This window comes from Isoptericola sp. NPDC056605 (assembly GCF_042792795.1).
In the GTDB taxonomy this organism is placed as follows: Bacteria; Actinomycetota; Actinomycetes; order Actinomycetales; family Cellulomonadaceae; genus Isoptericola.
In genome coordinates this window covers 69,610-182,760 of record NZ_JBHTVT010000007.1, presented here as the reverse complement: position 1 = coordinate 182,760, position 113,151 = coordinate 69,610, and the positions used below count along the sequence as shown (strand labels likewise).

Genomic DNA, 113,151 nt, shown 5'->3' with positions numbered 1-113,151 from the left:
GGGCTGCCCCTGCTGCTCTTCTCGGCCGCCGCGCGCCGGCTGCCGCTGTCGGTCGTCGGGATGCTGCAGTACCTGACCCCGGTGCTCCAGTTCCTGCTGGGCCTGCTGGTCTTCGGGGAGCACATGCCGCCCACCCGCTGGGCCGGGTTCGTGCTCGTGTGGGTGGCGCTCGTGATCCTCACGGCCGACGGCACCCGGCAGGCCCGCGCGTCGCGCCTCGCCACCCGGGACGCCGCAGGGGCGGTGCGACCCTGAGGTCGCACCGCCCCTGCGCGCGGTCGGGAGCCGGTCAGCCGGCGGCCTTGCCCTCCCAGTCGCCGTTGAGGTTGAGCGACTGGTCGAAACCGGTGACGAAGTCCTCGGTCATGATGTCCTGGGTGCCGGACAGCTGGACGAGCGACGGGATGCCCTTGCCGTCCACGAGCCCCCACACCACCGAGGTGTACGTCTCGCCGCCGGACGAGTAGGTGTACGACGTGTTCGCGCGCTCCGGCTCGTCGCGGAGCGTCGTCACGGGCGCGTAGTTCTCGTCCGTGACGCCCTTGCCCTCGACCTGGCTGACGTACCAGTCGACCGACTCCTGCGCGGTCATCGCGGAGCCGCCCGGCATGAAGCCGACACGACCGGCGACGCCGCCGGAGTCGTTCGCCTTCTGGTGCACGTAGGACCAGCCGTCCGCGTCGCCGACCTGCTGCCAGTCGGCCGGGACCCGCGCCGCGATGTGCTCGGCGTGGATGGTCGTGAGCTCGGCGGCGGCCGTCTCCTCGGGAGCCGACTCGGTCGGCTCCGCCGACTCCTCGGCAGGCTGCGACGCCTCGGCGTCGCCCCCCACGGGCTCGAGCTCGCCGGCCGAGAACGAGCACGCGGCCAGAGCCGGCGCCACGATCAGGGCCGCGAGCGCGAGGCGCGCGCGACGTCGGGTGCGGATCTGCTTCATAGGTGTCCTTCGATGGGTGTGGCTAGTTCTCGAACATGCGCGAGCCGGCCCAGTCGGCCCGGGGGCGCCACCCGTGGTTGCGCAGCACGGTGAAGACCGGCTTCTTCGCGTCGGCGGGGCGGATGATGGTCGCGCCCTCCCAGGAGGCCCGCGCGCCGCTGGCGTCCGCGACGACGATCTGGCCGTCGGCGCCCTCGCGGAACGAGGCCGACGTCTGGAACGCCGTCTTGCCCCGCTTCCAGTTCCAGTCGCCGCGGGCGTAGACGCCGCCGGGGCCGAAGCCCGCGTTGGTCGACGCCGTCCCGGAGTACTCGGTGAACTTGTACTGCGCCTTCGCCGGGTCGAGCGTCAGCTCCATGCGCCACGCGTACGCTACCCGCCCGCGGACGAAGAGCGTCTGCCAGCGGAGCTCCTCGGACTTCCACCGGACCTCGACCTCGACGTCGTCCCCCGACCGCGTCGCGTCGATGCGGTAGGGCAGGCCGTCGCTGTTCATCCCGACCAGGTCGGCCACGACACGGTCGACGGGCGACGCCGAGCCCGGCGCCACGACCGGGGCGTCCGGCACCTGGGCCTTCTCCCTGCCGGCCTCCACGGCGCGCGTGCCGCGCACCGCGGTCCAGACCCCTCGGGCGATGACGAGCAGCGCCGCCACCACGATCAGCACGATGCCCAGCACCGTGCTGCCGGAGGCGAGCGCGAGGGCGCCGAAGGCCAGGAGGGCGATGCCGACGACGAGCACGACGACGCGGCTGACCACCGCGAAGCGCTGGGCCCCCCGGTCCTCGGCCGTCATCGGGCGACCAGCTCGACGCTGTCCTGGATGGCCCGGACGGTCTGCCAGACCTCGGTGGCCTGCGATCCCGCGCACGTCCCCGTGACCTCGACGACGTCCCGGACGCCGTCGTGCTCGATGACGGCGATGCGCAGGGCCTGGGCGACCGTGCCGGTCTCCTCCGTGGACCACGCGCCCTCGATCCGGGCCGCGGGGGCCCCGGCGAGCGTCGTGCGGATGCGGCCGACCTCCTCGTACCCGGGGGTCGCCTCCAGCCGCTCGACGGCCTGCTGGATGACCTCCTCGATCGTCTGGTCACCGCTGAGCCGCTGCATCACGACGACGACGTTGGGGCGGAACTCCCCGTCGGGCCGCTGCTGCACGATGGCGAGCTGCGCGGCCGGCACCGGGTGCGGCGCCCAGCCCTCCGGGCAGTCCATGGAGATCTCGGGGAAGCCCGGGAACGTCTCGCTCGGGTAGGTGACTGTGCTCATGTCCTCATCCAATCAGTCGCTGCCATGACGGGTCACCACCATCCACCGGTGATCCCGTCGACGAAGTCACCGCCGAGGTCACCGATCGCGTCGACCGTCTCCGACGGCGACCAGTCGAACGAGACGTCGAAGCCGGCGCCGACGCCGAGCGCGGCACCCAGCTCCAGGTCGACACCCACGCTGTCCCAGCCGACGTTGACGTCCGCGTTGGCGGTCACGCCGACACCCGCGTAGACCTCCGCGCCGGCCCCCACCTGCGCACCCGCGATGTTCACCGATCCGTCCACGCCCGCCTCGGCACCCGCGAAGGCGTCGACACCGACGCTCGCACCGAGGCCGTGCGGACCCACGGAGACGCCACCGGTCGCCTCAGCCCGGGCGCCGACGAGCGCGTCGGCCGACCCCTCGGCCGTCAGGTGCTCCCCGACGCCGACCTGGCCGCTCGCGTTCGCGCTCACGCCGGCGCTGCCGCCGACGGAGCCCTCCGCGACGAGGCCGTTCTCCGAGATGCTCACCTCGCCGGACGCGTCGTACCCGGCACCGGCGGCCACGCCCGCCTCGCCCGAGCCGTGCACGCCGTCCTCGGAGCCGAACTCGCCCTCGGCGCCCGCCTCGTACCCGACGAAGCCGCCCGTCTCCCCCTCGAGGAGCGTCTCGCCGACGTTCCCCTTCTCCGAGCTGGTCAGGTTGCTGTTGTTGCCGGTGCCGTCACCCGTGCCGTCGCCGGTGCCGTCGCCCTCACCGGTACCGGTGCCGTTCTCGCCCGTCCGGATCTGGTTCTCGGCCTGGTACGAGGGACCGCGGTGCTCGCCGCCCTCGTAGCCGTCGGTCCAGTGGTGGTCCGGGTCGGTGGTGTCGGTCGGCGTCCGCGTCGGGTCGGCCCCGGGCGACGACAGCGGGTTCTCCCCGCCCTCCGCCTCCTCGTCGCCGACCCCGCCGCCACCGCCACCGCCGCCGCCACCGCCGGCGTTCCCGGTGCCGCTGCCCGTGGCCCCGCCGAAGCCCGAGTAGTCGTTCGACGTCGTGTCCTGCTCGTCCGCGTTCTCGCGCACCTTCGTCGCGACGTCGCGCAGCAGGTTCGCCGTGTCACGCAGGCGCACGACGTGCGTGTCGCCCCACTCCGAGCGGAAACCCTCCGCGTCGGGGCCGTCCCACCCCTCCGGACCGGGCATGGCCGTCTCGACCGCGGTGATGACGGCCTCCAGCGTGGTGCCACCCTCAGCGATCTTGTCCGCGAGCAGACGCAGCGCCTCGATATCGGCGCCGTACATCCCTTCGCCCACAGCTCCTCCTCAACACCCCGCCGGACGTCCGTCCGGGATCCGCACCACTCGACCGACCCAGCGTTCGAGGGGTGCGGCACCTCTCTGCCGTGTGCCGCACCCCTCGTTCGTCCCCGCAGCGGGGACCCCCACCCGAACTCAGTACGAGTTCGAGGTGTCCTCCTGCTGCGACGCGTTGTTGTCCGCCGTCGAGGCGTACCCGTCCAGCGCCGACGCGATCTCGTTCAGCTTCGCCGAGTGCGTCCCGTCCCACTCCTCCTGGAACTGCACCGCGTCCGGACCGTTCCACTCCGTCTGACCCATCTGCGACGTGATCGTGGAGACCGTCGTCCGCACCTGCTCCGCCTGCTCCCGCAGGACGTTCGCCAGGCTCCGGACCGCCTCGACGTCAAGACCGAAGACGTTGCCACCCTCTGCGACCATGTGCTGCTCCTTCATTCATGGCTGCCCCCGACGGACAACCTCTTCACGTTTCGACGCCGCTCACTCAACCAGAGCCCGGGGCATCCGGGAATGGGGAGCGCTACCCATCCGGTTCGATACCACCGTCCAGGGAGCGGTCAGGGAACGGCGCCGCTCCCCGGCGGACCGCGAGCACGACGGAGTGCGCCACCGGGGCTCCGTCCCGGCCCTGCCGCCGCCCCCACCGACCGCGAGGGGTGCGGCGCCACGCCCGTGGTCCGCACCCCTCGTCCGTCCCCGCAGCGGGGACCCCCACCCGAACTCAGTACGAGTTCGAGGTGTCCTCCTGCTGCGACGCGTTGTTGTCCGCCGTCGAGGCGTACCCGTCCAGCGCCGACGCGATCTCGTTCAGCTTCGCCGAGTGCGTCCCGTCCCACTCCTCCTGGAACTGCACCGCGTCCGGACCGTTCCACTCCGTCTGACCCATCTGCGACGTGATCGTGGAGACCGTCGTCCGCACCTGCTCCGCCTGCTCCCGCAGGACGTTCGCCAGGCTCCGGACCGCCTCGACGTCAAGACCGAAGACGTTGCCACCCTCTGCGACCATGTGCTGCTCCTTCATTCATGGCTGCCCCCGACGGACAACCTCTTCACGTTTCGACGCCGCTCACTCAACCAGAGCCCGCGACGTCGGGGAATGGGGAGACCTCCCCATCTCCCTGCTCCCGTCAGCCCGGCAGGGCCACGTGGATCTTGACGGCGCGCCCCGCGGTGACGAGGAACCCTCGGCCGGGCGGGAAGTCCTTGCGCCGCATGCGCCCGAGCGGCGTGTTCATCAGGGTGTCGCCGTCCGTGTCGCCGGGCGTCAGCAGGATGCCGTTGCGCCCCGACTTGAACGGGCCGGCCAGCGTGAACGCCTTCGACCAGGTGGACGACTCCGACTCGCCGACGACGAAGTGCTCCTTGCGCACCGCGAGCTTCACGAACGCCTCGAGCGGCTTCTCCGCGGGGGTGCCCGTGAGCTCGGTGTAGTTCTCGATCATCACGGCGAGCCCGCCCGGCGCGACGCTCTCGGCGTTCAGCACCTCCGTGAGCTCCTTGACGAGCTCGACGACGTCCTCCGGGTTGGCCGCCTGCTGGTCCCACAGGTCCAGGGCGCCCAGGCTCGTGCGCCGCGACGACAGGTACACCAGGCGGGTGCCGCCCCGGCGCCGCAGCGCCGTCGCGAGCGTGACGAACGCCGTCGTGCGCCCCGACCCCGGCGGGCCCGCCAGCATGAACGGTGAGCGCAGCGGCAGCCCGACCGGCAAGAGGTCGAGGTCGCGGAGGCCGATCGTCGCCAGCTCGCCGGTGCGCACCGGCAGGCTGTCGAGCGTGAAGTTGTCGGGCAGCCGCGCCACGCCGGGCGCCTGCACAGCACCCATGCGACGCATGGTCTGCTCGAGCTTGGCCAGCTCGCGCGACTGCACGGCGCCGTTCGGGTCGCCGCCGAGCACCGCGATCTGCGCCTCCTGGCCGTGCATGATCGCGCGGCCCGGCGCCGACGCGGGGGTCAGCACGTCCTTCGGGACGTTGAGCATCATGTAGTCGTCCTCGCGCGCCATCCGGTGCACGATCCGCTTCTGCACGGTGGAGGCGAGCGCCGGCGGCACCGCCACGGCCCGGTCGCCCGACATCACCAGGTGGATGCCCACGGGGCGGCCGTCGGTGGCCAGCTGGGAGAACGCGCCGTAGACCGAGAACCCCCGGCCCGCGAAGATCTCGTAGCTGTCCCGGAACGACTGGATACCGTCGACCAGCACGATGATGCGGGGCTCGTCCGGGCGGTTCGCGATGCGCCGGTACTCGTCGATCGTGCTCGCCCGCACCTCCGCGTACCGCGCGGAGCGCTCGTCGAGCATCTCGGTGAGCCGCCGCATGAGGCGCGACACCCGCTCCTCGTCGTCGCCGGAGATCACCGCGCCGACGTGCGGCAGGCTCTCCAGCATCGACAGGCCGCCGGAGCCGCAGTCGATGCCGTACACCTGGACCGGGCCGCCGCGGGCCGTGAGGCCTGCGGTCACCGCGATCGTGCGCAGCGTGGTGCTCTTGCCGGTACCGCCGGTGCCGTACACGGCGAGGTTGCCGTCGACGTCCGGCTCGTAGTGCACCGTCGGCTGGGCCTGCCCGTGCGGGTCGTCGCGCACGCCGAGCAGCAGGCGCGAGTCCGTGCGCGGGTTGGGCAGCAGGGCCAGGTCGTAGGTGGCGGCCAGCTCCTCCAGCCACGGCTTGCGGGGGGCGGGCACCCCCGCGCTCGTCGCCGCGTGGCGGATCGTCGCCACCATGCGCGCGATGTCGTTCGGCCCCGGGTCGCCGTCGTCGTCGGACCGGGCGACCGTCGGCATCTCCCAGCGCCGGCCCGTGCCGAAGTCCATCTCCTCGACGTCGATCTGGGACGGCTCCGGCTCGTCCTTCGTCCAGCCGCCGGCGTAGCCGGTCTGGAAGGTCGTGAGACGGCCGGGACCGGTCTTCGCCGCGCCGCGGCCGGGGATCGTCGGCGGGAAGTGCGCCGCCATCGTGTCGCCGAGCACGTCCTTGGAGTCCGACTCGTCGGCCATCCGCAGGGCGATGCGCAGGTTCGTGTTCGCGCGCAGGTTGTCCTTGATGACGCCCGCGGGCCGCTGCGTCGCGAGGATGAGGTGCAGGCCGAGGGACCGGCCACGCTGGGCGACGTCGACGACGCCGTCCACGAACTCCGGGACCTCGCCGACCAGCGCCGCGAACTCGTCCACCACGATGATGAGGCTCGGCGGCGCCTCCGGGTCGCCCGTGCGCTCCAGGGACGCGAGGTCCTTGGCCTTCTTCCGGTTCAGCAGGTGCTCGCGGTAGTGCAGCTCCGCGCGCAGCGACGACAGCGCGCGCCGCACCAGGTGCGGCGACAGGTCGGTGACCAGGCCCACCGTGTGCGGCAGGTGCACGCAGTCCGCGAACGCGGCGCCACCCTTGTAGTCCACGAACAGGAACGTGACGCGGTCCGGGCTGTGCGCCGCGGCCATGCCCAGCACCCACGACTGCAGGAACTCGGACTTGCCCGCACCGGTGGTGCCGCCCACCAGCGCGTGCGGGCCCTGGGTGCGCAGGTCCAGGTAGAACTGCTCGACGCCGTTGTGCCCGATGAGGGCGCGCAGGTTGGTCGGCGTCTTGCGGCGCACCGGCGGCGAGCCGTCGCGCGGCGTGAGCGAGAGGTTCTCCCGCCACCGCTCGACCACGCCGGCCGCGTCGGAGCCGAGGTCCGTGCCCGCGAGCGCCAGGTACGACACGGAGCGGGGCAGGTCGGACTCGTCGTCCACGGGCGCGCCGACGTCGACCACCGGGGACAGGATGCGGGCCACCTCGGCCGCCGTGGCCAGGTCCGCCGCCTCGCAGCGCACCGGGAACGCGAGGCGGCCGTAGTGCACCTCGCCCGTCATGCCGGAGCCGGCGCCCTCCTGGGCGTCGAGGAGCACGAACGTCCGGCACGCGGCGGGGAGCTGCTCCACGGTGGGGGCCACCCACACGACGTGCACGTTCGCCTTGGGGCCGCGCTCCGCGAGCCGCACGAGCCGCGACCGCTCGAGCGGCGTGTCGTCCTCGACGAGCACCACCACGGCCGGGAGCACCGGCTTGGGCGCGGCCTCGCCGCGGTCCTTCTCGGGATCCCGCTCCGTCTCCAGCGGCGGCGGCCCGTCCAGGCTGATCCCGCGGGCCTCGATGAGCTCCTCCAGGCGGGTCAGCAGGGCGAGCCCGCGGCCCGGGTCGGCGGCCAGGTGGTCCGAGGTCCCCAGCGGGCTGTGCGGCGAGCCGGTGTGCGGCACCCACTGGAGCCATTCCCAGTCCTCGCGCGAGCGGTGCGACGTCAGGGCCGTGAGCACCACCTCCGACGGCGAGTGCAGCGCCACCATCTGCAGCAGCGCGGCGCGCGCCACGGACTCGACCATGCCGGCGGGCCCCGCCAGGCCGACGTTGCCGCCGTAGCGCAGCGCGGCGACGGCGGGCACGTCGTCGATCACCGAGCAGCGCGACTGCAGCTCGAGCACCTTCTCCCAGTGCTCCGGGATCGCCTCGTTCTCCCGCGGCTCGGTGAACTCGGTGCGCGACGGCGCCGCCCCGATGCCGAGGCGCAGGGTGAGGAAGCCGCGGTGCTCGGGCCGGTGGGTCCACATGAGCCCGCCGAGGCGGCGCACCGCGTCGAGCGACTCCGCGAGGGACGGGACCTCGGCCAGGCGCACCGCCCGCTCGACGGCGTGCGTCCGGGCGATCCGCTCCTGCGTGGCGGTGACGGCCTCCTCGAACAGCTCCGACGCCCGCTCGAAGTCCTTCTTCCGCGCGATCCGCCGGTCGTAGTAGACGCCCAGCATGATCAGCGGGCTCATGAACATGAACACGAGCATCCGCGGGTTGTTGAAGAACGCGAACATCACCAGGCCCATGAGGGCGGGCGCCATCATGGGGATCCACGGGAGCCGGCCCGGAGGCACCGGCTTCGGGGGCTTGGGCGCCGTGATCTTGCGCTCGCCGAACCGCGCGACGACGCGGGGCGAACGGTTGAACTCCACCACGGGGCTGGTGGGCGGGAGGCTCGTCGAACGGTGCAGGGACACCACCGACACGACGCTCTGGCCCACGGTCACGGTGTCGGACGACGTGAGGACGGAGCGGGTCATCCGCTTGCCGCCCATCTCCAGCCCGTTCGCGGAGTCGAGGTCGTGGATCTCGAGCTGCTCCCCCACGATGATTCGCGCGTGCCGCTTGGAGACCTGGGCGTCCTGCAGCCGGATGTCCATCCCCCGGTCGCGGCCGAGGTAGGAGGTGCCGACGGGCAGGTGGAACTCGCGCCCGGCGTCCGGGCCCTCGAGCACGCGCAGGACGGCGACGGCCGCCCCACGGTCCTGCCCGCTGTGCACGAACTGGTCGGAGAGCCGCACGATCGACACCCCGGACCCCGACCGGAGCCCGGCCTGCACCAGGTCGCTCGTCGGGGTGAGCACCCTGCCGGCGGTCACGGTGTGCTGTGCCGTGCCGTCGCCGACGACCTGGAGCGTCAGGTTCTCCGGGGCGGCCGCGCCACGGCGGCCGGGGTCGCCGGAGAACAGCGCCTCCGCGACGTCACGGACGGTGGCGGTGGCGTCCGCCGTGACCGCCACGTCGACGGCCGAGTCGTCCGACCGGTGCAGGGTGAGCTTGATGCGCACGTCAGGCGTCGTCCTTCTGGTCGAGGAGGTGGAGGTCGTCGGCGGTGACGAGGCGGGAGGTGACGGCGTGCTCGACGAGGCGCGCCCGGCGGTTGGTCGCCGCGCCGCCCGGGCCGCCCCGCAGCCCCTTCACCCCGATCCGGTCGAGCTTGTCGCAGACGTTGTCGAGCTTGCGGTTGAAGCGCGTGGTGGCCCAGCCGAGCCGCCGCGCGGCGTCGACGCTGGACGGGATCTCGCTGAGGCCCGTGCCCTCGCGCCGGAGCATGGGCTCCGCGAGCGCGACGATGAGCTGGCGCTGGCTCACGGTGAACTGCACCGCCCCGATCGTCGTGTCGCCGCTGCCCGGGTCCTCCGGGTGCACCTCGTAGTACGGCGCGTCGCTGAGCGTCACGGTGAGCTCGTAGGTGGTGGGGCCGGCGGTGAAGACGATCGCCGTGTGCGGCAGCACGATCGGCAGGCGGTGCCCGGGCGGCAGCCACGACTGCACGCCGCCCCGGACGTCGCTCACGGTGGCGGCGATGTTCGAGCCCGCGTTGGTGAGCCACCAGATGTCGTCGTCGCAGGTGACGCGGAGGAAGCGGCGGTGCAGGTACAGGTTGTCGTCGATCGCCAGGTCGCCCTCGCGACCGATGTCGAACGGCACCTCGGGCGAGGGCCTGAACCACTCGCCGCAGAACTCGATCGCCAGCTCGCCCATCAGCCCGTCGCCCCCTCGCTCGCGTCCGCACCGGCCGCGACGCAGGTCTGCTCCTCCTGCGACAGGCTGCTGCCGTCCCGGATCACCACGACCTGCACGCACACGTCCTTGCCGGGATCCGCCGGGACGCTGGCCGACGTCTCGTCCGTCGTCGTGTACTGCGACTCCGAGGTGAGCGAGAGCTGCTTCCACCCGAAGGAGTCGCCCTCCTCCGCCTCGCGCGGGGGCTCCCAGGTCACGAGGACCTCGTCGCCCTCGACCACAGCCTGCAGGTCCTGCACCGGCGGCACGTAGCCGCCGAGCGGGTCGGCGGGCGCCGCGGCCTGCGTCTGGCCGGGGTCGGCCACGGTGGGCTCGGTCCCGGCGTCGCGGTTCAGCCACCAGATCAGACCGCCGACACCGAGGACGAGGACCGACCCGACGGCGACCAGCAGCCACGCCCACCGCGACGCGGCGGGCGCCTCGGCCCCGGAATCGTCGTCCGTCTCGGGCGCGGCCGGGCGCTCCGTGCGGAACACCGTCTCGTCCACCGACGCGTCGGACGGCTCGCCCGCCGCGTCGACGGTCGGCACCCGCCCCGGGGCGGGGGTCGCCGTGGCCGGGGCCGCCCACCCGGACTCCGTGCCCGACGAGAAGCCCGACGAGAAGCCCGACGAGAAGCCCGACGAGGTGCCCGGGGAGGCCGTCGGGTACGGCGGCGCCTGGACCGGCGCATAGGGCACGGCGGCCACCGCCGGGCCCGGCGGCGCGCTGCGCTGCTCCGGGTCGATCGCCCGGACCCGGTTCATCCGGGTGCCCTCGGCCTCGTCCTCGTCCTCGAGCACCGACCCGGCCTCGTCGAGGAGGTCGATCGGGGTCATGTCGCGCGCCAGCTCGACCTGCACCTGCTGCACGGCGCGCGCGAACGCGAGCGCCGTCGGGTACCGCGACCCCGGCCGCTTCGCCATCGCGATGCGCAGCACCCGTTCGAGCGACTCGGGGACGTCGCCGCGCCCGATCTCGGCCAGGGAGGTGGTCGCGATGCGGCCCATGAGGTCGGCCGACGAGTTGGACCCGCCCGGCACCTCGAACGGCGTCCGCCCCGCGAGCAGGGTGTAGCAGGTGGCGCCCAGGGCCCACACGTCCGTCGCGATGCCGCTGACCGGCGGGTCGCCGAACGACTCGGGGGGCGACCAGGGGATGGACATGCCCTCCGCGACCGACGCCGAGTCCACGGTGGACGAGATGCCGAAGTCGGTGAGCGCCGGGTGCCCGAACTGGGTGACCAGGATGTTCGCCGGCTTGATGTCACGGTGCAGGATGCCGAGGCGGTGCGCCGTCTCGACCGCTCCCGCGATCTGGATCGTCGTGCGCATCGCCTCCGGCACCGACATGCGCTCCGAGCGGTAGCGCGCGCCGAGGTTCGGGCGCGAGCAGTACTCGAGCGCGAGGTAGGGGCGCCCGTCGGGGGCGACCCCCGCCTCGTACATCGTGACGATCGACGGGTGGTTCCCCAGCGTCGCCATGAGGTCGGCCTCGGCGTCGAACGCCGCGCGCTGGGTGTCGTTCGACCACTCCTTGAGCAGCACCTTCACCGCCACCTGGCGGCGCGGCCGGTGCTGCTCGTAGAGGAAGACGTCGGAGAAGCCGCCGGTGCCGATGACCTTGCGATACGTGTAGCCCGGGATCTCCGGCGGCGCGGAGGGTGCCCGCTTGCTGCTCATCCGCCAGTCACCAGATCCCTTCGAACGCGAGGGTGATGCCGTCCCCGAGCTCCAGCACGTCGCCGTCCACCACGATCTCCTTCTGGTTCGGGTGCAGGCGCCGGGGCTTCTGTCCCGGGCGGAGCAGCACGGTGCCGTTCGTGGTGGCGAGGTCCTCCACCAGCACGTGCCACTCCTCGAGCGTCACCTGGACGTGCGAGCGGGAGATGTCCTTCTGCGGGCTCGGGACCGTGACCATCCGCGGCATCCGGTCCGCCGACGTCGTGCTGGACCGGGGGCGGCGTCCGACGACGACGTCGCGGTCGAGCTCCACCACCTGGTCCTCCCCCGCGGGGGCCCCGTCGACCGCCCCGATCCGGACGCGGCCCAGCGGCGGGCGCGGCGAGAGCGCCGGGTCGCCGTCCAGCGGGACGCCGCAGGTGCGGCACTGCTGACGGGTCGGCGGGTTGGGGTGCCCCTGCGGGCACTCCAGCGCCAGGACGTCCCGGGCCCCGGGGGCCGCGGGCGCCCCGAACTGCGGCAGCGCGGCGCCCGCGGCCTCGCGCAGCGCGGCCAGGTCCGAGGTCATGATCGTGTTGCCGTCGTGGTCGTCGACGGGCCCGGACGGTGCGGGTGGTCCGCTCGGGGGCTCCGCGGAGACGGAGGCGGCACGGGAGGCGGCCGCCGGGGTCCCCGGGGCGCCGGGGCCGAACGGGATCGACGCGATCAGCCCGCCGTCCGACGCCGCCGGGGGCGCGGGAGGGGCGGGGGGCGCGGACGCCTCCGGCGCGGGGCCTGGTGCGGGGTCCGGTGCGGGAGCCTCGGGGCCCGCCGCGGGCCCGGACGACGCGTCCGGCGCGGCGTCGACCTCGCCCTCCTCGTCGCCGGCGAGACGCACCGCCGCGTCCTCGACGCTGCGGAACACGGTGTCGCCGAACAGGTGGTCGTAGTCGTCCCCGTCGCCGCCGAGCACGGTGTCCGAGCTCGGCTCGCCCTGCTCCTGCCGCTCGGGCGCGGGGGTCTCGTCGTCGTCCGGCGTGCCGTCGGCGATCGCGGGCCCGTCCGGGGCGGCGGCGTCCGGCACGTCGCCGGTGGCCGCCACGCCCTCGCCGGGCGCGGAGATCGTCGCGATCGGCAGGGGGTCACCGTCGGCGCCCCCGATCAGCGTCTCCTGCGAGGGGACCGCGACGACCGCGGGCAGCGCCGGAGCGCGCAGCTTCGACTGGCCCGGCAGCGGCCAGGCGTCCGGGTCGGAACCCCCGAGGCCGCCGAGCGGCTCGGCCGGGGCGGGTGCGGCGGGCCCCGCCGCAGGCGCGGCCGGGGCGGACCCGGCGGGTTCCGCCGCGGGTGCCGCCGCGGGTGCCGCGGTCGCGACGTCGCCGCCGTCCAGCGCCCGGCGCAGGAGCGCCGCGCGGACCACTCCGCCCTGCAACGGCCAGACCGGGCCGTCCCCGGCAGGGCCGGGGTCCAGGGCCAGCTCGACCGAGGCCACCTCCGCCACCACGCGCTCGGCCCACATCAGCACGCCGGCGCCGGACACCTCCACGTCGCCGCCCGCCGCCCGCACCCGCACCGCGGCGGACGTCCCGCGCACGGCGACGCGCGCCTCGCGCGCCCGGGCGTCGAGCGTCACCACCGCGAAGGGCGGCACCGCCGTCAGGCTCCCCGCGACGTCCGTCAGCGCCCCGACCACGGACACGACACCGCCCTGCTCCGGCGCCTCGAGCGCCTCCCAGAGCCGCGAGACGACCTCCGGCTCCACGGGCTCCGGCAGCAGCAGCACGGTGTCCCCCCGTACCAGCGCCTGCGCCCTGCCCTCGACGTATCCCACCGTCATCATGCGTCGACCTCCTGCCCCCCGGTCATCGAGGCCCGGCCCCACGCGCCCTCGGGCGTCGGGATCGTGTCCTCGTCGTCCAGCACCTGCCCGCCCCGCGGGCTGGTCGCGGTCTCGTCGTCGTCCACCGCATGGGTGACGTCGACCACCACGACCGTGATGTTGTCGCGGCCACCGGCCGCGACCGCCTCCTCCACGAGCCGGCTCGCCGCCCGCTGCGGGTCCGGGTGCTCGAGCAGCACCCGGGCGATCCGCTCGTCGGTGAGCTCGACGGTCAGCCCGTCGGAGCACACCAGCACCCGGTCGCCCGCGGCGACCGGGACGTACCGGAAGTCGGGCATCGGCGTGGAGTCCGCGCCGAGCGCCCGCGTCACGACGTTCCGGCGCGGGTGCAGCCGCGCCTCCTGCGCCGTGAGCATCCCCGCGTCCACCAGCTCCTGGACCTCGGAGTGGTCCACGCTGACCTGGTCCAGCACGCCGCTCGACATCAGGTACGTGCGCGAGTCGCCCACGTTCACGAACAGCCAGTAGGGGACGTCGTCCTGCTCGGAGACCAGCGCGCCGGTGAGCGTCGTGCCGGCGCCCCGCCCCGAGGGGCCGGTGTCGATCGCCCGCACCCGCGACTGCGCCAGGGCGACCAGCTCGGCCACCCGGTCGGCGTCCACCCTCGGCTCGTCCTGCAGCGGGCTCAGGGTGTCGAGCGCGACGGCGCTGGCGACCTCGCCCGCGTCGTGACCGCCCATCCCGTCCGCCACCAGGAAGACGCCGGCCCCGGCCAGGTACCCGTCCTCGTTGACCTTGCGCCGGCGCCCCACGTGCGACGAGCTGCCCCAGGACAGGACGAGCGCGTCGTCGTCGGTCATGCGTGCGCCCCCGGGTGGACGACGATGCGACGGTCGCCCACGTGGATCGTGGCCCCCATGGGCACGCGGACGCGTGCGCCGGGCTCGGCCACCCGCGGCGGCAGACCGGCGACGGAGATGACGGTCCCGTTCGTGGACCCGCGGTCGTTGATCCACAGGCCCGCGGAGTCCACGTCCAGGTCGGCGTGGTTCTTCGACACCGACCGCGTCGGGTCGTCGATCCGCACGAGCGTGACGGTCTCGCCCGCCGACGCCTCCGGGTTGCGGCCGACCCGGGCCGGCCCGTCGACGGTGTGCCGGTCGCCCGACTCGAGCTCGAGCACCACGCCCACGACGGGCGCCGGGCGCAGCTCCTGGCGCTGCGCCCGCGACTGCATGCGCGTGTCGAAGCTCGTGTGCTCCGACACCTCGGGCGTGACGTCCGAGGCGGGCTGCTGGGTCTGGGGCTGCTGCTGGGGCTGCTGGAACTGCTGCTGGAGCTGCTGCGGGTCGGGCATCGCCTGCTGCGGCCCCGCCGGCGGCTGGGCGGTGGACCCCGGGATCCCGGTGATGAGCCCGCCCGCACCCGACGCCGGACCGGCCAGCGGCTGGTAGGCCGGCGTCGCGTAGGGGTCCGGCACGCCGGCCGGCGGGCCGGCAGGGGCCTGGTACGGCGGCTGGTTCGTCGGCTGGTACGGCGGCTGGTTCACCGGCTGGTGCGCCTGTTGCTGCGGCGCCGGCTGCTGCGTCGGGGTCGGCGGCGCCGCCACCGCCCCCAGCAGGACGGCGGACGGCGCCGACGGCGGCGCGGCGAGGCCCACCGCCGGGCCGCCGGAGGCCGGGGCGAAGCTGGCGGTGCGCGGCGCCGCGGCACGCTGCATGGCGCGAGCGTCCACGACGACGGCCTTCCCGGCCTTGTCGTGCCAGCCCTGGCGGCGGCCGCCGCCGTCCCACAGCGGGCTGAGCTGCACGAGGATCGTGCCGAAGAACGGCACCAGCCCGCAGGCGGCGACGACCAGGTAGCGCAGGAACGCGCGGCCCACCCCGATCGGCATGCCGCCGTCGACGCCCTGCGTGCGGATACCCATGACCAGGTTGCCGAGCGTCTTGCCGGTCAGGCCCTCCCAGATCAGCATGGCGAGCCAGTACAGGCCCGCCGCCGCGGAGGCGAGGCCCGCCACGGTGAGGATCTGGGTGACGAGCCCCGCGAACCGCGGGTCGGTGGACGTGATGACGCCCGACGGCAGGTCGATCGTCGAGAACCCGATGCCGTAGACGATCCCGAAGAGCACCCCCGCCACGACGCCGTCGAGCAGGAACGCCACGATGCGCCGGCCCACGTGCGCGTACACGGGTACGGCCTCGGGCTCGGGCGTCGAGGACCCGAGGTACGCGGGCACCTGCGTGGCCGTCATCATCTCGGGCTCGGTGGTGCCCGTGTGCACGAGGGACGCGGGGCCACCCGGGCCGGCGACGCCGGCCGCGGCGTCGAACGCGCCCCGCGGAGGACCCGCGGGCGGCCCGACCGGCCTGCCCGTGCGTGGGAACTCGCGCCCGCACACGGCGCAGAACGGCGCCCCCGCCCGCTGGGTGGACCCGCAGCCGGGGCACTGCACGTCACTCATCGCTTCTCCTTGCTCCTGGAGCCGTCCCTGGAGACGATCCTCGAACCGACCCCGGAGACCTTGGCGCCGACGTCCCGCGCGAACCGGCCGAGCGCCCGCCCCGGCCGCCACGTCGCGCGAGCACGCAGCGACCGCAGGGACAGGGCCCCGAAGAGCCGGCGGCGCCGATCGACACCGGACCGCACCCCCGCGACGAGCTCGTCCACCTCGCGCCAGAAGTCGTCCGCCTCCGTGGCACTGGGCTCGCCCTCCCCGAAGACGCCTGCGTCCGCACGGTGGGCGAGAGCGAGCGTACCGGGCGCCCGGTACTGCTCGGCGATCAGGTACGCGCCCTCCCGGCGGGTGGCCGACGGGGGGACGGTGCTGCCCAGGTCCGTGGCGACGTCCACGACCTCGTGCCAGCCGCCGCTGATCCGGGCGGCAGCGTCGTCGGCCGTGCGCCGTCGGGCCCGACGACGCGCCTTGTACGCGAGGATCGCGACGATCGGGCCGCCGATCAGCAGCAGCGGGATCCCGACGATCAGCACGACCAGGCCCACGAGGCGCCAGTCGAAGGCCTCGTTCTCGGCCTCCTCCTCGTCGTCCTCGACCGTGCCCGCCTCGACGCGCTCGGGCTCCTCCGGCGGCTCCGGCTCCTGGAGCACCGGCGGCTTGGGCACCTGCTCCGACTTGGGCTCCGGCTGGATCTGCGGCTTCTGCTCCGGCACGGCCTCGATCGCCGCCCACCCGTACTCCGAGGTCGGCACCTCGACCCAGGCGTGCACGTCGCTGCCCAGCACGGTCCACGGCTCGCCGGCCGTGTAGTTGCTGTCCTTGCCGGGGTAGAAGCCCATGACGACGCGCGCCGGGATGCCGGCCTGCCGCGCCATGAGGGCGAGCGCGACGGCGAACTGCTCGTCGTCGCCCACCATCTTCTCCTGCTGCACCAGCGTGTCGACCCGCTCCGCGGAGTGGCCGGGGCGCGACGGGTACTGGCCCTCAAGCCCGCTCGACAGGACGCCCGACGCCGCGAGGGCGTCACGGATGAGGAACAGCTTCGTGGCCGGGTCCGTCTCCTCCCCCGCGAACTGCACCGCCTTCGCGGGCAGGCCCGGCGGCAGGGCCGACTGGTCGGTCTCGGGCAGGTCGGCACCCACGATCGTCGCCTTCTTGAGCGCGTCCTCCGACGGCTCCTCGGTGACGATCGTGTCCAGGCTGTACGTGTCGCCGGGGCGCACGCCCGCGGTCGTGAGCACCGTGCCCGTGGTCGAGTTGTAGTACGAGCCCGCGTCCTGGGCGCGCGCGTTCGCGTCCGTCCACGTGAGGCCCGTGAGCGCACCGAACTGCGGCACCCACACGCCGTCGTACCCCGTCACGGTCACGTCGACGCGCTGCGGGGTGCCCTCCTGGGCGGTGGCGATGGTCGTGCCGACGCGGCTGTACACGCCGGTGTCGCCGCCGGTCCCGGAGGCGTCGAAGACCACCCCGTCGTAGCGGTCGAGCGCGGCCAGGCGCACGCGGCCGTCCTCGGGCAGGTCGCTCACCGTGAACAGCTCGTCCTCCCGCTGCTCCTTCACGATGTGGCGGAAGCCGACGAGCGGGCTCGCGTACTGGTGCAGGTCGAGCGGCGGCACGATCGTCTCGCGCAGCACCGACCGCGGCTGGGACGGCATGATCGCCGGCGCCACGAAGGCGGCCGTCACGGCCGCGACGCCGAGGATGGCGGCGCCCGTGCGCACCCGGTACCAGCGCAGGCGGCGGGTGGCCTCCTCGCTCTGCTCCGTGCTGATCGAGTGGGTCCCGACCCGCGCCTCCATCGCGCGGACCCCGCCCCACAGCAGGCCGACGAGGGCGATCGTGATGCCCTGGGCCACCGGCAGCGCCGCGTCGAGCGTGCCGAGCAGGATGACGCCCACGAACCCGACGAGCACCGGGACCATCGCCCACACCGCGTGCCGGGCGCGCCAGGCGATCGTCCCCGCGACGAGCGCCACGAGCAGCATCAGCAGGTAGGGCACGACCGCGAGCTCCGGGAACGAGCTCATGGGCGGCACCGTGGTGATGAACTGCTTCCAGCCCTCGACCGCGCCGATCAGGAGGTCCTGGAGGGTCTGCAGGCTCGGCAGCACGCCGCCGATCGCGTCCTGCGGCAGCGCGAGGGCCGCGCCGAACAGCAGGTACGCGACCACCGCGACCGCCAGCACGAGCACCGCCGGGAACCGGCGCCAGGCACCGAGCCAGGCGACCGTCAGACCGAGGACGGCGCCCCCGGCGGCGGGCAGCACGTAGCCCGCCGAGCCCCAGACCGGCCCGAAGCCGACGGCGACGGCCGCGAGCAGCACCACGAGCGCCGCCAGGTCGACCAGGGCGAGCGGCGACGTCGCGCGGGGACGCGACGCCTCCTTGCGGCGCGTCGTGCCGCGGCCGAGCCCGGTGCCGGTGCGCAGCGAGTCGTCGCCCGCGCCCTGCCCCGACCAGGCCCGGCGCCCGCCGCGTGTGGTCTCGTCGTTCATGTCTCGCTCATCTTCTTCAGCGCGATCGGCAGGTCGCCCAGCCGCCCGAGGGTCAGGACGCCGACCTCCGCGATGTTGTGCCGCGACAGGTTCGCCCCCGGCACGCACTGGATCGCCATGACGTTCACGCCCACGGGCAGGCGCGCGGACGCGGACCGCAGCTCGGTCGGGGTCACCCGGCTGCCGAGCACGAACGCGATCACGGACGCGTCGGCGGCGGTGCTCCCCGCGGCGCGGGCCAGGTCGACGAGCGCACGACGCGACGGCTCGAGCTCCACGCGCGACAGGTCGTCGAGCAGCCGGGTGTGGTGGTCGCCGCGCAGGCTGCCGGACTGCACGAGCACGGTGACCCCGCGGTCCTCCTTGATGGCCTGCAGGCCGAGGGAGGCGCACACCGACACCGCGAGCTCGAACTCGTCGTCGTTCGCGTAGTCCTCGACGCGGGTGGAGAGCAGCACCGCGAGGTGCGAGCGCCGCGTCTCCTCGAACTGGCGCACCATGAGCGTGCCGGTGCGGGCCGTCGTCTTCCAGTGGATGTGCCGCAGGTCGTCGCCCGCCACGTACTCGCGCAGGGCGTGGAACGACACGTCGGAGTCGGTGATGTCGGTCGTGACGCGCCCCTCGAGGTCGCGCAGGTAGCCCGTCGACGACCCCGCCAGGTTCTTCACCTGCGGGTGCACGAACAGCTCCTGCTCGTCCGTCCACGTCACCTCGCGGCGCAGCAGCCCGATCGGGTCGGCGCGCACCGACTTCACCGGGCCGACGGTGATGACGCCGCGGCGCCGGGTCGGGATGCGGAAGATCTCCTCGTGCGAGCCGCCGCCGCGCAGCCGCGGCACCGGGAACGCGGCGGTGCCGCGGCCGACGGGCAGCTCCATCACGGACGGCAGGATCGGCCGCGCCGCGGAGTTGCGGACGTCGAGGCGCCCCACCGCCGGGTCCCCCACCGTCACGCGCGACTGCGTGAGCGTGAGCGAGACCTCGTACCGCAGGCGCCCCAAGACGAAGCCGATGGCCGCCACGAGGGTCACCGTGAGCAGGACGGCGCCGACGAGCACCTCGAGCCAGCCCAGGGCGAGCCCGGCCACCCATGCGCCCACGCACACGACCAGCACGGCCACGCCGAACGTCGAGAACGCCTGCGTCACGGGGGCGCACGCCCGCACGAGCGCCGCCCAGCGTGCGCCGACGGCCCCGGACGCGCGCACCCACCAGCGCCCGAGCCGGTTCCCGGTGGTGTCCCGTGCGGCCGCGGGGGCCGGGGACACCGGGGTCGATGTCGAGGTCATACCGCGGCGCGCTCCTGCGGCGCGGCGACGTCGGCGAGGATGCGCGCGAGGACGACCTCCGCCCGGGCGCCGGTGAACTCGGCCTCCGGGTCCAGGACGAAGCGGTGGGCCCAGACGGGCTGCGCGAGCTGCTTGACGTCGTCCGGCAGCACGTAGTTGCGACCGTGCGCGGCCGCCCACACCTTGCAGCACCGCACCAGGGCGAGCGCGCCACGGACGGACACGCCGATCCGGGCCTCGGGCGCGTTGCGGGTCTCCTCCGCCAGGCGGCTCACGTACTCGAGCACCGCGGAGTCGGTGTGCACCGTCGCGCCGAGCGTCGCCATCTCCGTGACCGCCTGCGTGGTGATGATCGGCTGGAGCGCCTGGCTGCGGTCGCGCACCGACGCGCCGGACAGGATCTCCACCGTGGACGCGTGGTCCGGGTAGCCCACCGACGTCTTCATGAGGAAGCGGTCGAGCTGCGCCTCGGGCAGGCGGTACGTGCCGGCCTGCTCGATCGGGTTCTGCGTGGCGATGACCATGAACGGGCGGCCCACGTCGTGGGTGGTGCCGTCCACGGTGACGCGCCCCTCCTCCATGACCTCCAGCAGCGCCGACTGCGTCTTCGGCGAGGCACGGTTGATCTCGTCGGCCAGCACGATGGACGCGAAGATCGGCCCCGGGCGGAAGTCGAACTCGTGCGTGCGCTGGTCGTAGATCGTCACGCCGGTGACGTCGGACGGCAGCAGGTCCGGGGTGAACTGGATGCGGTTGTGGGAGCCCTGCACGGACGCCGCGATCGCGCGTGCCATCGCCGTCTTGCCGGTGCCGGGGGCGTCCTCCAGCAGGAGGTGCCCCTCGGCCAGCATGCAGGTCAGCGCGAGGCGCACCACGGGCGCCTTGCCCAGGACCGCCTGCCCCACGTTGCCGACGAGGCGCTCGAACGTCTGGGCGAACCAGGCGGCCTGCTCGGGGGTCATCGTCATCTCGGTGTTCCTTCGTGCTCGTTGTCTCGGGGAGTCGTGGTCGGGCTGGACGGGGTCACCAGGTGGTCGCGGCATATCGCTCGCCGTCGATCACCACGGCGACCTGGGTGCCGTCGTAGCCGTAGTAGCAGTCGAGCTGGACGGTGGTCGAGGCGCCGAGCTTCACGTCATAGCCGGGGCCGCCCGGGGTCGTCCAGACCTTGCTGCCCGTCATGCGGATGTTGTGCCAGCCCGCGGTCGAGTCCGGGTTGTTGTACGACCAGCACTCGACGCGGTGGGACTTGCCGTCGAAGTCCTTGGCCGTGACCTTGAAGTAGTTGCAGTTGCCGGACGAGCAGCCGTCCTGCACGCCGGTCCGGTTGCCCTTCGACACCGTCGCCTTCGGCTGCGGCGGCGCGTCCGTCTTGCCCGTGACGGAGGTCCACGCTCCCCAGCCCGCCTCGTTGTGGGCGCGGGCCTGCAGCGTGTAGGTCTTGCTGTAGCCCGTCGGGACACCGACGGAGGCCGGCCACGAGGTCTTGGTCCCGCCGTCCGAGGCGCTGCCCGACAGCTTCCACTCGATCTTGTCGACCGCCCGCCCGCCGTTGCTGCTCGGGGCGTTGATCGAGAACGACCCGTCGTCGACCCGGCCGGTGCCGTTCTTGGTCCCGCTCCAGCTCAGGCGCGGGTTTCCCGGGGTGGTGAACGGGGTCACGGAGCCCGAGCTGTCCGACCAGTCGGAGCAGGTGTACTCGTTGCACGCCTGGACCTGGAACGTGTACTTGGTGCCGTTGGACAGGCCCTTGTAGGTGTACGACGTCACGTTGCCGACGTTCTTCCCGCCGGAGCCGTTGGCCCGCACCTGGTAGTACGGGGCCGGCCCCCGGAACTCCGCCGCCGCGCTCCAGCTCACGTCCGCCTGGCCGTTCGTGGTCGAACCGAGGGCGGCCTGCACGTTGCCCGGCACCGTCGGCGTGCCGTACGGGACCACCGCGTTGGACGCGGGGCTCGCGGCGGAGACGTCGGCCTTGTTCTCGGCCCGCACCTTGAAGGTGTACGTGGCGTTCGTCTTGAGGTCCTGCACCGTCTGGGACCGCGCCTTGCCGACCTTGACGGTCTTGACCTGGGAACCGCCCTCGTACACGTCGAGGTAGTACATGTCGATCGGGGCGCCGTTGGTGTCCGGCTCCTGCCACGACACGGTCGTCTGGCCGCCCACGGCCGTGTCCACCCGGCTCGCCTTCGGGGCCGCCGGGGCCGCCGGGGGGCCGGCGGGCGTCTCCGGGGAGGATGCCTCGCCCCAGTCGGACGGGTCCGGGGCGTCGTTCAGCGCCTGCGCCCGCACCGTGTACGCGGTGCCGTTGGTCAGGCCCTCCCACACGGTCGAGGTCCCCTCGACGCACGGCTTCTGGATCTTGCCGTCGGCCGGGGCCGGGCTGATCTCCAGGTTGACGCACGTGATCGCGGACCGGTCGGTGTAGTCCTTGTTCGTCCACGTGACGGTGAGCTGCTCGTCGCCGAACTCGAGCTTCGGCGCCGCCGGCGCGTCGGGCTTCTGGTCCGGCCGGGCGCTCTTCGACGCCGCCGACTCGTCCGAGTCGCCCACCTCGTTCGTGGCCGTCACCGTGAACGTGTACTCCACGTCGTTGGTCAGCCCGTCGAAGGTGCACGTCGTGGTGGCGCACTCCTGGGTCTTGCCGTCCGAGGCGTGCAGCGTGTACCCGGTGATGTCGGCGCCGTTGTTGTTCGGCTGCTCCCAGCTCAGCACCACCGTGCCGGAGCGCACCTCCTCCACCGTGGGCGCGCGCGGCGGCTCCGGACGGCCCAGGACGGTGACCGTCACGGTGCCCTCGACCTGGCGGTCCGGGTCCTGCGTGGCGTCGTGCACCGCGTAGCGCGCGGTGAGCACACCGTGGAAGTCCTCGTCCGGGGTGATGATCACGTCCCGGTCGTCGTACGACACGGTGCCCGACCCGGTCTCGCCGTACGCGCCGACCACGGTCAGGTCCTCGCCCGGGAACGGGTTGGTGTCGTTCTCCAGCACCGGGATCGTCACCGGCTGCCCCTGGTGGGCGTCGGGCACCTTGTCGGGCGTCGTCTGCACGAGCGGGCGCGTGGAGCCGACGACCGTGAGCTCGAGGTTGCCGCTGACGGGCGGGTTCTTGCCGTCGGACACGGTGAACGCGACGTCCTGCATGGTGCCCTTGGGCACCGACGGCTCGACCTGCGCGGTCACGGTGCCGCCCGACACGGACGTCGTGATGCCCTTCGGGCTCTCGACGTCGAAGGTCAGCTTGTCCTTGTCCGGGTCCTTGACGTAGCGCGACAGGTCGACCGTGCTGTCCTCGCCCGCCGCGACCTGGAGCGTCGGCGAGCCGACCACCTTCGGCGGCTGGTTCGTCGAGGGCACGACGTCGATCGGCAGCGTGAGCACCGCCTTGTTGCCGTCCTCGTCGTCGGGCCCGTCGCCGTCGGTCACCTCGAAGCTCACCGACGCCGACCCGGCGAAGTCCTCGCTCGACGTGAACTCGATCGTGTCGGCGTCCTGCACGACCGCGGTCCCCTCGGTGACCTCGACCGACTTCTCCTCGGTGATCCGGGGCTCACGACCGTCCCGGACCACCACGAGCTCACCCAGCTCGACGGGCAGCGGCTCGCCGCTGACCGCCTGCAGCGGGGTCGAGCCGGGCTTCACGTACGGCCGCGACTGGTCGCCCGGCACGCGCACGAAGGCCTTGGCCTGCAGCCCGTCCACGTCCGTGACGGTGTAGGTGATCACCTGCGCCTGCGGCGTCAGCGCCACCTGCACCTGGCCGTCCTCGCGCACGGTGACGCCCTCGGTCTGCTGGTCCACCGACACCTCGAGGTCGGCACCCACGCCGTCGGGGTCGACGTCGTTGGCGAGCACGTCCACCGTGACCGTCGAGGCGTCGCGGACCTGCTCCGCCGTCACCACGTCGTCCTTCGCGACCGGCCGGAGCAGCGGCGCGTCGGCGTCCACGTTCACCGTGACCGACCCGGTGGAACGCGCCTTGAAGGCGTCCTGGACCGTGTAGTAGAAGGACGTCGCGCCCTCGTCGGCGGGGGCCTCGAGGACGATGTCGTCCTCGACCGCCTTCGGCGTCAGCCCGTCGGGCAGCCCGTCGAAGCCGTCCTTCACGAGGCCGATCTCGTCGCCGTCGGGGTCGTTGTCGTTCTCCAGCGCGCGGACGGCCACCGTGCGGCCGGGCCGCACCGTGGTCTCGTCGTCCACGGCCTGCGGGGGCTGGTTCGTCTCCGGCGGCGCGGCGATGCCCACGCGCACGGTGCCCTGGCCGACCGCTCCACGGGTGTCGGTCACCTGGTAGGTGAAGGAGTCGAAGCCCGCGGCGCCCTCGGCCGCCGTGTAGTCGACGAACCCGTCCACGATCGTCGCCGTGCCCTGCTCCGGGGCCGCGGCGATCGAGCTCAGCGTGACCTGGTCGCCGTCGGGGTCGGTGCCGTCGAGGGCGAGCGGGATGCGCACCGTCTTGCCGCTGAGCACCCGCGTCTCGGTGTCGGGCACCTGCGGGGCGGTGTTCTCCTCGTCGTCCTTGATCGTGATGGTGACCTGGGCGGAGTCCTTCTGACCGTTGCTGTCCCGCACCTCGTAGACGAGGTGGGCGGTGCCCGCCTCGGGACCCGCCTTGAACCGCACGGTGTCCTCGGAGACGAACGCCTCGCCGAGGTCCGCCTCGGGCTCCTCCTGCAGCTCGTCGTTCAGCTCGACGTCCAGCCCGTCCGGGTGCGTGTCGTTGTCGAGCACGGGGACGGTGACGACGTCGCCCGTGTGGACGATCGCCTCGTCGGCACCCGCGTCCGGCGGCCGCAGGGTGTTCGGGGCCGGGATGGGCACCACGCGCACCTGGCCGGTGGCGGAGCCGGTGCCGTTCGCGACCGTGTACTCGAAGGTCACCGGCTCATCGAGCCGCTGCTTCTCCATGATCTTGAGGACGTCGTGGTTGAGCACCGCCACGTCGACCGGGGAGTCGTCCGGCACGGAGACCGACTGCACGACGAGCACGCCGCCCGCCGGGTCGGTGTCGTTCGCCAGCACGTCGAGCAGCGCGGAGCCGTCCGACGGCAGCAGCACCTGGTCGGAGACCACCACCGGCGGGGCCGCGTCCTCCGGCGGCGCGACGACGTCCACCCGGACGAGCCCCGTCGTCGAGTTGGGGCCGTCGCTCACCTGGTAGGTCACGTCGAAGGACCCGGGCTCGTCGCCCTGCACCGTGAACATCCCCGCGTTGAGGTTGTTCGAGAACGACAGGCCCTTCTTCTCGGTCACGTGCACGAGCCGGAGCGGGTCGCCGTTGGGGTCGGTGTCGTTCTCGAGCGGCCGTACGGTGACCGGCTGGCCGGCGAGCACCGTGACGTGGTCCTGCACCGCGACCGGTGGCTCGTTGGTCGCCACGACCTCGACGATCAGCGTCCCCTCCACCGGCTTGCCCCGGGAGTCGGAGACCGTGACGTCGACGATCTTGCGGCCGGTGGCCGCCCCGCCGTCGCGGAACTCGATCGTCCCGTCGGGCCGCGAGCGCACCTCGTCCTTCGGGTCGCCCGTGCTGGCGTGGGACAGGAACAGGTCGTCGCCGTCCGGGTCGCGGAAGTACGGCAGCACCTTGATGCTGGCGGTGCCGTCCTGGCCGACCCGCAGCACGGGCTCGCCCGTCTGGGTCGGGGCGTCGTTCTCGGACTCCGGCACCACGGTGAGCGTGACCTTCGCGGTGTCGGACCCGTCGCGGCCGTCGTCGACCACGTAGGTGAGCGTCGTGCTCCCCGTCGCGTCCGTGGGCACGTCGGCCTGCAGCGCGGCGCCGTCGAGCACCCGGTCCACGGCGATGTCACCGGTCGGCTCGCCGTCGACCTCGACGGTCATGACGTCGCCGTCGGGGTCGACGTCGTTGCCGAGCACGTTGAGCACGGTGGTGCGGCCGGGCCGGACGCCGAACGAGTCGTCCTTCGCCTGCGGCGGCCGGTTCTTCTTGTCGCGGTCGGCGACGAACTGGTCGACCTGCTCCGGCGTCGTCTCCTCGGACTCGGTCTTCTCGCCCTCGTCGTTCTCCGGGATGGTCAGGTCCCAGTCGTCGACCTTCTGGAACTCGTCCGCCGCCATCCACAGGGTGCCGCGGGCCACGTCGTTGAGCACGATGACGTCGCGGTTCACGCGGTAGACGAGGCTGCTGTCGGCGGAGAGGCCCTCCAGGACGACGTCCTGGTCGTCGTCGGTCCCGGGGCAGTCGCGCACGACCTGCCCGGACACCGACCAGGCGCCGTAGACGCACTCGCCGAGCTGGACGGGCCGCGCGGGCGTGCCGTTCGCGGTCCGCTTCGTCGGCGTCCCGCCGTCCAGCGGCTGGGAGACCAGCCCGCGCGAGGTCGCGAGGAGCACGATGTCCGAGTCGGGCGACGGCTGCTGCAGCTGCGCCTCGGCGCCGCCGTCGATCTCCACCGCGTCGCCCCCGGGCAGCACGACCTTGCCCGTCGAGCGGTCGAGCACCACGGGCTCCTCGCCCACGGTGGTCACCTGCACGTCGGTCCCCGGCTGCACCGAGAGCCGTTCCTCCTCGGGGTCCTCGGCCGTGCCGCGCGCGCTGGTCGGGATGGTCCACAGCTTCTGGTCGGCCGGGGACGCCACGACGGCGGTGCCGCCCGTGCTCACCTCGAGCCGGGCGCCCTTGCCCACCTTCTCGAGCACGGGCTCCGTCTCCTCGGGGTCGAAGGAGGCCGCCCCGTCGAACGGGAGCACCCAGACGCTGCCCGACTCGCCGTCGTAGATCGCGGTGGTGGCGCTGCCCGAGGCGACCTGCGCCCCTCCGGGCAGCTTCATCGTGCTGGTCAGGGCGAGCTGCGCCGGGTCGACGGGGCTGGCCGAGGAGTCCCCCGTGCTCGACAGGAGCACGCGCTGCGCGTCCTGCTGGACGTCGAAGCCCGTCGTGTTGGCGTACAGCGTGCCGTCGAGCGCCTTGGCCTCGTAGTTGAACCGGCCGATCTCGCCGTCGGCGGCGTTCGTCACCCAGACGCCGGAGTCGTTGAGGTCGACGTCCACCGTCGCCTCGCCGTCGTACCAGAGCGCGAAGCCGGTCAGCCCCGCGCCGAAGAGCGCGACGACCCCGACCGATGCGATGGACCGACGGTTCTCCACGGCACGAGAGACGAGGCTCATGCGGTTCGGTTCCTCTCCTACTTCTGGGCAGGTGCGGACAGCGGCTGGTGCGACAGCCCGCGCGCTACCGTCGCGCCGCGGGCGGAGGACCGGTCTGACCCATCTGGGGAAGTTGCCTGGGAACCGGTGTGATGCAAACCTCGGCGAACCCTACCGAAGACGCCCGACATGACGCCGTCCGTCTCGATGGGTAGGCCTCCCCATGCACCGCCGCACTACGGTAGTGGGCGAACCCCACCCACCTGATACGTCCGGGCCCGGATCGCACGCCGATCTGAGCAAGACCAGAGCAGCAAGGAGCAGTCGTGGCCGACTCGTCGTTCGACATCGTCAGCAAGGTGGACCGCCAGGAGGTGGACAACGCCCTCAACCAGGCCGCCAAGGAGATCGCGCAGCGGTACGACTTCAAGGGGGTGGGCGCGTCCATCGCGTGGAGCGGTCAGGACACCATCGTCTTCGAGGCGAACTCCGCGGAGCGCGTGCTCGCCGCCCTCGACGTGTTCCAGACCAAGCTCGTCAAGCGCGGGGTCTCGCTCAAGGCCCTCGACACGGGCGAGAACGAGCCCCAGTCGTCCGGCAAGGTCTACCGGCTCGCCGGCTCCCTCAAGGAGGGCCTCGCGGGTGAGAACGCCAAGAAGGTCACCAAGCTCATCCGCGAGGAGGGCCCCAAGGGCGTCAAGACGCAGATCACCGGCGACGAGGTCCGCGCGACGAGCAAGTCCCGCGACGACCTGCAGGCCGTGATCGCGCTCCTCAAGGGCGCGGACCTCGACTTCGCGGTCCAGTTCGTCAACTACCGGTGACCGCACGGGCGGGCGGCGCACGCCGCGGGTTGCCGCGCGTGGTCGCGACAGACCTCGACGGCACGCTGCTGCGCTCGGACGGCACCGTCTCCGCGCGCACGCGCCGCGCGCTGCGGGACGTGGAGGACGCCGGGGTCGAGGTCGTCTTCGTCACCGCCCGCCCGCCCCGCTGGCTGGCCGACCTGGGCGACCTGGTCGGCGGCCACGGCCGGGTCATCGCGCTGGGCGGCGCCGCGGTCTGGGACCTGGGCTCCGGCCGGGCGCTGGACGCCTGCGGCTTCGGCGAGGGCGTCGTGCAGGAGCTCGTCGCCGGGCTGCGGGCGGCCGTGCCCGGGGTCGGCCTCGCCGTCGAGACCGTCCGCGGCCCGGCCTTCGACCCCTGGTTCCCCGACGGCGAGCCCGGGCTCGACCGCGGCCTGCGGGCCGTGCCCGTCGAGGACGCGCTGCGCGGAGGGGACGACGCCGTGGCCAAGCTGCTCGCCGTCCGGCCCGGCACACCCACGCAGGGCTTCGGCGTCGTGCAGCGCGGCGACGTCCGGGACGACGACCAGGAGGTGTTCTTCGACCGGGTGCGCGAGGTCGTGGGCGGCCGGGCCGAGCTGCACTACTCCGGCGCCGCCGGGCTGGCCGAGCTGCTGCCGCCCGGCGTGACGAAGGACGTCGCGCTCGCCCGGTGGTGCCGCCGGCTCGGCGTCGACGCCCGCGACGTGTGGGCCTTCGGCGACATGCCGAACGACCTGCCGATGCTGCGCTGGGCCGGCCGCGGGCACGCCGTCGCCAACGCGCACCCGGACGTGCTCGCCTGCGCGGACGCCGTCGTGCCCGGCAACGACGACGACGGCGTCGCCGCCGCGGTGGAGGCCGCGCTCGACGTCTCCCCGCGCGTGGACGGCTACTCCGCGGAGCCGCTCTCCCCCTGAGCCTGCGTGCGCTGCCGGTCGGCGACGAGCTGCGCGCGCAGCTCCTGCACCTCCGCGACGAGCAGCGCCACCTGCGCCTGGCTGACCATGCCGACGGGCGCCTCCCCCGCCGCACCCAGGCGGTCGTCGGGCGACGACGTGTCGGTGACCCGCTCCACCAGCCAGGACGAGAGCGTCGCCGTCACGACGCCCAGCAGCGCGATGCCCCCGAGCATCAGGCAGACCGCGATGACCCGGCCCGTCGGGGTCACCGGCGTGAGGTCGCCGTAGCCGACGGTCGTGATGGTCACCATCGCCCACCAGAACCCGTCGCCGAGGTTGACGATGGTGGCGCCCGGCGCACCCCGCTCGGCCTGCGTCACCGTCAGCGCTCCGACGACGACCAGGAGCGCGGTGCCGGCCACGGCGAACCGCACCACGCGTCCCCGCAGGCGCACGGCGTTGACGCGGTTGAGGCGCACCACCACGGAGACCAGCAGCAGGGGGCGCAGCACCGGCAGCACGACCACGGCGAGCTCGAGCGGGTGCCGGCGCACGTACCGCCACGGGTGCGGGGCCAGCCGGGTGCGCACCACGTAGTCCAGGACGAAGAGCAGCCACGTCACCCCGAGCACGACGGAGCAGACGGCCCGCACGTCCGGCGAGACGTCCGGGCGCGCGATCGGGATCGCGTACGCGACCAGGAACAGCAGGGAGATCGCCGTCAGCGGCCACTCGGTGGCCGCCTGCCAGCGCCGCAGGCGCGCGTGACCGGCGTCCGGGTGCGACGACGTCGGGCGCTCGCGCTGCCCGGGCTCGGCCGTGTCACGGGTGTCGTCCCGGCCGCCCGGCGGGGCTGAGGTCATCGCAGGTCAGCCTGGCAGACCGACGTCGGCCACGCTCCCCGAGCGCGGCCGCGCGGGGCGTCAGTAGCGGGTGATTCCCCCCGGGCCGAAGCCCGTGCCGCCGGCCATCTTCTCCAGGCGGGCGATGCGGTCCGCCATCGGCGGGTGCGTGGAGAACATCTTCGCCATGCCGGCGCCGCGGAACGGGTTGGCCAGCATGAGGTGGGAGACGTTCTGCAGCTCGCGGGTCTGCGGCAGCGGTGCCTTCGCCGTGCCGGACTCCAGCTTGCGCAGCGCGGACGCGAGGGCCATCGGGTCGCCGGTGAGCTTGGCGCCGTCCTCGTCCGCGTCGTACTCGCGCGTGCGGGAGATCGCCATCTGGATCATCATCGCCGCGAACGGCGCGAGGATCGCCATGGCCAGCGCGGCGAGCGGGTTGCCGCCCTCGCGCCGGTCGCCGCCGCCGAAGATCAGCAGGAACTGCGCCAGCGAGGTGATGACGCCCGCCATCGCGGACGCCACCGAGGACGTCAGGATGTCGCGGTTGTACACGTGCATCAGCTCGTGCCCGAGCACGCCGCGCAGCTCCCGCTCGTCGAGCAGGCGCAGGATGCCCTCGGTGCAGCACACCGCCGCGTTCTTGGGGTTGCGCCCGGTCGCGAACGCGTTCGGCGCCTGCGTGGGCGAGATGAACAGGCGCGGCATGGGCTGGCGGGCCTCGGTGGAGAGCTCCCGCACGATGCGGTACATCTCCGGCGCCTCGAGCTCCGTCACCGGGTAGGCGTGCATCGCCCGGATCGCGATCTTGTCGGAGTTCCAGTAGCCGACGAACGTCGTGACCAGACCGATCCCCACGAAGACGACGAGCATGCCCGCGCTGCCGCGGAAGAACAGCGCCCACAGACCGAGGACCACGGCCCACATGACGCCGAAGAGCGCCGCCGTCTTGAGACCGTTGAAGTGCTGGTGGCCCATGTGTCCTGCCGTCTCCTTCCGTGCGCCCTGCCCGCGCCGGCGCGCCGGCAGGATGTCACGGGGTGAACGCGCCGAGGGCCCGGGCGGTTCCCGCCCGGGCCCTCGTGCCGATCCGTCAGCCCCGCACCGTCAGGCTCGCACCGTCACGCGCGGCCCTTCGCGATGTCGAGCATCTCGTCGCGCGGCACGACCTTGATCCGCTCGCGGCCGTGCGGCTCGCCCAGCGCCTTCTCGTGCTCGTCGAGGAGCACGAAGTGGTCCCACTCGACGACGTCCACGCCGCGGTCGGCGAGGAAGTCGAGCACGGCCTGCGGGTCCGCCTGCGTGGCGGTACGGCCGGACGCGAGGTCGCCGGTCGCGACGTCGCCGCCGTCGCCCACACCCGTGACGTCCTCCACGAGGTGGCGGATCGTCTCGGACGCGTCGGACTTGGTGTGGCCAATGAGGCCGACCGGCCCGCGCTTGATCCAGCCGGTGGCGTACACGCCGGGCAGGTGCTCGCCGTCGAGGTCGACGACGCGGCCCTCGCGGTTGGAGATGACGCCCTTCAGCTCGTCGAAGGGGATCTCCGGCAGCGGCGAGCCGAAGTAGCCGACCGCGCGGTAGACGGCCTGGACCGGCCAGTCGTGGAACTCGCCCGTGCCCTTGACCGTGCCGTCGCCCTGGAGCGCCGTGCGCTCGGTGCGCAGCCCCACGACCTTGCCGTCCTCGCCGAGGATCTCGGCCGGCGCGTGCAGGAAGTGCAGGTGCAGGCGGCGCGAGGCCTTCTGCGTCGACGGGTCGACGAGCGTCCAGTCCGTGAGCGTCTTGACGACCTGCTTGGTCTGGTTGGACGACTCGACGGCGGCCATCGAGCCGTCGTCGAACTCGTAGTCCTCGGGGTAGACGACGATGTCGACGTCCGGCACGTGGCCGAGCTCGCGCAGCTCCAGCGGCGAGAACTTCACCTGCGCCGGACCGCGGCGGGCGAACACGTGCACGTCGGTGACCGGCGAGGTCTTGAGGATGTCGTAGACGTTGGCCGGGATCTCGGTGGGCAGCAGGTCGTCCGCGTGCTTGGCGAGGATGCGCGCGACGTCGAGGGCGACGTTGCCGGCGCCGAGCACGGCGACCTCCTTGGCCTCGAGCGGCCAGGTGCGCGGCACGTCGGGGTGGCCGTCGTACCAGGACACGAAGTCCGCGGCGCCGTACGAGCCCTCGAGGTCGATGCCGGGCACCGGCAGCTCGTGGTCCTTGATCGCGCCCGTGGAGAAGATCACGGCGTCGTAGAACTGACGCAGGTCGTCGAGCTTGAGGTCGACGCCGTAGTCCACGTTGCCCAGCAGGCGCACGTCGCCGCGGCCGAGCACGCGGTGCAGCGCGGTGATGATCTGCTTGATGCGCGGGTGGTCCGGGGCGACGCCGTAGCGCACGAGGCCGAACGGGGCGGGCAGGCGTTCGAAGAGGTCGATGCTCACGTCGAGGTCGGTCTTCGACAGGATGTCCGCGGCGTAGATGCCGGCGGGGCCTGCGCCGACGATCGCGACGCGCAGAGGTCGGATGCTGCTCACTGCGGGATACGCCTTCCGGATCGGGGATGCGTGGCGTTCGATTCTAGGAGGATTCTCCTGCGATCGGGTGAGGCTTACCTCACCTGTCAGGGTCCAGCCTTACCCAGGGTGCCACAACCGTCCCGCCATGTGAACGGCTTGTCTTGCAGATCGGTCACAGTTGCCTCGGGCTTTCATCAGCGCGCCAGTCGTTCGACCACGGCGCCGTACAGCGCCGGCGCCCGGGCCGCCGCCGGCACGACCCGGCCGCGCAGGGGCGACGTCGCCGCCGCCACGAGCCCGGACGTGAGCCAACGCACGTCCCGGGTGGCCCGGGACCACGCCCGCTCGTACCCGGCCGGGTCGTCGAGGTCCGCGACGGCGGCGCGCGCCTGCGCGAACCCGACCCGCAGCCCCTCCCCCGTCAGCGCGTCCACGTAGCCGGACGCGTCCCCGACCAGCCGCACCCGCCCGGCCGTCCGTGCCCGGCTGCGCACCCGCATGGGCCCGGCACCCCGCACCGGCCCGGCCGCCGGCGCGCCCGCCAGCCGGTCGGCCAGCTCCGGCAGGGTCGCGAGGGCCGCGTCGAGGTCCGCGCCCGCCGGGCCGAGCACGGCCACGCCCACGAGGTCCGGGGCCACGGGCGTGACGTACGCCTCGACCCGCGGGGCCCAGTGCACCTCCACCAGGTCCGTCCACGGCGGCACCCGGAAGTGCCGGCGGAGCCCGAACCGCCGCCTCCGGTCGCGGCCGACGCGCCGGCGCGCGACGCCGGGGGGCCCGTCGTCGCGCAGGTCGAGCCCCACCTCCCTCCGCACCCGCGAGTGCAGCCCGTCGCAGGCGAGCAGCCAGCGGCCGCGGACCCCCGCCGCCACGGCGCCCTCGGCGTCCTGCACCACCGCCCCGGCGCGCCGGGGAAGCACGGACGCGCCGGCGTCGAGCGCGGCCGCGTGCAGCGCGGCGTGCAGGGCGGTGCGGCGCACGCCACGGCCGGGCCCGGCCGCGAACCGGTGATCGGCGACCACCCCGTCCTGGCGATAGGAGATCCCGCGCAGCGGCCAGCCCGGCGGGTCGACCCCCAGCCGCCGCACCGCGGCGAGCGTGCCCGGCATCAGCCCCTCGCCGCACGCCTTGTCGACCGGTGCCGGCCGGGGCTCCAGCACCACGACGCCCAGCCCGGCCCGCCGCGCCTCGATCGCCGCCGCGAGGCCGACGGGGCCGCCGCCGACCACCAGCACGTCCGTCTCGACGTCGACGCCCTGGTCGGGCGGGCGGCCGGACATCAGCCGGCCTCGACGGCCCGCAGCGCGCGTTCCTCCGCGGGGATGCGAAAGCCCAGCAGCAACCAGGCGTTCAGGACGGTGAACACCAGCGCCGTCACCCACGCCGTGTGCACCAGCGGCAGCGCGACGCCCTCGACGACCACGGCCACGTAGTTGGGGTGCGCCAGCCAGCGGTAGGGGCCGCGGCGCACCAGCGGCAGCCCGGGCACCACGATCACGCGCGTGTTCCACCGCTCCCCCAGCGTCGCGATGCACCACCAGCGCAGCCCCTGGCTCGCGAGGACGAGCGCGAGCATGGGCCACCCCAGCCACGGCAGGAAGGGCCGGTCGGCGACGACGACCTCCACGACGCACGCCACCAGCAGGCCGGTGTGCAGGGCGACCATCGCCGGGAAGTGCCCGCGGCCGGACTCGACGCCCCCGCGCGCGAACGACCAGCGGGCGTGGCGCGCCGAGACCACGAGCTCGGCCAGCCGCTCCACGCCGGTCGCGAGCACCAGGGCGGCGTAGAGCGCCGCGCTCATGCCGCCCCCGCGGCTGCCGCGCGCAGCAGCACCAGCTCGACCGCCACGCCGGGCCCGAACGCCATGAGCACCGCCCACCCGCCCGGCGGCGGCGCGCCGTCGTCGAGGGTCGCCGCGAGCACGTGCAGCACGGAGGACGACGACAGGTTGCCCTCGGCCGCCAGCGTCGCGCGGGTGCGGGCCAGCGCCTCCTCGGGCAGGTCGAGGGCGTCGCGCACGGCGTCGACGATCTTCGGCCCACCGGCGTGCACCACCCAGGTGCCGACGTCGGCCGGCTCCAGGCCGTGCGCCGCCAGCAGGTCCTTGACGTCCCCCGCGAGGTGCGCCCGCAGCAGCTGCGGCAGCTCCGCCGACAGCACGATGCCGAACCCGGTGTCCCGGACCTCCCACCCCAGGAGCCGCTCGGTGCCGGCGTAGAGCCGGCCGCGGGCGTCCACCACCCACGGCGCGGGGCGCGGGCCGCGGGCCACGACGTCGTCGCCGGCGACGACCACCGCGCTCGCCCCGTCCCCGAAGAGGCCGGACGAGAGCAGGTTCGCGGTCGAGCCGTCGTCCCGCTGCAGCGTGAGCGAGCACAGCTCGACGGAGACCAGCAGCGCCACCTGGTCCGGGTGCCCCGCGAGGTACTCGTGCAGGTGCGCCAGCCCGGCGGCGCCGCCCGCGCACCCGAGCCCGAAGGAGGGCACGCGGCGCACGTCGGGCCGCAGCCCCAGACGGGCCACCAGCCCGGCGTCGACCGACGGCGCGCCCACGCCCGTCACCGACGTGAAGAACAGCAGGTCGACGTCGCCCGGCTCCACGCCCGCGGCCGCCAGCGCCTCCCGGCACGCCCGCTCGGCCAGCGCCGCCCCCTCGCGGGCGAACACGGCGTTGGCGTCCGCGAACCCGAACGGCCGCTCGTAGTCGGCGAGCGGGAGCGCGAGGTGCCGGGTGCGCACCCCGGCCGCGGCGTGCAGCCGGCGGGCCAGCTCGCGGCGCGGCCCCGCGTCTGCCAGCAGCGGGGCGACCATCTCGGCGATCCGCCCCTGGGGGTGCGCCGGACCGGGCAGGACGGGGGCGACGGCGAGGACGCGCGACATGCTTCGCATCGTGGCACCGGCGCCGCTCTCCCGCGCGCGGGCACCCCGCCGGACGCGGCAGACGCGCGCCGCGAGCCTTCCTTCCGCGCGAGAACCCCGCGTCCTGCCCCGGGTCACGGGGCGACAGGCGTAGTTTCCCGTCATGGGCAGCGACGTGGCGGCACGGGTGCGCGGGTTGCTGCTCGCCACGCACCCTGCACCCGCGGCGGTGGTCACGGGGCTGGCCCTGGTCTTCGCGGTCGGCGTCGGCCTCCCCGGGGGCCGCGCCCTGCTCGTCACGGCGGCCGTCGCCGCCGGCCAGCTGTCGGTCGGGTGGAGCAACGACTGGCTGGACGCCGCGCGCGACCGCCGCGTCGGACGCGCGGACAAGCCGACCGTGACGGGCGCCGTCGCGCCCTGCACGCTCCGGACGGCCGCCATCGCCGCCCTGGCCGGGTGCGTCGTCCTGTCCTTCGCGACGGGGCTCGTGCCGGGGCTGCTGCACGTCGCCGCGGTCGGCAGCGCCTGGGCCTACAACGCGCGGCTCAAGTCGACGCCGCTGTCGTGGCTGCCCTACGCCGTGAGCTTCGGCCTGCTGCCCGCGTTCGTGGTGGCCGCGGCGGGCGACGGTCGCGTCGTCGCGGGCTGGACGGTCGGCGCGGCCGCGCTGCTCGGCGTCGGCGCCCACCTCGCCAACGTGCTGCCGGACCTGGAGGACGACGACGCCACCGGGGTACGGGGGCTGCCGCACCGACTGGGGCGCCGGGGCGCGAGCGTGCTGGCGCCCGTGGTCCTGGCGGCGGGCAGCGTCGTGATCCTCCTCGGCCCGCCGGGCCCGCCCTCCGTCGCGTCGGCAGCGCTCACCGGCGGCGCGGTCGTGCTGGCCGCCCTCGCCGGGACCGTGGGGCTCGTGCGGCCGCACAGCCGCGCGCCGTTCCTGCTGAGCCTGGCCGTGGCGGTGGTGTGCGTCGTGCAGCTCGTCCTCGCGGCCGACGCCGTGGCGCTCCCGGGCTGACCCGGCCCGGGGCGGCCGGACGGGCTGTGGACGGCGCCCCCGGCGCCCCGACGCCGGCGCATAGCATCCCGACGTGCCCCCGATCCTCCAGCGTGCCCGTGCCGAGGTCGCGCCCCACCGCCGCGCGGCGACGTGGGGAGCCGCCCTCGCCGCGGCCTGGGCGGTCTGGGCGAGCGGACCCGGCTGGTCGACGCCAGCGCTCGTCGTCGCGGCCGTGGCGGGGGCCGCGCTGTGGGTGATCGACGCCCGCACGCACCGGCTGCCGGACGCCCTCACCTACCCGACGACGGCGGTCGTCGGCGCGCTCCTCGCCCTCGCGGCGCTCGGCGGCGGGACGTGGGACACGGCGCTGCGGGCGCTCCTCGGCGGCATCCTGCTCGGCGGCGCGTACCTGCTGCTGCACCTCGTGCACCGCTCGGGGATGGGGCGCGGCGACGCCAAGCTCGCCGCGCTGCTCGGCCTCGTCACCGCCTGGTACGGGTGGTCGACGCTCGTCGCCGCGGCGGTGCTCCCGATCCTGCTCGGCGGGGCCGTGGCGATCGTGCTCATGGCCACCCGGCGGGCGTCGCGCGGGACGGCGCTGGCCTTCGGCCCGTACCTGCTCACCGGCGCGGCGATCGGGGTGACGCTCGCCCGGCTGGCCTCCGCCTAGCCCGTCGACGCCCGGTCACGAGGCAGGCCGGAGTCAAGTCGGAGGCAGGTCGCGGCGGCCGGTCACACCGTCCGGTCGGCCAGCGCCTGGGCGAGGTCGGCGAGCGCCTGCTTCACCGGGCCGTCGGGCAGCGGCGCCAGCTCCGCGGCGGCCTCGCGCGCCCACCGGCCGGCGAGGGCGCGGGTCTCGGCGAGCACGTCGTGCGCCCGCAGCTCCGCGACGACGTCGGCGAGCGCGTCGTCGCCGGCGAGGTCGCCGTCGAGCCGGGCGACGAGCGCCGCGTCCGCCGCGGAGCCGTCGCCCTGCGCGACCCGCTGGCGCAGCAGCAGCACGGGCATCGTCGGCACGTGCTCGCGGAGGTCGGTGCCGGGCGTCTTGCCGGACTCGTCGCCGGAGGACGCGATGTCGAGCACGTCGTCGGCGAGCTGGAACGCGACGCCCACCTTCTCGCCGTACGCCGCCACGGCGTCGACGACGGCCGGCTCGCACCCACCGAACATCGCACCGAGGCGCGCCGACGTCGCGAGCAGCGACGCCGTCTTGTCGCTGAGCACCTGCAGGTAGTGCTCCACCGGGTCGTCGTCGGCACGCGGCCCCATCGTCTCGTGCAGCTGGCCGAGGCACATGCGCTCGAAGGTGCGCGACTGCAGCACCACCGCCTCCGGGCCGAGGCCGGCGACGAGCGCGGACGCCCGGGCGAACAGGAGGTCGCCCACCAGGATCGCGACCGAGTTGCCCCACACGGTGTGCGCCGCGGGGGCCCCGCGGCGCAGCGGCGCGGAGTCCATGACGTCGTCGTGGTACAGCGACGCGACCTGCGTGAGCTCCACGACGACCGCGGCGTCCACGAGCTCCGGGCGCGACCCGTCGCCCAGCTCGCCCGCGAGCAGCGTGAGCAGCGGGCGGAACCGCTTGCCACCGGCCGCGACGAGGTGCCGCGACGCGTCGTCGGCCAGGGCGTCCGCCGAGGCCACGGCCTCGTCGAGCGCCGCGTCCACCCGCGTCATGCGCTCGGCGAGCCGGTCGGCGAGCGCCGGGTCGGACAGCGGGATCGCCGGAGGCGCCGGGGGCGGCGTGGGCCCGGGCCGGGGGGCCGAGGCGGAAGGAGCGCGAGTCACTGTCCGAACCTATCCGGCCGGGGCGCGGAACACCGCACCGAGACGGCCATCGGCCGCGTCAGGTCGGACACCCCGGCGGGTGCGCCGGGTCGGCCACCCGTCCTCGGGTCGGCGCGAACGTGGGCCGACCCGAGGACGGGCCGCCGACCGGAGGTCGTCAGGGGCGGAACTGCGCCGCCTGGCCGACCAGGTCCAGCGCGCCCGACGGGAGGATGCCGAGGAGCAGCACGCCCACCGCGCACACCGCGATCGCGAACGCCGCGGGACCACGCGAGCCCACCACCGTCACGACCGTCCGCGAGACGAGCGTGCGGGTCGCGGCGCCCGTCACCGTGGCGGTGCCACCGCTGCCACCGCTGCCGCCGCCCTGCTCACCGCCGTCCGTCGTCCCCGACGAGGCCGCGCCCGTCGACGTCGTGCCCTGCTCACCGCCGGGCGGCGGGGTGAGGACCATGAGCACGATGACCCGGACGTAGAAGAAGACGGAGACGGCGGACGCGAGCACGCCGAGCAGCGCGAGCGGCCACGCCCCCGCCTCGACGGCGGCCGAGAAGACGCCGAACTTCGCCACGAACCCGGCCGTGAGCGGGATCCCCGCCATCGACAGGAGGAACAGCGAGAACGCCGCCGTGAGCCACGGGGCCTGCCGCCCCAGGCCCGTCCACTGCGCCAGGCGGGTGGCCTCGCCCAGCACCACGCCGTCGTCGGGGACCGGCCCACCGGCCCCCCTCTCGGCGGTGTCGTCGTCGCCCGACACGGTGCGCTCGCGCACGAGCGTGACGACGGCGAACGCGCCGACGGACGCGAGCCCGTACGCGAGCAGGTAGAAGAGGACGGCCCGCGAGCCGGCCTCGTCCATCCCGACCACGCCGACCAGGAGGAACCCGGCGTGCGCGATCGCGGAGTACGCGAGCAGGCGCTTGACGTCGGTCTGCACCGCGCCCACGACGGTGCCGATCAGCATCGTGAGGATCGCGACCGCCCAGAGCGCGACCTCCACGTCGTGCCGGACGGCCGGGCTCAGACCGTTCGCCAGCGTGAACAGCACGCGCACCAGCGCGCCCATCGCGGCGGCCTTGGTGCACGCCGCCATGAAGCCCGTGATCGGCGTGGGCGCGCCCTGGTACACGTCCGGGGTCCAGGCGTGCAGCGGCGCGGCGCCGATCTTGAACAGCAGCCCGCTGAGCACCAGCAGCAGCCCGACCACCACCAGGGCCGTCATCGACCCCAGCGGCGAGACGGCCGGGTCCGCGAGCACCTGCACCACGCCCTGCAGCCGCACCGTGCCGGCGAAGCCGTAGACGAGCGCGATGCCGAAGACGAACAGCGCGGAGGCGAACGCGCCGAGCACGAAGTACTTGAACGCGGCCTCCTGGCTGAGGAGCCGGCGGCGGCGCGCCGTCGCGCACAGCACGTACAGCGGCAGCGACAGCACCTCGAGCGCGACGAACATGACGATGAGGTCGTCCGTGGCCGGGAAGAGCAGCATGCCGCCGGTCGAGAACAGCAGGAGCGGGTAGATCTCGGTCTGCTGGAGGCCCGCACGGCGCGTCTCGTCCTCGTAGGCCGTGCCCGGCACCGCCGCCGCGGACGGCGCGAACGCGTCCTGGCCGGTGGTGGTGCGCTCCGCGACGACGAGCACGCCCAGCAGCGCGCACACGCCGATCACGGCCTGCACGCCCAGGCCGAACGGCGTCAGCAGGTACGACCCGCCCACCACCGACACCGCGTTCTCCTGCACCCGCTCCCAGAGCAGCCCGACCGCGACGAGCGAGCCCGCGAGCGCCGCCAGGGTGAGCGTGAGCTGCGTCGCGCGCCGGGCCTTCGCCGGCACGAACGCCTCCAGCAGGACGCCGAGCACGCCCGCCGCCAGCACGATCAGCACCGGCGACACGGCGGCCCAGTCGATGGTCGGGGCGACGAAGTCGTTCACAGCTGGCTCCCCTCGGTGAAGCTCCCGTCAGCCGAGTCCGTCGCGACCATCGCCTGGGTCTCGACCGGTTCGACCACCGGTGGTGGATCCGTCTCGCCGACCTGCTCGACGGCGACCTCCCCCGGCGCACGCACGTAGTCGAGCACCGGCCCGGGCACGAGGCCGAGCACGAGCAGGGCCCCCACGAGCACGCCGGCCACGGTCTTCTCCCGGCCGTCGAGGTCGCGCGCGGACGCCAGCTCCGGCGTCGTCTCCCCCGTGAACATGCGCTGGTAGGTGAGCAGCACGTAGACCGCGGCGAGGACGACGGCGGGCACGGCCACGAGCACGGCGGCGGGCCAGCGGGCGTACGACCCGAGGAACACCATGATCTCGGAGACGAACGTCGCCAGGCCGGGCAGGGCCGCCGCGGACAGGCCGGCGACGAGGAACGTGCCGCCCAGGATCGGCGCCACCCGGCGCAGGCCGCCGTAGTCGCCGATGAGCTGGCTCTGGCGCGGGTGCCGCGCGATCGCGAACCCGGCGACGAGGAACAGCGCCCCGGTGGAGATGCCGTGGTTGAGCATCATCAGCCCGGAGCCCGCGGTGCCCAGCGACGTGAAGGTGAAGATGCCCAGGACGATGAACCCGAAGTGGGACACCGACGTGTAGCCGATGAGGCGCAGCAGGTCGCTCTGGCCGATCGCGAGGACCGCGCCGTACAGGATCGAGATCACCGCGAGCACGATCACGAACGGTGCCGCCCAGCGGCTCGCCTCGGGGAACAGCGGCAGGCACAGGGTGAGCATCCCGAAGGTGCCCACCTTGTCGAGCACGCAGATGAGGAGCGTCGAGGTGCCGGGCGTCGAGTGCTGCGTGACGTCGGGCAGCCACGAGTGCACGGGGAACATCGGCGCCTTGATCGCGAACGCGAGGAAGAAGGCGCAGAACATGAGCTTCTCGGCCGTCGGGTCGAGCGTCAGCCCCGTGAGGTTGTCGGTGAGGAACGTCTGCGGGCCGCGGTCCGCGGCCGGCACCTGCAGGTAGAGCGCGATGACGCCCACCAGCATCACGAGGCCGCCGGCCAGCGAGAACAGCAGGAACTTCACCGCCGCGTACCGGCGCTGCGGCCCCTGCCCGAACCCGCCGATGAGGAAGTACGCCGGGATGAGCATGGCCTCGAACACCACGTAGAAGAGGAACACGTCGCGGGCGACGAAGACCGTCACCATGAACGCCTCGAGCAGCAGCACGGTGGCGAGGTAGCGGCGCAGCCGCACGTGGTCGCCGCCCTGCTCTCGCCAGGCCGCGAGGATCACCAGGGGCACCAGGCCCACCGACAGCGCGACCAGCAGCAGCCCCACGCCGTCGACGCCGACGGCATAGCTGGCGCCGATCGGCGGGATCCAGGAGTACGTCTCGGTGAGCTGGTGGGTCCCCGCGTCGCCGGTGTCGAAGGCCGCGAAGGCCCCGACCAGCAGGAGGACCTCCACCAGCGCGCCGACCAGGGCGACCGTGCGAGCGGCGCCCGCACCGAACCTGCCCCCGGTGACCGGGCCGGCGGCCGGGCGGCCCCGGCCCACGCCCGTGAGGGCCGTCGCGGCCGCGGCCACCAGCGGCCACACGATGAGGACCGTGAGCCAGGGGAACCCTGCGGACATCGTCATGCTTCCCCGTCCTTCGTCGTCGACACCGTGTCCGGCGTCGTGTTCGGCGTCGTGTTCGGCGTCATCGCCATCGCTCCCGCCACCCCGCTCAGCTCGCCAGGACCCAGACGACCAGCCCGACGACGCCGAGGCCGCCGAGCATCGTCGCCGCGTACGACCGCACGTAGCCGTTCTGCATCCGCCTCAGCCGGGAGCCGAGGCGCCCGATGCCGCCGGCCAGGCCCAGCCAGCCGCCGTCGACGGCCGTGCGGTCCGAGTACACGAGCGCCCGGGTGAGGTACTGCCCCGGCCGCATGACCAGCGACTCGTTGACGGCGTCCTGGTACAGGTCGACCCGCGCCGCCCGCACGACGGCGGGCGCCGGAGGCGGCTCGACCGGCACCGCGGCGACCACGTACTGGCGCCAGGCCAGCACGATGCCGAGCGCCACGAGCAGCAGCGTGAGCGCGATGAGCAGCCCCACCGGGAGCACCGGATCGTGGTGCTCGGCGTGCCCGGTGACCGGCTCGAGCCACGTGACGAACCGGTCGCCCATCGCCAGGATCCCGCCGAGGGCCACCGACCCCACGGCCAGCACGATCATCGGCCAGGTCATGAGGCGCGGGGACTCGTGCGGGTGCCGCACGGGCGCACCGTCGTCGCCGGGCCCGCCGTCGCTCCAGCGGCGCCGCCCCAGGAACGTCATGAAGAACAGCCGGGACATGTAGTACGCCGTGATCCCGGCGCCCAGCAGCGCCGCCATGCCGAAGACCCACGGGCGCCAGCCCTCGCCGACGAACGCCGCCTCGATGATCTTGTCCTTCGACCAGAACCCCGAGAACGGCGGCACCCCGAGGATGGCGAGCCAGCCCAGGCCCATGGTGATGGCCGTGACGGGCAGCAGGCGGGACAGCCCGCCGAAGCGCCGCATGTTCACGTCGTCGTCCATCGCGTGCATCACGGACCCGGCGCCGAGGAACAGCCCCGCCTTGAAGAAGCCGTGCGTGAGCAGGTGGAAGATCGCGAACGCGTACCCGACCGGCCCCAGGCCGGCGGCGAGCATCATGTAGCCGATCTGCGACATCGTCGACGCCGCGAGCGCCTTCTTGATGTCGTCCTTCGCGGTACCGACGATCGCCCCGAACAGCAGGGTCAGCACGCCGACGATCGCGACGACGAGCTGCGCGTCCGGCGCCGCCTCGAGGATCGGGCCCGAGCGCACCAGCAGGTACACCCCGGCGGTCACCATCGTCGCCGCGTGGATCAGCGCGGACACCGGCGTCGGGCCGGCCATCGCGTCCCCGAGCCACGCCTGCAGCGGCAGCTGCGCCGACTTGCCGCACGCCGCCAGCAGGAGCATGAGGCCGATCGCCGTCATGACGCCCTGACCGGCCGCCGTCGCCCCCTCGCCGGCCGCCGGCAGCACCGTGCCGAAGCTCAGCGAACCGAAGGTCGCGAGCAGCAGCATCATCGCGACGATGAGCCCCATGTCGCCGACGCGGTTCATGACGAACGCCTTCTTGCCCGCGACCGCGTTCTCCCGCTTGCCGTCCCAGAACCCGATGAGCAGGAACGACGCCAGGCCCACGCCCTCCCAGCCGACGAAGAGCAGCAGGTAGGAGTCGGCGAGCACCAGCAGCAGCATCGCCGCGACGAAGAGGTTGAGGTACCCGAAGAAGCGGCGCCGGTCGACGTCGTGGCCCATGTACGCCACCGAGTACACGTGGATCAGCGTGCCGACGAACGTCACGAGCATCACGAACGTCATCGACAGCGGGTCCACCTGGAACCCGAGGTCCACGTGCAGGGGCCCCGAGTCGATCCAGGTGCCCACGGTGTGGGTGCCCACCCGCTGGTCGGCGGGGGTGCCGAGCATGTCGAGCAGGATCACCAGCCCGACGACGAACGTCGCCGCGCTGGCCAGCACGCCCAGCCAGTGCCCCCACCGGTCGGTGCGCCGACCGGCGACCAGCAGCACGAGGGCGCCGATCATCGGGGTCGCGACCAGCCAGGGGGCGAGGGAGAGAGTCTGCATCGTCGTCTGCGTGTCCACAGGTCGCCTCTCAGCTGTGCAGCAGGTTGACGTCGTCGACCGAGGCCGACCTACGGGAACGGAAGATCGTGATGATGATCGCGAGGCCCACCACGACCTCGGCCGCGGCGACCACCATGACGAAGAACGCGAGCACCTGGCCCGTCACGTCGCCGTGGATGCGCGCGAACGTCACGAACGCGAGGTTGGTGGCGTTGAGCATGAGCTCCACGCCCATGAACACCACGATGGCGTTGCGCCGCAGCAGCACCGTCGTCGCACCGATCGCGAACAGGATCGCGGCCAGCCCCAGGTAGTTCGTGATCTCCATCAGCGCACCTCCCCGTCGTCGTCGCCGGAGCCCTCGTCGGTCGCGCCCGTCGCGACCGGGTCGCCGGTCTGCTCGACCGTCGTGTCCGCCGCGGGGCCGACGCCGAGGAGGCGCAGGTCGTCGCGCGCCACGAGCGTCTCCTCCTCGGCGAGCACCGCCGTCGCCGACCGCTCCTGCCCGCGGATGCGCAGCACGCGCGGCACGGAGTGCGGCAGCGGCTCGCCGTCGGGTCCGAGCGCCGGCGTGTCCATGGCGTTGTTCTGCGCGTAGACGCCGGGCGCGGGCAGCGGCGTGAGCGTGCTGCCGTGCGGCAGGGCGGCGACGCGAGCTTGCGCGAGGACGCGCTGCGTGGGCCGCACGCTGAGCCGGCGGCGGTGCGTGAGCACCAGGCCGGCCAGCGCGGCGGTGACCAGCAGGACGCCGACCACCTCCATCGCGAGGACGTAGTCGCCCAGCAGCACCCGGGCCAGTGCCACCGGGTTGGTGAGCTCCTCGCTCGCAGCCAGGCCGACGGCGGGCGGGAACGTCGCCTGCGCGACCACGCCGAGCAGCACGACGACCAGCCCGAGGCCGAGCAGCACGCCCAGCCCGCGCTGGCCCTTGATGGTCTCGGTCAGCGAGTCCGCGGAGTCGACGCCCACCAGCATGAGCACGAACAGGAAGAGCATCATCACGGCGCCGGTGTAGACGACCACCTGCACGACGCCGAGGAACGGCGCCTCCTGCGCCACGTAGAAGATGGCCAGCCCGACCATCACGAACATCACGCACACCGCGGCGTGCACGGCCTTGCGGGCGAACAGCAGCCCGAGCGCGGCGAGCACCATGAGCGGGGCGAGCACCCAGAACAGCGCGGCCTCCGCGCCCGACGCGGTCACGGCCGGCCGTCCGTGAGGTCGGGGGTGGGCAGCGTCGCGACATGACCGCCCTCGGCGGCCTGCCGGGTCGCGACGGCGGCCTTGGTGGCGCTGCCGCGCAGCCGGTGCCGACGTGGGGTCGGGGGCGGCGCGTCCCCGTGCACCACGCGGGCGGCGGCGTCCAGGGTCGGGTCGTCGGGCCGGTGCTCGCGCACCCAGTCGACCTGCTGCGCCGTCGGCGCGGTGACCTCGCCGCGGTAGTACTCGGTGTCCGTCGTCCCCTCGACCATCGGGTGCGGCGCGGCGAGCATCCCCTCGGCGAGCGGGGCGAGGAGATCCTGCTTCTCGTAGATCATCCCGGCGCGGTCGGGGCCCGCGAGCTCGTAGTCGTTGGTCATCGTGAGCGCCCGCGTGGGGCACGCCTCGATGCACAGCCCGCAGAAGATGCAGCGCAGGTAGTTGATCTGGTAGACGCGGCCGTAGCGCTCGCCGGGCGACAGGTGCGCGCCGTCGGGCAGCTCGGCGTTGTCCGCCCCCTCCACGTAGATCGCGTCCGCCGGGCACGCCCACGCGCACAGCTCGCAGCCGATGCACTTCTCCAGGCCGTCGGCGTAGCGGTTGAGCTGGTGACGGCCGTGGTACCGGCGCTGCGGCGCCGTCTTCTTGCGGGGGTACTGCTCCGTCACCGTGGGCCGGAACATCGACGAGAACGTCACGCCGAACCCGGCCACCGGGGCGAACAGCTCCCCGAGCGGCCCCTTGGACGGGCGCAGCGGCTCGTACGGCTTGTCGGTCATCGCGTCTCCTCGGATCGGTCGACGGCGGGGTCGGGGGCGGCGGACGCGCCCGGGACGTCGGCGGCCTGCATCACGTGCCGGCGCGCGCGGGGCGACGGCGGCAGGGCCTGGCCCGGGAGCGGCGGCACGGGGAAGCCGTCGGCGAAGGCGTCGAAGTCCCCGGCCGGACGGCGAGAGCCGCCCGGTGGACCGGCGCCGTCGGCGGCCTTCGCCTTCCGGTCGGGCCAGAGCCACAGGAGGCCGATGACGACCACCGCCGCGACCGCGACGCCGGTGATGAGCTGGGTGCGGGTGACGCCCGCGAGGCCGAGGTACTGGAACACGCTCAGCACCACGACCCACACCAGCGCGACCGGGATGAGCACCTTCCAGCCGAACGACATGAACTGGTCGTAGCGGAGGCGGAGCAGCGTGCCGCGCACCCAGACGAACACGAACATGACCAGCCAGAGCTTGACCAGGAACCACAGCACCGGCCACCAGCCGGTGTTGAACATCCCGTCGTTGATCGCCGACAGCGGCCACGGCGCCCGCCAGCCGCCGAGGAACAGGGTGGTGGCGACGGCGGAGACGTTGAGCATGTTGATGTACTCCGCCAGGAAGAACCAGGCGAACTTCATCGAGCTGTACTCGGTCATGTAGCCGGAGACGAGCTCGCCCTCGGCCTCCGGCAGGTCGAACGGGAGCCGGTTGGTCTCGCCGATCATCGAGATGACGTAGACGACGAACGCGGGCAGCAGCGGCAGGAACCACCAGATGCTGGTCTGCGACGCCACGATCTGCGAGGTCGACATCGAGCCGGCCATGATGAACACGCTGACCAGCGAGAGCCCCATGGCGAGCTCGTACGAGATCACCTGGGCGGTGGACCGCACGGACCCGAGGAGCGGGTAGGTGGAGCCCGACGACCAGCCGCCCAGCACGATGCCGTAGACGCCCATCGACGCGCAGGCCAGCACGTACAGGACCGCCACCGGGAAGTCGGTCAGCTGGGCCGGCGTCGTGTAGTCGGTGAACGGGATCGTCACCTCGGGCCCGAACGGGATGACCGCGAACACCAGCAGCGCGCAGAACACCGAGATCATCGGTGCCAGCAGGTACACGATCCGGTCCGCCCGGGTGACGTTCACGTCCTCCTTGAGCAGCAGCTTCATCGCGTCCGCGAGCGACTGCAGCAGGCCGAACGGGCCGTGCCAGTTGGGGCCGGGGCGCACCTGCATGCGCGCCACGACCTTGCGCTCGAACCAGATGGCGAAGAGCACGCTGGTCAGGAGGAAGACGACGATGAGCACCGCCTTGATCAGCGACACCCACAGCCAGTCGTTGCTGAAGTCGGACGCGACCCCGGGGATCATGCGGCCCCTCCCTGTGCCTTCTCGTCGGTCGAGCCTGGGACCCCGCCGGCGGCGACCGCCTCCGGCGGTCCGATGCGTACCAGGTCGCCCGGCGCGGCGCCGAGCGTGTCGTGCACCCGGCACCCGCGCGACGCGAGCGGCAGCCACACGACGTGGTCGACCATCTCCGTGATCGCGACCGGCACCGTCACCGTCCCGCGGTCGGTGGCCACGGTCACCCGGTCGCCGTCGTACACGTCGACGGCGGCCGCCGTGGCCGCCGACATCCGCGCGACGGGCCGCTTGGCCGTGCCGGCGAGGAACTGCTCGCCGTCCTGCAGGGCCCCGTCGTCGAGCAGCAGGTGCCAGCTCGCCAGCACGGCGGACCCGGCCGGCACCACGGGCGGCTCGACCGGCTCGGCCTGCGGGGCCGGCACGCGGGTGCCGCCCCACGCGGGCAGGGCCGCGATCGCCCGGTGCGCGTCGAGCGGCGTCGCCGCGCCGAGCGCGACGCCCGCCTGCGCGGCCAACGCGTCGAGCACCCGGTGGTCGGGCAGCGCGGCGGACTCCAGCGCCTGGCCGAACGCGCGGACGCGGCCCTCCCAGTTCCAGTACGACCCCGCCCTCTCGACGGGAGGAGCAACAGGAAGCACGACGTCAGCGAGCTCGACTGCTTCGGTCCTCCGGACCTCGAGCGAGACCACGAAGCCCGCCGCGCCGAGCGCCCGACGGGCGTGCGCCGGGTCGGGCAGGTCGGCGAGCTCGACGCCACCGACGAGGGCGCCGCCGAGCTGGCCGACCGAGAGGGCGTCGAGGATCTCCGCGACGTCGCGCCCCGGGGCGGCCGGCAGCGCGTCGGCGTCGACGCCCCAGGCCGCGGCCACCTCGGCACGGGCCGCGGCGTCGGTCAGCGGGCGTCCGCCGGGCAGCAGTCCCGGCAGGAGGCCCGCCTCGAGGCCGCCGCGCTCCCCCGCGCGGCGCGGGACCCAGGCGACACGGGCGCCGGTGACCTCCGCGAGCCGCAGGACCGCCCCGTAGGCGCCGGGCGCCGACGCGAGCCGCTCGCCCACGAGGATGAGCGCGCCGGGCGTCGCGAGGCCGTCGGCGACGGCGCCCAGCGTGCCCGCGTCCGAGTCCGCGGGCACCAGACCGCCGCCCGCCCGGGTGGCGAGGATGCCCAGCCACTCCGCCTCGGTGCCGGGGGCGGCGGGCAGCAGCTCGCCGTCCAGCCGGGCGAGGCCGCGGCTCGCGAACGGGGCGATCGACCACACCGTCGTGCCGTGCTTGCGCACCCCCTTGCGCAGCCGCAGGAAGGTGACGCCCGCCTCCTCCTCGGCCTCCAGGCCGGCCAGCAGCACGGCCGGTGCGGCCTCGACGTCGCCGAACGTCACGCCGATGCCGGTGCCCGCCACCGCGTGGCCCAGGAACGCCGTCTCCTCCGCCGAGCCCACGCGGGCCCGCTGGTCGACGTCGTCGGTGCCGAGCACGGTGCGCGCGAAGCGCGACCAGGCGAACGCGTCCTCGACGGTCAGCCGGCCGCCGGGCAGCACCCCGACCCCGCCGGCCGCGCGGGCCGCGGCCAGGCCCTCGGCCGCCAGCTCGAGCGCCTCGACCCACGACGCGGGGCGCAGCTCGCCGCGGGACACGACGGCGCCGTCCTGGCCGAGCACCCGGTCCCGCACCAGCGGGACCGTGAGCCGGTCGGGCGCCGCCTGCCACGTGAACGCGAAGCGGTCCTTGTCGGTGATCCACTCCTCGTTGACCGCCGGGTCCTCCCCCGACAGCCGGCGCAGCACCACGCCGCGCCGGTGGTCGACGCGGATCGCCGAGCCGCACGAGTCGTGCTCGGAGATCCCCGGCGTCGACACCAGGTCGAAGGGCCGGGACCGGAACCGGTAGGCCGCGCCCGTGAGCGCGCCCACCGGGCAGATCTGCACGGTGTTGCCGGAGAAGTACGACGCGAAGGGCTGCCCGCCGGCCGTGGCCGCGGCGGACCCGAACGTCGCCTCGGCGGGCTCGCCGGGCGGGGGCGTGAAGTCCAGCACCGTCTCGTCGAACCGGCCGATCTGCTGGTGCGCGCCGCGCTCCTGCAGCGCGATGAACGCGTCGCCCGCGATCTCGTCGCTGAACCGGGTGCAGCGCTGGCACAGCACGCAGCGCTCCCGGTCCAGCAGGATCTCGGTGGACACCGCGATGGGCTTGGGGAAGGTCCGCTTGACGTCCTCGAACCGTGTCTCCGCGCGCCCGTTGGTCATCGCCTGGTTCTGCAGGGGGCACTCGCCGCCCTTGTCGCACACCGGGCAGTCCAGCGGGTGGTTCATGAGCAGCAGCTCCATGACACCGTGCTGCGCCTTGTCCGCGACCGGCGACGTGCGCTGGGTCTTGACGACCATGCCGGGCGTGACCGTCATCGTGCACGAGGCCTGCGGCTTCGGCATGGGCCGCACGTTGCCCTCGCGGTCGGGCATCGCGACCTCGACCAGGCACTGCCGGCACGCGCCGGCGGGCTCGAGCAGCGGGTGGTCGCAGAACCGCGGGATCTGGATGCCCACCTGCTCGGCCGCGCGGATGATCAGCGTGCCCTTCGGCACGGTCACCTCGACCTCGTCGATGGTGAGCGTGACCGTCTCCACCGGAGGCGCGGCCGCCGTCGACTTGTCCGTGGTCGCCGTCATCAGTGACCTCCCGCCCCGGCGAGCGCCGGCGTCTGCTTGGGGGTGTACGGGAACAGCGCGCTGGCGCTCGGGTCGAAGGGGCACCCGCGGCCGGTGAGGTGCGCCTCGTACTCGTCGCGGAAGAGCTGGATGCTCGACGTCACCGGCGACGTCGCGCCGTCGCCGAGCGCGCAGAACGCGCGGCCGAGGATGTTGTCGCACAGGTCGAGCAGCAGGTCGACGTCGCGCTCCTCGCCCTGCCCCGCCTCGATGCGGTGGAGCACCTGCTTGAGCCAGTAGGTGCCCTCGCGGCACGGAGTGCACTTGCCGCACGACTCGTGCGCGTAGAAGTCGGTCCACCGGCTGACCGCGCGGACCACGCACGTCGTGTCGTCGAAGAGCTGGAGCGCGCGGGTGCCGAGCATCGAGCCCGCCGCGCCCACCGACTCGTAGTCGAGGGGGGTGTCGAGGTGGTCGGCGGTGAACAGCGGCGTCGACGACCCGCCCGGAGTCCAGAACTTCAGCTCGTGCCCGGCCCGCATCCCGCCGGCGAGGTCGAGCAGCTCGCGCAGCGTGATGCCGAGCGGCGCCTCGTACTGGCCCGGCCGGGTCACGTGCCCGGACAGGGAGAACAGGCCGTGCCCCTGCGACTTCTCGGTGCCCATGCCGGCGAACCAGTCCGCGCCGCGCGCCACGATGCCCGGCACGGACGCGATGGACTCCACGTTGTTCACCACCGTGGGCCGCGCGTACAGGCCCGCGACCGCGGGGAACGGCGGCTTGAGCCGCGGCTGGCCGCGCTTGCCCTCGAGCGAGTCGAGCAGCGCCGTCTCCTCGCCGCAGATGTAGGCGCCGGCGCCCGCGTGCACGGTGACGTCCAGGTCGAAGCCGGAGCCGAGCACGTCCTTGCCGAGGTACCCGGCGTCGTACGCCTCCTGCACCGCGGCCAGCAGCCGCCGGTACACGTGCAGCACCTCCCCGCGCACGTACACGAACGCGTGGCGGCAGCCGATCGCGTAGCTCGTGATCGCGATGCCCTCCACCAGGTGCTGGGGGCTCGCCAGCATCAGGGGGATGTCCTTGCACGTGCCCGGCTCGGACTCGTCCGCGTTGACCACGAGGTAGCGCGGGCCGCCGTCCGGCGGAGGCAGGAAGCCCCACTTCATGCCGGTCGGGAAGCCGGCGCCGCCGCGGCCGCGCAGCCCCGAGTCCTTGACCGTCTGCACGAGGTCGGCGGGCTCCGTCGCCAGGGCCTTGCGCAGCCCCGCGTACCCGCCGGCGGCCTCGTACGACGCGAGCTTCCACGACCGGTCGGCGTCCCACGTGTCCGTGAGCACCGGCATGAGGTCAGTCATCGCTGCCACCCTTCGGCTCGACATCGTCCTCGGTCGTGGGCTTGCGCTCCGCGCTGGACTGCGCCGTCCCGGTCTCCGGCGGCACCTCGGCGGACGACGCCGCGGACTCACCGTCGGGCGACGCGGCGGGCCCGCCGGACGGCTCCCCGCCGTCGACGGCGGCCGCGGCGCGCGCCAGCCGCAGCCCGGCGAGCGTCGGCTCCCCCGCGCCCACGCCCTCGTCCGCGCGGCCGTCGGTGAACCCCGCGAGCACGCGGCTCATCTGCTTGAAGCCGCACACCGAGGACGCGCCGCGCGTGGGCGCCACCTGCTCGCCCGCCCGCAGGCGGTCGGCGAGGTCCGTGGCGGACTCCGGCGTCTGGTTGTCGAAGAACTCCCAGTTGACCATCACGACCGGCGCGTAGTCGCAGGCGGCGTTGCACTCGACGCGCTCGAGCGTGATCGCGCCGTCGTCGGTGGTCTCGTCGTGCCCGACGCCGAGGTGCTCGCTCAGCTCGTCGAAGATCGCGTCACCCCCCATCACCGCGCACAGCGTGTTCGTGCACACGCCCACCGTGTAGGTGCCGTTGGGGTGCCGCTTGTACTGGGTGTAGAAGGTCGCGACGGCGCTCACCTCGGCGGGCGTCATCCCGAGCTGCTCGGCGCAGAACAGGATGCCGTCGCGGCTCACGTACCCGTCCACCGACTGCACCAGGTGCAGCATCGGCAGCAGGCCGGAGCGCGGGTCGGGGTAGCGCGCCTTGATCGCGGCGGCGTCGGCCGCCAGCGACGCGAGCGTGTCGGCGTCGTACCGCGTGGCCGAACGGGCGCTCGTGGGTTCTGCCGTCATCGGTCGACCCCTCCCAGCACGGGGTCCAGGGACGCGACGGCCACGACGACGTCGGCCACCTGGCCGCCCTCGCACATCACCGACACGGCCTGGAGGTTGTTGAACGACGGGTCGCGGAAGTGCGCCCGGTACGGCTTGGTGCCGCCGTCGGACACCGCGTGCACGCCCAGCTCGCCGCGCGGGTGCTCGACGGTCTGCCACACCTGCCCGGCCGGCACCCGGAAGCCCTCCGTGACGAGCTTGAAGTGGTGGATCAGGGCCTCCATCGAGGTACCCATGATCTGGCGGATGTGGTCGAGCGAGTTGCCCTGACCGTCGCCGCCGACCGCGAGCTGCGCCGGCCACGCGATCTTCTTGTCCGCCACCATGACCGGCGCCCCCGAGGTCGCCTCGAGCCGGGTGAGCGCCTGCTCCACGATGCGCAGCGACTGGTAGCACTCCTCGATCCGCAGCACCACGCGGGAGTAGCAGTCCGCGTCGGTCGAGGTCGGCACGTCGAAGTCGTACGTCTCGTACCCGCAGTACGGGAAGGCCTTGCGCACGTCGTACGGCAGCCCCGTGGAGCGCAGCACCGGGCCGGTGACGCCCAGCGCCATGCAGCCGGCGAGGTTGAGGACGCCGACGTCGGTGAGGCGCGCCTTGAAGATCGGGTTGGCGAGCATGAGGTCGCCGAGCTGGCCGAGGTAGTGGCGGATCTTCGGCAGCGCCGCCCGCACCTGGTCCTCGAAGCCGTCCGGCACGTCCTGCGCGACGCCGCCCGGCCGCACGTACGCGTGGTTCATCCGCAGCCCGGTGACCGCCTCGAACAGCCGCAGGATCTCCTCACGGGCGGTGAAGCCGATCGTCATGACCGTCGTCGCGCCCATCTCGTTGCCGCCCGTGCCCAGGCAGACGAGGTGGGACGCCACCCGGTTGAGCTCCATCATCAGCACGCGGATGATCGACGCCCGCTCCGGCACGTCGTCGGTGATGCCGAGCAGCTTCTCGGTGGCGAGGCAGTACGCCGTCTCCTGGAAGAGCGGCGCCAGGTAGTCCATCCGGGTGCAGAACGTGGTGCCCTGCGTCCAGGTGCGGAACTCCATGTTCTTCTCGATGCCGGTGTGCAGGTAGCCGATGCCGCAGCGGGCCTCGGTGACCGTCTCCCCGTCGATCTCCAGCATGAGGCGCAGCACCCCGTGCGTCGACGGGTGCTGGGGGCCCATGTTTACGACGATGCGCTCCTCGCCCACGGCCTCGCGGGCGATCTCGTCCCAGTCGCCCCCCGACGCCTCGAACCCGGGGATCCCCGGGTCGAACTCGTCGGCGGTGGGCGGGCGGGTGGCGCTGAAGGTTCCAGTGCTCACGAGTAAGACCTCCTCGTGTCCGGCGGCGGCACCGTGGCGCCCTTGTACTCCACGGGGATGCCGCCGAGCGGGTAGTCCTTGCGCTGCGGGTGGCCCGGCCAGTCGTCGGGCATCTCGATGCGCGCCAGTCCGGGGTGGTCGTCGAAGACGATCCCGAAGAAGTCCCAGGTCTCGCGCTCGTGCCAGTCGTTGGTGGGGTACAGCGACGTGGTGGACGGGACGTGCGGGTCGGCGTCGGGCACTGACACCTCGAGCCGCACGCGGCGGCCGTGCGTCACCGAGGTGAGGTGGTAGACGGCGTGCAGCTCGCGCCCGGCGTCGTCGGGGTAGTGCACGCCCGAGACCCCGAGGCTGAGCTCGAACCGCAGGTCCTGGTCGTCGCGCAGCGCCCGGCAGACGGCCAGCAGGTGCTCGCGCGCCACGTTCAGCGTGAGCTCGGCGTGGGGGCTCGGCGGGTCGGTGTGCGGGTCGACGGCCACGCGCTCCACCGCGGCGTCGAACGCGACCCCCGCCTCGCCGAGCACCTCGGCCAGCACGTCCACGGCCTCGTCGAACCAGCCGCCGTACGGCCTCGTGGCGGCGGCGGGCATCGCGACCGGCTGCACCAGGCCGCCGTACCCGGAGGTGTCGCCGGAGCCGCGGACGCCGAACATGCCGTGCCGCACCTCGACGACCTCCGGCCGGCGGGCGTCCGGGGCGCCCTCGGGGACGAGCTCGCCGGTCATCGCAGCAGCCCCTTGAGCTCGAACGTCGGGGTGGCCTCGAGCGCCGCCGCCTCGGCGGCCGCGGCCGCCTCCCTGCGGTTCACGCCCAGCGGCGAGTCCTGGATGTGCTGGTGCAGCGCGAGGATCGCGTTGATGAGCATCTCCGGGCGCGGCGGGCAGCCGGGCAGGTAGACGTCGACCGGCACGATGTGGTCGACGCCCTGCACGATCGCGTAGTTGTTGAACATGCCGCCGCTGGACGCGCACACGCCCATCGACAGCACCCACTTGGGCTCGCTCATCTGGTCGTAGACCTGCCGCACGACGGGCGCCATCTTCTGGCTCACCCGGCCCGCCACGATCATGAGGTCCGCCTGACGCGGCGAGGCCCGGAAGACCTCCATGCCGAACCGCGACAGGTCGAACCGCGACGCGCCGGCCGCCATCATCTCGATGGCGCAGCACGCCAGCCCGAACGTCACCGGCCAGACGGACGCCTTGCGCAGGTAGCCCGCCAGGTCCTCGATCGTCGTCAGCAGGAAGCCCGACGGAGCCTCTTCCAGGCCCATGACCCCTCCCCTTCGTGAACATCGGCGTGAGGATCCTCGGCGCCGATGCCGTCCGTTGTGCCGTGTCGTGCTGGGTGGTGCTGGGTGGTGCTGGTCGTGCTGGTCGTGCGTGCGGGCCTAGACCCAGGTGAGGCCCCCGCGCCGCCACTCGTAGACGAAGGGGACGGTGATGAGGGCGAGGAACGTGAGCATCGCGACGAGGCCGAAGCCGGCCAGCACGGCGAAGTCCACCGCCCACGGGTAGAGGAAGACGACCTCGATGTCGAAGACGATGAACGTCATCGCCACCAGGTAGTACTTGACCGGCAGCCGCCCACCGCCGACCGCGTGCGGCGTCGGCTCGATGCCGCACTCGTACGCGTCGAGCTTGGCCCGGTTGTAGCGCTTGGGCCCGATGACGGCGCTCGCCGCCACGCCGCCCACGGCGAGCACCAGGGCTACGCCCATGAGCATGAGGACCGGCACGTACGGGTTCGTCATCGCAGGACCCCCGTCCGCACGGCCGCGCGCTCGTCGACCTCGTGCATCTCGACCACTCCCTTGTGCTCGTGTGCGCTCATGCCGCCGGGACCACCCTCGTGAGCCCCGCGATGACCCGGTCCACCCAGTCACCGCCGCGCGGCTCGTAGCAGTCGGACAGCAGCTTGAGCACGAACCGCATGACCACCGGCCGCGGCAGCCCGTACCGCACGCAGATCCGCATGATCTGCGGGTGCTCGATGAGCCGCACGAACCAGCGGCCCAGCGTGTAGTAGCCGCCCAGGTCGGCCCGCATGCGGTCCCCGTAGGAGGCGAGCGTCCGCTCGCGCGCGTCGTCCGTGGTGCGGGTGCGCGCCTGGGCGATCGCGTCGGCCGCGACGCGGCCCGCCTGCAGGGCGTAGGCGATGCCCTCGCCGTTGAACGGGCTGACCATGCCGGCCGCGTCGCCCACGAGCACCGCGCCGTCGCGGTACAGGGGCGTGCGGTTGAAGCCCATCGGCAGCGCGGCCCCGCGGATCGGCCCCACCTGGTTCTCGGGGGTGAACCCCCACTCCGCGGGGGCGTTGCGCATCCAGGCCTGCATCAGGCCCTTGTAGTCGTGCCCGTGGGCGGACTGGCGGGCGGGCGTGGAGCTCACCGAGCCGAGTCCGACGTTCGCGGTGCCGTCGCCCAGCGCGAAGATCCAGCCGTAGCCCGGCAGCAGGTTCGACGCCCCCGGGGCGCCGTCCCACAGCTCGAGGTGCGACTCCATCCACGCGTCCTCGTGCCGCGACGTGCCCTCGGTGCGGAAGTACGTGCGCACCGCCGTGCCGAGCGGTCGGTCGTCGCGGCGGGCGATGCCGAGGCCGGTGGCGAAGCGGGAGGAGACGCCGTCGGCGGCGACCACGACGGGCGCCCGGTAGGTCGTCTCGGCGCCGTCGGCGCGACCGCGGCCGTCGAGGGCCTGCGCCCGCACGCCCACGACGCGACCGTCGCGCTCGTCGAGGACGGGGCCGGTCACCTTTGTGCGCTCGAGCAGCTTGGCGCCGCTCGCCTGCGCGTGCTGCGCGAGCCGGTGGTCGAGCGACGTCCGCGCGCGGGCCATGCCGTAGCCGGGGTACGAGTCGAGGTCGGGCCAGGGCAGCTCCCACGACCGGGCGCCCGCGACCACGCGCAGGCCCTCGTTGCGGATCCAGCCGTCGTCCTCGCGGGTGCCGAGCCCCATGCGGGCCAGCTCGCCGACGGCACGGGGAGTCAGCCCGTCGCCGCACACCTTGTCGCGGGGGAAGGAGGCCTTGTCGAGCAGGAGCACGTCGAGGCCCGCGGCGGCGCACCAGTGGGCCGTGGACGAACCGGCCGGGCCGGCGCCCACGACGATGACGTCGGCGTCGTCGACGCGACCTGACCGCACGTGCTCACCTCGATCCCTCGAAGCGCCCCGGCGACGGTGCCGGGGCGGACTTGTGAACCTGATCACAACTCTTGCGAGCACTCTAGTCACGATCGGGCGGCGCTGTGTAGGAAGGTAAACCTTCCTTGCGCCCGGGAGGCGCGCCGCAGGCGCACCGGCCCGCGTCCCCGCAGGTCCGGCAGGGTGCCGCGGTCGGCATGTCGCGGGGTGCGTACGACGGCAGGCGTGCCTACGGTCGTGCGCACGACCCACGACCACGACCGGCAGCAACACCATCGGCACGACCTACGAGGAGGCGCGACACATGAAGGCAGGACCGGCATTCGTCGTCGGCGCGGCGCTCGGCTACCTGCTCGGCACCGAGAGGGGCCGGCAGCAGCTGGACAAGGCCAAGGACTGGGCGACGGAGACCTGGAACGACCCGCGCGTGCAGGCCAAGGTCTCGGACGTCACGAGCAGCGTGACCGAGTTCGCCAAGGAGCAGGGCAGCACGCTCAAGGACCGCACGGCCGGCAGCTGACCACGATCTGTTCGGCAGCGGGTGGATCAGCTCGGCACCGCCACGTGCCGAGCTGATCCACCCGCTGCCGAACGGATCCCTGCGACGGCGTCAGCGGACGCCCGAGACCTCCGCGTCGTCGAGGTCGGCGCCGTAGCGCTCCTGCTCGATCTCCTTGAGGCTCTTGCCGGCGGTGTCGGGGGTCCACACGACGCCGATGACGAGCGAGGCGACCAGGAGCGCGACCATGATGCCGCCGACGAACGGCACACCCCGCTCGGCGAGCATCGTCGGGAACAGGTAGCTGAGCAGGCCCACCGCGATGCGGGCGACGAAGAACAGCACGCCCTGCGCCGACGCGCGGTACGCCGTGGCGAACAGCTCGGCGGTCCACAGCGCGTAGAACGCCTGCGCGCCGATGCCGGCGGACACGCCCCACAGGACGGCGTACGCGATGAGCAGGGGCATCGAGACGTGCGGGACGAACGCAAGGATCATCCACGCGGCGACGGCCATGACCGCGCCGATGCCGTAGAGCAGGCGGCGGCTCACCCGGTCGCCGTACCTCATGAAGCCCCAGAAGGTGGCGGCCGACGTCAGGCCCCACACCAGCACCTGCAGCAGGTTCTGCGCGACGGCGCTCTCGACGCCCGCGGTCTGGTAGACGCGGGGCATGAAGATGCCCGCCTGACCCGCCACCGTGTTCCACAGGGCGTAGACGCCGACGAGGAACAGCAGCGCCTTGACGTTCTGCGGGTGCGAGATCAGCTCGCGGAAGCCGCGCCGCTTGCGGCCGAGGGCGACCTGCTTGGCGTTCGACTGCTTCCAGACGTCGGACTCGGCGAGCCCGCGCCGCACCCACCAGGTGACGAAGGCGATGACGAACAGGTGCGCGAAGATGATGCGGCTGCCCAGCAGGCCGAGCGGGACCAGCGCCGTCGCGAGCACGAAGCCGACGAACGGCCCGAGCGACCACGCGAGCTGGGCGGTGCCGACGTGCCGGGCACGCTGGTCGTCGGGGGCCTCCTCCGCGATGTACGTCCACGCCACGGGGACGCCCGCGCCCACGGCGATGCCGGTGAGGACGATGCCGACGAACAGCATCCACGGCGCCCCGGCGAACACGATGAAGGCCGTGCCGAGCATGTAGAGCAGCAGGTCGTAGGTGTAGATGAACTTGCGCCCGTACCGGTCGCCGAGCGGCCCGCCGATCATGGCGCCCACCGCCGCGCCGAACGCGTTGGCGCTCAGGGCCGCGGCGAGCCCGACGGCGAGGTTGCTCAGCCCGAAGTGCTCCTGCCAGAGCGTGAGGCTGGTGGCGAGCGCGATGATCGAGCCCGCCTCGATGTAGTTGGACATCGCGACCGCGACGGTCGCCCGGTAGCCGTGCAGGCGGGTCCCGCCGCCCTGCGTCGGGCGCGTCGCGCTGTGTGGTGTCGTCATCGACCGTGCCTTCCCTGCGTACGTCGTCGTGCCGAACGTCGTCTTTGAATCGTTTCAGGATCGAAGCGACGATACGCCGGGGCCCTCGGGGACGTCAAAGCCCGAGGTCGCGACCGCGCGACGCGGTCAGGCCGGGCGCACGGCCCGGTGCAGGGCGACGATGCCGCCGGTGAGGTTGCGGTAGGACACGCGGTCCCAGCCGGCGTCGATCATCCGGCGGCCGAGGGCCGCCTGGTCGGGCCAGCTCCGGATGGACTCGGCGAGGTAGTCGTACGACCCGCGGTCGCGCGTCACGGCGCCCGCCACCACCGGCAGCGCGCGCATCAGGTACTCCATGTACACCGTGCGGAACGGCGCCCAGGTGGGCGTGGAGAACTCGCAGATCACCACCCGCCCGCCGGGACGCACGACGCGCAGCATCTCGCGCAGGGCGGCGTCGGTGTCCACCACGTTGCGCAGCCCGAAGCTGATCGTCACCGCGTCGAACGCGCCGTCCGCGAACGGCAGCCGGGTGGCGTCGCCCGCGACGAACGACAGGTCCGGACGGCGCTCCTTGCCCACCGCGAGCATGCCGAGGCTGAAGTCGGACGGCACCACCAGCGCGCCGTCGGCGGCGAACGGCTCGCTCGACGTGCCGGTGCCGGCCGCGAGGTCGAGCACCCGCTCGCCGGGGACCGCCGCGACGGCGTCCACCACCGCGCGGCGCCACCGCCGGTCCTGGCCCAGGGAGACGAGGTCGTTGACGAGGTCGTAGCGCTCGGCGATCCCGTCGAACATCGACGCGACCTCGGCGGGCTTCTTCTCCAGGCTGGCGCGGGACATGGACGTCATGGTCGCACGCACCGTTGACGCGCCGAGCGCCGCTCACCTACCGTCGCGGCAGAGGACGGCGCGGTGCCGTCGCTCCCTGGATCGGCAGACAGGACCACTGAGCCGGCGCGACGCGGCGCCGCTCCCCCGGTGCCGCCGCCATGGAGGCACCGATGAGCACCTGGATCAAGAACCCGCTGGCCGTCTTCACCGCCGACGACGGGCCCGACGCCCGCGGCGGCGTCGTCGTCGCGGACGGCGTGATCACCGAACTGGTCGCGGCGGGTGCGAGCCCGTCGGCACCGGTCGGCGAGACGTTCGACGCGTCCGAGCACGTGGTCACGCCCGGCCTGATCAACACGCACCATCACTTCTACCAGACCCTCACGCGCGCCTGGGGGCCGGTCGCCGACGCCGAGCTGTTCCCCTGGCTCACCACGCTCTACCCGGTCTGGGCGCGCCTCACGCCCCGCGCTCACGAGCTCGCGACGAAGGTCGCGCTGACCGAGCTGCTGCTGTCCGGCTGCACCACGGCGGCCGACCACCACTACGTGTTCCCGGCGGGGCTGGACGACGCGATCGACATCCAGGTCGCGGCGGTCCGCGAGCTCGGGATGCGCGCCACGCTGACGCGCGGCTCGATGTCGCTCGGCACGGACGACGGCGGGCTGCCGCCGCAGTCCGTGGTGCAGGACCCGGACACGATCCTGGCCGACTCCGAGCGACTGATCTCCACGTACCACGAGCGGGGCGAGGGGGCGCGGGTGCAGATCGCGCTGGCGCCGTGCTCGCCGTTCTCGGTGACGCCCTCGACCATGCGCGACACCGCCGAGCTGGCCGAGCGGCACGACGTGCGCCTGCACACCCACCTGGCGGAGACGATCGACGAGGAGGACTTCCTGCGCGAGCGGTTCGGCATGCGCACGGTGGACTACCTCGAGTCGGTCGGCTGGCTCACCGACCGGGCCTGGCTGGGCCACGGCATCCACTTCGACGACGCCGAGATCGCCCGGCTCGGCGCGGCGGGCACCGGGGTGGCGCACTGCCCGACGTCGAACATGCGGCTCGCGTCCGGGATCGCACGGGTGCTGGAGCTGGAGGACGCCGGCGCGCCGGTGGGCCTCGGCGTGGACGGCTCCGCGTCGAACGACGCGTCGACGATGATGCCCGAGGCCCGCCAGGCGCTGTACCTGCAGCGGCTCAAGTACGGCGCCTCCGTGCCTGTCGCACGCGCCCTGGGCTGGGCCACGCGCGGCTCCGCGCGCGTCCTGGGGCGCGACGACCTCGGCGTGCTCGCCGTCGGCAAGCAGGCCGACCTCGCGCTGTGGCGGCTCGACGAGCCCCGCTTCTCGGGCTCGCACGACCCGGTCGCCGCGCTCCTGCTGTGCGGCGCGGACCGCGCCGACCGGGTGATGGTCGGCGGCGGGTGGCGCGTCGTCGACGGCGCGGTGGTCGGCCTCGACCTGCCGGCCCTCCTGGCCGAGCACCGCGAGGCGGCGCGCCGACTCGTCGCGGGCTGAGGCCGCAGAAGGTCCCAGATCCACCCCCGGAAGGGGTTGACACAGATCACACTTGCCGGTCGAATAGTGGAAGGCTTCTTCCGCACACCGGAAGAGTGAAGACCATCGATAGCGAACGAGGAGGTCCGCTATGTCACGGTCCGCTACCACCCGCGCGGCGACCGGTCCCGCCCGCCCCGAGGACGAGCGCCTGCCGATCGGCGCGACGTTCGGGTACGGCTTCCAGCACGTCCTGACGATGTACGGCGGCATCATCGCCCCGCCGCTCATCGTGGGCGGCGCCGCCGGGCTCACCTCGGCGGAGATCGGCACGCTCATCGCCGCCTCGCTCTTCATGGGCGGCCTGGCGACGATCCTGCAGACGGTCGGGATCAAGTTCTTCGGCTCCCAGCTCCCGCTGGTGCAGGGCGTGTCGTTCGCCGGCGTCTCGACCATGGTCGCGATCGTCGGGGGCGGCGGCGGGATCCCCGCCGTCCTCGGCGCGGTGCTCGTCGCGTCGGCGATCGGGTTCCTCATCACGCCGTTCTTCGCCCAGATCATCCGGTTCTTCCCGCCCGTGGTCACCGGCGTCGTCATCACGACGATCGGCCTGACCCTCATGCCGGTGGCGGCGAACTGGGCGATGGGCGGGAACGCCGAGGCGCCCGACTACGGCTCGACGAGCAACATCGGGCTCGCGTTCCTCACCTTCGCGATCGTCATCCTGCTGTCCAAGGTGGGTTCCGGCGTCGTCTCGCGGCTGTCGATCCTCATCGCGATCGTCGCCGGCACGCTGATCGCGCTCGCCCTCGGGATGGCGGACTTCGCCGGCGTCGGCGAGGGCCCGGTGTTCGCGTTCCCGACGCCGTTCAGCTTCGGCGCGCCGACGTTCGAGGTCGCCGCCATCGTCTCGATGCTCATCGTCATCCTGGTGACGCTCACGGAGACGACCGCGGACATCATCGCCGTCGGCGAGATCGTCGGCACCAAGGTGGACCGCAAGCGGATCGCGAACGGCCTGCGCGCCGACATGGCGTCGTCCGTCGTGTCGCCGGTCTTCGGCTCGTTCACGCAGTCCGCGTTCGCCCAGAACGTGGGCCTGGTCGCGATCACCGGCGTGAAGTCACGCTTCGTGGTGTCGGCCGGCGGCGTGATCCTCGTGGTCCTCGGCCTGCTGCCGGTGCTGGGCCGCGTCGTGGCCGCCGTCCCGACCCCCGTGCTCGGCGGCGCCGGCGTGGTGCTGTTCGGGTCGGTGGCGGCGTCGGGCATCCGCACCCTGGCCAAGGTCGACTACAAGAACTCGATGAACCTCATCATCGTGGCGGCGTCGATCTCGTTCGGCATGATCCCGATCGCGAAGCCCGACTTCTACGACCAGTTCCCCACGTGGTTCGGCACCATCTTCCACTCGGGGATCAGCTCGGCCGCGCTGATGGCGATCCTGCTGAACATCCTCTTCAACCACATCAAGGCCGGCACGCCCGAGAACCCCTCGGTCTTCGTCAAGGGCACCGCGAGCAAGGCCGTCGACGACGAGCAGCTCGAGGACCTCGCCGACGACGGCGTGCTCAACCGGTCCAACCGCCGGGAGGGCGAGGCGACCTCGAGGTGAGTGGTCGGTGCAGCACACGAGGCTGAGCCGCGCACCGTGAGCGGGGCGTGGCGGACCGTCGGGCGTACCCTGGAGCCGATGTCCGCCACGCCCCTGCCGGCGCCGCGCCCCCACCCGGGCACGACCACCGGCACCAGCCCCGATCCCGCGACAGCGCCGGCCACGGAGCCCCTCGCGCTCCTGGTCCGCACCTCCCGGATCGACGACCTTCCCGGCGGTCTCACCGCCCTCGTCGACCTCCTGCCGGACACCCGCCCGCTGAGCTGGGTGCGGCGCGGCGACGGCATCGTCGGCTGGGGCGAGGCGCTCCGCTTCGACACCTTCGGGCCCGGCCGGTTCGCCGACGCCGAGGCCGCCTGGCAGGCCACCCTCCAGCGGGCCGTGGTGCGCGACGACGTGCGCCTGCCCGGCACGGGGCCCGTCGCGTTCGGCACCTTCGCCTTCGACGACGCCGGCCAGCTCGACGACCAGGACGGCGACGACGCCGGCCACCCGCGGCCGGACGGGTCGCTCGTGGTGCCGCGCGTCGTCGTCGGGCGCCGTGCCGGCGTCACCTGGATGACCACCATCACCCCCGGCGCGAGCCTCGACGCCGTGCCGGGCACCGCCGCCCTGCGCCGCGAGCCGCGCACGGAGGTCGCCGCTCCCGGCCGCGTCCGTTTCGCCGACGGCGCCGTCGCCGCGGCGGACTGGCCCGCCGTCGTGCGCGAGGGCGTGGCCCGCATCCAGTCGGGAGACCTCGAGAAGGTGGTGCTGGCGCGCGACGTCCTCGCCACCACCGAGCACCCCCTGGACCCGCGGTGGCTGCTGCGCCGCCTCGCCGACCGCTACGAGGCCTGCTGGACGTTCTCCGTCTCCGGCATGGTCGGCGCCACCCCCGAGCTCCTGGTGCGCAGCGAGAAGGGGCTCGTCACCTCCCGCGTGCTCGCGGGCACCATCCGCCGCGAGGCCGGGATGTCGGACGACGACGCCCTGCTGCACGCGGCGCAGCTCGCCCGCTCCTCCAAGGACCTCGAGGAGCACGAGTACGCCGTGCGCTCCGTGGCGGCCGCGCTCGAGCCGTTCTGCTCGTCGATGAACGTGCCGGACGCCCCGTTCGTGCTGCACCTGCCGAACGTCATGCACCTCGCGTCCGACGTCACGGGCGTCCTCGACCGCGTCCTCGACCACGGCCGCGACGCGGCCGGGCGGGCGCCGTCCTCGCTCACCCTGGCGGCCGCGCTGCACCCGTCGGCCGCCGTCTGCGGGACGCCGACGAACGTCGCCCGCGACCTCATCCGCGAGATCGAGGGGATGGACCGGTCCCGCTACGCCGGTCCGGTCGGGTGGGTCGGCGCCGACGGCGACGGCGAGTGGGGCATCGCGCTGCGGTCCGCCGAGCTCTCGGCCGCCGACCCGCGGCACGTGCGGCTGTTCGCCGGCTGCGGCATCGTCGCCGCCTCCGACCCGGAGGCCGAGCTCGCCGAGTCCGAGGCGAAGCTCGTACCCATGCGGTGGGCGCTCGGCGCGGACTGACGCCCGACGCCGAGGCGCCTACTCCTCCCAGACCTGCTCGCGGAAGCCGGACCAGACCTGCTTGTCCGAGGTGGCCCCCATGAGGCCGATCCGCGCGTCGGTCAGACCGAGCAGCATCTCGACCGGCGACGCGCCCGCCGCGATCTTCTCGCCCAGCTCGGCCCAGTCGTCCCCGTCGGGCAGGTCCGCGTGGATGGACGAGATGTACATCTGCGCGTCGCCCTCCATCGACACGTAGTCCGCGTCGGTGACCGTGCCGCCGACCTTGCCGTTGTTGTCGGCGTAGGTCTTGAGCCAGAACCCCGGCACCTTGACGTAGTCGACGTTGATGCGCAGCGCGTCGCGTCGCGGACCGTCGTTCGTCACGGGCACGTTGACCACGTCGATGCCGTTGATGCCGGTGAGCGGCAGCTGCAGGTCCCGCGTCTCCAGCTCACCGTCGACGGAGAACACGTTGGCGTCCTCGCGCTTGCCGCAGTCCCCCGGCAACGAGACGTTGATGTCGTACTCGCCGCCGAACGTGATCCGCGCGCAGGGGCCGAGCTCGAGCTTGAACTCCTTCTCGACGTCGTCCTGCGCCTGCTCCTCGGCCGGGGTGTCCTCCTCGGCCTTGCCGTCCTTGTCGGCGTCCTTGCCGTCGGCGTCCTTCGCGTCGGCGCCCTTCGGGGCGTCGTCCTCCGCGCCGGACGCGTCGGCGGCCGTCCCGTCGCCGGCGGACGCGCCGTCGTCCGTTGCCCCGGTGCTGCTGTCGTCCGTGGCCTCGCCGGAACCGCCGGCGTCCTGAGACGCGGACGGCGAGGGGCTGGGCGTCGACTCTTCGTCGTCGTCGCTGCCGCAGGCCCACTCGAGCCACCCCAGCGGGTCCCAGCAGTCCGACGCCGCGCGCACCTGCGCCGCGGGCGCCGCGGCCGCCTCGACCGCCGTCGTCCCCGTGCCCCCGAGGGCGAGCACGGCGACCGCCGCGACGACGGCCACGTGCCGCCCACCACGGGCCGGCTCCTCGTCGAACGGCAGGATCTCGGCAAGACCGACCTCCTGCACCTCACGCGGGTCGGCGGGTGCCGGGGCGGCGTCGCGGTCCGGCGCCGTCGCGGGCACGTCGTCCGTCGCAGGCTCCGCCTCGGCGGCCTCGGCCGCGGGCCGCGGCATCCACGAGACCGCGAGGATGCCGCCGACGACGCCGAGGACCATGCCGACGCCGAAGCCGCCCAGGTTCACGCCCAGCAGCGAGTAGACCGAGATCGCCAGCGTGATCACGCCGTAGAACACGCGGAACTGCGGCTGCGTCATCACGAGGGCGCCGAGGAGCACCAGCGCCACGGGCAGCAGCGTCGACTGCATGCCCTCGATGCCGAGCTGGATCTCGAAGTTGTCGATCTGCAGCCGGCCGGAGAACCACAGCACCAGGCCCGACAGGATCGCGAGCGTGCCGCCCCAGAAGGGCCGGTCCCGCCGCCAGGCGGCGAACCGCTGGCGGCGGGTGGCCGGCACCTCCGGGGTCGACGCCGCGGACGGCTCGGGGGACGTCTCGGGGATCGAGGTGTTCTCGTCGCTCACGCCTGGTCTCCCTGGTCGCCGGGGCCGCTCAGAAGCACTCGGTGCCGTCGGAGATCTTCAGGTGCAGGTCGGTGAGCTTGAAGACCGCGGCCGACGTGCTCGTCGAGACCTGCTTGAGGTCGTCGATGGTGATCGCGTCGGAGTCCATCGCGAAGTCGCCCTTGCTGCCGTGCGCCTTGGTGTTCACGGTGGAGGCGTCGACGCCGATCCGGATCTGGTTGAACTGCGCGGTGCCGCGCAGGTCGCTCATGCCGATCTGCAGGTCGGTCGCCGTGACCGGGTTCTTGGGGTTGGTACCCGCGGAGATGAGCAGGCCCAGCGGCATGCCGGGGACCTTCACCGACTGGCACAGGTTGTGCAGCGTCGCGTCCTTGATGTTGGCGATCGCCACGGGGCGCGACTTGCCGTCGGCGTCCTTGGACTCGCCGGCGTACTGCGAGAAGCCGGTCCCGTCGAGCTTGTCGGCCGCGATCTTGAACTGCTGGCCCGAGATCGCCATCGACACCGGAACGGCGCCCTGGGCGACGCCGCCCATGAGAACGCCGATCACCGCCACCGTCGGGACCGCCGCGAGCATCGCACGGCCTCGACGCGTGCGCGTCAGTGCGCTGAGCTTCATTTCCCCTCCAACAGACGACATGGCGACCCCTGTGTCGCCGACGAGTGGCGACGGTACGCCCCTTACTGAGGCGGCGTCAATAGCAACGGTTGCCCGCGGCGCTTCACCCTGCGGGCGACGCCGTCACCTCGTGAAACGGCCATATGCTCGGGTCATGGCAGTCGCGCGACGCACCCGGATGAGCCCCGACGAACGCCGGCAGCAGCTCGTCGCGCTCGGGGTGGCCGCGCTGGCCGACCGGCCCCTGGAGGCCGTCACCGTCGAGGACCTCGCGGCGCAGGCCGGCGTCTCCCCCGGGCTCGTCCACTACTACTTCGGCAACCGCCAGGGCCTGCACTCCGCCATCGTCCGCACCGCGCGCGACGCGATGCTGCACGCCACGCAGCCGCGGCCCGAGCTGCCGCCGCGCGAACGCCTGCGCGACACCCTCGACCGGTTCGTGGAGTTCGTGCACGACCACGACGCGACCTTCTACTCGCTCGTGCGCGGCGCGGCCTCCGGCGACGAGCACGTGCGCGCCACCATCCAGCACGCGCGCGACGTGCTGGCCGGGCACCTGCGCGACGCCTTCCAGGAGATCGGCGTCGCCCCCACCCCCCTGCTCGAGGTCGCGCTGCACTCCTGGATCTCGTTCGCCGAGCAGGCGCTCGTCGAGGCCGCGACCGACCCCGACATCGCCCCGTCCGACCTCGCCGACTTCCTCGAGCGCAGCGCGCTCGGCGTCCTCGCCGCACTGCACCCCGCGGCCGACTGAGCCAACCCGCCGCGCTCCCCCTCGGACCCGCCGGTCCGCGCACGGCAAAGCCCCGCGGGCCGCGACGGGGAGGGGGAGTCGTCGCAGGCCCGCGGGGCTGCTGGTGCGGCCGGCCGGTGCGCGGACCGGCCGGCCGCGGCTCAGTTGTTGCCGCTGCCGCCCTGGAGCAGGTCCTCGAGCCAGCCGGGCAGGTTGCCCGGGTCGGTCGAGTCGGAACCGCCCTGGCCCTGGTCCTGACCGTTCTGGTCACCCTGACCCTGGCCGTCCTGGCCCTGACCGTCCTGGCCGTTCTGGCCGTTCGGGTCCTGGCCGTTCTGGTCGTTCTGCCCCGAACCGCCCTGATCCGTGGCCGACTCGTCGCGGACCGCGAGGGTCACGTCGACGGTCTGCGTCTTGCCGTCACGGACGTAGGTCAGCGTGACCTTCTGGTCGGCCGCCTTCTCCCGGACGTACGCGGTGAGCGACTCGGCGCCGTTGACGGCGTCGTCGTCGATCGCGACGATCACGTCGCCGGCCTGGAGACCGGCGTCCGCGGCGGGAGACCCGGACGACACCTCGGCCACCTGGGCGCCGCGGCGGGTGACGCCGTCGGCCGTGGCCGTCGCGTCCTGCATGGTCACGCCGAGGAAGGCGTGCTCCGCCGAGCCGTCCTTGATGAGCTGGTCGGCGATGTTGGTCGCGAGGTTCACCGGGATGGCGAACCCGAGCCCGATCGAGCCGGACTGCTCGCCGCTCATGCCGCTCGACATCGTCGCGATCGACGACGTGATGCCGATGACCTGGCCCTGCGCGTTGAACAGGGGGCCGCCGGAGTTGCCGGGGTTGATCGCCGCGTCGATCTGGATCGCGTTGGTGACGACCTGCGTGCTGCCGTCCTCCCCCGACGCCGAGACCGGGCGGTCCACCGCCGACACGATGCCCGTGGTGGCGGTGTTCGCCAGGCCCAGCGGGTTACCGACGGCCAGCACGGCGTCGCCCACCGTGACATCGTCGGACGAGCCGAACGACGCGGGCTTCAGGTCGTCCGGCGGGTTCTTCAGCTTGACGACGGCCAGGTCGGTGGTCGGGTCGGTGCCCACGATGGTCGCCTCGTACAGGCGGCCGTCGGACAGGGTGACCTGCACGGTGTCGTCCTGCGCGCCCGAGACGACGTGGTTGTTGGTGACGATGTGGCCCTGGTCGTCGAAGATCACGCCGGAGCCCTCGGCGCCGCCGGACTGGCTCTGCACCTGGATGGCGACCACGGACGGGGCCACGGCCGTCGTGACGGCCTCCCAGTCCGGGTTGCTCGAGGTCGAGTTCTTGACCGGGGCCTCGTCGGTGGACTGCGCGGACGAGCCGACGCTCGCCAGCGACGACGGGTTGCCCGCGTCGAACGCGCCGGTCGCCGCGGCGGTACCCAGGCTCGCGAGGACGGCCGCGATGACGGCCGCGCTGGCCACGGGGACCCAGACGGACCGCTCGCGCTTGGTGGCGGTCCCTCCCCCGGGCCCCTGCTGCGAGGACGTCTGGCCCAGGGCGTACGGGTTGCCCGGGCCCTGGCCGTACGGCTGGCCCTGCGGGTGCTGGCCCTGCTGCGGGTGCTGCGCCTGCGGGTACTGCTGCGGCGCACCCTGCGGGTGCTGCTGCGTGGAGTACGGCGACCCGGGAGCCATCTGCCCGTAGCGCGGCTGCTGGGCGCCGTGCTGCTGCGACGCCTGCTGCGGAGCGGGCGACTGCGGGGGCCCCTGGGTGGGGAGCTGCTGGGTCGGCTGGACGATGAGGTGCTGGGTGTCCTGCGTGGCCGGCTGCGGCGCGGTGCGGTCCGCGGCGCCCGGCTGCTCGCCCGGCTGGACGGCCGGCCGCTCGGTCGGCTGCTCAGCGGGGTTCGCGCTCCGGTTCGGCTCGTCGGCGCCCGACGGCTGCGGTGCGCCCGGGGTGTCGGTGCTCATGGTGCCCTCCTCGATGTGTGCCTCCAGGAGACCACCCCATCCTGGCGGGGCGCTTGGTTCAACCTGAGAACTTCCTGCGAATCGTGTCGTCGCAGGTCAGAGCGCCGCCCGTACCGCGGCGGCGACGCGGGCCGCGAGATCTCGCGTCTCGGCGAGCCGGTCGGCGCGCGGCACGTGCACCTCGATCACCTGCACGCCGCGCGTCGGCGCCCGGAGGGCGTGCCGCAACGAGCCGACGTCGAGCACCAGCTGGTGGTCCACGCCGTAGCCGGCGCACAGCTGGGCGAGGTGGGCGCCGTGCGGCGTGCCGAAGACGCGCTCGAAGGTGGCGGCGCCCTGCGGGGACGACGTCGCGAGCTCGCCGTGCTCGAGCGTGGCGAAGATGGACCCGCCGTCGTCGTTCACCACGACGATCTCCAGGTCGACGGGCGGCTCGTGCGGACCGCGCAGCAGGCCTCCGGCGTCGTGCAGGAACGTGAGGTCGCCGACCAGCGCGCGCGTGCGGCGGCCCTGTCGGGCGGCGGCGTGCGCGACTCCCGTCGCGGTCGACACGGTGCCGTCGATGCCGGCCAGCCCGCGGTTGGCGAGCACGTCGGGCAGGTCGCCGGCCTGGGGGTGGTCCAGCCCGAGCACGAGGTCGAGGTCGCGCACAGGGTTGGACGAGCCGACCACGAGCAGGTCGTCGGGTCCGAGCACCGACGCGACGGCGCGCGCGACGGCGAGCGCGGCATGAGGGGCCGTCAGCAGCCCTTCGGCGACGGCGGCGTCCGAGGTCGCGGCGTCCACGACGGCGGCGGCCGCGCGTCCGGCGGCCAGCCACCGGTCGAGGAATCCGCCGCCGTCGCCGGCGCGGGCCCCGACGGGCGCCGTCGGCGACGACCACCGGTCGGCGAGCGCGGGGACGACGACCTCGGCGTTGCGGGCGGCGTCCGGCCACGGCCCGCCGCCCGGCGCGACGACCGTGACGACGACGTCGGGCCGCCCCAGCAGCCGCTGCACGGGGCGGGACAGCGTCGGGCGGCCGAAGACGACGACGTGCTCGACGTCGCGGGTGAGCTCGTCGACGCCCAGCACCGAGCGGTACGCCGCGACCGCGTTCGGCCCGCCGCACGCCCCCGACGACGGCTCGGCGAGCAACGGCCAGCCCTGCGCCTCCGCGACGGCGCGGGCGACCGTTCCGGCGCCGTCGCCCGCGACGACGAGCGTGCGTGCGGGGTCGCCGTGCAGCGCCGGGTCGTCGCCCGGGGCCGGGGCGGGGGGGACGACGGCCGTGCGGCGGAAGCCGGCGGGCCAGGTCTCCTCGGGCGGGACCGGCGCGAGCGGCTCCGGCGGGTGCAGCGGGTCGCGGAACGCGACGTTCACGTGCACGGGGCCGGGGTGCCCGTCGCGCAGTCCCTGCGCCGCCGCGAGCGCCCGGCCGAGCGTGCCGAGCAGGTCGCGCACCTCGCCCGCGCGCCCGTCCGGGGCGGGGAGGTCCACGTCGTACCGCACGGCGATACCGAAGATCCCCACCTGGTCGGTGGTCTGGGAGGCGCCCGTGCCACGCAGCTCGTGCGGCCGGTCGGCCGCGAGCACCACGAGGGGCACGCCGGTGTGGTGCGCCTCGAGGACCGCGGGATGGAGGTTGGCGACGGCGGTGCCGGACGTCGTGACGACGGCCACCGGCCGCGGCAGCGCGACCTGCTCGCCGTCCCCGACGCCGCGGAGGACGGGCTCGGCCCCCCGCGAGAGGCCCAGCGCGAGGAAGCCGGCGGACCGCTCGTCGACGCGCACGTGCAGCGTGAGCAGTCCCGTGTCCGCGGCCTCGGCGAGCGCGTACGCGAGCGGGGCGGACCGGGACCCGGGCGCCAGCACGACGTCCCGCACCCCCTGCAGCGCGAGGTCGGTCACGAGCGCCCGCGCCGCGACGAGCGACGGCGGCAGGACGGCGCTCATGCAGCCTCCTCGAGCAGGGCGGTCAGTCGCGCGTACCGGGCGAGCCAGCGCTCACGCGTCGCGGTGTCGGGCTCGGCCGCGGCGAGGGCGTCCGCGTCGGGTCCGGGACGGCGCACCGGCAGCGCGCCGTCCACCGGCAGCAGCGGGTCGGCGACGACGTCGTGGGCGAGGAGCTGCGACGTCGCGAGGCCGCAGGCGTAGGGCAGGTCGGGCAGCGCCGCCGCGAGCGCGACCCCGGCGGCGAGGCCGACGGACGACTCCAGCGCCGACGACACCACGACCGGCAGCCCCACCTGCTCGGCGAGGTCGAGGCAGGCGCGCACGCCGCCGAGCGGCTGCACCTTGAGCACGACGACGTCCGCGGCATCCTCGCGCACCACCCGCAGCGGGTCGGCGGCGCGACGGATCGACTCGTCGGCGGCGACCGGGACGGGCGAGCGCAGCCCGCGGCGCACGGCGGCCAGCTCGGGGACGGTGGCGCAGGGCTGCTCGACGTACTCCAGGCCACCGGCGGCGTCGTCGAGCACCGGGATGCGGGCGAGCGCCTCGTCGACGGACCAGCCACCGTTCGCGTCCACCCGGATCGCCCCGACGCCGGGACCGTGCAGCTCGTCGAGGGCGGCGCGGACCGCGTCGACGCGGGCCTCCTCCGCCGCCAGCGGCTCGAGCGGGCCAGGTCGCCCGTCGACCGCGGGGCCGCGCTGCGCGACCTTCACCTTGGCGGTGCGGCAGCCGCCCGACGCGAGCACGATCTCGCGCGCCCGCTCGGGCCCGACGGCGGGCACGGTGACGTTGACCGGCACACGGTCGCGCACGGGGGCGGGGAAGCCGACGTCGGCCGCCTCGCGCGCGGCGCGCAGCCACGTCGCGGACTCCGCGTCGTCGTAGTCCCAGAACGGGGACAGCTCGCCCCAGCCGGCGGCGCCCCGCAGCAGCAGGCCGTCGCGCACGTCGAGGCCGCGGAACCTGGTGGTCAGCGGGGTGCGGTACACGATCTCACGCAGCAGCTGCACCCGTTCAGGTTACTGGCCGCCACGCGGGCCGGTCGCGGGACGCGGGCGCGCCGGGGCCCCGCCGACGCCCCCGCCCGGAGGTCGCCCTGCGGTCAGTCGGTGAAGTCCACCAGCTCCGGCACGTACGTCAACGGGCTCGGAGCAGGCCGGCCACCGATGCGCTCGGCGTCGCGGCGGACCGTCTCGGCGTCGTACACGAAGATCTCGTGCGCGACGTCCTCCGGGTCCACCACGTCGTCGTCCGGTTCCCGCACGCTCATGACCTCAGCGTGCGCCCGCCCGGTGCCGGCGCCGGGGAGGAGCCCGGGCGTGCCGCGACAGGAGCGAGCCCACGGTCCGCAGCGGTTGCAGGAGGCGACCAGGTACGAGACGGTCGGACGCCGTCCCACCTGGGTCGCACGGAGCCGACGTCGATGTCACGGACGGGGTCATGCAGTGAACGAGCAATCGGACAAGGTCGAACAACGCGGCGCGAAGCGGCACGCGCACGACGCGGCGGACAGGGTCGGCCGCGCCCTCAGGTCGCCCACCGCCGAGGTGGTGCCGCACCCGGCCCTGGACTACCCGATCGGGATCGACGAGCAGCGGCGCAGTCCGATGGACTGGACCGTCTTCGGGGTCACCGCAGCCGTGGCCGTCGCCTTCCTCGTCTGGGGTTTCGTCGACACGGACAGCCTGGCGAGCGCCTCCAGCTCGGCCCTGGGCTGGGTGACCACGAACATGGGCTGGCTCTTCGTGCTCACCGCCAGCCTGTTCGTCGTGTACAGCCTGTGGCTGGCGATCAGCAAGTTCGGCGCCATCCCGCTCGGCGCCGACGGGGAGGCACCCGAGTTCCGCACGGTGTCCTGGGTGGCGATGATGTTCTCCGCGGGGATGGGCATCGGGCTGATCTTCTGGGGCGTCGCCGAGCCGCTCGCCCACTACGTGGACCCACCGCCGGGCACCGTCGACGCCGGCGACCCCGAGGCCGTCCAGCACGCGATGTCCACCACGATGTTCCACTGGACCCTGCACCCCTGGGCGATCTACGCCGTGGTCGGGCTGGCGATCGCCTACAGCGCCTACCGCAAGGGCCGCAAGCAGCTGATCTCCTCGGTGTTCGAGCCGCTGCTGGGCCGGCACGCACGCGGCCCGGTCGGCAAGGTCATCGACATGCTCGCGATCTTCGCGACGCTGTTCGGCTCGGCCGCCTCGCTCGGGCTGGGTGCGCTGCAGATCAAGAGCGGCCTGCAGGTCGTCGGCTGGGCCGGCGACGTGGGCAACGGCATCCTGGTCGCGATCATCGCGGTGCTCACGGTCTGCTTCGTGCTCTCGGCGGTCTCGGGCGTCGCCCGCGGCATCCAGTGGCTGTCGAACATCAACATGGTGCTGGCCCTGGCGCTGGCGGTGTTCGTCTTCGTGGTCGGGCCGACGGTGTTCATCCTGAACCTCATCCCGAACTCGATCGGCACCTACTTCCAGGACCTGGCGATGATGGCGGCCCGGACCGGCGCCGACAGCGCCTCGACCCCCGGCGGTGTCTCCACCAGCGACTGGCTGGCGCAGTGGACCGTCTTCTACTGGGCCTGGTGGATCTCGTGGACGCCCTTCGTCGGCATGTTCATCGCCCGGATCTCCCGCGGCCGGACGATCCGCCAGTTCGTCGGCGGCGTCCTCCTGGTGCCGAGCCTGGTCACCATCGTGTGGTTCTGCGTCTTCGGTGGCGCGAGCCTCTTCCTCCAGAAGGGCGGCACCGACATCGCCGGCGCCGGGGAGACGGAGGCGCAGCTGTTCGGGATGCTCGGCGAGTACCCGTGGCAGTCGCTCACCACCGTGGTCGTGATGATCCTGGTCGCGATCTTCTTCGTCTCCGGCGCGGACGCCGCCTCCATCGTCATGGGCACGCTGTCGCAGCGCGGCAGCGCCGAACCGAGTCGCCCCAACGTCGTCTTCTGGGGCGTCGCGACGGGTGCGGTCGCCGCGGTGATGCTGCTCGTGGGCGGGAACGACGCGCTCACCGGCCTCCAGAACCTCACCATCCTGGTCGCTCTGCCGTTCGTGGTCGTGATGGTGCTGCTGATGGTCTCGCTGACCCGGGACCTCAACCAGGACCCCATGATCGTGCGGCAGAAGTACGCCCGGGAGGCCGTCAAGCAGGCCGTCATCGCCGGCGTCACCGAGCACGGGGACGAGTTCGCGATCGCGGTCGAACCCTCCGACCGGCCGATCACGCCCGACGGCATCGAGGTGCCCGCCGAGGTCGATCTCCCTGGCGACGTGGTGGCCCGCGCGGAGCCCACCGACAGGGCCGACCGCGACGCCGGGGAGCCGCAGCCCTGACGCGGACGGCGCCGGACCCCTCCGGCGCCGGGCACCCTGGGCGGCTACCCGCGAGCCCCGGCGCCTCCGGCGGCCGACCGGAGCACCTCGACGACCCGCGGCACGGCCGAGCCCTGCACCCGCGCGGCGCCCACGACGACGCCCCAGGACCCGGCGTGCGCCGACGTGCCGGACAACGGCTCGGCGGGGACGTCCACGGCTCGCAGGGCCGGCACCGCCGTCGCCTCGGCGGCGGCGTCCGGCAGCCGCACGACGAGGTGCAGTCCGGCGGCGACTCCCTCGACGGGGAGGTGCGGCGCGTCCCGCGCGAGCGCGTCGAGCAGGAGCCCGCGCCGCTGCTTGTAGATCAGGCGGGCCCGGCGCAGGTGCCGCGCGTACGCGCCGTCGGCGATCAGCCGGGCGAACGCGGCCTGCTCCGGCACCGAGCAGCCGAGGTCGGCGCGGCGCTTGGCGTCGACGAGCGCCCCCCGCACCCCGGCGGGCGCGACGACCCAGCCCAGCCGCAGCGCCGGGGACAGCAGCTTCGACACCGAGCCGAGCAGGGCGACGTGCTCGGGGGCCAGCCCCCGCAGGGCGCCGACGGGCTGCCGGTCGTACCGGAGCTCGGCGTCGTAGTCGTCCTCCAGCACCAGGCGGTCGCCGTCCCGCGCCCAGGCGACCAGCTCGCGACGCCGGTCGGGCGCCAGCACCACCCCGAGCGGGAACTGGTGGGCCGGCGTCACGACGGCCGCCGCGGCGTCGGGCAGGGTGTCGGTCCGGAGCCCGCGGTCGTCCACGGGCACCGGGACGACCTCCAGGCCGGCGTCGCGCAGCTGCGCGACGACCCCGGGCGACGCCGGGTCCTCGACGACGACCCGCCGACCGCCGCTCCCGCCCGCGAGCACGTCGCCGAGCAGCGCCAGCCCCTGCGCGACGCCGCTCACGATCACCACGTCCTCGGCCTCGACCGGGGCGGCGCGCGCGGTCCGCAGGTGCGCGGCGAGCGCGTGGCGCAGCTCGAGCAGGCCCTGCGGGTCCGGGTAGCCCAGCTCCGCGTCGGGCAGCCCGCGCATCGCGTCGCGCACGGCGCGCGCCCAGGCCGCGCGGGGGAAGAGCGCCGGGTCGGGCGCCCCGACGCTGGCCGGGCGATCGGTCCCGCCGCCGGGGCGCGCGGGCCGGGCCGTCGTGCCGCGCGGCGGCCGGTCGAGGTCGGCGACGACGACGCTCGAGCGCGGGCGGCTCTCCAGCACCCCCTCCCCCACGAGCTCGTCCACGGCCGACGCCACCGTGCCCCGCGAGACGCCCAGCCCGGCCGCCGCGGAGCGCGACGACGGCAGGGTCGCCCCGGCCTCCAGCCGCCCCGTCGCGACGGCGTCCCGCAGGCCGTCGCGCAGCCACGCGCCGACCTCGGTCCGCGGGCGCGCGCCGAGCACGAGGAGCAGGTCCTCCGGCTGCAGCCGCCTCATCGAGCCACGCTCCTCCTCCGGCCACGACCCGCATCGGGCCACACCTCGTCTGGCCCAGTGAACCAGGACCGAACTGGCCCTGCCCACCGGACCAGGTGAGTTCGTAGCGTCGACCGCATGACCACCTCGACCGACCCCGCCGGCGTCACCGGCGCGTCACCCCGCACGGACGGCCTCGCCGGCGCGTACGCCCGCAGCGCCGCCGCGATGGCGCTCGTGGGCGCGTCGTTCACCGCCTCCGCCGCGCTCGCCGACTACCCGGTGCCGGGCGGGCAGGCGGTGCGCTACGCCGTCGCCGCCCTGTGCCTGCTCGCCGTGATGCGGTGGCGACGGGTCGCGTTCGTGCTGCCCAGCCCGCGCCAGGCCGCCCGCCTGCTGGCGCTCGCGGCCACGGGCCTCACCGGGTTCAGCGCGTTCGTCGTCCTCGCCACCCGGCACGCCGAGCCCTCGCTGGTGGGGGCGGTCGTGGGCGCCACGCCCGTCGTGCTGGCCGGGGCGCAGGCCGTCCGGGAACGGCGCCTCGCCCCCCGGACGCTCGCGGCGGCGGTCGTCGTGACGGCGGGGGTGGCGCTCGTCGAGGGCCTCGGGTCGGCCGACCCGCTCGGCCTGCTGCTCGCCGTCGGCGCGCTCGCGTGCGAAGCGGCGTTCTCGCTGCTCGCCGTGCCGCTGCTGCCCACGCTGGGACCGCTGCGCGTCTCGGCGTACGCCTGCGTCGCGGCGGTCCCGCAGCTCCTGGTGCTGGGCCTGCTCGCGCCCGGGCCTCTGCTCGCCGTGCCCGACGGCGGCGAGCTCGTGGCCCTGGCCTACCTGTCCGTCGTCGTCACCGCGGTCGCCTTCCTGCTCTGGTACACCGGGCTCGCCCGGGTCGGCCCCGCCCGCGCCGGGCTCTTCGCCGGCCTGATGCCGGTCGCCGCCCTGGTGACGTCGCTCGCGCTGGGCGTCGAGGCGCCGACGGCGCACGGCGTCGCGGGAGCGCTCGTCGTGGCGGCGGGGCTCGTGCTGGGGCTGTCGTCCCGGCGACGAACTAGGGTGACGGCGTGAGCAGCGCACCCCTCCCCCGGACCGTCTCCCACACGTTCGACCCCGCGCGGTGGCGCGAGGTGTCCGGGTTCGAGGGCCTCACCGACCTCACCTACCACCGCGGCGTGAAGCGCGACGCCGACGGCGCCGTCGTCCGCGACCTGCCCGTGGTGCGCGTCGCGTTCGACCGCCCCGAGGTGCGCAACGCCTTCCGGCCGCACACCGTCGACGAGCTCTACCGCGTGCTCGACCACGCCCGCATGACCTCCGACGTCGGCACGGTGCTGCTCACCGGCAACGGGCCGTCCCCGAAGGACGGCGGCTGGGCGTTCTGCTCCGGCGGCGACCAGCGCATCCGCGGCCGCTCCGGGTACCAGTACACGAGCGCCGACGACGGCGGCGGCGAGGAGCACGGCGCGGACGCCGTCGACCCGGCCCGCGCCGGGCGGCTGCACATCCTCGAGGTGCAGCGACTCATCCGCACGATGCCCAAGGTCGTCATCGCCGTCGTGGACGGCTGGGCCGCGGGCGGCGGGCACTCGCTGCACGTCGTGGCGGACCTGTCGATCGCCTGCCGCCAGCACGGACGGTTCAAGCAGACCGACGCCGACGTCGGCTCGTTCGACGGCGGCTACGGGTCGGCGTACCTGGCCCGGCAGGTGGGGCAGAAGCGCGCGCGGGAGATCTTCTTCCTCGCGCGCGAGTACTCGGCGGACGACGCCGAGCGCTGGGGCGGCGTCAACGAGGTGGCCGAGCACGACGACCTCGAGGGCCTCGCCGTCGAGTACGCGCGCACCATCGCCGGCAAGTCGCCGCAGGCGGTCCGGATGCTGAAGTTCGCGTTCAACCTCGCCGACGACGGCCTCATGGGTCAGCAGGTCTTCGCCGGCGAGGCCACGCGCCTCGCCTACCTCACCGACGAGGCCGTCGAGGGCCGCGACGCCTTCCTCGAGAAGCGCGACCCCGACTGGTCGCGCTTCCCGTACGCGTTCTGACCTGGCGCGATCCCTTCCGCGACCGCAGGGACGCCTGGCGTCGGGGGCCGGCGCCACACCTGGACCTGTGACCCGCCGCCGGGCACGTCCCCGGATCTCACCCGCGCGCTCGGACGACGCGGACGGCCGGGCCTCCGGACCGCCGGTAGCCTCCCGTCATGCCTCCGAGGTTCCGTCGCGCCGAGCCGATGACCACCTTCGAGCTCGTGCCGGACGACGAGCTCGAGGACTGGCCCGCTCCTGCCTCCGACGACCCGGAGCCCGGCCGGGCGCGACGGCTGCTGGCCGCCCTGCGCGTCCGCGCCGCCGCCCGCTGGCGCACTCTGTCCCGCCGCGGCCGCGTCGCCGTCGCGGCCGGGACCGCCGTCGTCGTGGTCGCCGCGGCCGGCGCCGCCGTCACCCCGGGGATCCTGGAGGCCCGGGGCGAGAGGCTGCGCGCCGAGGCCGTCCAGGGCCTCCCGGGCGCGGTCGACGACCTGTCCGAGCCGTTGGCCGGGACGTGGCGGCTCACGAACGGCAGCGGCGCCCTGGCGGCGCTGCGCGGCGGCCTCGTGCTCACGACCGAAGGGACGGCCGTGGCGGCGCTCGACGCCGGCACCGGCCGCGAGACGTGGCGGCACGACGTCGGGCCCTTCCCGACGTGCGGCCCGCAGCGGGGCTACCGGAGCGACTCGGTCCCGCCCGCCGACGTCGTGGTCTGCCTCAGCGGCGACCCGGACGACCGCACCGTCACGGTGCTCGACGCGGCCGGCGGGGTCGTCGGCGAGCGGTCGATCGGCCCGGCACGGATCGACACGTTCAGCGACGGGACCCCGGACGGAGCCCCGGTGGTGGTGCCCGCAGCCGCCGGCGCGGTCGCGGTGGTCGACGACATCACCGACGCCACCGCGCCCTGGCCCGCGGACGACCTGCCCGACGCGGACACCCTGCGGAAGCTCCGCGCCGACGGCTGGCGCGACCCGACGCTGCGCCTGGAGGACGCTCTCACCGGCGAGGTGCGGGGCGAGGCGACCGTGCGCCTCCGGCCGGAGGACCTCGGCGAGTGCGGGATGACGCAGGACGAGGACAGCGACCCCGAGCTGATGACGGAACCCATGGTCGACGCGTCCCCGTCGAGCACGACGCTCTCCGTGTGCGGCGCCTCGGTCGTCGTCACCCCCGACGGCGTCGTGCTCGACACCGGCGTGGACGACAGGTGGGCGATACCGCTGCCGGGCGGGGGTCTCGTCTCCGTGGGCGAGGAGAGCACCGTGCTCGACGAGGACGGGACGGTCGTCGCGACGGTGCCGGGCTACCTGCTCCCGCCGGTCCTGGACGACGACCCCGACGGCCCCTTCCTCGTGCTCGCGGGCCAGGACGACGTCGACGACGAGCTGCGGCTCAGCGCGGTCGACGCGGACGGAGCCGAGGCGTGGGATGCCACGGCCGACGGCCTCGAGGGCGTCCTCGCCCGCATGGCGGGCGTGGTCGTCGTGCAGACCCAGGGGGGCCTCGTCGGCCTCGACGCGGGAACCGGCGCCCAGGTCTGGGCCCGCGACAACCTGCTCCGGCGTTCGGCCGACGGCTCGGGCGACTGGTTCGCCGGGGCGGTCACGGACGGCACCCGCCTGCTGTTCGGCGTCAGCGGCAACGGCGAGCACCACCGGCTGGTCACCCTCGACCTCCGGGACGGCTCCACGGTGTGGGAGCGGGAGGAGACGGGCTTCCTCGAGTGGCTGACGGCGATCGAGGGGCACGCGGTCGCGTTCGACGGCGTCGTGCACGGCCTGGGCTGACGGTCGCCGGTAGCCTCCGGGCATGCCTCCGAGGTTCCGGCGCCCCGAGCCGATGACCACCTTCGAGCTCGTGCCGGACGACGAGCGCGAGGACGCGCCCGACGACGCCCCGGCGCGCCCGGCGGACCTGATCGTCCGGGCCCGCGCCCGGTGGCGCACGCTCTCCCGCCGGGGCCGCGTCGCCGTCGCGGGCGGCACCGCCGTCGTCGTGGTCGCCGCCTCCACCGCTGCCGTCGCCCCGGGCCTGCTGGATGCCCGCGCCGAGCGCCAGCGCGCCGAGGCGATCCGCGGCATGCCCGGCGTCGTGGGCGACCTGTCCGAGCCCGTCGACGTCGTCTGGTCCCTCCCCGAGGAGTCGTCGGTCGCCGCGGTCCTGCCGGGCGGCGTGCTGGCCGTCACCGACGGCGACGGCGTCCGGGCGATGGACGCGGCGACCGGCGACGTCGTGTGGGAGCACCCGTTCGACGACGGCGCGATGTGCGGGCCCACGCCCTGGACCCCGGTCGACTGGAGCGCCCCGGTGGACACCGTGGTCTGCGTCGAGGACCTCTCCCGCGTCACGGTGCTCGACGCCGACGGCACGGTGCTGAGCGAACGGGAGCTCGACCTCCTCGAGGCGGTCGACGCGCCCGGGGAGGGCGACCCCCGCGTGTCCTCCTGGTCCCAGGTGGTCCCGGCCGCCGGCGGGACGGTCGCGGTGCTCGACGCGATCGCCCCGGAGAGCGGCATCCCCTGGCGCGCGGGCGAGGACGCCGCGAGCCTCCAGCGCGCCCTGCGCGACGCGGGCTGGCGGGACCCGTCCGTGCGGGTCGTCGACGCCGTCACCGGGCAGGCGCGCGCCGAGGTGACGATCCCTCTCACGGAGGACGCCCTCGAGTCGTGCGGGGTGACGGAGGGCCCGGGCGCGCAGACGGTAACCGTCACGCCGCAGCCCTGGGTCGACGCGACGCCGTCGGCGACGACGCTCGGCCTGTGCGGCCTCACGCGGGCGGTCACGCCGACCGGCGGGTCGTTCGACGTGGGCGGCGACGCGCACACGCTGGTGCCGCTGCCCGGCGGCCGGTTCCTGGTGCAGGGCGAGACCAGCGAGGTCCGCGACGCCCACGGCGAGCGGCTGGAGACGATCCACGGCTCGGCGGTCGCCCCGCTCGTCGACACGACGCCCGACGGCGCGCGGCTGGTCCTCGTCGGCGCCGGCGGCAGCGCCTCGTCGCTGGCGGCCCTCGGCGCCGACGGGGCGCCCACCTGGTCGGTCTCCGTCGCCCCCCTCACGACGCCGCTCGCCCGGGTCGGGGACGCGATCGTCCTCGCCGACGAGACGTCGCTCACGGTCGTCGACGCCCGCACCGGCGCACAGCGGTGGCGGGTGACGGACCTGCTCGACGGCGACCCCGAGGACGGCGAGACGGTCGCGGGCGCCGTCACCGACGGCACCCGCCTGCTGCTCGCGATCTCCCCGGCCTCGTGGTCCGACGACGGCGCGGACGCGCCTCACCGCCTGGTCGCGCTCGACCTGCGGGACGGCAGCACGGCGTGGGAACGGACCGGCACGGGTGTGCTGTGGGGGCTGTTCTCCGCCGGCGGCACTCCCGTGACCCTCGGAAACAGCCTCTCGGGGCTCGGCGGGGCCTAGCCGCGGCGCGGTCGGTCGGCGGTCGTCGCCGTCAGGACGCCTTCCAGCTCCCGCCGTCCTTCGGGACGAGCTCGATCCACGTGCTGCCGGGGTCGAGCTCGACCGGCTCGCCGTCGCGGGTCAGCTCGACCGGCGACCTCTGGTCCTTCTTCGACCACTGCACGGACACCGTCCTGCCGGCGGACGCCAGCACCCCCTTGCCCTTGCCCACCAGCTCGGTCTTCGGGACGGGCGCGCCGGCCGGGTCCTTGTACTGCGTGTCCACCACGTCCACCGACAGCGCGAGCACGTTGACGGCCGCGTGCCGCTTCCCCGACGACGACACCGACTCGCGCGAGCCCTCGCTGCGCAGCCACCGCTTCTCCTCGCCGGACCAGTCCCAGACGCTGCGCTGCGCCGGGCTGAGGGTCACGTCGAGGGTGGCCGCCTTCGTGCCGTCGGCCGCCGCGGTGCCCTCGCCCGGCTCGCCCGCGTACCGGAACTGGGCGGGCGGCGGCACGGTGCGGTCGCCGTCGGCCTGGTCGAGGAAGGCCTTCGGGTCCCCGACGACGTTGTGCGGCGCGGCGCGGCCCGGGTCGCGGGAGAAGCCCGCGTCGCCGCGGTCCATGATCACCGACTGGGTGCCGGACTTCTCCACCGCCGCGATGAACGGCGCCTGACCGCCCGAGTAGGCGAGGATGCCGCCGAGCGGGGCGACGACGTCGGGGTCCATGGGCCGCACCGAGCGCACGGGTTCCACCGCCTTCGGGATCCGCGAGTGGTAGACGGCGACGAACCGGGTGATACCGCCCTCGACGACCTCCTCCCACACCAGGTCGGCGTCCTCGAGGCCGGTCTGCGGACGTGCCTCGGGCGCGTTCTCGATCTTCACCGCGAGCGCCGGCCGGGCCGCCACCTCGTCCGAGCGCACCCCGGTGAGCGGCCAGGCCGACGGCATCGTGGGCGACGGCGGGGCGCCCTTGTCGGCGGTGCTGCCCGGCGTGACGACCGGCGACGGCGACCCGCCGGACGAGCACGCCGCCAGAGCCAGGACGGCGGCGACCGTCAGCGCTGCGGCGCGCCGGGTGCGGGAAGGGCGGGGCGTGGCGGTCATACGGTTCTCCCGGGGTCGCGGGCTGTGCGCGCGGTCACACGCCCTCACCGTAGGCCGGGAACGCCCCGATCCGGCGTCAACGCACCCGCCACGACCCGGTGCCGCGTGGGACGAGCTCGACCCACAGGTTGCCCGGGTCGAGGCGGACGGGGTCACCCCCGCGGGTCTTCAGCACCAGCTTCTTGCCCGTCGACTTCTTCGACCAGATCACGCTGAGCGCCTTGCCGCGGGTGAGGAGCACGCCCTTGCCGCGGCCCACCATCTGCGTCTCGGGCACGGGGGCGCCGCTCGGGTCGCGGTACCTCGTGTTCTTCAGCTTCACGGACAGGAGCAGCACGTTGCGGGCCCGCAGCTGGCTCCCGGAGGAGATCGAGGGGGCCGAGCCGTCGTAGCGGGCGTACGTCTTCGTCTTCGCCTTCCACCGCCACACGGTGCGCTGCGCCGGCGAGAGCCGGACGTCGGCCACGCGCCCCTTCCGGTCGTTCTTCGCGGCGGACCCCTGGCCGACCTTGGCGGCGTACGAGAACTGCGCGGGCGGCGGGGTCGCCCGGCTCTTGGTCGCCTGCTTCGCGAACGCCTTCACGGACCCGTACACGTTGTGCGGCGCGGCCCGGTCGCCGCTGCGCCGGAAGCCAGGGTCGCCGCCGTCCATGGTCACGGACTGGACCTTCGCCTTCCCCACGGCGCGGACGAACGGCGGCTGCCCGCCGGAGTAGGCCAGGATGCCGTGCATCGGCGCGACGATGCCCGGGTCCATGGGGCGCACGGACCGGACGGGACCGACGGTGCCGGGCAGCTTCGAGTGGTACACGGCGACGTACCGGCTGATGCCGCCCTCGACCACCTGCTCCCACACGATGTCCGCCTGCTGCAGCCCGGACTGCGGTCGTGCCTGCGACGAGTTCTCGATCTTCACCGCGACGGCCGGCCTGGAAGGGACCTTCTTCGTCCCGGTCTGCCTGCCGTTGAGCGGCCACACCACGGGCTTCGGCTTCGGTGCCGGCTTCGGCTTCACGGGGTCGGGCGGTGCCGCCTTCGGCAGGGAGACGTCCGGTGCGGCGGTGACGGTGGGCGGCGCGGCGGGCTCGCCGGCGCCGCAGGCGGCCGTGGCCAGCAGGGCGAGCGCGACGATCGCGCCGACGGCCCCGGTCCGGGCGCCACGGGGTGCGCCTGCGGGCTTCGTGGGCATCCTCGGCGTCCTCCTCGACGTGCGTGCGGCCCAGGGGCTCCCGGGCCAGGACCGTGCCACCCTACGGCAGGCCTGCCGCGACCTGGTCGGGACCCGGACCGACCCGGACCGACCCGGACCTACGCTGGTGCGGTGCCCCGCCCCTCGCTCCCCCCGTCCGTCGGCGTGCTCCGCGACGCCGTGCGCGCCGCGCTCGACGGCGGCCCCGCCGTCGTGCCGCTCCCTCGCACGACGGCGGCCCCCGTGCCGCCGGGCACGGCGCTGCTGGTGCGCACGTCCGGGTCGACGGGGACGCCCCGCGAGGTCGCGCTGCCCGCGGCCGCCCTGCGCGCCTCCGCGTCGGCCACCCACGAGCGACTGGGCGGCCCCGGACGGTGGGTGCTGACGCTGCCGCCGACGCACGTGGCGGGCCTGCAGGTGCTGGTGCGGTCGGCGCTCGCCGGCACCCCGCTGACGGCGGCCGACCCGGACGCGCGGTTCACGCCCGACGGCCTGGTCGACCTGCTCGAACCCACACTCGACGCCGCCGGCGACGACCCGGTGTACGTGTCGCTGGTGCCCACCCAGGTGCACCGCCTGCTCGCCGCCGCCCAGGACGGCGCGCCCCGCGGGCTGGCGGCGCTGGCCCGCTGCGCGGCGGTGCTGCTCGGCGGCGCGGCGACCCCGCCCCCACTGCTCGCCCGCGCCGCGGAGGCGGGCGTGCGCGTCGTGACGACCTACGGCATGTCGGAGACCGCCGGCGGCTGCGTGTACGACGGCGCGCCCCTGCGCGGCGTCCGGGTCCGCCTCGTCCCCTCCAAGCCGTCAGGAGAGGTGGGGGTCGTCGAGCTGGGCGGGCCCACGCTCGCGGCCGGGTACCTGGGCGACGACGCCGCCACGGCCGCGGCGTTCCGCACCGACCCGGACGGCGCCCGCTGGTTCCGCACGTCCGACCTCGGCCGGCTGCGCCCGGACGGCACGCTGCAGGTGCTCGGCCGGGCGGACGACGTCGTCGTCACCGGCGGCGTGAACGTGGCGCCGGCGCCGGTCGAGGCGCTCGTCGGCGAGCTGCTCGACGGCGAGGCGTGCGTCGTCGGCGTGCCCGACGCCGAGTGGGGGCAGGCGCTCGTGGCCGTGGTCGCGTCCCCGGCCGCGTCGACCGGGCCGAGCGGGCCGCGGCTCGTGCCCGTGGACGACGACGCGCTGGCGCGGGTCCGGTCCGCCGCGACGACTAGGCTGGGTGCGCCGTCCGCGCCCCGCCGCGTGTACCGCACGGCCGCGCTCCCGCTGCGCGGCCCCGGCAAGGTGGACCGCAGCGGCGTCGTCGCCCTCGTCCGCGAGCACGAGGCGCACGCCTGACCTGCTCGCGCACGCGACGCCCCGGCGCCGCACCGACGGACGGAGAAGCATGGCCACGACGAGCGAGTGGATCGCCGGAGCACGCCCCCGCACCCTGCCGGCCGCGGCCGCGCCGGTGCTGATCGGGTCGGGCGCCGCGGCGGACGTGGGAGCCTTCGCCTGGCTGCCCGCCGTCCTCGCCCTCGGCGTCGCGCTCGCCCTGCAGGTGGGGGTCAACTACGCCAACGACTACTCGGACGGCGTGCGCGGTACGGACGTCGACCGGGTGGGTCCGTTGCGCCTCACGGCGTCCGGCATCGCGCCGCCCCGCCGCGTCAAGGGGGCCGCGTTCGCGTCGTTCGGGGTCGCCGGGGTGCTCGGCCTCGCGCTGTGCGCCGTCAGCGGGCACTGGTGGCTGCTCGCGGTGGGCGTGCTCTGCGTGCTGGCCGCCTGGTACTACACGGGCGGCAAGCACCCGTACGGCTACGCGGGGCTCGGCGAGGTGGGCGTCTTCGTGTTCTTCGGGCTCGTCGCGACGCTCGGCACCACGTACACCCAGGCGGACACCCTCACGTGGCCGTCCGTGCTGGGAGCGGTCGGCGTCGGCCTGATCGCCTGCGGGCTGCTCATGGTGAACAACGTGCGCGACATCCCGACCGACGTCGTCGCGGGCAAGCGGACCCTCGCCGTGCGCCTGGGCGACCACCGCGCCCGGCGCTGGTACGCCGGCTGCATCCTGCTGCCCGTGGTGCTGGGCATGGTGTGCGCGGCGTGGTCGCCGTGGGCGCTGCTCGTCACGGTGCTGCTGCTGCCCGCCGCGCTGCTCGTGGCCCCGGTGATCGCCGGGGCGCGCGGGCCGCTGCTCGTGAAGGTGCTCGCCGGCACCGGGATGTTCGAGCTCGCCTACGGCGTGCTGCTGGCCGTCGGCCTGGCGCTCTGACGCCGGCACACCCGCCCGCTCAACCGGCCGTGGGGTGCTCCCGGTCCACGACGGAGTCCTCGTAGTCGGTGTCGACGTCGTGCTTGTCGGCGCCGTCCTTGCGCCGCTGCTCCTTCTCCGCGAGCCAGCGCGCCGCGGCGTCCCGTGGCTTGCTCAGCGCGAGGTACGAGACGGCGAACGCCACGACGGCGGCGACCAGGACGAGGAGCCAGCTGCGCAGGCCGAGCAGGTAGCCGGCGCCGAGGGCGGCGACGAACAGCAGGATCCGCCAGACGGTGTACATGACGAGGGGCACGCTTCCAGGGTAGGCGCGATTCCTGAGCATCCCGACGCCGAACTAGGCTGGAGGCATGTTCGCGCGTGTGATCCTGCCCCTCCTCGTGGTGGGGCTCGCCCTGTACGCCCTGCTCGACCTGTTCGGCTCCGAGGAGGACGAGCGCGGCGGACTCCCCCGCTGGCTCTGGGCGGTGATCATCGTGCTGCTGCCGATCTTCGGCGCCGTCGCGTGGATCGTCGTCAAGCAGTCCGCCCGCCGCGCCTCCGGCGGCCGCGGCCCGACGTCCCGCCGCCGGCGTCCCGGACCGTCCGGCCCGCGCCGTCCGTCCGGTCCCGTGGCGCCCGACGACGACCCGGAGTTCCTCTGGCGCCTCGAGCAGGAGAAGCGCCGCCGCGAGCGCGAGGGCGGCGGCAACGGCGACGCTCCCTAGACGCCGTGAGCGCGAAAGAGGGGACTGTCCGGTGGCGGACAGTCCCCTCTTTCGCGCTCGCAGCGGCCGGGTGGCGTCAGGCGCCGCCGGTGCTGTCGGTGTTGAGCCCCGAGTACGAGTGCTTGCCGTTGAAGATCAGGTTCACGCCGGTGAAATTGAACAGCACGCACAGGTAGCCGACGATCACGAACCACGCGGCGCGGCGGCCGTCCCAGCCGCGGGTGGTGCGGGCGTGCAGGTAGGCCGCGTACACGACCCAGATGACGAAGCTCCAGACCTCCTTGGGGTCCCAGCCCCAGTAGCGACCCCAGGCGTGCTCGGCCCAGATCGCACCGCCGATGATGGTGAAGGTCCACAGCACGAAGCCGACGGCGTTGAGCCGGAACGACAGCGCCTCGAGCGAGGTGGGGGTCGGCACGCGGTCGAGCCAGCGGAAGCCGGGCCGCTGCAGGTACGGGGAGCCGGTGTCGCGGCTGTCGCGCAGGAGCTGCAGCACCGACGCGACGAACGCGACGGTGAAGATGCCGGTGGCGCTGATCGCCACGCCCACGTGGATGACGAGCCAGTAGTTCTGCAGCGCCGGCTGCACGCCCATGGCGGCGACGTAGAAGACGTTGAGGCCGAGCACGAGGAAGAGCACCGTCAGGCCGGTGACGAACGCGCCGAGGAACTTGAAGTCCTTGCGGACGTTCATGCCGAGGAACACGGCGAGGGCCATGAACGACCCGACCAGGGTGAACTCGTACATGTTGGCCCACGGCGTGCGGCCCGCGGCGAACCCGCGCAGCACGATCGCCACGAGGAGCATCGCCGTGCCCAGCCACGTGGTCGACATCGCGATGCCGGCAGCACGACGGCGCGCGGGGGCGGTGTCCCCCGCCGTCCCCGGGGTGCTCGCGGCAGGCGCGGGTCCAGGCCGGGACCCGGCCCCCACCGCCGCGGGCGTGCGCGCCTCGGCGTGGGCCTCGGCCCGCGCCTCCGTGCGGCGGCCCAGGTCGATCGCGAACGCGACGAGCGCGATCGTGAGCGCCGTGGCGGCGCCCCACACGAGCAGCACGCTCAGCTCGGCGATCTGCATGGTCAGTCCTCCGTGGCGGTTCTCTGGTGGTCGGCGGCGAGCTGGTCGTCGTCGGGCTTGTCGTCGGGCTTGTCGTCGGGCTTGTCGTCGTCACTCGTGCCGTCGGCGAGCCCCGGCACCGCTGCCAGGGCCTTGTCGACCTCGCGCTGCAGGCCGGCGTCGTCCCCGCGCGCGAGCCCGGCGAGCTCGACGTGCGTGACGGCCCGGCCGTCGTCGTCCGTGGTCTCCCATGATCGCACCCACACACGGCGGCGCGGCGTGAACAGCGAGACCGCGAGGCCGGCGAGGGCCAGCAGGGAGAACGTCAGCACCCAGGCGAGCGAGGGGTCGTAGCGCAGGTCGAGCGCGACGTAGCGCGGCACCGCCTCGCCGAGGGTGACGGTGCCGAGGCCGTCGGGCAGCTCGACCGTCTCCCCGGGCTTCACGAGCAGCTTGATCGTCTCGCCGTCCTCGTCCGTCGACGGCGTGAGGGAGGCGGTGTCGAGGCGGTACACGTTCTGCGGCACGCCGTCGTCCAGGCCCAGGTCGCCGCGGAACACCTCGAGCACCATGAGCGGGTTCTGCGGCTGCGGGAAGACGGAGCGGGCCGAGCCGTCCGCCTCGACGACGGCGGTGGGCAGGAAGTACCCGACCAGGCCGATCTGCTCCTGCCCGTCGGAGACGTCCGGGACCTTCACGACGCCGCGCGACGTGTACATGGTGTCCTCGGGCAGGAACGGGACGCGACCGGAGAACGCCATCTCGCCGGCGCCGTCCTTGACGGTGATCTCCGGGGCGAACCCGTTGCCCTGGAGGTAGATCTTGGCGCCGTCGACCGTCAGCGGGGAGTTCACCTTGATCTGGTCGGAGTGCTGCCCGCCGTCCGGCTCGGTGACCGTCACGTGGGCGGTGAAGTCGCGCGCCTGCGCGAAGGCCACGGTGTCGGAGGCGAACTCGGAGTCGAACGAGTCGAGCGTCATCGAGAACGGCGACAGCGACGACGGCTGGAACCACGCGCCCTTGTCGAAGGTGTCGTAGTCGACGACCGCGTTGGCGAAGCCGCGGCCCTCCGTGACGATCGCCTGGCCGCGGTAGTGGAGCAGCTGACCGAGGGCGACGGAGACGAGCAGGCCGAGCAGCGCGAGGTGGAACACGAGGTTGCCGGTCTCGCGCAGGTAGCCGCGCTCCGCGGCCACCGTGCGGGTGGCGGGCCGGCCGAGGCGCGGCTCCTCCGACCCGACGTCGACGCGGAACGTGGGCAGGCGGCGCAGCGGGCCGCGCAGGTGGCCGGCCACGGCCTCGACGACCTCGTCGGGCGAGGCCGTCGTGCTGGCCTCGGCCGTGGCGGGGAACCGGCCGAACCTGACCGGCGTCTTCGGCGGCCGGTTCCGCAGGTTGCGGGCGTGCGCGAGCGTGCGCGGCACGATGCAGCCCACGAGCGACACGAACAGCAGGATGTAGATCGCCGAGAACCAGACCGAGCTGTAGACCTCGAAGAAGCCGAACCGGTCCAGCCACTCCCCCAGCGTGGGGTGGTCGCCGAGGTACTCGAGCACCGCGGCGGCGTCCTGGCTGCGCTGCGGCAGCACCGAGCCGGGCACCGCCGCGACGGCGAGAAGCATGAGCAGCATGAGCGCCACACGCATGCTCGTGAGCTGGCGCCACGTCCAGCGCAGCATGCCGCGCCAGCCCAGCGTCGGCAGGTTCGGGCCGGCGGGCTTGGCCGGCCCCTCGGCGGGGGACGAGGGCCCGGCGTCGGCGCGGCCCTCGACGAACGCGTCGTTGATGCCCTCCGGTCGGTACGTCGCCTTCTCGCTCATCACACCACCGTCACGAATCCGCCGATCCAGCCCTGGAGCTGGCTGGTCCACGAGGACCACAGCCCCGTGACCAGCGCCAGGCCGACCAGCACCAGCAGGGCGCCGCCCGCGCGCTGGATGCCCAGGCGGTGCCGGCGCAGGAAGCCGAGCATGCGCTGCGAGGACTGCAGCCCGAGCGCGACCAGGAGGAAGGGCACGCCCAGCCCGACGCAGTACGCGACGCCGAGCACCAGACCGCGGCCGGCCGACGCCTGGTCGAGCGCCAGCGTCTGCACGGCCGCGAGCGTCGGGCCGATGCAGGGGGTCCAGCCGAGGCCGAACACCACGCCCAGCAGCGGCGCGCCCCACAGGCCCGCCCGGGGGCTCAGGTGCATGCGCCGCTCCCGCTGCAGGAACGGCACGGCGCCGAGGAAGGCGAGACCCATGAGGATCACGACGACCCCGAGGACACGCATGATCGTGCCCTCCCACTGCACCAGGTAGGAGCCGATCGCCCCCGCGGCTGCCATGAACGCCACGAACACCGCGGTGAAGCCGAGGACGAAGAGCGCCACGCCGGCGACGACGCGGCGCCGGGCCGGGTCCTGGGGCACCCCGGGCCGGCCCTTCGCGCCCGTCCCGGCCGACGCGGCGGCCATGCCGCTCACGTACCCGACGTAGCCGGGCACCAGGGGCAGCACGCACGGCGAGGCGAACGACACGAGGCCGGCGATCAGCGCCACGGGCAGCGCCAGCAGCATCGAGCCGCTGAACACCGTGGTCGCGAAGGTCTCGCCCATCAGGCGCCCTTCGCGCCGTCGCCCGACTCGGCGAGCACCTCGTCGACGATCGCGTCGAGCGTGGACGCCTCCGCCTGCCCGATGACGCGCGCCGCGACCCGGCCCTCGGCGTCGAGCACGACGGTGGACGGCACGGCCTGCAGCGGCACGACGCCGGAGAGCCTGGCCACGACCTGGCCGCTGCGGTCCTCGATGGACGGGTAGGGCACGTCGAACGTGCGCTGGAACGAGGTGGCGGCGCCGGCCTCGTCCTCGGTGTTGATGCCCAGCACGCGTACGCCGTCGGCCTCGCGCTCGTTCGCGAGCGCCACGAGGTCGGGGGCCTCGGCGCGGCACGGCGCGCACCCGGCGTACCAGGTGTTGACCACGACGACGTCGCCGAGCCAGTCGGCCGTGCTGACCTCGTCGCCCTCGAACGACGTGCCCTCGACGGTCACGGCGTCCTCGCGGTCCCCCGCGTCCCACTGCTTCACGGAGCCGTCGCCGGAGACGAAGCCCTGTCCGACGACGTCGCCGGCGCCCGAGTCCTGGGCGCCGCACGCGGCGAGGAGCCCGAGGGCGAGGACGGCGCCGACGGCCGCCGAGGCGCGGCGGAGCGCGCGCGGGCGAGCGGTGCGCATCACGCCCCCGGCACGGGGTCGGCGCCGGCGAGCAGGTCGGCGGCGGGTTCGGTGTAGTGCAGGCCCACGAACGTCTCGCCGTCGAACCGCAGCGAGGTCATCGACGCCAGGGCGCACTGACGGTGGCGGGGGTCGTGCGCCAGGGAGCCGCCCTCGTACGACCGGCGGGTGACCCAGACCGGGAGCTGGTGGCTGACCAGCACGACCTCGTGGCCCTCGTAGGCACGACGCGCGTCGTCCACGGCGGCACGCATCCGGGTCACCTGGTCCGCGTACGGCTCGCCCCACGACGGGCGGAGCGGGTTCCACAGGTACCGCCAGTACTTCGGGTGGGCGAGCTGCCCCGGGTTCTTCCCGATCGTCGTGCCCTCGAAGTGGTTCCCCGCCTCGACGAGCCGGTGGTCGGTGGCGAGGGTCAGGCCGAAGGCCTCGGCCGTCGGCGTCGCGGTCTCCTGCGCACGCTGCAGCGGGGAGGCGACGACGGCGACGACGTCGCGGCCCGCGCCGGACAGGTGCTGCGCCACGCGGCGCGCCATCGCCTGGCCGCGGTCGGACAGGCGGTAGCCGGGGATGCGCCCGTAGAGGACGCCGTCCGGGTTGTGGACCTCGCCGTGCCGTACGAGATGGACGGTGGTGGTGGCCATGGGTCCCAGTGTCCCAGACCGGCGGCGTACCCAGGTCCCGTCCAGCATGACGTGACGACCCTCACGCGACCGGCACGGGCCGACGGGCCGTCGCCGACACTGCGGGGCTCACCGTCGGCGGTGGACCAGTTGGCCACCTCCATCGCCGTGCCGCCGTGCCGCAGAGCGACTAGGGCGCCGCGGGCCCCCTGGCCACGTCCGCCACCTTCGCCATGGCGCGGCCCAGGGTCGCGAACTCCTCGTCGGTGAGGGCGTCGACCAGCAGGCGCCGGACCGCGGTCACATGGCCCGGCGCGGCGTCGACGAGCGCCGCGTACCCGGCGTCGGTCATGACGCAGTTCACCCCGCGCCGGTCCCCGGGCACGGGCGTGCGGACCACGAGCCCGCGCCGCTCCATCCGGTCGACCGTGTGCGTCAGGCGGCTGCGCGACAGCGCGAGGAAGTCGGCGAGCGCCGACATCCGCAGCGTCCTGCCCGACGCCTCGGAGAGCTGCACCAGCAGGTGGTACTCGCCGAGCGTGACCGGCAGCCCCTCGTCGTGCGCGTCCCCCAGCGCCTCGAAGAAGCGTGACGTCCCCTCGAGGAACCGTCGCCACGCCCACTGCTGCTGCTCGTCGAGCCAGCGCACGTCCGCGCGGCCCTCGTCGTCGCGCTCCTGCGCTCTCGTCGCACCCACGGGAATAGGTTACGAGAGCGGCGCGTTCCACCCCCCGTGACGATAGTTGATTCATCAACTATCTTGGTGACAGTCAGCACGACCCAACCCGAGGGAGACACCATGACCGCGCTGCCCGCAGGCCTGACCGCCGGTACCTACGCCATCGACACCGCCCACTCGACCGCCTCGTTCGCCGTGCGCCACGCCGGGATCGCCAAGGTGCGCGGCACGATCGCCATCTCGTCCGGCGCCATCACCGTGGGCGACGACCTCGAGTCGACGGCCGTCTCCGCCGAGCTCGACGCCGCGTCGGTCAACACCGGCGACGAGAACCGCGACGGCCACCTGAAGAGCGCCGACTTCTGGCACGCCGAGGAGAAGCCGGTCTGGTCCTTCGCCTCGAAGGGCATCTCCACCGACGGTGACGACTACACGATCACCGGCGACCTCACCATCAACGGCGTCACCAACACGGTCGAGCTGCCCACCGAGTTCACCGGCACCGCCACCGACCCGTTCGGCAACCCGCGCGCCGGCTTCGAGTCCCAGATCGAGATCTCGCGCAAGGACTACGGCCTGACCTGGAACGCCGCGCTCGAGACCGGCGGCGTCCTCGTGGGCGACAAGGTCAAGATCGCCCTCGACGTCTCGGCCATCAAGCAGAGCTGACCCTCTCGCCGAGGTGGTTCGAGATCTGCCCAGATAGTTCGAAGGGGCGGCCCGCAGATGTGCGGGCCGCCCCTTCGGACGACCTGGACCATGTCTGAACTACCTCGGCGACTCCGGGACTACCTCGCGGGGGTGCCGTTGGTCGCCGCACGGGCCGCGGCGTGGAACGCGAGGATCTGCAGCTCGCCGGCCACGTCCACCGAGCGCACGACGACGTCGTCGGGCAGCTGCAGCGCCACCGGTGCGAAGGACAGGATCTCCCGCACGCCGCACGCCACGATCCGTTCGGCGATGGCCTGCGCCACCGGCCCGGGGGTCGCCAGCACCACCATCGACACGCCGGTGCGCGCGAGGACGTCCTCCAGCGCGTCGACGTGCTCGATCGTCAGCCCCGCCGCGGAGTTCCCCACCACCTGCGGGTCGGCGTCCAGCAGCGCCACCACCTGGAACCCTCGGGCCGCGTACCCCGAGTAGTTCGCCAGGGCGTGCCCCAGGTTGCCGATGCCGACGATCGCCAGCCGGTGCTCGGACTCGAGCCCGAGCGCCGTCGCGATGTACTGCGCCAACGACTGCACGTCGTAGCCCACGCCGCGCGTGCCGAACGACCCGAGGTAGGACAGGTCCTTGCGCAGCTGCGCCGACCCCACCCCGGACCGCTCCGCCAGCTCCGACGACGACGTCGTCGTCACGCCGCCCTCCGCCAGGTCGCGCAGGGCGCGCAGGTAGTACGGCAGCCTCGCCACCGTCGCGGCCGGCACCGTCGCCTCACCGAGCTCGATCACTGCTGGATCACCCTGTCGTCCTCTCCCGGGGCTCAGCGAGCCAGCCGCCGCGCCAGCCGCGCGCCGTCCACCCGCCAGAAGCCCTGCTGCACGCCGTCCACCTCGACGACGGGCACGTAGTCCCCGTACTTGCCCACCAGGTCACCACCGGGACCGTCGACGTCGATGTCGACCTCCCGCCACGTCTCCCCCGCCGCGCCGCACACGTCCGCGACCACCGCCCGAGCCTCCTCGCACAGGTGGCAACCGACACGCGTGTACAGCAGCACCCGGGGTTCACCTGCGGATCCCTGCGGCCTGCTCACCTGCACAGCGTATCCGCGCCGATACAGTGGACCGCATGCCGTCGCCCGCCGAGTCGTCCCCGCCGGCGCGCGCCGCAGCCTTCTTCGACGTCGACAACACCATCATCCGGGGCGCCAGCGCCTTCCACCTCGCGCGCGCCCTGTACCAGCGCCGGTTCTTCGGCACCCGCGACCTGCTGCGGTTCGCGCTGATCCAGGCGAAGTACCTCGTGTTCGGCGAGTCCCGCTCCCAGATCGAGACGGTGCGCAGCCGAGCGCTGTCGCTCATCGCCGGCCGTTCGGTGGCGGAGATCACCGCGGTGGGCGAGGACGTGTACGACACCGTGCTCGAGCTGCGCATCTTCCCGGGCACCAAGCGGCTGCTCGACGAGCACCTGGCCGCCGGCGACCAGGTGTGGCTCGTGACCGCGACGCCGGTCGAGATCGGCGGCCTCATCGCCCGCCGCCTCGGCGCCACGGGGTGCCTCGGCACCATCGGGGAGCACTCCGGCGGTTTCTACACCGGCCGCCTCGTGGGCGACCTCATGCACGGCGAGGCGAAGGCCGCCGCCGTCCGCGAGCTCGCCGACCGCGAGGGCATCGACCTCTCCGCCTCGTACGCGTACGGCGACTCGCTCAACGACCTGCCGATGATGCGCACCGTCGGGCACCCGTGCCCCATCAACCCCGACGCGCGCCTGCGCCGGCACGCCAAGGAGGTCGGCTGGCCCATCCGCGAGTTCCGCGGCCGCGGACGGCGCGTGGCCGGCCGGGGCATGAAGACGGCGTCGTGGGCCGGCGCCGCCTGGGTCGCCGGGCTCGTGCTGCGCAGCATCCGCCGGCGGCTGCAGGGCCGCTGACCCCGACCCCGGACACCGAACGGGCCCGGCACCTCCGTGGAGGTGCCGGGCCCGTTCGTCCGTGCGGTCCGCCGTCAGGCGGACGACGTCACTTCTTGTTGCGACGCTGGTGACGCGTCTTCCGCAGCAGCTTGCGGTGCTTCTTCTTCGCCATGCGCTTGCGGCGCTTCTTGATGACGGAGCCCATGAGGTCCTCACAATGCTTGTCGGTCGGTGGAACACGGTTGGTCCCAGGAGCCCTGTCTCCAGGAGCAGCCGACCAACGCGGAAAAGTCCGTCCCCCAGGGTACCCGATGCCCGGCGTCCTCCCGACCGTCGCCCGTCCGACCGACGCCGTGACGTCAGTCGCGGTACGGGTCCAGCCCCCACGTGGGGAACACGTGCCGCCGGGTGGCGAGGATCGCGCGGTCGACGTCGTCGGCCGGGTCGTAGCCGTCTGCCCAGGGACGCCACTCGACGTCGCCGCTGCCGAGGCGCTCGGCCGGGTCCAGCCCGGACAGCTCCTCGACCTCGCGCCGCCAGGACTCCGGCAGCTCGATGCCGATCGCCAGCGGCGCGTGCGCCGCCTCCGCCACCAGGCTCGCCCACACCAGCGGCACGACGTCGACCACGGCGTACCCGCCGCCGCCGAGGGCGACCCAGCGGCCGTCGGCGAGCTCGTGCGCCAGGTCGTGCACCCAGCGCGCCGCGGTGCGCTGCGCGCCGACGCCCACGTTCAGGTCGGTGAGCGGGTCGTTGCCGTGCGCGTCGCAGCCGTGCTGCGACACGATCACCTGCGGACGGAACTCGCGCACCACCGCGGGCACGACGGCGTCCACCGCGCGCAGCCAGTGCGCGCCGTCGGTGCGTGGCGGCAGCGCGACGTTCACCGCGGTGCCCTGCGCCGCCGTCCCGCCGGTGTCGCCGGCGTTGCCGCTGCCCGGGAACAGCGTGTGTCCGTCCTGGTGCACGGAGACGGTGAGCACGCGCGGGTCGTCCCAGAAGATCGCCTCGACGCCGTCGCCGTGGTGGGCGTCCAGGTCGACGTACGCGACCCGCTCGGCCCCGAGGTCGAGCAGCCGCCGCACGGCCGCCGCGGCGTCGTTGTAGATGCAGAACCCGGACGCCGCGCCGCGCTGGGCGTGGTGCATCCCGCCGGCGATGTTCACGCCGTGGGTGACCCGCCCCGACCACACGGACTCCGCCGCGTCCACCGACGCCGCGACCAGGCGGGCCGCGGCCTCGTGCATCGCCGGGAACACCGGGTCGTCCTCGGTGCCGAGTCCGCGCGCCGGGTCCGGGGTGCCGTCCGCGGCCGCCCGCCGCACCGCCGCGACGTACGCGGCGTCGTGCACCGTCTCGATGAGCGCGTCGGGTGCAGGCTCGACGTCGGCCGTCTCCAGGGTGGGCTCGTCGAGCAGCCCGAGCTCCGCCACGAGCCGCATCGTGAGGTCGAGGCGGGCGGGCGCCATGGGGTGCCCGGGGCCGAAGTCGTAACGCAGGAGCTCGGGGCTCCACAGCAGCCGGGCGACGCGCATCCCGTCACGGTAGCCGACGGCGTGGCAGGCTGTGCCCAGCGACTGAGGGGCGAGAGGGGACAGGGTGCCGGGGAGCTGGGGCGGTCGCGCGCTCGCGCTGCGCGGATGGGCGAACCGCGCGGCCCGCGAGTACCCCGCCCGCCTCGCGATGACGGTCTTCGCGGCCGTCATCACCGTGATCTGGCTGCTGCTGCTGACCCCGTGGGCGACGGCGTCCGGCCGCGGCGCCTCCGTCGTCGACGCCTTCTTCACCGCGACGTCGGCCGTCTGCGTCACGGGACTCGTCGTGCAGGACACCGCGACCTACTGGTCCGAGTTCGGTCACGTCGTCATCCTCGTCGGCATCAAGGTGGGCGGCCTGGGCGTGATGACGCTCGCCTCGCTGCTCGGCCTCGCCGTGTCGCGCCGGCTGGGCCTCACCCAGAAGCTCCTCACCGCCTCGGAGACGAAGACGGAGCGGCTCGGCGAGGTCGGCGCCCTCCTGCAGACGATCATCATCACGGCCACCAGCATCGAGCTGATCCTGTCGCTGCTGCTGTTTCCCCGCTTCCTCGTCCTCGGCGACCACGCCGGGACGGCCGCGTGGCACGCCCTCTTCTACGGCATCTCGTCGTTCAACAACGCCGGGTTCGTGCCCACCCCCGAGGGCCTGCTGCCCTTCGCGTCGGACTGGTTCGTGCTGGTGCCGATCGCCCTCGGCGTCTTCATCGGCTCCCTCGGCTTCCCCGTCATCCTCAACGTCATCACCAACCGCCGCCGCAAGCACAAGCACTGGGTGCGGGCCCTGTCGCTGCACACCAAGCTGACGGTAACCACCAGCCTCGCGCTCCTCGTGGCGGGCGCGCTGCTCATCGGCGCGCTGGAGTGGAACAACCCCGCGACGTTCGGCGACCAGAGCTTCGGCACCAAGATCCTGTCGTCGATCTTCGCCTCGGTGATGCCACGCTCGGCGGGCTTCAGCTCCGTGCCCGTGCACGAGATGACGCAGGAGACGTGGCTCCTCACCGACGCCCTGATGTTCGTGGGCGGCGGCTCGGCGTCGACCGCGGGCGGCATCAAGGTCACGACGTTCGCCGTCATGCTGCTCGCGATCGTCGCCGAGGCGCGCGGCGACGCCGACACCGAGGTGTTCGGCCGGCGCATCCCCCGCGACACCCTGCGGCTGTCCATCGCGGTGGTCTTCGTGGGCGCCACCGCCGTGCTCGTGTCGTGCCTCGCGCTGCTGCGCATGACCGACCTGCGACTGTCCGAGGCGCTGTTCGAGGTGATCTCCGCCTACGCCACGGTGGGCCTGTCCACCGGCGTCACCGCGTCCCTGCCCGACGGCGCGAAGTACCTGCTCGCCGGCCTGATGTTCGTGGGGCGCGTGGGCGTCATCTCGCTGCTCGGCGCCCTGGCCCTGCGCGACCGGCGTCGCATCGTACGCTTCCCCGAGGAGCGCCCGATCATCGGGTGACCTCGCACCGACGACCCGTCTGACAGAGGAGAACCGTGGCGGAGAAGAAGGCTCCCGCGCGCGACGCGGGCGTGCTCGTGATCGGCCTCGGCCGCTTCGGCTCCTCGCTCGCGACGACGCTGGACCGGCTGGGGCAGGACGTGCTCGCCGTCGAGCGCGACGAGAAGCTCGTGGCGCAGTGGTCCGGGCGGCTGCCGCTGGTCGAGGCGGACGCGTCCGAGTCGGAGGCGCTGATCCAGCTCGGCGCGAAGGACTTCGGCGTCGCCGTGGTGGGCGTCGGCACCGAGCTCGAGGCGTCCGTGCTCATCACCGCCAACCTCGTGGACCTCGGCACCCCGCAGATCTGGTCGAAGGCCATCTCCGCCGAGCACGGCCGCATCCTCACCCGCATCGGCGCGCACCACGTCGTCTACCCCGAGGCCGACGCCGGCTCCCGCGTGGCGCACCTCGTGAGCGGCAAGATGCTCGACTACATCGAGGTGGAGGACGGCTTCACCATCGTCAAGATGCGCCCGCCGAAGGAGATGCAGGGCTTCACGCTCGCGCAGTCGGACATCCGCAAGCGGTACGGCGTCACCGTCATCGGCGTGAAGTCGCCCGGCGTGGAGTTCCAGTACGCGACGCCCGAGACCCGCGTGAGCGCCAACGACCTGCTGGTCTGCTCCGGCCACGCCGACCTGCTGGAGCGGTTCTCCGCGCGGCCCTGACCCGGGCGGGTGTTCGTCGACCGTTCATTCGGGCGCCACCGCCCGGCCAACGACGCCCGGCACGCTCGGGGTCCATGCGATCCCCTCGACGCGCCCTGCCCGCGCTGCTGCTGCTCCCCGCCCTCGCCGTCGTGCCCGCCTCCGCGGCCTGGGGTCACGGCCACGGGCCCGGCCATGGTCACGGGCGCGGCGTCGCGACCGTGACGACCGACGTCGAGACGCCCCCGCTGTACGACGACGCCGAGGGCGGCGCCGCGTCCGGCGACGACCCCGCGATCTGGGTGCACCCGGGCGACTCCCAGGACTCGCTGGTCCTCGCGACGGCGAAGGAGGGCGGCCTGCGCGTGTACGACACGGCGGGACGCGAGCTGCAGTCGCTCGCCGCGGACCCGGCGCCGCGGGCGGACGGCGTGCCCGGACGCTACAACAACGTGGACCTCGCCTACGGCCTGCGCGTGGGCGGCGAGCGGGTGGACGTCGCCGTCGTCTCCGACCGGTACAACGACCAGCTCCGGTTCTTCGCGGTCGACCCGGACGGCGCCGCCGCCGACGTGCCGCTCACGGAGATCACCGCGGCCGAGCAGGGCTTGCTCTTCCAGCCCGACCGCGCCGGCGTCGACTCCGAGCACACCGCGTACGGGCTGGCGGTGTGGCAGCCGCGCGACGGCGAGGCCTTCGCCGTCGTCACGCAGGAGGGCACGACGGCGGTCGCGACCGCCCGCCTCGTCCCCCGCGCCGACGGCACCGTCGGGTACGCGGACGTCGAGCACCTCGCCCTGCCCGCGTCGTTCGACCTGCCCGACGGCAGCACGTGGACGCCGTGCGAGGAGCCGGGCGTGGGCCCGCAGCTCGAGGGGCTGTCGGTCGACCAGCGCACCGGCACGCTGTACGCCGCGCAGGAGGACGTCGGCCTGTGGCGCCTGCCGCTGCCGCTGGGGTCCGGCGAGCCACGGCTCGTCGACACGGTCACCGACTTCGGCGTCGAGGACGCCTACGACCCCGGGACCGAGGAGTGCTCCCCCGCCGACGGGTCGTCGCAGGAGGAGGCCGTCGCCGCGAACCCGTTCGGCGGCGACCTGCTCACCGCCGACGCCGAGGGTGTCGACGTCTACCACGGCCCGGGCCGCACGGGCTACGTCATCGTGTCCAGCCAGGGCGACGACACCTACGCCGTCTACTCCACGACGGGCCGCAACCAGGCGCTCGGTTCCTTCCGCGTCGCGGGGACGGACGGCGTGGACGACGTCAACGGCTCCGACGGCCTGGCCGTGACGAACCGCCCCGTCGGCCCGTACCGCCAGGGCCTGCTCGTCACGCACGACGAGCCGGAGACCGGCCCCGACGTCGATCCCGGCCGCGGCGACGCCACCGGGTTCTCGTACGTCGCCTGGGACGACGTCGCCGACGAGCTCGGGCTCGTCGTCAGCACCCGGGCCGGGAACGACCCGCGCTTCCGCTGACCACCCCGCGAGCGGCAGGTCAGGCGGTGCGACGGCGCAGCGTGGCCACGCCGAGGACGACGGCGCCGACGATGAACAGCGCGATGGCGCCGACGGCGCCCTGCACGTCCGCCCACTCGCCGCCGGCGGCGAGGGTCTGCATGGCCTCGACGGCGTAGGTGAGCGGGAAGACGCGCGAGAGCCACTCGAGGACCTCGGGCATCTGGTCGCGCGGCATGAGGAGCCCGCAGGTGATGAGCTGCGGGAAGATCACCGCGGGCATCATCTGCACGGCCTGGAACTCGGTGCGCGCGAGGGCGGAGGCGGCGAGGCCGAGGCAGCAGCCGAGGACGGCATCGAGCATCCCCACGACCAGCACCAGCCACAGCGGCCCGAGCACGTCCATCCCGACGGCGAGCGCGAAGCCCACGACCACCAGCGACTGCAGCAGGGCCAGGGCGGCGAACGCGAGCGCGTAGCCCGCCACGAAGTCGCCCTTGCGCAGCGGCGTCGTCATGAGCCGCTCGAGCGTGCCCGACTGCCGCTCGCGCAGGGTCGCGACGCTCGTCACCAGGAACATCACGATCAGCGGGAACAGCCCCACGAGCATCGGGCCGAACTGGTCGAGCACCGGCGTGCCGTCGAACATCCACGCGATGAGGCCGAGCAGCAGGCACGGCAGCACGAGGATGAGCGCGACGGTGCGACGGTCGAACCGGAGCTGGGCCAGCACGCGGCCCGCGGTCGTGGCGGTCAGCGTCATCGGGAGCCCTCCCCCGTCGTCGAGCCGGACGTCGCCGCCTGCTGGTCGATGAGCGCGAGGAAGGCCCGCTCGGCGTCGGGCGCACCCGTGGTGGCGAGCAGCTCGGCCGGCGTGGTGTCGGCGACGAGGGCGCCGTCGCGCAGCAGCAGGAGCCGGTCGCACTGGGTGGCCTCGTCCATGACGTGGCTGGAGACGAGCAGCGTGCGCCCTTCGCCCGCGAGCCGCCGGAACATCGCCCACAGGTCGCGGCGCAGCACGGGGTCGAGGCCGACGGTGGGCTCGTCGAGCACGAGGAGCTCGGGGTCGACGACCAGCGCGGCCGCGAGCGAGACCCGGGAGCGCTCGCCGCCGGACAGCGTGCCGACGCGCTGCTTCTCGTGCCCGCCCAGGTCGACGGTGGCGACGGCCCGCCGCACGGCCGCCTCCGCGCCCGCGCGGGGCAGGCCGGCGAGCCGGGCGAAGTAGCGCAGGTTCTGCACCACCGTGAGGTCGGTGTAGACGGAGGCCGCCTGGGTCACGTAGCCCACGCGGCGGCGCAGGCCCGGCGACCCGGCCGCCTCGCCGAGCACGGTCACCTCGCCCGTCACGCGGGCCTGGACGCCGACGACGGCGCGCAGCAGCGTCGTCTTGCCCGAGCCGGACGGGCCGAGCAGGCCCACCACCTGGCCGGCGGGCACCGTCACGTCCAGGCCGTCGATGATCGGCCGGCCGCCACGCTCCACGCGCAGCCCCCGGACCCGCACCGCGGCGTCGCTATTCCCCATGTGGGGAATTGTGCTCCTCGCTCCCACGGGACGCAATGCCCTCGGGCAGGTCTCCCGTGAGGTAGCGCTGCACGGTCGGGCCGACGAGGGCCGCGACCCGGGCAGGCGGGAGGGTCGCCAGCGGGTCGATCGGCACGAGGAACCGCGTCAGGAGGACACCGACCATCTGCGACGCGACCAGCGCGGTGCGCAGGCGCGCGTCGTCGACGTCGAGCCGGCGCACGAGCGGCCCGAGCAGCTCGGCGCCCAGGAACTGCGGCAGCAGCGCGCGCAGCCCCGGGTCGGACATGACGGCGGGGACGACCAGCCGCACCGTCTCGCCGTAGTCCGTGTCCCACACCTCGACGACCGACCGCACCAGCCGCTCCCCCAGGCTCTCGACGGGGCCCTCGGCCGCCGCCCGCACGATCGCCGCCGGGTCGATGTCGACCAGGCCGAGGGAGGCGGTGAACAGGTGCGTCTTGTCGCCGAACCAGTGCCGCACCGTGCCCGGGTCGACGCCCGCGCGCCGCGCGACCGAGCGGACGGACGCCGCCTCGTAGCCGCGCTCGAGGAACTCCTGGCGCGCACCGGCCAGCACGACCTCGCGGGTCTCCTGACCCGCGGGACGCCTCCCCCGGCGCGCGGGGCCCCCGCCGTCGTCCCGACCGCCCGTCACGACCGCTCCCCCGTCGGACCGGCTCAGGCGTGCTCGGCGGCGAGCTCGCGGGACCGGTCGCGCGCCGCCTCGAGCGCGTCGAGGAACGCGGCGCGCACGCCGCCGTCGTCGAGCTTCCGCAGGGCCGCGACGGTGGTGCCGCCGGGCGAGGAGACCTTCTCGCGCAGCAGCACGGGGTGCTCCCCCGTCTCGTCGAGCAGCTTCGCCGAGCCGAGCACGGTCTCGACGGCGAGCCGGCGGGCGACGTCGCGCGTGAGGCCGAGCAGCACGCCCGCCTCCGCCATCGCGTCCACCACGTAGAACACGTACGCCGGGCCGGAGCCGGCCAGCGCGCCGAACGCGTCGATGTCCTTCTCGGCGACCCGGAAGACGTGCCCGGAGCCGGCGAGCACCTGCTCGACCAGCGCGACGTCGTCCTCGCGGGCGGCCGTGCCGCCGACCACGGCGGTGACCCCCGCGCCCACCAGCGCGGGCGTGTTCGGCATCGCGCGGACGACGGGCGTGCCGGCGGGCAGGCGCTGCTCGAAGAACGACAGCGGCAGGCCTGCCGCCACGCTCACGACGACGGCGCCCGGCTCGAGCGAGTCGGCCACGCGGTCGAGCATCGCGCCCACGTCCTTGGGCTTCACCCCGATGACGACGACGTGCGCGCCCTCGACCGCGGCGACGTTGTCCGTCGTCGCGCGGACCCCGAACCGCTCGGTGAGGTGTGCCCCCCGCTCGGGCCGGCGCGAGGTGGCCACCACGTCCTGCGGCGCGACGCCCGCGGACAGCGCGCCCGCCAGCACCGCCTCGCCCATGTTCCCCGTGCCGAGGAACGCCATCTTCACGCCGCCCACCCGATCCGTCGGGGCGCCGGCCTGCTCGTCAGTCTGCTCGCTCACGGGCACCACGGTACGTCGCCGCGGGCGGTCCGGGCCGCGCTCCCGGGCTACAGCGGGTAGGCGGAGTAGAAGTCCTCGACCAGGTCCGCCGGGCCGGTGGCCTGCAGCACCGCGGTGCCGTTGCGCCAGGTCACGACGGCGCTCCCCTCGGTCGAACCGGGCGTCACGACGTACGCGCCGGTGGCCTTGCCGTCGACGGAGACCTCGCCCTCGCCGGTCGGCTCGCCCGCCGCCTTGACCAGCGCCTCGTACGCGGCGGTCGCCGCGTCGTCGTCCTCCCACTGACCGGCGTGCACCTGGACCGTCGTCGCGCCCTCGCCGTCGCCGTCCGCGTAGACGAGCTGCCAGGACTCGACCGCGTCCGCGTCGTCCTCCCAGGACTTGTCCTCCGTGACCTCGCGCAGCGCCAGCGCCAGCACCGAGTCCGGCTGCGCCTTGACGAACGCCGTCTGGTCCTTCGGGCGCCCGCTGGGCGAGATCGTCGGCGTCGGCACCGGCGCGGTCACCGTGGCCTGCGGCTCCGGCTCGCCCTTCGCGAACCCGGGCCACACGAACGCCGTCAGCAGCACGATCACCAGCACCAGCGCGCCCGCGGCCGACGCCACCACGATGCGCCGGCGCCGGAACACCTCCGGCGACGGGCGGCCGTTCCCGCCCGTGCGTGCCTGGCTCACGATGTCCTCCTGCGGGGTCGGCGGCGGTGCACGACGCAGCCTAGGGCGCGGCCTCCCGGATGCGTCGCGTCCGCCCGCCGCGTGTCGGTCGCCCGCGCGCCGGCCCACCCGGCCCTGCGTGCTCAGCGCAGGAGGAGCTCGACGTCGGGATGGTCGGCGAAGACCTCGAGGACCAGCTCGGCGTAGGTCTTGCCACGCCCGGCCTCGAGGTCGTCGAGCCGACCCTGGAACAGCGCGGTGTCGAACCGCGGGTCGGCGACCTTCGCTCGGTAGTACCCACGCGTCGCGGCGAAGCCCAGGGCCTCGCGCGAGCGGGCGAACCCGTGCCAGACGACGGTCAGCCGATCCGCGCCGTGCGCCGCGCCGAAGCCGCCGTGCAGCAGGTCGTCCAGGGCGTCGAGGCTCGGGCCGAGCCGCCAGTCCTCCCCCGCCATGAACACGCGGTTCAGCTCGTCGTAGAACGTGGCGATGGAGTCGACCCGGTCGCCGTCGAGATGCAGCGTGCGATGGCCCGAGTCGTCGGCCGATCCGACCTCGTCGAACTCGGTGACCTCCGTGCGCCAGTACTCCGCGCCGTCGCGGGTGCGGTGCACGACGCCGAGGTCCACCAGCGCCCGCCGCACGCCGACGGGGTCGTCGGCGAGCCGCGCCAGCCGGTCGGTGAGCTCCCGCTCGCCGACGGTGTCGAGCAGCGCCGGCAACGCCGCGTGCGCGAGCCAGCGTGCGACCGCGCGGCGGTGCTCCCGGCGCCGGGGCATCGTCTCCAGGCGGCCGTCGTGCAGGAACCGGCTCACGTCCGGGGAGGTCATGCCGCCATCATCGCGCGGTCGTCACGCACGGCGCTGTCGGTGCCGCCCCCTAGCGTCTGACGACGTGAGCACCACGACGTCGTCCCGCACCCGCGCCAAGCAGTCGCGCCCCGGCTACCGCTGCACCGAGTGCGGGTGGACCACGCCCAAGTGGGTGGGCCGCTGCGGCGAGTGCCAGGAGTGGGGCACGGTCACGGACGAGGGGCCGGCGTCGGCCGGGCCGCGCACGGTCGCGACCAGCCCGGGGCGTGCCCCGGCGCGGCCGATCGGGGACATCGACGTCGCGGCCGCGCAGGCCGCGCCCACCCAGGTGCCGGAGCTGGACCGCGTGCTCGGCGGCGGCCTCGTGCCGGGCGCCGTCGTGCTGCTGGCCGGCGAGCCGGGCGTCGGCAAGTCGACCCTGCTGCTCGACGTCGCGGCCTCCTACGCGCGCGGCGCCGACGGCCGTGACGCGCGCACCGTCCTGTACGTGACGGGCGAGGAGTCCGCGGGGCAGGTGCGGCTGCGCGCCGAACGCGTGGGCGCGCTCGCGCCCACGCTGCTGCTCGCCGCCGAGACCGACCTCGGCACCGTGCTGGGCCACGTCGAGGCCAACGAGCCCGACCTGCTGGTCGTCGACTCGGTGCAGACCATCGCGTCCGCCGAGGTGGACGGCGCCCCCGGCGGCGTGAGCCAGGTGCGCGAGGTGGCGGCGTCGCTCATCGCCGTGGCCAAGTCCCGCCAGGTGCCGGTCCTGCTGGTCGGTCACGTCACCAAGGACGGCACCGTCGCCGGGCCGCGCACCCTGGAGCACCTGGTCGACGTCGTGTGCCAGTTCGAGGGCGACCGGCACTCGCGGCTGCGCATGGTCCGGGCCGTGAAGAACCGGTACGGCCCCACCGACGAGGTGGGCTGCTTCGAGCTGTCCGAGCGGGGCATCATCGGGCTCAGCGACCCGAGCGGGCTGTTCCTGTCCCACCTCGGCGCCGGCGTGCCCGGCACGTGCGTCACCGTGACGCTCGAGGGCCGCCGCCCGCTCGCCCTGGAGCTCCAGTCCCTGGTCGCGCCGTCGCCGCTCGCCAACCCGCGCCGCACGACGAGCGGCGTCGAGTCGTCGCGCCTCGCGATGATCCTCGCCGTCCTGCACCGGCACGCGGGCCTGCGCCTCGCCGACCAGGACGTCTACGTCTCCACCATCGGCGGCGCGCGCGTCACCGAGCCCGCCGCCGACCTCGCCACCGCCCTCGCGATCGTCTCCGCCCGCACCGGCGAGCCGCTGCCCACCGGCACCGTCGCGCTCGGAGAGGTCGGCCTCGCGGGCGACATCCGGCCCGTCACCGGGCTGGACCGTCGCGTCGGCGAGGCCGCCCGCCTGGGCTTCGTGCGCGCCGTCGTGCCCGCCGGGACGTCGGTCAAGGCGCCTGCCGGGATGCAGCTGCTCGAGGCCCGGCACCTCGCCGAGGCGGTCGAGCTCGCCGGGGTCGGCGTCCGATCGGCGGATCGCCGGGGCGAGTGACCCCTGACGTCGTAGGATTCCCCCGTGGCTCCCTCCTCCGTGCACTCCGATGCCCTGCTCAGGGAGACCCTCGCCGCGGTCGCCCCCGGCACCGAGCTGCGCGACGGGTTGGAACGCATCCTGCGCGGGCGCACCGGCGCGCTCATCGTGCTCGGGCTCGACAAGACGGTCGAGCAGATGTGCTCCGGCGGCTTCGAGCTGGACGTCCAGTTCTCCGCCACCCGGCTGCGTGAGCTGTCGAAGATGGACGGCGCGTGCGTCCTCGACCACGACGCCACCCGCATCCGTCGTGCCGCCGTGCAGCTGCTGCCCGACCCGTCGATCGAGACCAGCGAGTCCGGCACCCGCCACCGCACCGCGGAGCGCGTGGCCAAGCAGTCCGGCCTGCCCGTGATCTCGGTCAGCCAGTCGATGCGGATCATCGCGATCTACGTCGGCTCGCACCGGCACGTGCTGGAGGACCCCGACACCATCCTCGGCCGCGCCAACCAGGCCCTCGCCACCCTCGAGCGGTACCGCTCCCGCCTCGACGAGGTGTCCGGAACGCTCTCCGCGCTGGAGATCGAGGACCTCGTCACCGTGCGCGACGTGTGCTCCGTCGTCCAGCGCCTCGAGATGGTGCGCCGGATCTCCGAGGAGATCGACGGGTACGTCGTCGAGCTCGGCGCCGACGGCCGCCTCCTCGCCCTCCAGCTCGACGAGCTCATCGGCGGCATCGGCGCCGACCGCGACTTCGTCGTCCGGGACTACGTGGAGCTCGAACGCAGCGGCCGCTCCCTCGCCGGCGTGCACGCCGACCTCGCCGCCCTCGACTCCGCGCAGCTGCTCGACCTCGGCCACATCGGCCGCGTCCTGGAGCTGCCCGGCGGCGGGGTGGCGCTCGACGCCGCCGTCGCACCGCACGGCTACCGCCTGCTGTCCAAGGTGCCGCGCCTGCCCGCCGCCATCATCGAGCGGCTGGTCGGGCACTTCGGCGGGCTGCAGAAGCTCCTCGCGGCGAGCGTCGACGACCTCATGGCCGTCGACGGCGTCGGCGAGCAGCGCGCCCGCGCCGTGCGCGAGGGCCTGTCCCGCCTCGCCGAGTCCAGCATCCTGGAGCGCTACGTCTGACGGGGCGTCCGTCCGACGGGTTCGGAAGCCCTCTGACCGGCGCGACCGGTCTCACCCGCGCAGCGTGAGGCTCCACGCGACCTCCCGGTCGAGCTGGCCGGTCCGCCGGAACAGCCGCACCTGCTGCGCGTCGGGCAGGGCCGCGGCGAGCGCGTCCGTCGTCGAGCGGGTGAAGCCGAGCCGCTGCCAGAACGGGCCCGACCGTCGCGAGAACAGCCACGCCGTGGCCGCACCGGACTCCCGGGCCCGGTCGACGGCGAACGTCGCGGCCGCGAGCCCGGCTCCCCGCCCGCGCAGGTCGGGCCGCACGGCGGTGCTGCGGATCAGCGCGTGCCGGCCGTCCGCGCTGAGCTCGTAGCCCGCGCTCGCCGCGATCCCCTCGTCGTCGCGCCGGGTCCACAGGCGCACCGCCGGCGCGGTCAGCCCCGCCACCGTGAGGTCGGCGCCGCGCAGGAAGTCGGTCAGGTCCGGGACGTCGCCGGGGCGGACGGGTTCGAGCACGCCGGCACGCTACGCCAGACGCCCGAGCGGGGCCTGGCGGGTCCACGGGCCGCCCGGACCCGGGACCGTCAGTCCGTCGCGGCCTTCTCGTCCGAGGTGGTCGTGCGGTCCGCGGCACGGTCCGCGGCGTCCTCGGCGTCGTCGGACTTCGCGTCGTCGGACTTCGCGTCGTCGGACTTCGCGTCGTCGGACTTCGCGTCGTCGGACTTCGCATCGTCGGACTTCGCATCGTCGGCCGCGTCCTTGCCCGTGGCACCCGAGGTCGCGCCCTCGGCGCCGTCGCCCGGCTCCGGGGTGGTCCTCGCCTTCGCCTTCGCCGCGACGGTGAACGTCAGCGGCTCGCTGGTCGCGCCCGGGACGTCCTCCAGGGACGCGGTCGCCTCGTAGGTGCCCGCCCCGACGACCGGCGCCTTCTTGCCGCAGCCCTGGACCGACGTCCAGCGCACCTCGCCGGCGTCCACACCCTCGGGCCCGAGCAGCAGCGGTCGTGAGCCGTCGGAGCACTCCGCGGACGACCAGACCTTCTCCTTGCCCGTGTCGTCGGTGATCGTCACCGCGCGGCTGGCGGCGGCGCCGTCGAACAGGCACGGCACCCGCCCCACGTTCGTGACGCGCACCATGAACGACATCGGGGACCCCGCCGTCACCGTCGGCGCGCTCGACGAGAGCCGGAGCTCGACGGCGTCGGCCCGGCACGTGGTGGCGGGCCCACCCACGTTCAGGGGCTCGGGGGCCGCGACCTTGTCGGCGGGGAGGCTCTCCGGGCCGGCGAGCAGGCTCCGCGCGCCGTCGACCGCCTGCCCGAGGCCGTAGCCGCCGGCGACGCCGACCCCGCACAGCAGCACCACGACCAGCAGGGAGACGGTCAGCGAACGGCGGCTGCGGCGCGGCGCAGGCTTCCGCGACCGGGGGCTCGTCGTCCGTCGGGACGACGCCGAGCGCGTGCCTGCGCGGGAACCGCCCGGGGCCACCAGCTGCGACGCGGTGGCGACGCGGCGGTCGCCCCGGCGTGCGCCCTGCGCGCGGGACGACGTCGCCCGCGTCCCCGACTGGCGCGACGACGTCCCCCGCGTGCTCGAGGACCGCGTGCTCGACGACCGGTTGCTCGAGCTGCCGCCGGAGGCGCGGCCGGACGCGTTCGCGCCGGTCCGTGAGGTGCCGGCCCGTGAAGTGCCGGACTTGGAGGTGCCGCTGCGCGAGCCGCCCTGCGCCGAGCTCTTCGCGCCGGCTCGGCCGGTGCTCTTGGACGCGCCCTTGCCGGTGCCCTTCGCGGTGCCCTTCGACGCGCCCTGGGCGCCACCCGACGTCGTCCTGCGCGTCCCGCCGCCGGACCGCCCCGCGCCCGAGGAGCCGGACCGACCCGCACCGGAACGCGCGCCGGAGCCACGCGAGGTGCTGCCACCTCGACGCCCGTCCTCCGCACGTGCCACGGGCCACCCCTCCGTCTCGATCCGTGCCGCGGCGCCACCGTACGACGCGTGCCCCCACCTGCGGCGGAGCCGCGCCGCCGCCAACCGCACCCGCCGAGTTGTCAGGCTCACAGCGAGGTACACCCCGTGCTGGGCCCGACAGGTCGTGGGCCAGAATGGGCGCCGTGCCCGTCGTCCCCGCCCCGCTCCGCTCGACGCCGTCCGCGCCGTCCGTACCGGACACCACGGACCCGCTCGTCGCGCGCACGGTCGCGTGGTTCGACGACGCCGCGCGCGACCTGCCGTGGCGGCGCCCGGACCGCACGCCGTGGGGCGTGCTCGTCAGCGAGGTGATGCTGCAGCAGACGCCGGTGGTCCGGGTCGAGCCGGTGTGGCGGGTCTGGCTGGAGCGGTGGCCGACGCCCGCCGACCTCGCCGCCGCCCCCACGGCCGACGTGCTGCGGGCCTGGGACCGGCTCGGCTACCCCCGCCGCGCGCTGCGCCTGCAGCAGTGCGCGGCCGCGATCGTCGCGCGGCACGACGGCGGGGTCCCCGACGACGAGGAGGCCCTGCGGGCGCTTCCCGGCATCGGCGAGTACACGGCGGCCGCGGTGCGCGCGTTCGCGTTCGGGCGCCGCTCCGTCGTCGTGGACACCAACGTGCGCCGCGTCCTGGCCCGCACGCTGGGGGGCACCGCGCTCGGCGCGCCCTCCCCCACGGCCGCGGAGCGCGGCCTCGCCGCGGGCGTCGTGCCCGACGACGAGGCGACCGCCGCACGCTGGGCTGCCGCGTCGATGGAGCTGGGCGCCGTGGTGTGCACCGCCCGCGCGCCGCGCTGCGGCGCCTGCCCGGTCGCCGACCTGTGCGCCTGGCGCGCGGCCGGCCACCCGCCCGACGCCCACGCGCACCGCCGTCGCACGCAGGCCTGGCACGGCACCGACCGCCAGGTGCGCGGCCGCGTCATGGCCGCGCTGCGTGCCGCCGTCGAGCCCGTGCCGCGCGCCCTGCTCGCCGACTCCGGCCCCGACCAGGGCCAGGTCGACCGCTGTCTCGGCGGGCTGGTCGAGGACGGGCTCGTCGAGCAGGACGACGCCGGCCGGTACCACCTGCCCGCCTAGGTCCGCCGCGGACCCTCGGGCGGGCGGTTCAGAGCTCGAGCAGCATCCGGGTGTTGCCGAGCGTGTTGGGCTTCACCCGCGCCAGGTCCAGGAACTCGGCGACGCCGTCGTCGTGCGAGCGCAGCAGCTCGGCGTACACCTCGGCGTCGACGGGTGTGCCGTCGATCTCGCGGAACCCGTGGGTGCGGAAGAAGCCGACCTCGAACGTCAGGCAGAACACCCGGCGCAGCCCGAGCCGCCGCGCCCTCTCGACGAGGCCCTCGACGATCGCGTGCCCCACGCCGCGGCCGCGCCAGGCCGGGTCGGCGGCGAGGGTGCGCACCTCCGCGAGGTCGTCCCACATGACGTGCAGCGCGCCGCACCCCACGACGCCCCCGTCCACGTCCGCGGCGACGAGGAACTCCTGCACCGCCTCGTAGTAGCCGACCATCTCCTTCGCCAGGAGGATGCGCCGCTCGGCGTACGGCTCCACGAGACGGCGCACCCCACGCATGTCGGCCGGCATCGCGGAGCGGACGGCGAACGACGCGCCGTGGTCCTGGGGCCGGCGGTCCCCGGGCGGTTCCGGAAGCACGCGGTCACTCTACGGTCGGCGCCCCGCCCCGGCGCGGGCGTCCCGGTGCACGGACGTTCACGGTTCCTCCACGAGCGCGGCGGCCGTGACCTCGTCGATCACGAGGTCCGTGACGACGCCGGCCGCGAGCGCCGCCCGCAGCGGCGCCACCTTGTTGGCCCCCGCGACGGCGCACAGCCGGCGCGGGATGCGGCGCAGCTCGGCGGGCACGGGGCCGGTGGCCCGGGCGTTGAGGGAGATGTCGCGGTAGGTGCCGTCGGCGCGCACGAAGACGGTGCAGACGTCGCCCACCACGCCCTCGGCGTCCAGCACGGCCACGTCGTCGGCCTCGAGGTACCCGGCGGAGTACACGTGCGAGGGAACGCCGCCGGTGAGGGCGCCCACGGAGAAGAGGGCGATGTCGGCGCGGCCCTGGACGTCGAGCACGCGGCGCACGGAACGCTCGCGCCACATCGCGGCCTTCGTCTCGGCGAAGTCGAAGAACGCCGGCACCGGGAAGTAGTGGACGGACGCGTCGAAGGCCGTGCCGAACCCGGAGATCAGGTCGCCCGCGTAGCTCATGCCCGAGGTCCGGGTGTTGGCCGCGCCGTTGAGCTGCACGACGGCGGACCCGCGAGTGGGCTTGTGGGGCAGGTGCTCGGTGATCGCGGCGAGCGTGGTGCCCCAGGCCACCCCGAGCACCATGTCGGAGTCGAACCAGCGCGCCAGGAGCCGTGCGGTGGTGATGGACACCTGCTGCAGCCGGTCGTCGTCGGTGGCGGAGTCGGAGACGGGCACCACGTACGCGTCGATGCCGTGCCGCTCGGCGATCTCCTGACCGAGGCCGGGCGCCCGGGACGGGCCGGGCCGCAGCGTGATCTCGACGACGCCGGTGTCCCGCGCGCGCTTGATCAGACGGGAGACGGTGGAGCGGGAGGTGCGCAGGTGCCGCGCGATCGTCTCCATCTTCATGTCCTGCAGGTAGTACATCGTCGCGGCCATCACCACGTCGCGTTCCCGGTAGCTCGCCATGCCACCAGCATGCACCCTTGCACGTTTGTGCACCCAGGTTGCGCGGACGTGCTGGCGGTGCTGACCTGGGAGGGTCGTCGATCGGAAGGAACAACGATGGCCTCCACCCGGCTCACCGCCGAGTCACGCACCCAGGCCCTCGCCGCGCTCAAGGGCTCCCAGACCCCCAGCGGCGAGCTCGACGTGCTCGTCGTCGGCGGCGGGGTCACCGGCGCCGGCATCGCGCTCGACGCCGCCACCCGCGGCCTGTCGACCGCGATCGTCGAGGCGCAGGACTGGGCGTCGGGCACGTCCAGCCGCAGCAGCAAGCTGGTGCACGGCGGGCTGCGCTACCTGCAGATGCTCGACTTCCACCTTGTCAAGGAGGCGCTCACCGAGCGCGACCTCCTGCTCAAGGACATCGCCCCGCACCTCGTCAAGCCCGTGCCGTTCCTGTACCCGCTGGAGCACCGGTTGTGGGAGCGCGCGTACGTCGGCGCCGGCATCGCGCTCTACGACACGCTCGCGTCCCTCGCCCCGGGACGTCGCGCCATGCCGCTGCACCGGCACCTGTCGCGACGCCGGATGTCGACCAAGTTCCCCGACCTCGCGCACGACGCCGCCATCGGCGCCGTGCAGTACTGGGACGCCTCCGTCGACGACGCCCGGCTCGTGTCCACGCTCGTGCGCACCGCCGTCAGCTACGGCGCGCACGCGGCGTCCCGCACCCAGGTCGTGGCGCTCACCAAGGGCGCCACCGGCGCGGTGAACGGCGCCGTCCTCACGGACCTCGAGAGCGGCGAGGAGATCACCGTCCGCGCCCGGCACGTCATCAACGCCACCGGCGTGTGGACCGAGGACACGGAGGCGCTCGCCGGCGACACCGGCGGCCTGCGGGTGCTCGCCTCCAAGGGCGTGCACATCGTCGTCCCGCGCGAGCGCATCAAGGGCACCGTCGGCCTGATCCTGCAGACCGAGAAGTCGGTGCTGTTCGTCATCCCGTGGTCCCGGTACTGGGTGGTCGGCACGACCGACACCCCGTGGACCCAGGACCCGACCCACCCGGTCGCCACCGCGCAGGACATCGACTACATCCTCGACCACGCGAACGCGGTGCTGGCCCACCCCCTGTCGCGCGACGACATCATCGGCACCTACGCCGGCCTGCGCCCGCTGCTGCAGCCCGGCACCAAGGAGGGCACGAGCTCCGCCAAGGTGTCGCGCGAGCACACCGTCGCCAGCCCGGTGCCCGGCCTCACCGTCATCGCCGGCGGCAAGCTCACCACCTACCGCGTGATGGCGAAGGACGCCGTGGACTTCGCCATCGGCCAGCGCGCCGCCGCGCTGCCGTCGATCACGCACCAGATCCCGCTGCTGGGCGCCGTCGGCCTGCAGGCCACGCGCCGCCTCGCCCGCACCTGGGCCGCCAAGTACGGCTGGAAGCCGCAGATGGTCGACCACCTGCTGCACCGGTACGGCTCGTCGCTGCGCCAGCTCGTGGAGCTGTGCGAGCAGGACCCGTCGCTCGCCCGCCCGCTGGAAGGCGCCCCCGCGTACCTGCGCGCCGAGATCCACTTCGGGGTCAGCCACGAGGGCGCGCTGCACCTCGAGGACCTGCTGCTGCACCGCACCCGCCTCGTGTACGAGGTCGCGGACCGCGGCCTGGCCGCACTGGCCGAGATCGCCGACATCGCGGCGCCGCTGCTCGGCTGGGACGACGCGACCAAGCAGGCCGAGATCGACGCCTACACCGCCCGCGCCCAGGCCGAGGACGCGGCGGAGGACGAGCCCGACGACGCCAGCGCGGAGGCCGTACGCCTCCGAGCCGCCGACGTCGCCGCCATGCAGCCCCTGCGGGGCTGATCCGCCCCCGGCCGGACACCCGGCCGGTCTCCCGCAGGGCTCCGCCCGTCGCGGGCTCTCTCCGACCCCGGAGAGGACAACGAGGTCCCTCAAGAGAAAGAGATCCGACGATGGACTCATTGATCATGCAGGCGTTCTGGTCCGAGATCCTCGGGACCGCGACGCTGATCCTGCTCGGTGCCGGAGTGGTCGCCAACGTCATCCTGCCCAGGACCAAGGGCTTTGACGGCGGCTGGCTGCTGATCAACTTCGGGTGGGGCCTCGCGGTCTTCGCGGGCGTCTTCACCGCCTACAAGTCCGGCGCTCACCTCAACCCGGCCGTGACGCTCGGGCTGTACACCGCGGACATGCCGTTCGCCACGCTCACCGGGCCCGAGGGGCGGATCACCGCCACCATCGAGCCGACCGTGAGCAACATGTTCATCTACTTCGCAGCTCAGATGATCGGCGCCATCATCGGTGCCGTGCTCGCGTTCATCGCGTACAAGAAGCACTTCGACCAGGAGGCCCCCGGGGCCACGAAGCTCGCCGTGTTCTCCACGGGCCCGGAGGTGCGCTCCTACACCTGGAACTTCATCACCGAGGTCATCGCGACCTTCGTGCTGGTGTTCTTCGTCGTCGTCTCGGGCAAGACCCCGTCCGGGCTCGGGCCGCTCGCCGTCGCCTTCATCGTGGTCGCGATCGGTGCCAGCCTCGGTGGCCCGACCGGGTACGCCATCAACCCCGCCCGAGACCTCGGGCCCCGCATCGCGCACGCGTTCCTGCCCATCAAGGGCAAGGGGTCCAGCGACTGGGCGTACTCCTGGGTGCCCGTCGCCGGCCCGCTCGTGGGCGGCGTGCTCGCCGGCCTCCTGGGCTCCGTCTACTCCTGAACCACCCCGCCGGGGGGGGGCGCCCCCCCCCCCGGCCCCCCCCCCCCCCCCCCCCCCCGCCGCGCCGCCGGGCCGGTCCCACAGCACGAGCTCCGTCCGCGGATGGCCGTTGAGCAGCCCGGACG

Annotated in this window: 98 protein-coding genes (1 of these 98 only partly in view); 28 read left to right on the top strand and 70 right to left on the bottom strand. The window is 74.1% G+C overall.

Translation table 11 applies throughout. The annotated features are described in order from the left end of the window. On the top strand, positions 1-255 hold the end of the coding sequence (gene rarD, locus ACFQ8Y_RS09925) for an EamA family transporter RarD (RefSeq protein WP_430585341.1). It extends 681 nt beyond the left edge of the window; only the last 255 of its 936 coding nucleotides appear in the window; the start codon falls outside the window, past its left edge; its stop codon occupies positions 253-255. A gap of 34 nt (positions 256-289) precedes the next feature. Here the strand turns inward: rarD and ACFQ8Y_RS09920 are convergent, their stop codons facing one another. The 16 genes from ACFQ8Y_RS09920 to ACFQ8Y_RS09845 form a co-directional block, all read right to left on the bottom strand. Beyond that, positions 290-937, bottom strand: coding sequence for a hypothetical protein (locus tag ACFQ8Y_RS09920; protein ID WP_430563936.1), 648 nt, complete (start codon positions 935-937; stop codon positions 290-292). 22 nt (positions 938-959) lie between these two features. Then, complete coding sequence (locus ACFQ8Y_RS09915; RefSeq protein WP_430563935.1) at positions 960-1,733, bottom strand: hypothetical protein; 774 nt, start codon at positions 1,731-1,733, stop codon at positions 960-962. Further along, a complete protein-coding gene (locus ACFQ8Y_RS09910; protein WP_430550548.1) occupies positions 1,730-2,206 on the bottom strand; it encodes an LpqN/LpqT family lipoprotein in 477 nt (158 codons plus the stop codon). Before ACFQ8Y_RS09910 ends, ACFQ8Y_RS09915 begins: the two co-directional genes overlap by 4 nt. A gap of 32 nt (positions 2,207-2,238) precedes the next feature. Next, complete coding sequence (locus ACFQ8Y_RS09905) at positions 2,239-3,489, bottom strand: hypothetical protein (protein ID WP_430550549.1); 1,251 nt, start codon at positions 3,487-3,489, stop codon at positions 2,239-2,241. 138 nt (positions 3,490-3,627) lie between these two features. Then, positions 3,628-3,912: a WXG100 family type VII secretion target gene (locus ACFQ8Y_RS09900; protein ID WP_430550550.1), complete on the bottom strand. Its 285-nt coding sequence runs from the start codon at positions 3,910-3,912 to the stop codon at positions 3,628-3,630. Between the two features lie 301 nt (positions 3,913-4,213). Then, on the bottom strand, positions 4,214-4,498 hold the full coding sequence (locus tag ACFQ8Y_RS09895) for a WXG100 family type VII secretion target (protein WP_430550550.1): 285 nt from the start codon (positions 4,496-4,498) through the stop codon (positions 4,214-4,216). Between the two features lie 121 nt (positions 4,499-4,619). Further along, entirely contained in the window at positions 4,620-9,101 is a 4,482-nt protein-coding gene (locus ACFQ8Y_RS09890; RefSeq protein ID WP_430563934.1) for an FtsK/SpoIIIE domain-containing protein, read from the bottom strand. 1 nt (position 9,102) lies between these two features. Continuing rightward, a complete protein-coding gene (locus ACFQ8Y_RS09885; RefSeq protein ID WP_430550552.1) occupies positions 9,103-9,798 on the bottom strand; it encodes a hypothetical protein in 696 nt (231 codons plus the stop codon). Beyond that, positions 9,798-11,501, bottom strand: coding sequence for a serine/threonine protein kinase (locus tag ACFQ8Y_RS09880; RefSeq protein WP_430563933.1), 1,704 nt, complete (start codon positions 11,499-11,501; stop codon positions 9,798-9,800). Before ACFQ8Y_RS09880 ends, ACFQ8Y_RS09885 begins: the two co-directional genes overlap by 1 nt. Positions 11,502-11,508: 7 nt before the next feature. After that, positions 11,509-13,320, bottom strand: a complete 1,812-nt coding sequence (locus ACFQ8Y_RS09875; RefSeq protein ID WP_430563932.1) for an FHA domain-containing protein — start codon at positions 13,318-13,320, stop codon at positions 11,509-11,511. Then, the gene (locus ACFQ8Y_RS09870; RefSeq protein WP_430550555.1) at positions 13,317-14,180 is read right to left on the bottom strand and encodes a PP2C family protein-serine/threonine phosphatase; all 864 of its coding nucleotides are present in this window, start codon (positions 14,178-14,180) and stop codon (positions 13,317-13,319) included. Before ACFQ8Y_RS09870 ends, ACFQ8Y_RS09875 begins: the two co-directional genes overlap by 4 nt. Next, on the bottom strand, positions 14,177-15,784 hold the full coding sequence (locus ACFQ8Y_RS09865) for an RDD family protein (RefSeq protein ID WP_430585340.1): 1,608 nt from the start codon (positions 15,782-15,784) through the stop codon (positions 14,177-14,179). The genes ACFQ8Y_RS09870 and ACFQ8Y_RS09865 overlap by 4 nt, the downstream gene beginning before the upstream one ends. Beyond that, entirely contained in the window at positions 15,781-18,276 is a 2,496-nt protein-coding gene (locus ACFQ8Y_RS09860; protein ID WP_430563929.1) for a transglutaminase-like domain-containing protein, read from the bottom strand. The genes ACFQ8Y_RS09865 and ACFQ8Y_RS09860 overlap by 4 nt, the downstream gene beginning before the upstream one ends. Then, complete coding sequence (locus ACFQ8Y_RS09855) at positions 18,273-19,565, bottom strand: DUF58 domain-containing protein (RefSeq protein WP_430563928.1); 1,293 nt, start codon at positions 19,563-19,565, stop codon at positions 18,273-18,275. Before ACFQ8Y_RS09855 ends, ACFQ8Y_RS09860 begins: the two co-directional genes overlap by 4 nt. After that, the gene (locus tag ACFQ8Y_RS09850; protein ID WP_430550559.1) at positions 19,562-20,533 is read right to left on the bottom strand and encodes an AAA family ATPase; all 972 of its coding nucleotides are present in this window, start codon (positions 20,531-20,533) and stop codon (positions 19,562-19,564) included. Before ACFQ8Y_RS09850 ends, ACFQ8Y_RS09855 begins: the two co-directional genes overlap by 4 nt. A gap of 55 nt (positions 20,534-20,588) precedes the next feature. After that, a complete protein-coding gene (locus tag ACFQ8Y_RS09845; protein ID WP_430585339.1) occupies positions 20,589-26,696 on the bottom strand; it encodes an Ig-like domain-containing protein in 6,108 nt (2,035 codons plus the stop codon). 305 nt (positions 26,697-27,001) lie between these two features. Between ACFQ8Y_RS09845 and ACFQ8Y_RS09840 the strand changes: the two genes are divergently transcribed. Next, the gene (locus ACFQ8Y_RS09840; protein ID WP_429764848.1) at positions 27,002-27,499 is read left to right on the top strand and encodes a YajQ family cyclic di-GMP-binding protein; all 498 of its coding nucleotides are present in this window, start codon (positions 27,002-27,004) and stop codon (positions 27,497-27,499) included. Between the two features lie 38 nt (positions 27,500-27,537). Further along, positions 27,538-28,419: an HAD family hydrolase gene (locus ACFQ8Y_RS09835; protein WP_430585338.1), complete on the top strand. Its 882-nt coding sequence runs from the start codon at positions 27,538-27,540 to the stop codon at positions 28,417-28,419. Here ACFQ8Y_RS09835 and ACFQ8Y_RS09830 read toward each other — a convergent pair. The 6 genes from ACFQ8Y_RS09830 to ACFQ8Y_RS09805 form a co-directional block, all read right to left on the bottom strand. Then, positions 28,392-29,264, bottom strand: a complete 873-nt coding sequence (locus ACFQ8Y_RS09830; RefSeq protein ID WP_430550562.1) for a potassium channel family protein — start codon at positions 29,262-29,264, stop codon at positions 28,392-28,394. The two genes, ACFQ8Y_RS09835 and ACFQ8Y_RS09830, sit on opposite strands and share 28 nt — an antisense overlap. 60 nt (positions 29,265-29,324) lie before the next feature. Next, positions 29,325-30,218, bottom strand: coding sequence for a zinc metalloprotease HtpX (gene htpX, locus ACFQ8Y_RS09825; RefSeq protein ID WP_429764854.1), 894 nt, complete (start codon positions 30,216-30,218; stop codon positions 29,325-29,327). 143 nt (positions 30,219-30,361) lie between these two features. Continuing rightward, positions 30,362-31,768: an FAD-dependent oxidoreductase gene (locus ACFQ8Y_RS09820; protein WP_430563924.1), complete on the bottom strand. Its 1,407-nt coding sequence runs from the start codon at positions 31,766-31,768 to the stop codon at positions 30,362-30,364. A 176-nt stretch (positions 31,769-31,944) separates the two neighbouring features. Next, positions 31,945-33,030 carry an NAD(P)/FAD-dependent oxidoreductase gene (locus ACFQ8Y_RS09815; RefSeq protein WP_430585337.1) on the bottom strand — a complete coding sequence of 362 codons (1,086 nt, stop codon included), beginning with the start codon at positions 33,028-33,030 and terminating at the stop codon, positions 31,945-31,947. After that, positions 33,030-33,554 (bottom strand): isoprenylcysteine carboxyl methyltransferase family protein, encoded by a 525-nt coding sequence (locus tag ACFQ8Y_RS09810; protein WP_430585336.1) that lies wholly within the window; start codon positions 33,552-33,554, stop codon positions 33,030-33,032. Before ACFQ8Y_RS09810 ends, ACFQ8Y_RS09815 begins: the two co-directional genes overlap by 1 nt. Next, positions 33,551-34,633, bottom strand: a complete 1,083-nt coding sequence (locus tag ACFQ8Y_RS09805; protein ID WP_430563921.1) for a type III polyketide synthase — start codon at positions 34,631-34,633, stop codon at positions 33,551-33,553. Before ACFQ8Y_RS09805 ends, ACFQ8Y_RS09810 begins: the two co-directional genes overlap by 4 nt. A gap of 142 nt (positions 34,634-34,775) precedes the next feature. Here ACFQ8Y_RS09805 and ACFQ8Y_RS09800 point away from each other — a divergent pair, with 142 nt between their 5' ends. Both ACFQ8Y_RS09800 and ACFQ8Y_RS09795 read left to right on the top strand, forming a co-directional pair. Further along, positions 34,776-35,627, top strand: a complete 852-nt coding sequence (locus ACFQ8Y_RS09800) for a UbiA family prenyltransferase (RefSeq protein WP_430585335.1) — start codon at positions 34,776-34,778, stop codon at positions 35,625-35,627. Positions 35,628-35,700: 73 nt separating this feature from the next. Then, on the top strand, positions 35,701-36,279 hold the full coding sequence (locus ACFQ8Y_RS09795; protein WP_430585334.1) for a prepilin peptidase: 579 nt from the start codon (positions 35,701-35,703) through the stop codon (positions 36,277-36,279). A 62-nt stretch (positions 36,280-36,341) separates the two neighbouring features. On the opposite strand, the gene ACFQ8Y_RS09790 is transcribed toward ACFQ8Y_RS09795, so the two are convergent. The 16 genes from ACFQ8Y_RS09790 to ACFQ8Y_RS09715 all read right to left on the bottom strand — a co-directional run bounded on the left by ACFQ8Y_RS09790 (position 36,342) and on the right by ACFQ8Y_RS09715 (position 55,630). After that, positions 36,342-37,286 (bottom strand): polyprenyl synthetase family protein, encoded by a 945-nt coding sequence (locus ACFQ8Y_RS09790; RefSeq protein WP_430563938.1) that lies wholly within the window; start codon positions 37,284-37,286, stop codon positions 36,342-36,344. 268 nt (positions 37,287-37,554) lie between these two features. Further along, a complete protein-coding gene (gene nuoN, locus ACFQ8Y_RS09785) occupies positions 37,555-39,330 on the bottom strand; it encodes an NADH-quinone oxidoreductase subunit NuoN (protein WP_430585333.1) in 1,776 nt (591 codons plus the stop codon). Beyond that, positions 39,327-40,970, bottom strand: a complete 1,644-nt coding sequence (locus tag ACFQ8Y_RS09780) for an NADH-quinone oxidoreductase subunit M (protein WP_430585354.1) — start codon at positions 40,968-40,970, stop codon at positions 39,327-39,329. Before ACFQ8Y_RS09780 ends, nuoN begins: the two co-directional genes overlap by 4 nt. A 94-nt stretch (positions 40,971-41,064) precedes the next feature. Then, positions 41,065-42,990 carry an NADH-quinone oxidoreductase subunit L gene (gene nuoL / locus ACFQ8Y_RS09775; protein ID WP_430585332.1) on the bottom strand — a complete coding sequence of 642 codons (1,926 nt, stop codon included), beginning with the start codon at positions 42,988-42,990 and terminating at the stop codon, positions 41,065-41,067. A gap of 28 nt (positions 42,991-43,018) precedes the next feature. Further along, positions 43,019-43,318: an NADH-quinone oxidoreductase subunit NuoK gene (nuoK, locus tag ACFQ8Y_RS09770; RefSeq protein ID WP_430550571.1), complete on the bottom strand. Its 300-nt coding sequence runs from the start codon at positions 43,316-43,318 to the stop codon at positions 43,019-43,021. Next, complete coding sequence (locus tag ACFQ8Y_RS09765; RefSeq protein ID WP_430550770.1) at positions 43,318-44,145, bottom strand: NADH-quinone oxidoreductase subunit J; 828 nt, start codon at positions 44,143-44,145, stop codon at positions 43,318-43,320. Before ACFQ8Y_RS09765 ends, nuoK begins: the two co-directional genes overlap by 1 nt. Before the next feature lie 47 nt (positions 44,146-44,192). Beyond that, on the bottom strand, positions 44,193-44,972 hold the full coding sequence (nuoI, locus tag ACFQ8Y_RS09760) for an NADH-quinone oxidoreductase subunit NuoI (RefSeq protein WP_430550572.1): 780 nt from the start codon (positions 44,970-44,972) through the stop codon (positions 44,193-44,195). Next, positions 44,969-46,327 carry an NADH-quinone oxidoreductase subunit NuoH gene (nuoH, locus tag ACFQ8Y_RS09755; RefSeq protein ID WP_430550573.1) on the bottom strand — a complete coding sequence of 453 codons (1,359 nt, stop codon included), beginning with the start codon at positions 46,325-46,327 and terminating at the stop codon, positions 44,969-44,971. Before nuoH ends, nuoI begins: the two co-directional genes overlap by 4 nt. After that, positions 46,324-48,981, bottom strand: coding sequence for an NADH-quinone oxidoreductase subunit G (locus tag ACFQ8Y_RS09750; RefSeq protein ID WP_430585331.1), 2,658 nt, complete (start codon positions 48,979-48,981; stop codon positions 46,324-46,326). Before ACFQ8Y_RS09750 ends, nuoH begins: the two co-directional genes overlap by 4 nt. Then, the gene (gene nuoF, locus ACFQ8Y_RS09745) at positions 48,981-50,315 is read right to left on the bottom strand and encodes an NADH-quinone oxidoreductase subunit NuoF (protein ID WP_430585330.1); all 1,335 of its coding nucleotides are present in this window, start codon (positions 50,313-50,315) and stop codon (positions 48,981-48,983) included. The genes ACFQ8Y_RS09750 and nuoF overlap by 1 nt, the downstream gene beginning before the upstream one ends. Further along, positions 50,308-51,144, bottom strand: coding sequence for an NADH-quinone oxidoreductase subunit NuoE (gene nuoE, locus ACFQ8Y_RS09740; RefSeq protein WP_430585329.1), 837 nt, complete (start codon positions 51,142-51,144; stop codon positions 50,308-50,310). The genes nuoF and nuoE overlap by 8 nt, the downstream gene beginning before the upstream one ends. After that, a complete protein-coding gene (locus ACFQ8Y_RS09735; protein WP_430550577.1) occupies positions 51,141-52,487 on the bottom strand; it encodes an NADH-quinone oxidoreductase subunit D in 1,347 nt (448 codons plus the stop codon). Before ACFQ8Y_RS09735 ends, nuoE begins: the two co-directional genes overlap by 4 nt. Next, positions 52,484-53,212 (bottom strand): NADH-quinone oxidoreductase subunit C, encoded by a 729-nt coding sequence (locus ACFQ8Y_RS09730; protein ID WP_430585328.1) that lies wholly within the window; start codon positions 53,210-53,212, stop codon positions 52,484-52,486. Before ACFQ8Y_RS09730 ends, ACFQ8Y_RS09735 begins: the two co-directional genes overlap by 4 nt. Further along, entirely contained in the window at positions 53,209-53,760 is a 552-nt protein-coding gene (locus ACFQ8Y_RS09725) for a NuoB/complex I 20 kDa subunit family protein (RefSeq protein ID WP_380245150.1), read from the bottom strand. Before ACFQ8Y_RS09725 ends, ACFQ8Y_RS09730 begins: the two co-directional genes overlap by 4 nt. 117 nt (positions 53,761-53,877) lie before the next feature. Continuing rightward, positions 53,878-54,240 carry an NADH-quinone oxidoreductase subunit A gene (locus tag ACFQ8Y_RS09720; protein WP_429735904.1) on the bottom strand — a complete coding sequence of 121 codons (363 nt, stop codon included), beginning with the start codon at positions 54,238-54,240 and terminating at the stop codon, positions 53,878-53,880. A gap of 76 nt (positions 54,241-54,316) precedes the next feature. Further along, positions 54,317-55,630: a geranylgeranyl reductase family protein gene (locus ACFQ8Y_RS09715; protein ID WP_430563913.1), complete on the bottom strand. Its 1,314-nt coding sequence runs from the start codon at positions 55,628-55,630 to the stop codon at positions 54,317-54,319. 304 nt (positions 55,631-55,934) lie between these two features. Between ACFQ8Y_RS09715 and ACFQ8Y_RS09710 the strand changes: the two genes are divergently transcribed. Further along, entirely contained in the window at positions 55,935-56,150 is a 216-nt protein-coding gene (locus ACFQ8Y_RS09710; RefSeq protein ID WP_430585327.1) for a YtxH domain-containing protein, read from the top strand. Between the two features lie 90 nt (positions 56,151-56,240). Here ACFQ8Y_RS09710 and ACFQ8Y_RS09705 read toward each other — a convergent pair whose 3' ends face one another. Then, positions 56,241-57,572: an MFS transporter gene (locus ACFQ8Y_RS09705; RefSeq protein ID WP_430564329.1), complete on the bottom strand. Its 1,332-nt coding sequence runs from the start codon at positions 57,570-57,572 to the stop codon at positions 56,241-56,243. 126 nt (positions 57,573-57,698) lie between these two features. Next, complete coding sequence (locus ACFQ8Y_RS09700) at positions 57,699-58,394, bottom strand: demethylmenaquinone methyltransferase (protein WP_430585326.1); 696 nt, start codon at positions 58,392-58,394, stop codon at positions 57,699-57,701. Positions 58,395-58,555: 161 nt separating this feature from the next. Here ACFQ8Y_RS09700 and ACFQ8Y_RS09695 point away from each other — a divergent pair, with 161 nt between their 5' ends. The 3 genes from ACFQ8Y_RS09695 (at position 58,556) to ACFQ8Y_RS09685 (ending at position 63,008) form a co-directional block, all read left to right on the top strand. Then, on the top strand, positions 58,556-59,902 hold the full coding sequence (locus ACFQ8Y_RS09695) for an 8-oxoguanine deaminase (protein ID WP_430585325.1): 1,347 nt from the start codon (positions 58,556-58,558) through the stop codon (positions 59,900-59,902). Positions 59,903-60,032: 130 nt separating this feature from the next. Continuing rightward, positions 60,033-61,493, top strand: coding sequence for a nucleobase:cation symporter-2 family protein (locus ACFQ8Y_RS09690; protein WP_430550584.1), 1,461 nt, complete (start codon positions 60,033-60,035; stop codon positions 61,491-61,493). Between the two features lie 78 nt (positions 61,494-61,571). After that, complete coding sequence (locus ACFQ8Y_RS09685; RefSeq protein WP_430585324.1) at positions 61,572-63,008, top strand: isochorismate synthase MenF; 1,437 nt, start codon at positions 61,572-61,574, stop codon at positions 63,006-63,008. A gap of 18 nt (positions 63,009-63,026) precedes the next feature. On the opposite strand, the gene ACFQ8Y_RS09680 is transcribed toward ACFQ8Y_RS09685, so the two are convergent. Beyond that, a complete protein-coding gene (locus ACFQ8Y_RS09680; RefSeq protein WP_430585323.1) occupies positions 63,027-64,565 on the bottom strand; it encodes a DUF6114 domain-containing protein in 1,539 nt (512 codons plus the stop codon). A 28-nt stretch (positions 64,566-64,593) separates the two neighbouring features. Next, entirely contained in the window at positions 64,594-65,184 is a 591-nt protein-coding gene (locus ACFQ8Y_RS09675) for a DUF6230 family protein (RefSeq protein ID WP_430550587.1), read from the bottom strand. A 154-nt stretch (positions 65,185-65,338) separates the two neighbouring features. Between ACFQ8Y_RS09675 and ACFQ8Y_RS09670 the strand changes: the two genes are divergently transcribed. Continuing rightward, the gene (locus tag ACFQ8Y_RS09670) at positions 65,339-65,938 is read left to right on the top strand and encodes a TetR/AcrR family transcriptional regulator (protein WP_430550588.1); all 600 of its coding nucleotides are present in this window, start codon (positions 65,339-65,341) and stop codon (positions 65,936-65,938) included. Positions 65,939-66,078: 140 nt separating this feature from the next. Here ACFQ8Y_RS09670 and ACFQ8Y_RS09665 read toward each other — a convergent pair whose 3' ends face one another. The 4 genes from ACFQ8Y_RS09665 to ACFQ8Y_RS09650 all read right to left on the bottom strand — a co-directional run bounded on the left by ACFQ8Y_RS09665 (position 66,079) and on the right by ACFQ8Y_RS09650 (position 71,077). After that, positions 66,079-67,869 carry a trypsin-like peptidase domain-containing protein gene (locus tag ACFQ8Y_RS09665; protein WP_430585322.1) on the bottom strand — a complete coding sequence of 597 codons (1,791 nt, stop codon included), beginning with the start codon at positions 67,867-67,869 and terminating at the stop codon, positions 66,079-66,081. Positions 67,870-67,965: 96 nt separating this feature from the next. Continuing rightward, entirely contained in the window at positions 67,966-69,804 is a 1,839-nt protein-coding gene (menD, locus tag ACFQ8Y_RS09660; RefSeq protein WP_430585321.1) for a 2-succinyl-5-enolpyruvyl-6-hydroxy-3-cyclohexene-1-carboxylic-acid synthase, read from the bottom strand. Next, complete coding sequence (locus tag ACFQ8Y_RS09655; protein ID WP_430585320.1) at positions 69,801-70,817, bottom strand: o-succinylbenzoate synthase; 1,017 nt, start codon at positions 70,815-70,817, stop codon at positions 69,801-69,803. The genes menD and ACFQ8Y_RS09655 overlap by 4 nt, the downstream gene beginning before the upstream one ends. A gap of 92 nt (positions 70,818-70,909) precedes the next feature. After that, a complete protein-coding gene (locus tag ACFQ8Y_RS09650; RefSeq protein WP_430550592.1) occupies positions 70,910-71,077 on the bottom strand; it encodes a hypothetical protein in 168 nt (55 codons plus the stop codon). Between the two features lie 337 nt (positions 71,078-71,414). Between ACFQ8Y_RS09650 and ACFQ8Y_RS09645 the strand changes: the two genes are divergently transcribed. Next, positions 71,415-73,136, top strand: a complete 1,722-nt coding sequence (locus ACFQ8Y_RS09645) for a BCCT family transporter (protein ID WP_430585353.1) — start codon at positions 71,415-71,417, stop codon at positions 73,134-73,136. Between the two features lie 44 nt (positions 73,137-73,180). On the opposite strand, the gene ACFQ8Y_RS09640 is transcribed toward ACFQ8Y_RS09645, so the two are convergent. Further along, a complete protein-coding gene (locus tag ACFQ8Y_RS09640) occupies positions 73,181-74,581 on the bottom strand; it encodes a PLP-dependent aminotransferase family protein (RefSeq protein WP_430585319.1) in 1,401 nt (466 codons plus the stop codon). Positions 74,582-74,698: 117 nt separating this feature from the next. Between ACFQ8Y_RS09640 and ACFQ8Y_RS09635 the strand changes: the two genes are divergently transcribed. From ACFQ8Y_RS09635 to ACFQ8Y_RS09620, 4 genes are all read left to right on the top strand, one after another. Next, positions 74,699-75,622, top strand: coding sequence for a DMT family transporter (locus tag ACFQ8Y_RS09635; RefSeq protein WP_430585318.1), 924 nt, complete (start codon positions 74,699-74,701; stop codon positions 75,620-75,622). Then, on the top strand, positions 75,619-76,596 hold the full coding sequence (locus ACFQ8Y_RS09630; protein WP_430585317.1) for a 1,4-dihydroxy-2-naphthoyl-CoA synthase: 978 nt from the start codon (positions 75,619-75,621) through the stop codon (positions 76,594-76,596). The genes ACFQ8Y_RS09635 and ACFQ8Y_RS09630 overlap by 4 nt, the downstream gene beginning before the upstream one ends. 158 nt (positions 76,597-76,754) lie before the next feature. Further along, positions 76,755-78,371, top strand: a complete 1,617-nt coding sequence (locus ACFQ8Y_RS09625; protein ID WP_430585316.1) for a PQQ-binding-like beta-propeller repeat protein — start codon at positions 76,755-76,757, stop codon at positions 78,369-78,371. 22 nt (positions 78,372-78,393) lie between these two features. After that, positions 78,394-80,004: a PQQ-binding-like beta-propeller repeat protein gene (locus ACFQ8Y_RS09620; RefSeq protein ID WP_430585315.1), complete on the top strand. Its 1,611-nt coding sequence runs from the start codon at positions 78,394-78,396 to the stop codon at positions 80,002-80,004. A gap of 31 nt (positions 80,005-80,035) precedes the next feature. Here the strand turns inward: ACFQ8Y_RS09620 and ACFQ8Y_RS09615 are convergent, their stop codons facing one another. Both ACFQ8Y_RS09615 and ACFQ8Y_RS09610 read right to left on the bottom strand, forming a co-directional pair. Next, on the bottom strand, positions 80,036-81,097 hold the full coding sequence (locus tag ACFQ8Y_RS09615; RefSeq protein ID WP_430585314.1) for a DUF3048 domain-containing protein: 1,062 nt from the start codon (positions 81,095-81,097) through the stop codon (positions 80,036-80,038). Positions 81,098-81,173: 76 nt separating this feature from the next. Then, positions 81,174-82,286, bottom strand: coding sequence for a DUF3048 domain-containing protein (locus ACFQ8Y_RS09610; protein WP_430585313.1), 1,113 nt, complete (start codon positions 82,284-82,286; stop codon positions 81,174-81,176). A 132-nt stretch (positions 82,287-82,418) separates the two neighbouring features. Here ACFQ8Y_RS09610 and ACFQ8Y_RS09605 point away from each other — a divergent pair, with 132 nt between their 5' ends. Together ACFQ8Y_RS09605 and ACFQ8Y_RS09600 are read left to right on the top strand one after the other, a co-directional pair. Next, positions 82,419-83,624, top strand: coding sequence for an AMP-binding protein (locus ACFQ8Y_RS09605; RefSeq protein ID WP_430585312.1), 1,206 nt, complete (start codon positions 82,419-82,421; stop codon positions 83,622-83,624). 49 nt (positions 83,625-83,673) lie between these two features. Next, entirely contained in the window at positions 83,674-84,543 is an 870-nt protein-coding gene (locus ACFQ8Y_RS09600; protein ID WP_430550601.1) for a 1,4-dihydroxy-2-naphthoate polyprenyltransferase, read from the top strand. Positions 84,544-84,562: 19 nt separating this feature from the next. Here the strand turns inward: ACFQ8Y_RS09600 and ACFQ8Y_RS09595 are convergent, their stop codons facing one another. Next, complete coding sequence (locus ACFQ8Y_RS09595) at positions 84,563-84,838, bottom strand: DUF4229 domain-containing protein (RefSeq protein ID WP_430564345.1); 276 nt, start codon at positions 84,836-84,838, stop codon at positions 84,563-84,565. A 55-nt stretch (positions 84,839-84,893) separates the two neighbouring features. Here ACFQ8Y_RS09595 and ACFQ8Y_RS09590 point away from each other — a divergent pair, with 55 nt between their 5' ends. Then, positions 84,894-85,250, top strand: a complete 357-nt coding sequence (locus tag ACFQ8Y_RS09590; RefSeq protein ID WP_430550603.1) for a PLD nuclease N-terminal domain-containing protein — start codon at positions 84,894-84,896, stop codon at positions 85,248-85,250. Positions 85,251-85,326: 76 nt separating this feature from the next. On the opposite strand, the gene ccsB is transcribed toward ACFQ8Y_RS09590, so the two are convergent. From ccsB to ACFQ8Y_RS09560, 6 genes are all read right to left on the bottom strand, one after another. Then, entirely contained in the window at positions 85,327-86,328 is a 1,002-nt protein-coding gene (ccsB, locus tag ACFQ8Y_RS09585; RefSeq protein ID WP_430585311.1) for a c-type cytochrome biogenesis protein CcsB, read from the bottom strand. A gap of 2 nt (positions 86,329-86,330) precedes the next feature. Then, complete coding sequence (locus ACFQ8Y_RS09580; protein WP_430585310.1) at positions 86,331-88,127, bottom strand: cytochrome c biogenesis protein ResB; 1,797 nt, start codon at positions 88,125-88,127, stop codon at positions 86,331-86,333. Beyond that, complete coding sequence (locus tag ACFQ8Y_RS09575) at positions 88,127-88,906, bottom strand: cytochrome c biogenesis CcdA family protein (protein ID WP_430564347.1); 780 nt, start codon at positions 88,904-88,906, stop codon at positions 88,127-88,129. The genes ACFQ8Y_RS09580 and ACFQ8Y_RS09575 overlap by 1 nt, the downstream gene beginning before the upstream one ends. Further along, positions 88,906-89,526 carry a TlpA family protein disulfide reductase gene (locus ACFQ8Y_RS09570; protein ID WP_430550607.1) on the bottom strand — a complete coding sequence of 207 codons (621 nt, stop codon included), beginning with the start codon at positions 89,524-89,526 and terminating at the stop codon, positions 88,906-88,908. Before ACFQ8Y_RS09570 ends, ACFQ8Y_RS09575 begins: the two co-directional genes overlap by 1 nt. Then, complete coding sequence (locus ACFQ8Y_RS09565) at positions 89,526-90,170, bottom strand: histidine phosphatase family protein (protein WP_430564348.1); 645 nt, start codon at positions 90,168-90,170, stop codon at positions 89,526-89,528. Before ACFQ8Y_RS09565 ends, ACFQ8Y_RS09570 begins: the two co-directional genes overlap by 1 nt. 169 nt (positions 90,171-90,339) lie before the next feature. Further along, positions 90,340-90,846, bottom strand: coding sequence for a MarR family winged helix-turn-helix transcriptional regulator (locus ACFQ8Y_RS09560; RefSeq protein WP_430550609.1), 507 nt, complete (start codon positions 90,844-90,846; stop codon positions 90,340-90,342). Between the two features lie 102 nt (positions 90,847-90,948). Between ACFQ8Y_RS09560 and ACFQ8Y_RS09555 the strand changes: the two genes are divergently transcribed. Continuing rightward, positions 90,949-91,497: a YceI family protein gene (locus ACFQ8Y_RS09555; protein ID WP_430550610.1), complete on the top strand. Its 549-nt coding sequence runs from the start codon at positions 90,949-90,951 to the stop codon at positions 91,495-91,497. Positions 91,498-91,616: 119 nt separating this feature from the next. On the opposite strand, the gene ACFQ8Y_RS09550 is transcribed toward ACFQ8Y_RS09555, so the two are convergent. Both ACFQ8Y_RS09550 and ACFQ8Y_RS09545 read right to left on the bottom strand, forming a co-directional pair. Further along, positions 91,617-92,279, bottom strand: a complete 663-nt coding sequence (locus tag ACFQ8Y_RS09550) for a redox-sensing transcriptional repressor Rex (RefSeq protein WP_430585309.1) — start codon at positions 92,277-92,279, stop codon at positions 91,617-91,619. Positions 92,280-92,311: 32 nt separating this feature from the next. Continuing rightward, positions 92,312-92,584, bottom strand: coding sequence for a glutaredoxin family protein (locus ACFQ8Y_RS09545; RefSeq protein WP_430564350.1), 273 nt, complete (start codon positions 92,582-92,584; stop codon positions 92,312-92,314). A 35-nt stretch (positions 92,585-92,619) separates the two neighbouring features. Between ACFQ8Y_RS09545 and ACFQ8Y_RS09540 the strand changes: the two genes are divergently transcribed. After that, positions 92,620-93,423 carry an HAD family hydrolase gene (locus ACFQ8Y_RS09540; RefSeq protein ID WP_430550613.1) on the top strand — a complete coding sequence of 268 codons (804 nt, stop codon included), beginning with the start codon at positions 92,620-92,622 and terminating at the stop codon, positions 93,421-93,423. An 88-nt stretch (positions 93,424-93,511) separates the two neighbouring features. Here the strand turns inward: ACFQ8Y_RS09540 and ACFQ8Y_RS09535 are convergent, their stop codons facing one another. Both ACFQ8Y_RS09535 and ACFQ8Y_RS09530 read right to left on the bottom strand, forming a co-directional pair. Next, complete coding sequence (locus ACFQ8Y_RS09535; protein ID WP_003792170.1) at positions 93,512-93,610, bottom strand: 30S ribosomal protein bS22; 99 nt, start codon at positions 93,608-93,610, stop codon at positions 93,512-93,514. Positions 93,611-93,764: 154 nt separating this feature from the next. Beyond that, a complete protein-coding gene (locus tag ACFQ8Y_RS09530; protein WP_430585308.1) occupies positions 93,765-94,940 on the bottom strand; it encodes an acetoin utilization protein AcuC in 1,176 nt (391 codons plus the stop codon). Between the two features lie 64 nt (positions 94,941-95,004). On the opposite strand from ACFQ8Y_RS09530, the gene ACFQ8Y_RS09525 reads away from it, so the two are divergent. The 3 genes from ACFQ8Y_RS09525 (at position 95,005) to ACFQ8Y_RS09515 (ending at position 98,563) form a co-directional block, all read left to right on the top strand. After that, positions 95,005-96,396: a TrkH family potassium uptake protein gene (locus ACFQ8Y_RS09525; RefSeq protein WP_430550615.1), complete on the top strand. Its 1,392-nt coding sequence runs from the start codon at positions 95,005-95,007 to the stop codon at positions 96,394-96,396. Positions 96,397-96,431: 35 nt separating this feature from the next. Beyond that, the gene (locus ACFQ8Y_RS09520; protein WP_430550616.1) at positions 96,432-97,103 is read left to right on the top strand and encodes a potassium channel family protein; all 672 of its coding nucleotides are present in this window, start codon (positions 96,432-96,434) and stop codon (positions 97,101-97,103) included. 74 nt (positions 97,104-97,177) lie between these two features. Next, positions 97,178-98,563, top strand: coding sequence for a phytase (locus tag ACFQ8Y_RS09515; RefSeq protein WP_430585307.1), 1,386 nt, complete (start codon positions 97,178-97,180; stop codon positions 98,561-98,563). 19 nt (positions 98,564-98,582) lie between these two features. On the opposite strand, the gene ACFQ8Y_RS09510 is transcribed toward ACFQ8Y_RS09515, so the two are convergent. The 6 genes from ACFQ8Y_RS09510 to ACFQ8Y_RS09485 form a co-directional block, all read right to left on the bottom strand. Next, the gene (locus ACFQ8Y_RS09510; protein WP_430547738.1) at positions 98,583-99,305 is read right to left on the bottom strand and encodes an ABC transporter permease; all 723 of its coding nucleotides are present in this window, start codon (positions 99,303-99,305) and stop codon (positions 98,583-98,585) included. After that, positions 99,302-100,069, bottom strand: a complete 768-nt coding sequence (locus ACFQ8Y_RS09505) for an ABC transporter ATP-binding protein (RefSeq protein ID WP_430550618.1) — start codon at positions 100,067-100,069, stop codon at positions 99,302-99,304. The genes ACFQ8Y_RS09510 and ACFQ8Y_RS09505 overlap by 4 nt, the downstream gene beginning before the upstream one ends. Beyond that, positions 100,059-100,727 carry a TetR family transcriptional regulator gene (locus tag ACFQ8Y_RS09500; protein WP_430547736.1) on the bottom strand — a complete coding sequence of 223 codons (669 nt, stop codon included), beginning with the start codon at positions 100,725-100,727 and terminating at the stop codon, positions 100,059-100,061. The genes ACFQ8Y_RS09505 and ACFQ8Y_RS09500 overlap by 11 nt, the downstream gene beginning before the upstream one ends. A 23-nt stretch (positions 100,728-100,750) precedes the next feature. Continuing rightward, the gene (gene proC, locus ACFQ8Y_RS09495) at positions 100,751-101,611 is read right to left on the bottom strand and encodes a pyrroline-5-carboxylate reductase (protein WP_430550620.1); all 861 of its coding nucleotides are present in this window, start codon (positions 101,609-101,611) and stop codon (positions 100,751-100,753) included. A 47-nt stretch (positions 101,612-101,658) separates the two neighbouring features. Next, positions 101,659-102,285 carry a hypothetical protein gene (locus ACFQ8Y_RS09490; RefSeq protein WP_430585306.1) on the bottom strand — a complete coding sequence of 209 codons (627 nt, stop codon included), beginning with the start codon at positions 102,283-102,285 and terminating at the stop codon, positions 101,659-101,661. A gap of 122 nt (positions 102,286-102,407) precedes the next feature. Next, positions 102,408-103,094 (bottom strand): DUF2087 domain-containing protein, encoded by a 687-nt coding sequence (locus ACFQ8Y_RS09485; protein WP_430585305.1) that lies wholly within the window; start codon positions 103,092-103,094, stop codon positions 102,408-102,410. Positions 103,095-103,158: 64 nt separating this feature from the next. Between ACFQ8Y_RS09485 and radA the strand changes: the two genes are divergently transcribed. Next, positions 103,159-104,589, top strand: a complete 1,431-nt coding sequence (gene radA / locus ACFQ8Y_RS09480) for a DNA repair protein RadA (RefSeq protein WP_430585304.1) — start codon at positions 103,159-103,161, stop codon at positions 104,587-104,589. Between the two features lie 24 nt (positions 104,590-104,613). Beyond that, the gene (gene disA, locus ACFQ8Y_RS09475; protein ID WP_430550624.1) at positions 104,614-105,699 is read left to right on the top strand and encodes a DNA integrity scanning diadenylate cyclase DisA; all 1,086 of its coding nucleotides are present in this window, start codon (positions 104,614-104,616) and stop codon (positions 105,697-105,699) included. 51 nt (positions 105,700-105,750) lie between these two features. Here the strand turns inward: disA and ACFQ8Y_RS09470 are convergent, their stop codons facing one another. Continuing rightward, entirely contained in the window at positions 105,751-106,200 is a 450-nt protein-coding gene (locus ACFQ8Y_RS09470; RefSeq protein ID WP_430585303.1) for a GNAT family N-acetyltransferase, read from the bottom strand. A gap of 68 nt (positions 106,201-106,268) precedes the next feature. Then, complete coding sequence (locus ACFQ8Y_RS09465; protein WP_430585302.1) at positions 106,269-107,630, bottom strand: hypothetical protein; 1,362 nt, start codon at positions 107,628-107,630, stop codon at positions 106,269-106,271. A 155-nt stretch (positions 107,631-107,785) separates the two neighbouring features. Between ACFQ8Y_RS09465 and ACFQ8Y_RS09460 the strand changes: the two genes are divergently transcribed. Further along, entirely contained in the window at positions 107,786-108,727 is a 942-nt protein-coding gene (locus ACFQ8Y_RS09460; RefSeq protein WP_430585301.1) for an A/G-specific adenine glycosylase, read from the top strand. 28 nt (positions 108,728-108,755) lie between these two features. Here the strand turns inward: ACFQ8Y_RS09460 and ACFQ8Y_RS09455 are convergent, their stop codons facing one another. Together ACFQ8Y_RS09455 and ACFQ8Y_RS09450 are read right to left on the bottom strand one after the other, a co-directional pair. Next, positions 108,756-109,232 carry an amino-acid N-acetyltransferase gene (locus ACFQ8Y_RS09455; protein WP_430550772.1) on the bottom strand — a complete coding sequence of 159 codons (477 nt, stop codon included), beginning with the start codon at positions 109,230-109,232 and terminating at the stop codon, positions 108,756-108,758. A gap of 126 nt (positions 109,233-109,358) precedes the next feature. After that, the gene (locus ACFQ8Y_RS09450; RefSeq protein WP_430550628.1) at positions 109,359-110,312 is read right to left on the bottom strand and encodes a sugar-binding transcriptional regulator; all 954 of its coding nucleotides are present in this window, start codon (positions 110,310-110,312) and stop codon (positions 109,359-109,361) included. A gap of 96 nt (positions 110,313-110,408) precedes the next feature. Between ACFQ8Y_RS09450 and ACFQ8Y_RS09445 the strand changes: the two genes are divergently transcribed. After that, positions 110,409-112,154, top strand: a complete 1,746-nt coding sequence (locus ACFQ8Y_RS09445) for a glycerol-3-phosphate dehydrogenase/oxidase (protein WP_430585300.1) — start codon at positions 110,409-110,411, stop codon at positions 112,152-112,154. A gap of 110 nt (positions 112,155-112,264) precedes the next feature. Beyond that, positions 112,265-113,026: an MIP/aquaporin family protein gene (locus ACFQ8Y_RS09440; protein ID WP_430550630.1), complete on the top strand. Its 762-nt coding sequence runs from the start codon at positions 112,265-112,267 to the stop codon at positions 113,024-113,026. Positions 113,027-113,151: the final 125 nt, after the last annotated feature.

Bases quoted from the DNA above. Each gene is read 5' to 3' on its own strand.
- ACFQ8Y_RS09920 (WP_430563936.1), bottom strand. From the start codon at position 937: ATGAAGCAGATCCGCACCCGACGTCGCGCGCGCCTCGCGCTCGCGGCC.
- ACFQ8Y_RS09915 (WP_430563935.1), bottom strand. From the start codon at position 1,733: ATGACGGCCGAGGACCGGGGGGCCCAGCGCTTCGCGGTGGTCAGCCGC.
- ACFQ8Y_RS09910 (WP_430550548.1), bottom strand. From the start codon at position 2,206: ATGAGCACAGTCACCTACCCGAGCGAGACGTTCCCGGGCTTCCCCGAG.
- ACFQ8Y_RS09900 (WP_430550550.1), bottom strand. From the start codon at position 3,912: ATGGTCGCAGAGGGTGGCAACGTCTTCGGTCTTGACGTCGAGGCGGTC.
- ACFQ8Y_RS09895 (WP_430550550.1), bottom strand. From the start codon at position 4,498: ATGGTCGCAGAGGGTGGCAACGTCTTCGGTCTTGACGTCGAGGCGGTC.
- ACFQ8Y_RS09885 (WP_430550552.1), bottom strand. From the start codon at position 9,798: ATGGGCGAGCTGGCGATCGAGTTCTGCGGCGAGTGGTTCAGGCCCTCG.
- ACFQ8Y_RS09880 (WP_430563933.1), bottom strand. From the start codon at position 11,501: ATGAGCAGCAAGCGGGCACCCTCCGCGCCGCCGGAGATCCCGGGCTAC.
- ACFQ8Y_RS09875 (WP_430563932.1), bottom strand. From the start codon at position 13,320: ATGATGACGGTGGGATACGTCGAGGGCAGGGCGCAGGCGCTGGTACGG.
- ACFQ8Y_RS09870 (WP_430550555.1), bottom strand. From the start codon at position 14,180: ATGACCGACGACGACGCGCTCGTCCTGTCCTGGGGCAGCTCGTCGCAC.
- ACFQ8Y_RS09865 (WP_430585340.1), bottom strand. From the start codon at position 15,784: ATGAGTGACGTGCAGTGCCCCGGCTGCGGGTCCACCCAGCGGGCGGGG.
- ACFQ8Y_RS09860 (WP_430563929.1), bottom strand. From the start codon at position 18,276: ATGAACGACGAGACCACACGCGGCGGGCGCCGGGCCTGGTCGGGGCAG.
- ACFQ8Y_RS09855 (WP_430563928.1), bottom strand. From the start codon at position 19,565: ATGACCTCGACATCGACCCCGGTGTCCCCGGCCCCCGCGGCCGCACGG.
- ACFQ8Y_RS09850 (WP_430550559.1), bottom strand. From the start codon at position 20,533: ATGACGATGACCCCCGAGCAGGCCGCCTGGTTCGCCCAGACGTTCGAG.
- ACFQ8Y_RS09845 (WP_430585339.1), bottom strand. From the start codon at position 26,696: ATGAGCCTCGTCTCTCGTGCCGTGGAGAACCGTCGGTCCATCGCATCG.
- ACFQ8Y_RS09830 (WP_430550562.1), bottom strand. From the start codon at position 29,264: ATGACCTCAGCCCCGCCGGGCGGCCGGGACGACACCCGTGACACGGCC.
- htpX (WP_429764854.1), bottom strand. From the start codon at position 30,218: ATGGGCCACCAGCACTTCAACGGTCTCAAGACGGCGGCGCTCTTCGGC.
- ACFQ8Y_RS09815 (WP_430585337.1), bottom strand. From the start codon at position 33,030: ATGTCCGGCCGCCCGCCCGACCAGGGCGTCGACGTCGAGACGGACGTG.
- ACFQ8Y_RS09810 (WP_430585336.1), bottom strand. From the start codon at position 33,554: ATGAGCGCGGCGCTCTACGCCGCCCTGGTGCTCGCGACCGGCGTGGAG.
- ACFQ8Y_RS09805 (WP_430563921.1), bottom strand. From the start codon at position 34,633: ATGTCGCGCGTCCTCGCCGTCGCCCCCGTCCTGCCCGGTCCGGCGCAC.
- ACFQ8Y_RS09800 (WP_430585335.1), top strand. From the start codon at position 34,776: ATGGGCAGCGACGTGGCGGCACGGGTGCGCGGGTTGCTGCTCGCCACG.
- ACFQ8Y_RS09790 (WP_430563938.1), bottom strand. From the start codon at position 37,286: ATGACGCGGGTGGACGCGGCGCTCGACGAGGCCGTGGCCTCGGCGGAC.
- ACFQ8Y_RS09780 (WP_430585354.1), bottom strand. From the start codon at position 40,970: ATGTCCGCAGGGTTCCCCTGGCTCACGGTCCTCATCGTGTGGCCGCTG.
- nuoL (WP_430585332.1), bottom strand. From the start codon at position 42,990: ATGCAGACTCTCTCCCTCGCCCCCTGGCTGGTCGCGACCCCGATGATC.
- nuoK (WP_430550571.1), bottom strand. From the start codon at position 43,318: ATGGAGATCACGAACTACCTGGGGCTGGCCGCGATCCTGTTCGCGATC.
- ACFQ8Y_RS09765 (WP_430550770.1), bottom strand. From the start codon at position 44,145: ATGGTGCTCGCCGCGCTCGGGCTGCTGTTCGCCCGCAAGGCCGTGCAC.
- nuoI (WP_430550572.1), bottom strand. From the start codon at position 44,972: ATGACCGACAAGCCGTACGAGCCGCTGCGCCCGTCCAAGGGGCCGCTC.
- nuoH (WP_430550573.1), bottom strand. From the start codon at position 46,327: ATGATCCCCGGGGTCGCGTCCGACTTCAGCAACGACTGGCTGTGGGTG.
- ACFQ8Y_RS09750 (WP_430585331.1), bottom strand. From the start codon at position 48,981: ATGACGGCGACCACGGACAAGTCGACGGCGGCCGCGCCTCCGGTGGAG.
- nuoF (WP_430585330.1), bottom strand. From the start codon at position 50,315: ATGACTGACCTCATGCCGGTGCTCACGGACACGTGGGACGCCGACCGG.
- nuoE (WP_430585329.1), bottom strand. From the start codon at position 51,144: ATGACGGCAGAACCCACGAGCGCCCGTTCGGCCACGCGGTACGACGCC.
- ACFQ8Y_RS09730 (WP_430585328.1), bottom strand. From the start codon at position 53,212: ATGACCGGCGAGCTCGTCCCCGAGGGCGCCCCGGACGCCCGCCGGCCG.
- ACFQ8Y_RS09725 (WP_380245150.1), bottom strand. From the start codon at position 53,760: ATGGGCCTGGAAGAGGCTCCGTCGGGCTTCCTGCTGACGACGATCGAG.
- ACFQ8Y_RS09720 (WP_429735904.1), bottom strand. From the start codon at position 54,240: ATGACGAACCCGTACGTGCCGGTCCTCATGCTCATGGGCGTAGCCCTG.
- ACFQ8Y_RS09710 (WP_430585327.1), top strand. From the start codon at position 55,935: ATGAAGGCAGGACCGGCATTCGTCGTCGGCGCGGCGCTCGGCTACCTG.
- ACFQ8Y_RS09705 (WP_430564329.1), bottom strand. From the start codon at position 57,572: ATGACGACACCACACAGCGCGACGCGCCCGACGCAGGGCGGCGGGACC.
- ACFQ8Y_RS09700 (WP_430585326.1), bottom strand. From the start codon at position 58,394: ATGTCCCGCGCCAGCCTGGAGAAGAAGCCCGCCGAGGTCGCGTCGATG.
- ACFQ8Y_RS09695 (WP_430585325.1), top strand. From the start codon at position 58,556: ATGAGCACCTGGATCAAGAACCCGCTGGCCGTCTTCACCGCCGACGAC.
- ACFQ8Y_RS09690 (WP_430550584.1), top strand. From the start codon at position 60,033: ATGTCACGGTCCGCTACCACCCGCGCGGCGACCGGTCCCGCCCGCCCC.
- ACFQ8Y_RS09685 (WP_430585324.1), top strand. From the start codon at position 61,572: ATGTCCGCCACGCCCCTGCCGGCGCCGCGCCCCCACCCGGGCACGACC.
- ACFQ8Y_RS09675 (WP_430550587.1), bottom strand. From the start codon at position 65,184: ATGAAGCTCAGCGCACTGACGCGCACGCGTCGAGGCCGTGCGATGCTC.
- ACFQ8Y_RS09670 (WP_430550588.1), top strand. From the start codon at position 65,339: ATGGCAGTCGCGCGACGCACCCGGATGAGCCCCGACGAACGCCGGCAG.
- ACFQ8Y_RS09665 (WP_430585322.1), bottom strand. From the start codon at position 67,869: ATGAGCACCGACACCCCGGGCGCACCGCAGCCGTCGGGCGCCGACGAG.
- menD (WP_430585321.1), bottom strand. From the start codon at position 69,804: ATGAGCGCCGTCCTGCCGCCGTCGCTCGTCGCGGCGCGGGCGCTCGTG.
- ACFQ8Y_RS09650 (WP_430550592.1), bottom strand. From the start codon at position 71,077: ATGAGCGTGCGGGAACCGGACGACGACGTGGTGGACCCGGAGGACGTC.
- ACFQ8Y_RS09645 (WP_430585353.1), top strand. From the start codon at position 71,415: ATGGACTGGACCGTCTTCGGGGTCACCGCAGCCGTGGCCGTCGCCTTC.
- ACFQ8Y_RS09640 (WP_430585319.1), bottom strand. From the start codon at position 74,581: ATGAGGCGGCTGCAGCCGGAGGACCTGCTCCTCGTGCTCGGCGCGCGC.
- ACFQ8Y_RS09635 (WP_430585318.1), top strand. From the start codon at position 74,699: ATGACCACCTCGACCGACCCCGCCGGCGTCACCGGCGCGTCACCCCGC.
- ACFQ8Y_RS09625 (WP_430585316.1), top strand. From the start codon at position 76,755: ATGCCTCCGAGGTTCCGTCGCGCCGAGCCGATGACCACCTTCGAGCTC.
- ACFQ8Y_RS09620 (WP_430585315.1), top strand. From the start codon at position 78,394: ATGCCTCCGAGGTTCCGGCGCCCCGAGCCGATGACCACCTTCGAGCTC.
- ACFQ8Y_RS09615 (WP_430585314.1), bottom strand. From the start codon at position 81,097: ATGACCGCCACGCCCCGCCCTTCCCGCACCCGGCGCGCCGCAGCGCTG.
- ACFQ8Y_RS09610 (WP_430585313.1), bottom strand. From the start codon at position 82,286: ATGCCCACGAAGCCCGCAGGCGCACCCCGTGGCGCCCGGACCGGGGCC.
- ACFQ8Y_RS09600 (WP_430550601.1), top strand. From the start codon at position 83,674: ATGGCCACGACGAGCGAGTGGATCGCCGGAGCACGCCCCCGCACCCTG.
- ACFQ8Y_RS09590 (WP_430550603.1), top strand. From the start codon at position 84,894: ATGTTCGCGCGTGTGATCCTGCCCCTCCTCGTGGTGGGGCTCGCCCTG.
- ccsB (WP_430585311.1), bottom strand. From the start codon at position 86,328: ATGCAGATCGCCGAGCTGAGCGTGCTGCTCGTGTGGGGCGCCGCCACG.
- ACFQ8Y_RS09580 (WP_430585310.1), bottom strand. From the start codon at position 88,127: ATGAGCGAGAAGGCGACGTACCGACCGGAGGGCATCAACGACGCGTTC.
- ACFQ8Y_RS09575 (WP_430564347.1), bottom strand. From the start codon at position 88,906: ATGGGCGAGACCTTCGCGACCACGGTGTTCAGCGGCTCGATGCTGCTG.
- ACFQ8Y_RS09570 (WP_430550607.1), bottom strand. From the start codon at position 89,526: ATGCGCACCGCTCGCCCGCGCGCGCTCCGCCGCGCCTCGGCGGCCGTC.
- ACFQ8Y_RS09565 (WP_430564348.1), bottom strand. From the start codon at position 90,170: ATGGCCACCACCACCGTCCATCTCGTACGGCACGGCGAGGTCCACAAC.
- ACFQ8Y_RS09555 (WP_430550610.1), top strand. From the start codon at position 90,949: ATGACCGCGCTGCCCGCAGGCCTGACCGCCGGTACCTACGCCATCGAC.
- ACFQ8Y_RS09540 (WP_430550613.1), top strand. From the start codon at position 92,620: ATGCCGTCGCCCGCCGAGTCGTCCCCGCCGGCGCGCGCCGCAGCCTTC.
- ACFQ8Y_RS09535 (WP_003792170.1), bottom strand. From the start codon at position 93,610: ATGGGCTCCGTCATCAAGAAGCGCCGCAAGCGCATGGCGAAGAAGAAG.
- ACFQ8Y_RS09530 (WP_430585308.1), bottom strand. From the start codon at position 94,940: ATGCGCGTCGCCCGGCTGCTGTGGAGCCCCGAGCTCCTGCGTTACGAC.
- ACFQ8Y_RS09515 (WP_430585307.1), top strand. From the start codon at position 97,178: ATGCGATCCCCTCGACGCGCCCTGCCCGCGCTGCTGCTGCTCCCCGCC.
- ACFQ8Y_RS09510 (WP_430547738.1), bottom strand. From the start codon at position 99,305: ATGACGCTGACCGCCACGACCGCGGGCCGCGTGCTGGCCCAGCTCCGG.
- ACFQ8Y_RS09505 (WP_430550618.1), bottom strand. From the start codon at position 100,069: ATGGGGAATAGCGACGCCGCGGTGCGGGTCCGGGGGCTGCGCGTGGAG.
- ACFQ8Y_RS09485 (WP_430585305.1), bottom strand. From the start codon at position 103,094: ATGACCTCCCCGGACGTGAGCCGGTTCCTGCACGACGGCCGCCTGGAG.
- ACFQ8Y_RS09460 (WP_430585301.1), top strand. From the start codon at position 107,786: ATGGGCGCCGTGCCCGTCGTCCCCGCCCCGCTCCGCTCGACGCCGTCC.
- ACFQ8Y_RS09455 (WP_430550772.1), bottom strand. From the start codon at position 109,232: ATGCCGGCCGACATGCGTGGGGTGCGCCGTCTCGTGGAGCCGTACGCC.
- ACFQ8Y_RS09450 (WP_430550628.1), bottom strand. From the start codon at position 110,312: ATGGCGAGCTACCGGGAACGCGACGTGGTGATGGCCGCGACGATGTAC.
- ACFQ8Y_RS09445 (WP_430585300.1), top strand. From the start codon at position 110,409: ATGGCCTCCACCCGGCTCACCGCCGAGTCACGCACCCAGGCCCTCGCC.
- ACFQ8Y_RS09440 (WP_430550630.1), top strand. From the start codon at position 112,265: ATGGACTCATTGATCATGCAGGCGTTCTGGTCCGAGATCCTCGGGACC.